At 71.9% G+C, this 112,990-nt stretch carries 100 protein-coding genes, 2 tRNA genes and 1 pseudogene (1 of these 103 only partly in view); 59 read left to right on the top strand and 44 right to left on the bottom strand.

What is annotated here, in order from left to right; all coding sequences use genetic code 11:
* A protein-coding gene (locus tag JSY14_RS09175) for an FUSC family protein (RefSeq protein WP_259558515.1) crosses the window boundary here: on the top strand, window positions 1-293 show its 3' end. The gene continues 1,018 nt to the left of window position 1, outside the view; the window shows 293 of its 1,311 coding nt (coding positions 1,019-1,311); its start codon lies off the left edge, out of view; the stop codon is at window positions 291-293.
* Window positions 294-333: 40 nt separating this feature from the next.
* Window positions 334-651: a DUF2516 family protein gene (locus tag JSY14_RS09170; RefSeq protein ID WP_259558514.1), complete on the top strand. Its 318-nt coding sequence runs from the start codon at window positions 334-336 to the stop codon at window positions 649-651.
* Window positions 652-758: 107 nt separating this feature from the next.
* On the opposite strand, the gene fbaA is transcribed toward JSY14_RS09170, so the two are convergent.
* The 3 genes from fbaA to JSY14_RS09155 form a co-directional block, all read right to left on the bottom strand.
* Window positions 759-1,787: a class II fructose-bisphosphate aldolase gene (gene fbaA, locus JSY14_RS09165; RefSeq protein ID WP_259558512.1), complete on the bottom strand. Its 1,029-nt coding sequence runs from the start codon at window positions 1,785-1,787 to the stop codon at window positions 759-761.
* Between the two features lie 65 nt (window positions 1,788-1,852).
* Window positions 1,853-2,548, bottom strand: a complete 696-nt coding sequence (locus tag JSY14_RS09160; protein ID WP_432803628.1) for a TrmH family RNA methyltransferase — start codon at window positions 2,546-2,548, stop codon at window positions 1,853-1,855.
* On the bottom strand, window positions 2,545-3,315 hold the full coding sequence (locus JSY14_RS09155; protein WP_259558510.1) for a DedA family protein: 771 nt from the start codon (window positions 3,313-3,315) through the stop codon (window positions 2,545-2,547). Before JSY14_RS09155 ends, JSY14_RS09160 begins: the two co-directional genes overlap by 4 nt.
* 149 nt (window positions 3,316-3,464) lie before the next feature.
* On the opposite strand from JSY14_RS09155, the gene ypfJ reads away from it, so the two are divergent.
* Complete coding sequence (ypfJ, locus tag JSY14_RS09150) at window positions 3,465-4,376, top strand: KPN_02809 family neutral zinc metallopeptidase (protein ID WP_259558508.1); 912 nt, start codon at window positions 3,465-3,467, stop codon at window positions 4,374-4,376.
* Window positions 4,377-4,475: 99 nt separating this feature from the next.
* On the opposite strand, the gene pyrE is transcribed toward ypfJ, so the two are convergent.
* Both pyrE and JSY14_RS09140 read right to left on the bottom strand, forming a co-directional pair.
* Window positions 4,476-5,039: an orotate phosphoribosyltransferase gene (gene pyrE, locus JSY14_RS09145; RefSeq protein ID WP_259558500.1), complete on the bottom strand. Its 564-nt coding sequence runs from the start codon at window positions 5,037-5,039 to the stop codon at window positions 4,476-4,478.
* Between the two features lie 43 nt (window positions 5,040-5,082).
* Window positions 5,083-5,919, bottom strand: a complete 837-nt coding sequence (locus JSY14_RS09140; RefSeq protein WP_259558498.1) for an SDR family NAD(P)-dependent oxidoreductase — start codon at window positions 5,917-5,919, stop codon at window positions 5,083-5,085.
* A gap of 107 nt (window positions 5,920-6,026) precedes the next feature.
* Here JSY14_RS09140 and JSY14_RS09135 point away from each other — a divergent pair, with 107 nt between their 5' ends.
* The 7 genes from JSY14_RS09135 (at window position 6,027) to JSY14_RS09105 (ending at window position 11,694) form a co-directional block, all read left to right on the top strand.
* The gene (locus tag JSY14_RS09135; protein ID WP_259558496.1) at window positions 6,027-6,824 is read left to right on the top strand and encodes an exodeoxyribonuclease III; all 798 of its coding nucleotides are present in this window, start codon (window positions 6,027-6,029) and stop codon (window positions 6,822-6,824) included.
* Between the two features lie 125 nt (window positions 6,825-6,949).
* Entirely contained in the window at window positions 6,950-8,215 is a 1,266-nt protein-coding gene (locus JSY14_RS09130; protein ID WP_259558494.1) for a CpaE-like family protein, read from the top strand.
* A complete protein-coding gene (locus JSY14_RS09125; protein ID WP_259558492.1) occupies window positions 8,212-9,384 on the top strand; it encodes a TadA family conjugal transfer-associated ATPase in 1,173 nt (390 codons plus the stop codon). Before JSY14_RS09130 ends, JSY14_RS09125 begins: the two co-directional genes overlap by 4 nt.
* Window positions 9,381-10,565, top strand: coding sequence for a type II secretion system F family protein (locus JSY14_RS09120; protein WP_259558490.1), 1,185 nt, complete (start codon window positions 9,381-9,383; stop codon window positions 10,563-10,565). The genes JSY14_RS09125 and JSY14_RS09120 overlap by 4 nt, the downstream gene beginning before the upstream one ends.
* An 81-nt stretch (window positions 10,566-10,646) precedes the next feature.
* Window positions 10,647-10,853, top strand: coding sequence for a DUF4244 domain-containing protein (locus tag JSY14_RS09115; protein WP_259558488.1), 207 nt, complete (start codon window positions 10,647-10,649; stop codon window positions 10,851-10,853).
* Window positions 10,853-11,275: a TadE family type IV pilus minor pilin gene (locus JSY14_RS09110; RefSeq protein WP_259558486.1), complete on the top strand. Its 423-nt coding sequence runs from the start codon at window positions 10,853-10,855 to the stop codon at window positions 11,273-11,275. The genes JSY14_RS09115 and JSY14_RS09110 overlap by 1 nt, the downstream gene beginning before the upstream one ends.
* Window positions 11,272-11,694: an Rv3654c family TadE-like protein gene (locus tag JSY14_RS09105; RefSeq protein ID WP_259558484.1), complete on the top strand. Its 423-nt coding sequence runs from the start codon at window positions 11,272-11,274 to the stop codon at window positions 11,692-11,694. The genes JSY14_RS09110 and JSY14_RS09105 overlap by 4 nt, the downstream gene beginning before the upstream one ends.
* A gap of 14 nt (window positions 11,695-11,708) precedes the next feature.
* Here JSY14_RS09105 and JSY14_RS09100 read toward each other — a convergent pair whose 3' ends face one another.
* Window positions 11,709-14,114: a DEAD/DEAH box helicase gene (locus tag JSY14_RS09100; RefSeq protein ID WP_259558482.1), complete on the bottom strand. Its 2,406-nt coding sequence runs from the start codon at window positions 14,112-14,114 to the stop codon at window positions 11,709-11,711.
* An 88-nt stretch (window positions 14,115-14,202) separates the two neighbouring features.
* Here JSY14_RS09100 and JSY14_RS09095 point away from each other — a divergent pair, with 88 nt between their 5' ends.
* The 8 genes and pseudogenes from JSY14_RS09095 (at window position 14,203) to JSY14_RS09060 (ending at window position 25,064) form a co-directional block, all read left to right on the top strand.
* The gene (locus JSY14_RS09095) at window positions 14,203-15,723 is read left to right on the top strand and encodes a methyltransferase (RefSeq protein WP_259558474.1); all 1,521 of its coding nucleotides are present in this window, start codon (window positions 14,203-14,205) and stop codon (window positions 15,721-15,723) included.
* Between the two features lie 143 nt (window positions 15,724-15,866).
* Window positions 15,867-18,596 carry a type I DNA topoisomerase gene (gene topA, locus JSY14_RS09090; RefSeq protein ID WP_259559642.1) on the top strand — a complete coding sequence of 910 codons (2,730 nt, stop codon included), beginning with the start codon at window positions 15,867-15,869 and terminating at the stop codon, window positions 18,594-18,596.
* A gap of 167 nt (window positions 18,597-18,763) precedes the next feature.
* Window positions 18,764-20,089: an ABC transporter substrate-binding protein gene (locus JSY14_RS09085; protein WP_259558473.1), complete on the top strand. Its 1,326-nt coding sequence runs from the start codon at window positions 18,764-18,766 to the stop codon at window positions 20,087-20,089.
* Window positions 20,089-21,237: a carbohydrate ABC transporter permease gene (locus tag JSY14_RS09080; RefSeq protein ID WP_259558472.1), complete on the top strand. Its 1,149-nt coding sequence runs from the start codon at window positions 20,089-20,091 to the stop codon at window positions 21,235-21,237. The genes JSY14_RS09085 and JSY14_RS09080 overlap by 1 nt, the downstream gene beginning before the upstream one ends.
* On the top strand, window positions 21,234-22,094 hold the full coding sequence (locus JSY14_RS09075; RefSeq protein ID WP_259558471.1) for a carbohydrate ABC transporter permease: 861 nt from the start codon (window positions 21,234-21,236) through the stop codon (window positions 22,092-22,094). The genes JSY14_RS09080 and JSY14_RS09075 overlap by 4 nt, the downstream gene beginning before the upstream one ends.
* 55 nt (window positions 22,095-22,149) lie before the next feature.
* Window positions 22,150-23,199, top strand: coding sequence for a Gfo/Idh/MocA family protein (locus tag JSY14_RS09070; RefSeq protein WP_259558470.1), 1,050 nt, complete (start codon window positions 22,150-22,152; stop codon window positions 23,197-23,199).
* Window positions 23,196-23,912 (top strand): dTMP kinase, encoded by a 717-nt coding sequence (gene tmk, locus JSY14_RS09065; RefSeq protein WP_259558469.1) that lies wholly within the window; start codon window positions 23,196-23,198, stop codon window positions 23,910-23,912. The genes JSY14_RS09070 and tmk overlap by 4 nt, the downstream gene beginning before the upstream one ends.
* Window positions 23,913-23,922: 10 nt before the next feature.
* Window positions 23,923-25,064: pseudogene (locus JSY14_RS09060) on the top strand (DNA polymerase III subunit delta').
* Window positions 25,065-25,097: 33 nt separating this feature from the next.
* Here the strand turns inward: JSY14_RS09060 and JSY14_RS09055 are convergent.
* From JSY14_RS09055 to JSY14_RS09040, 4 genes are all read right to left on the bottom strand, one after another.
* Window positions 25,098-26,009: a DUF3027 domain-containing protein gene (locus JSY14_RS09055; RefSeq protein WP_259559640.1), complete on the bottom strand. Its 912-nt coding sequence runs from the start codon at window positions 26,007-26,009 to the stop codon at window positions 25,098-25,100.
* A 155-nt stretch (window positions 26,010-26,164) separates the two neighbouring features.
* On the bottom strand, window positions 26,165-26,551 hold the full coding sequence (locus JSY14_RS09050) for a cold-shock protein (RefSeq protein WP_259558468.1): 387 nt from the start codon (window positions 26,549-26,551) through the stop codon (window positions 26,165-26,167).
* A 158-nt stretch (window positions 26,552-26,709) separates the two neighbouring features.
* Entirely contained in the window at window positions 26,710-27,390 is a 681-nt protein-coding gene (locus JSY14_RS09045; protein ID WP_259558467.1) for an NUDIX hydrolase, read from the bottom strand.
* The gene (locus JSY14_RS09040) at window positions 27,387-28,097 is read right to left on the bottom strand and encodes an endonuclease III domain-containing protein (RefSeq protein ID WP_259558466.1); all 711 of its coding nucleotides are present in this window, start codon (window positions 28,095-28,097) and stop codon (window positions 27,387-27,389) included. Before JSY14_RS09040 ends, JSY14_RS09045 begins: the two co-directional genes overlap by 4 nt.
* A 120-nt stretch (window positions 28,098-28,217) precedes the next feature.
* On the opposite strand from JSY14_RS09040, the gene JSY14_RS09035 reads away from it, so the two are divergent.
* Window positions 28,218-28,895, top strand: a complete 678-nt coding sequence (locus JSY14_RS09035) for a Crp/Fnr family transcriptional regulator (protein ID WP_259558465.1) — start codon at window positions 28,218-28,220, stop codon at window positions 28,893-28,895.
* An 80-nt stretch (window positions 28,896-28,975) separates the two neighbouring features.
* On the opposite strand, the gene JSY14_RS09030 is transcribed toward JSY14_RS09035, so the two are convergent.
* The 3 genes from JSY14_RS09030 to sp36 are packed head-to-tail and all read right to left on the bottom strand — an operon-like array spanning window position 28,976 to window position 30,468.
* Entirely contained in the window at window positions 28,976-29,812 is an 837-nt protein-coding gene (locus tag JSY14_RS09030) for an MBL fold metallo-hydrolase (RefSeq protein ID WP_259558463.1), read from the bottom strand.
* Window positions 29,809-30,288: a RidA family protein gene (locus JSY14_RS09025; RefSeq protein ID WP_259558460.1), complete on the bottom strand. Its 480-nt coding sequence runs from the start codon at window positions 30,286-30,288 to the stop codon at window positions 29,809-29,811. Before JSY14_RS09025 ends, JSY14_RS09030 begins: the two co-directional genes overlap by 4 nt.
* Before the next feature lie 12 nt (window positions 30,289-30,300).
* Window positions 30,301-30,468, bottom strand: coding sequence for a Sp36 family protein (gene sp36, locus JSY14_RS09020; protein ID WP_259558458.1), 168 nt, complete (start codon window positions 30,466-30,468; stop codon window positions 30,301-30,303).
* A gap of 68 nt (window positions 30,469-30,536) precedes the next feature.
* On the opposite strand from sp36, the gene JSY14_RS09015 reads away from it, so the two are divergent.
* From JSY14_RS09015 to JSY14_RS08990, 6 genes are all read left to right on the top strand, one after another.
* On the top strand, window positions 30,537-32,963 hold the full coding sequence (locus tag JSY14_RS09015; protein ID WP_259558456.1) for a transglycosylase domain-containing protein: 2,427 nt from the start codon (window positions 30,537-30,539) through the stop codon (window positions 32,961-32,963).
* On the top strand, window positions 32,960-33,901 hold the full coding sequence (locus JSY14_RS09010) for a metallophosphoesterase (protein ID WP_259558454.1): 942 nt from the start codon (window positions 32,960-32,962) through the stop codon (window positions 33,899-33,901). The genes JSY14_RS09015 and JSY14_RS09010 overlap by 4 nt, the downstream gene beginning before the upstream one ends.
* A gap of 79 nt (window positions 33,902-33,980) precedes the next feature.
* A tRNA-Pro gene (locus tag JSY14_RS09005) sits at window positions 33,981-34,054 on the top strand.
* A gap of 403 nt (window positions 34,055-34,457) precedes the next feature.
* Complete coding sequence (locus JSY14_RS09000) at window positions 34,458-35,510, top strand: C40 family peptidase (RefSeq protein WP_259558453.1); 1,053 nt, start codon at window positions 34,458-34,460, stop codon at window positions 35,508-35,510.
* A gap of 194 nt (window positions 35,511-35,704) precedes the next feature.
* Window positions 35,705-37,117, top strand: coding sequence for a beta-N-acetylhexosaminidase (locus JSY14_RS08995; protein WP_259558452.1), 1,413 nt, complete (start codon window positions 35,705-35,707; stop codon window positions 37,115-37,117).
* A gap of 1 nt (window position 37,118) precedes the next feature.
* Window positions 37,119-37,724 (top strand): LytR C-terminal domain-containing protein, encoded by a 606-nt coding sequence (locus JSY14_RS08990; protein WP_259558451.1) that lies wholly within the window; start codon window positions 37,119-37,121, stop codon window positions 37,722-37,724.
* Between the two features lie 18 nt (window positions 37,725-37,742).
* Here JSY14_RS08990 and JSY14_RS08985 read toward each other — a convergent pair whose 3' ends face one another.
* On the bottom strand, window positions 37,743-39,695 hold the full coding sequence (locus JSY14_RS08985; protein WP_259558449.1) for an Ig-like domain-containing protein: 1,953 nt from the start codon (window positions 39,693-39,695) through the stop codon (window positions 37,743-37,745).
* A 54-nt stretch (window positions 39,696-39,749) separates the two neighbouring features.
* On the opposite strand from JSY14_RS08985, the gene JSY14_RS08980 reads away from it, so the two are divergent.
* Window positions 39,750-41,171, top strand: coding sequence for a maltokinase N-terminal cap-like domain-containing protein (locus tag JSY14_RS08980; protein ID WP_259558448.1), 1,422 nt, complete (start codon window positions 39,750-39,752; stop codon window positions 41,169-41,171).
* A 3-nt stretch (window positions 41,172-41,174) separates the two neighbouring features.
* Here JSY14_RS08980 and JSY14_RS08975 read toward each other — a convergent pair whose 3' ends face one another.
* Window positions 41,175-44,564, bottom strand: coding sequence for an ATP-binding protein (locus JSY14_RS08975; protein WP_259558447.1), 3,390 nt, complete (start codon window positions 44,562-44,564; stop codon window positions 41,175-41,177).
* A gap of 172 nt (window positions 44,565-44,736) precedes the next feature.
* Between JSY14_RS08975 and JSY14_RS08970 the strand changes: the two genes are divergently transcribed.
* Window positions 44,737-44,886: a hypothetical protein gene (locus JSY14_RS08970; protein ID WP_259558446.1), complete on the top strand. Its 150-nt coding sequence runs from the start codon at window positions 44,737-44,739 to the stop codon at window positions 44,884-44,886.
* Window positions 44,879-45,379, top strand: coding sequence for a hypothetical protein (locus JSY14_RS08965; protein WP_259558444.1), 501 nt, complete (start codon window positions 44,879-44,881; stop codon window positions 45,377-45,379). The genes JSY14_RS08970 and JSY14_RS08965 overlap by 8 nt, the downstream gene beginning before the upstream one ends.
* Window positions 45,380-45,489: 110 nt before the next feature.
* Here JSY14_RS08965 and JSY14_RS08960 read toward each other — a convergent pair whose 3' ends face one another.
* A complete protein-coding gene (locus tag JSY14_RS08960) occupies window positions 45,490-45,687 on the bottom strand; it encodes a YbdD/YjiX family protein (RefSeq protein ID WP_259558443.1) in 198 nt (65 codons plus the stop codon).
* Window positions 45,688-45,733: 46 nt separating this feature from the next.
* Window positions 45,734-48,133 (bottom strand): carbon starvation CstA family protein, encoded by a 2,400-nt coding sequence (locus JSY14_RS08955; RefSeq protein WP_259558441.1) that lies wholly within the window; start codon window positions 48,131-48,133, stop codon window positions 45,734-45,736.
* Between the two features lie 285 nt (window positions 48,134-48,418).
* On the opposite strand from JSY14_RS08955, the gene JSY14_RS08950 reads away from it, so the two are divergent.
* On the top strand, window positions 48,419-49,996 hold the full coding sequence (locus JSY14_RS08950; protein ID WP_259558440.1) for an HNH endonuclease signature motif containing protein: 1,578 nt from the start codon (window positions 48,419-48,421) through the stop codon (window positions 49,994-49,996).
* A gap of 317 nt (window positions 49,997-50,313) precedes the next feature.
* Here JSY14_RS08950 and JSY14_RS08945 read toward each other — a convergent pair whose 3' ends face one another.
* The 6 genes from JSY14_RS08945 to JSY14_RS08920 form a co-directional block, all read right to left on the bottom strand.
* Window positions 50,314-51,492: a siderophore-interacting protein gene (locus JSY14_RS08945; protein WP_259558439.1), complete on the bottom strand. Its 1,179-nt coding sequence runs from the start codon at window positions 51,490-51,492 to the stop codon at window positions 50,314-50,316.
* Complete coding sequence (locus JSY14_RS08940; protein WP_259558437.1) at window positions 51,479-52,282, bottom strand: ABC transporter ATP-binding protein; 804 nt, start codon at window positions 52,280-52,282, stop codon at window positions 51,479-51,481. Before JSY14_RS08940 ends, JSY14_RS08945 begins: the two co-directional genes overlap by 14 nt.
* Window positions 52,282-53,334 carry a FecCD family ABC transporter permease gene (locus tag JSY14_RS08935; protein ID WP_259558436.1) on the bottom strand — a complete coding sequence of 351 codons (1,053 nt, stop codon included), beginning with the start codon at window positions 53,332-53,334 and terminating at the stop codon, window positions 52,282-52,284. The genes JSY14_RS08940 and JSY14_RS08935 overlap by 1 nt, the downstream gene beginning before the upstream one ends.
* Window positions 53,331-54,344, bottom strand: a complete 1,014-nt coding sequence (locus JSY14_RS08930) for a FecCD family ABC transporter permease (protein ID WP_259558435.1) — start codon at window positions 54,342-54,344, stop codon at window positions 53,331-53,333. The genes JSY14_RS08935 and JSY14_RS08930 overlap by 4 nt, the downstream gene beginning before the upstream one ends.
* Window positions 54,345-54,429: 85 nt before the next feature.
* Window positions 54,430-55,482: an ABC transporter substrate-binding protein gene (locus JSY14_RS08925; RefSeq protein ID WP_259558434.1), complete on the bottom strand. Its 1,053-nt coding sequence runs from the start codon at window positions 55,480-55,482 to the stop codon at window positions 54,430-54,432.
* 352 nt (window positions 55,483-55,834) lie between these two features.
* Complete coding sequence (locus JSY14_RS08920; protein ID WP_259558433.1) at window positions 55,835-56,563, bottom strand: DUF4194 domain-containing protein; 729 nt, start codon at window positions 56,561-56,563, stop codon at window positions 55,835-55,837.
* 157 nt (window positions 56,564-56,720) lie between these two features.
* Between JSY14_RS08920 and JSY14_RS08915 the strand changes: the two genes are divergently transcribed.
* Window positions 56,721-57,314 (top strand): hypothetical protein, encoded by a 594-nt coding sequence (locus tag JSY14_RS08915; RefSeq protein ID WP_259558431.1) that lies wholly within the window; start codon window positions 56,721-56,723, stop codon window positions 57,312-57,314.
* Window positions 57,315-57,398: 84 nt separating this feature from the next.
* Here the strand turns inward: JSY14_RS08915 and JSY14_RS08910 are convergent, their stop codons facing one another.
* Window positions 57,399-57,638 carry a sulfurtransferase TusA family protein gene (locus JSY14_RS08910; RefSeq protein ID WP_259558430.1) on the bottom strand — a complete coding sequence of 80 codons (240 nt, stop codon included), beginning with the start codon at window positions 57,636-57,638 and terminating at the stop codon, window positions 57,399-57,401.
* 92 nt (window positions 57,639-57,730) lie between these two features.
* Window positions 57,731-58,801, bottom strand: a complete 1,071-nt coding sequence (locus tag JSY14_RS08905; RefSeq protein WP_259558428.1) for a YeeE/YedE family protein — start codon at window positions 58,799-58,801, stop codon at window positions 57,731-57,733.
* A gap of 96 nt (window positions 58,802-58,897) precedes the next feature.
* Between JSY14_RS08905 and JSY14_RS08900 the strand changes: the two genes are divergently transcribed.
* Both JSY14_RS08900 and JSY14_RS08895 read left to right on the top strand, forming a co-directional pair.
* A complete protein-coding gene (locus JSY14_RS08900) occupies window positions 58,898-59,266 on the top strand; it encodes an MGMT family protein (protein WP_259558427.1) in 369 nt (122 codons plus the stop codon).
* Window positions 59,267-59,396: 130 nt separating this feature from the next.
* Window positions 59,397-59,867 carry a hypothetical protein gene (locus JSY14_RS08895; protein ID WP_259558425.1) on the top strand — a complete coding sequence of 157 codons (471 nt, stop codon included), beginning with the start codon at window positions 59,397-59,399 and terminating at the stop codon, window positions 59,865-59,867.
* 5 nt (window positions 59,868-59,872) lie between these two features.
* Here the strand turns inward: JSY14_RS08895 and JSY14_RS08890 are convergent, their stop codons facing one another.
* The 4 genes from JSY14_RS08890 to JSY14_RS08875 form a co-directional block, all read right to left on the bottom strand.
* Window positions 59,873-60,136, bottom strand: coding sequence for a hypothetical protein (locus JSY14_RS08890; protein WP_259558423.1), 264 nt, complete (start codon window positions 60,134-60,136; stop codon window positions 59,873-59,875).
* A 46-nt stretch (window positions 60,137-60,182) separates the two neighbouring features.
* A complete protein-coding gene (locus JSY14_RS08885) occupies window positions 60,183-60,422 on the bottom strand; it encodes a hypothetical protein (RefSeq protein WP_259558422.1) in 240 nt (79 codons plus the stop codon).
* Between the two features lie 17 nt (window positions 60,423-60,439).
* The gene (locus tag JSY14_RS08880) at window positions 60,440-61,924 is read right to left on the bottom strand and encodes an MFS transporter (protein WP_259558419.1); all 1,485 of its coding nucleotides are present in this window, start codon (window positions 61,922-61,924) and stop codon (window positions 60,440-60,442) included.
* Between the two features lie 139 nt (window positions 61,925-62,063).
* On the bottom strand, window positions 62,064-63,557 hold the full coding sequence (locus JSY14_RS08875) for a DUF3375 domain-containing protein (protein WP_259558418.1): 1,494 nt from the start codon (window positions 63,555-63,557) through the stop codon (window positions 62,064-62,066).
* Between the two features lie 83 nt (window positions 63,558-63,640).
* On the opposite strand from JSY14_RS08875, the gene JSY14_RS08870 reads away from it, so the two are divergent.
* On the top strand, window positions 63,641-66,616 hold the full coding sequence (locus JSY14_RS08870) for a glycoside hydrolase family 2 TIM barrel-domain containing protein (protein ID WP_259558417.1): 2,976 nt from the start codon (window positions 63,641-63,643) through the stop codon (window positions 66,614-66,616).
* A gap of 79 nt (window positions 66,617-66,695) precedes the next feature.
* A protein-coding gene (locus JSY14_RS08865) for an IS5 family transposase (protein ID WP_259558416.1) occupies window positions 66,696-67,581 on the top strand; the annotation gives its coding sequence in 2 pieces (ribosomal slippage) (window positions 66,696-67,043 and window positions 67,045-67,581; 885 coding nt in all).
* A gap of 9 nt (window positions 67,582-67,590) precedes the next feature.
* On the opposite strand, the gene tgt is transcribed toward JSY14_RS08865, so the two are convergent.
* Window positions 67,591-68,892 (bottom strand): tRNA guanosine(34) transglycosylase Tgt, encoded by a 1,302-nt coding sequence (gene tgt, locus JSY14_RS08860; RefSeq protein ID WP_259558414.1) that lies wholly within the window; start codon window positions 68,890-68,892, stop codon window positions 67,591-67,593.
* 58 nt (window positions 68,893-68,950) lie between these two features.
* Between tgt and JSY14_RS08855 the strand changes: the two genes are divergently transcribed.
* The 3 genes from JSY14_RS08855 to JSY14_RS08845 are packed head-to-tail and all read left to right on the top strand — an operon-like array spanning window position 68,951 to window position 74,563.
* A complete protein-coding gene (locus JSY14_RS08855) occupies window positions 68,951-71,251 on the top strand; it encodes an acyltransferase family protein (protein ID WP_259558413.1) in 2,301 nt (766 codons plus the stop codon).
* 34 nt (window positions 71,252-71,285) lie between these two features.
* Window positions 71,286-73,277, top strand: coding sequence for a DUF6541 family protein (locus tag JSY14_RS08850; protein WP_259558412.1), 1,992 nt, complete (start codon window positions 71,286-71,288; stop codon window positions 73,275-73,277).
* Entirely contained in the window at window positions 73,274-74,563 is a 1,290-nt protein-coding gene (locus JSY14_RS08845; protein WP_259558411.1) for a M18 family aminopeptidase, read from the top strand. Before JSY14_RS08850 ends, JSY14_RS08845 begins: the two co-directional genes overlap by 4 nt.
* Before the next feature lie 31 nt (window positions 74,564-74,594).
* Here the strand turns inward: JSY14_RS08845 and JSY14_RS08840 are convergent, their stop codons facing one another.
* A complete protein-coding gene (locus tag JSY14_RS08840) occupies window positions 74,595-74,855 on the bottom strand; it encodes a hypothetical protein (RefSeq protein ID WP_259558410.1) in 261 nt (86 codons plus the stop codon).
* Window positions 74,852-76,204, bottom strand: a complete 1,353-nt coding sequence (locus JSY14_RS08835; RefSeq protein ID WP_259558409.1) for a glutamyl-tRNA reductase — start codon at window positions 76,202-76,204, stop codon at window positions 74,852-74,854. Before JSY14_RS08835 ends, JSY14_RS08840 begins: the two co-directional genes overlap by 4 nt.
* Window positions 76,205-76,254: 50 nt before the next feature.
* Here JSY14_RS08835 and hemE point away from each other — a divergent pair, with 50 nt between their 5' ends.
* The 9 genes from hemE to hemL are packed head-to-tail and all read left to right on the top strand — an operon-like array spanning window position 76,255 to window position 85,422.
* Window positions 76,255-77,376 carry a uroporphyrinogen decarboxylase gene (hemE, locus tag JSY14_RS08830; protein WP_259558408.1) on the top strand — a complete coding sequence of 374 codons (1,122 nt, stop codon included), beginning with the start codon at window positions 76,255-76,257 and terminating at the stop codon, window positions 77,374-77,376.
* Entirely contained in the window at window positions 77,373-78,797 is a 1,425-nt protein-coding gene (locus JSY14_RS08825; RefSeq protein WP_259558407.1) for a protoporphyrinogen/coproporphyrinogen oxidase, read from the top strand. The genes hemE and JSY14_RS08825 overlap by 4 nt, the downstream gene beginning before the upstream one ends.
* Window positions 78,790-79,473: a hydrogen peroxide-dependent heme synthase gene (gene hemQ, locus JSY14_RS08820; RefSeq protein WP_259558406.1), complete on the top strand. Its 684-nt coding sequence runs from the start codon at window positions 78,790-78,792 to the stop codon at window positions 79,471-79,473. Before JSY14_RS08825 ends, hemQ begins: the two co-directional genes overlap by 8 nt.
* Before the next feature lie 18 nt (window positions 79,474-79,491).
* Window positions 79,492-80,640: a ferrochelatase gene (locus JSY14_RS08815; RefSeq protein ID WP_259558405.1), complete on the top strand. Its 1,149-nt coding sequence runs from the start codon at window positions 79,492-79,494 to the stop codon at window positions 80,638-80,640.
* Window positions 80,637-81,593, top strand: a complete 957-nt coding sequence (gene hemC / locus JSY14_RS08810; protein WP_259558403.1) for a hydroxymethylbilane synthase — start codon at window positions 80,637-80,639, stop codon at window positions 81,591-81,593. The genes JSY14_RS08815 and hemC overlap by 4 nt, the downstream gene beginning before the upstream one ends.
* A complete protein-coding gene (locus JSY14_RS08805) occupies window positions 81,590-82,309 on the top strand; it encodes a uroporphyrinogen-III synthase (RefSeq protein ID WP_259558395.1) in 720 nt (239 codons plus the stop codon). Before hemC ends, JSY14_RS08805 begins: the two co-directional genes overlap by 4 nt.
* The gene (locus JSY14_RS08800) at window positions 82,306-83,034 is read left to right on the top strand and encodes a uroporphyrinogen-III synthase (protein WP_259558394.1); all 729 of its coding nucleotides are present in this window, start codon (window positions 82,306-82,308) and stop codon (window positions 83,032-83,034) included. Before JSY14_RS08805 ends, JSY14_RS08800 begins: the two co-directional genes overlap by 4 nt.
* On the top strand, window positions 83,034-84,041 hold the full coding sequence (gene hemB, locus JSY14_RS08795; RefSeq protein ID WP_259558393.1) for a porphobilinogen synthase: 1,008 nt from the start codon (window positions 83,034-83,036) through the stop codon (window positions 84,039-84,041). Before JSY14_RS08800 ends, hemB begins: the two co-directional genes overlap by 1 nt.
* A gap of 31 nt (window positions 84,042-84,072) precedes the next feature.
* A complete protein-coding gene (hemL, locus tag JSY14_RS08790; RefSeq protein ID WP_259558392.1) occupies window positions 84,073-85,422 on the top strand; it encodes a glutamate-1-semialdehyde 2,1-aminomutase in 1,350 nt (449 codons plus the stop codon).
* Window positions 85,423-85,619: 197 nt separating this feature from the next.
* On the opposite strand, the gene pntB is transcribed toward hemL, so the two are convergent.
* From pntB to JSY14_RS08775, 3 genes are read right to left on the bottom strand one after another with little or no spacing between them, the layout of a single operon-like run.
* The gene (gene pntB / locus JSY14_RS08785; protein WP_259558391.1) at window positions 85,620-87,098 is read right to left on the bottom strand and encodes a Re/Si-specific NAD(P)(+) transhydrogenase subunit beta; all 1,479 of its coding nucleotides are present in this window, start codon (window positions 87,096-87,098) and stop codon (window positions 85,620-85,622) included.
* A 1-nt stretch (window position 87,099) separates the two neighbouring features.
* On the bottom strand, window positions 87,100-88,671 hold the full coding sequence (locus tag JSY14_RS08780) for a Re/Si-specific NAD(P)(+) transhydrogenase subunit alpha (RefSeq protein WP_259558390.1): 1,572 nt from the start codon (window positions 88,669-88,671) through the stop codon (window positions 87,100-87,102).
* Between the two features lie 57 nt (window positions 88,672-88,728).
* Window positions 88,729-89,853, bottom strand: coding sequence for a glycosyltransferase (locus tag JSY14_RS08775; protein ID WP_259558389.1), 1,125 nt, complete (start codon window positions 89,851-89,853; stop codon window positions 88,729-88,731).
* A gap of 249 nt (window positions 89,854-90,102) precedes the next feature.
* Here JSY14_RS08775 and JSY14_RS08770 point away from each other — a divergent pair, with 249 nt between their 5' ends.
* Window positions 90,103-91,065 (top strand): amino acid oxidase, encoded by a 963-nt coding sequence (locus JSY14_RS08770; RefSeq protein ID WP_259558388.1) that lies wholly within the window; start codon window positions 90,103-90,105, stop codon window positions 91,063-91,065.
* 69 nt (window positions 91,066-91,134) lie between these two features.
* On the opposite strand, the gene JSY14_RS08765 is transcribed toward JSY14_RS08770, so the two are convergent.
* Complete coding sequence (locus tag JSY14_RS08765) at window positions 91,135-92,280, bottom strand: NAD-dependent epimerase/dehydratase family protein (protein ID WP_259558385.1); 1,146 nt, start codon at window positions 92,278-92,280, stop codon at window positions 91,135-91,137.
* Between the two features lie 124 nt (window positions 92,281-92,404).
* Complete coding sequence (locus JSY14_RS08760; RefSeq protein WP_259558383.1) at window positions 92,405-93,241, bottom strand: serine hydrolase domain-containing protein; 837 nt, start codon at window positions 93,239-93,241, stop codon at window positions 92,405-92,407.
* 136 nt (window positions 93,242-93,377) lie between these two features.
* Between JSY14_RS08760 and JSY14_RS08755 the strand changes: the two genes are divergently transcribed.
* From JSY14_RS08755 to JSY14_RS08715, 9 genes are all read left to right on the top strand, one after another.
* Window positions 93,378-94,124: a L,D-transpeptidase family protein gene (locus tag JSY14_RS08755; RefSeq protein WP_259558382.1), complete on the top strand. Its 747-nt coding sequence runs from the start codon at window positions 93,378-93,380 to the stop codon at window positions 94,122-94,124.
* A gap of 159 nt (window positions 94,125-94,283) precedes the next feature.
* The gene (locus JSY14_RS08750) at window positions 94,284-94,979 is read left to right on the top strand and encodes an FHA domain-containing protein (RefSeq protein WP_259558380.1); all 696 of its coding nucleotides are present in this window, start codon (window positions 94,284-94,286) and stop codon (window positions 94,977-94,979) included.
* Window positions 94,980-94,985: 6 nt separating this feature from the next.
* Window positions 94,986-95,471, top strand: coding sequence for an FHA domain-containing protein FhaB/FipA (locus JSY14_RS08745; protein WP_259558379.1), 486 nt, complete (start codon window positions 94,986-94,988; stop codon window positions 95,469-95,471).
* On the top strand, window positions 95,468-96,760 hold the full coding sequence (locus tag JSY14_RS08740; RefSeq protein ID WP_259558378.1) for a PP2C family protein-serine/threonine phosphatase: 1,293 nt from the start codon (window positions 95,468-95,470) through the stop codon (window positions 96,758-96,760). Before JSY14_RS08745 ends, JSY14_RS08740 begins: the two co-directional genes overlap by 4 nt.
* Entirely contained in the window at window positions 96,760-98,139 is a 1,380-nt protein-coding gene (locus JSY14_RS08735) for an FtsW/RodA/SpoVE family cell cycle protein (protein ID WP_259558377.1), read from the top strand. Before JSY14_RS08740 ends, JSY14_RS08735 begins: the two co-directional genes overlap by 1 nt.
* Window positions 98,136-99,581 carry a peptidoglycan D,D-transpeptidase FtsI family protein gene (locus tag JSY14_RS08730; RefSeq protein ID WP_259558376.1) on the top strand — a complete coding sequence of 482 codons (1,446 nt, stop codon included), beginning with the start codon at window positions 98,136-98,138 and terminating at the stop codon, window positions 99,579-99,581. The genes JSY14_RS08735 and JSY14_RS08730 overlap by 4 nt, the downstream gene beginning before the upstream one ends.
* Entirely contained in the window at window positions 99,578-100,942 is a 1,365-nt protein-coding gene (locus JSY14_RS08725; RefSeq protein ID WP_259558375.1) for a serine/threonine-protein kinase, read from the top strand. The genes JSY14_RS08730 and JSY14_RS08725 overlap by 4 nt, the downstream gene beginning before the upstream one ends.
* Window positions 100,939-103,221 (top strand): Stk1 family PASTA domain-containing Ser/Thr kinase, encoded by a 2,283-nt coding sequence (gene pknB / locus JSY14_RS08720; protein WP_285892260.1) that lies wholly within the window; start codon window positions 100,939-100,941, stop codon window positions 103,219-103,221. The genes JSY14_RS08725 and pknB overlap by 4 nt, the downstream gene beginning before the upstream one ends.
* Entirely contained in the window at window positions 103,214-103,885 is a 672-nt protein-coding gene (locus JSY14_RS08715; RefSeq protein ID WP_259558374.1) for an aminodeoxychorismate/anthranilate synthase component II, read from the top strand. Before pknB ends, JSY14_RS08715 begins: the two co-directional genes overlap by 8 nt.
* A 13-nt stretch (window positions 103,886-103,898) precedes the next feature.
* On the opposite strand, the gene JSY14_RS08710 is transcribed toward JSY14_RS08715, so the two are convergent.
* Genes JSY14_RS08710 through JSY14_RS08700 form a run of 3 tightly spaced genes read right to left on the bottom strand, consistent with a single transcriptional unit; the run spans window position 103,899 to window position 105,567 of the window.
* The gene (locus JSY14_RS08710; protein ID WP_259558373.1) at window positions 103,899-104,063 is read right to left on the bottom strand and encodes a hypothetical protein; all 165 of its coding nucleotides are present in this window, start codon (window positions 104,061-104,063) and stop codon (window positions 103,899-103,901) included.
* 2 nt (window positions 104,064-104,065) lie between these two features.
* Window positions 104,066-104,782, bottom strand: coding sequence for a class E sortase (locus JSY14_RS08705; RefSeq protein ID WP_259558371.1), 717 nt, complete (start codon window positions 104,780-104,782; stop codon window positions 104,066-104,068).
* A complete protein-coding gene (locus JSY14_RS08700) occupies window positions 104,779-105,567 on the bottom strand; it encodes a DUF881 domain-containing protein (RefSeq protein WP_259558369.1) in 789 nt (262 codons plus the stop codon). The genes JSY14_RS08705 and JSY14_RS08700 overlap by 4 nt, the downstream gene beginning before the upstream one ends.
* Before the next feature lie 95 nt (window positions 105,568-105,662).
* On the opposite strand from JSY14_RS08700, the gene JSY14_RS12415 reads away from it, so the two are divergent.
* Together JSY14_RS12415 and JSY14_RS08690 are read left to right on the top strand one after the other, a co-directional pair.
* Window positions 105,663-106,205, top strand: coding sequence for a cell division protein CrgA (locus JSY14_RS12415; protein ID WP_285892259.1), 543 nt, complete (start codon window positions 105,663-105,665; stop codon window positions 106,203-106,205).
* Between the two features lie 130 nt (window positions 106,206-106,335).
* Window positions 106,336-106,408: transfer RNA gene (locus JSY14_RS08690), tRNA-Arg, on the top strand.
* Between the two features lie 80 nt (window positions 106,409-106,488).
* On the opposite strand, the gene JSY14_RS08685 is transcribed toward JSY14_RS08690, so the two are convergent.
* From JSY14_RS08685 to JSY14_RS08670, 4 genes are read right to left on the bottom strand one after another with little or no spacing between them, the layout of a single operon-like run.
* Entirely contained in the window at window positions 106,489-106,887 is a 399-nt protein-coding gene (locus tag JSY14_RS08685; RefSeq protein ID WP_259558367.1) for a hypothetical protein, read from the bottom strand.
* Between the two features lie 8 nt (window positions 106,888-106,895).
* Window positions 106,896-108,605: an FAD-binding oxidoreductase gene (locus JSY14_RS08680; protein WP_259558365.1), complete on the bottom strand. Its 1,710-nt coding sequence runs from the start codon at window positions 108,603-108,605 to the stop codon at window positions 106,896-106,898.
* Window positions 108,602-109,501, bottom strand: coding sequence for a lysophospholipid acyltransferase family protein (locus JSY14_RS08675; protein WP_259558363.1), 900 nt, complete (start codon window positions 109,499-109,501; stop codon window positions 108,602-108,604). The genes JSY14_RS08680 and JSY14_RS08675 overlap by 4 nt, the downstream gene beginning before the upstream one ends.
* Window positions 109,502-109,503: 2 nt before the next feature.
* Window positions 109,504-110,277, bottom strand: a complete 774-nt coding sequence (locus tag JSY14_RS08670) for an SDR family NAD(P)-dependent oxidoreductase (RefSeq protein ID WP_259558360.1) — start codon at window positions 110,275-110,277, stop codon at window positions 109,504-109,506.
* Window positions 110,278-110,419: 142 nt separating this feature from the next.
* On the opposite strand from JSY14_RS08670, the gene JSY14_RS08665 reads away from it, so the two are divergent.
* The gene (locus JSY14_RS08665) at window positions 110,420-112,657 is read left to right on the top strand and encodes an HAD-IB family hydrolase (RefSeq protein WP_259558358.1); all 2,238 of its coding nucleotides are present in this window, start codon (window positions 110,420-110,422) and stop codon (window positions 112,655-112,657) included.
* Window positions 112,658-112,990: the final 333 nt, after the last annotated feature.

Below are 112,990 nucleotides of genomic sequence, written 5' to 3'. Positions count from 1 at the left end.
TCACCCCGGAACAGGTGCTGCGCTCCGACGCCGGGGAGCACCCGGGCCGCTCGGCCCATTTCCAGGGCGTGGCCCTGGTGATGCAGCTGCGCTCCCTGGCCATCGACCTGCTGGAGGCGACGGGTTTGGACAACGATGACGCCCAGCGGTTCCTGCCGAGCCTGCTGATCGCCGCCGACGGGGACACCATCGGCCCGCGCCCCCTCACCGGGGAGCTGTCGCGGGTGGAGCCGCCCGCCACCACGGAGGCGCTGGAACTGCTGATCACCGATCGCACCGACCCGGGCCGCTGAGCCCGCCGTAGGCGCAACCGCTCCCCGGTACCCTGGGGCGATGACCATCGTGTACGCGCTTGTCGGCATCAATCTGCTGCTGTCCCTGGGCGTGGTGGCACTGCAGGTGTGGGCGCTGATCGAGGCGCTGCGGTTCCGTGCCGATGCCTACCCCGCCGCGGACCGCCGCACCAAGGGGTTCTGGAGCGGACTGACCGCCCTGGCGTTGGTGCTGGGAGTGCTGAGCCTTCCGGTGGTGCCCGTCGCCACCGGCGGTCTGTTCCTGGTGATCGGCGCCCTCATCACCGGGGTGTTCCTCACGGACGTCCGCCCGGCGCTGCGCACCGTCCTGGACCGCGCAGAGCGCAACCGTTGGTGAGACCCCACCTCCCGCCGTCCCTGTGACACACCTCCTCTGACACGAACGCGCCCGCCCCGCAGCTGCGGGGCGGGCGCGTCGTCCGTCAGCGGACGGTCAGCGGGTGGTCACTTCTGGGAGGTGCCGGCCGAGCGCAGGTTCTCGCAGGCCTCCACCACACGGGCGGCCATGCCGGCCTCGGCCTTCTTGCCCCAGGCGCGCGGGTCGTACATCTTCTTGTTGCCGACCTCGCCGTCGACCTTCAGCACGCCCGCGTAGTTCTCGAACATGTGCGCGGCCACCGGCCGGGTGAAGGCGTACTGGGTGTCGGTGTCGATGTTCATCTTGATGACGCCGTTGTCCACGGCCTCGCGGATCTCCTCGAGGGTGGAGCCGGAGCCGCCGTGCATCACCAGGTCGAACGGCATCTCCTTGCCGTACTCCTTGCCCACGGCGTCCTGGATCTCCTTCAGCACCGACGGGCGCAGCTTCACGTTGCCCGGCTTGTACACGCCGTGCACGTTGCCGAAGGTCAGGGCCGTGATGTAGCGGCCCTTCTCGCCCAGGCCCAGGGCCTTGGCGGTCTTCAGACCGTCCTCGGGGGTGGAAAACAGCTTGTCGTTGGAGACGTCCGCCTGGACACCGTCCTCCTCGCCGCCGACGACGCCGACTTCGATCTCGAGGATCTTCTTGGCGGCGGCGGTCTTCTCCAGGAGGCGCTCGGCGATCTGCAGGTTCTCGTCGACCGGCACGGCGGAGCCGTCCCACATGTGCGACTGGAACAGTGGGTCGAGGCCCTTCTTCACGCGGTTCTCGAGGTCCCACTCGATGAGCGGCTCGACCCAGGTAGGCAGGACCTCCTTGGCGCAGTGGTCGGTGTGCAGCGCCACGGTGATCGGGTAGTTCTTGGCCACCACGTGCACGAACTCGGCGAGGGCCAGCGAGCCGGCGACGCGGTCCTTGACGGTGGAGCCGGAGAGGTACTCCGCACCACCGAAGGAGACCTGGATGATGCCGTCCGACCCGGCCTCGGTGAAGCCCTGGAGGGCGGCGATGGCGGTCTGGGAGCTGGAGACGTTCACCGCGGGGTAGGCGAACTTGCCCGCCTTGGCGCGGTCGATCATCTCGGCGTACTTCTCAGGGGTGGCGATGGGCATGGATGCTCCTCACGAGGTATCTCGTCCGGTTCCCGGGCACAGGGCCCGGCTCGTCCCCGATTCTCTCACGCGGGCGGTGCGGCCCCGGGGCCGTCCGTCCCATGCTCCTGGACCCAGCTGTGCATGACGATGGCCGCGGCGGCGGCGACGTTCAGCGACCGGGTGGAGCCGTACTGGGTGATCGCCACCGCCTCCTGGCACAGGGAGGCCAGTTCGGGGCTGATCCCGGGCCCCTCCTGTCCCATGACGAGCATGGCGCGCTCCGGCAGCGGCGCGGCCTCCAGAGGGCGGGCCCCGGGCACGTTGTCGACGGCCACGAGGGTCAGCGCGTGGTCCGCCGCCCAGGCGGCGAGGGCGGCCGGGGTGGAGTGATGGTGCTCGTGCTGGTAGCGGTCGGTCACCATCGCACCGCGGCGGTTCCAGCGGCGGCGGCCGACGATGTGGAAGGCACCGACGGCGAAGGCATTGGCGGTGCGGACGATGGACCCGATGTTCGCGTCGTGTTCGAGGTTCTCGATCGCCACGTGCAACCCGTGGTGCCGGCGGGTGTCGAGGTCGGCGATGATCGCGTCCCGCCGCCAGTAGCGGTAGCGGTCCACGACGTTGCGCCGGTCGCCCTCGGCCAGCAGCACAGGGTCCAGGCGAGGGTCGTCGGGCCAGGGGCGCGGGTGGGGGCCGACACCCACCTCACGGGGCGCCGGGGAGGTCGGCGTCGACCCGCTGCCGTCGGCCTGGTCGGTCTCGTCGGGAGCGGCGTTCACCTTCGCGTGGAACCCTCCGAGCCGGTGCGTTGACCGTCCCCCGGCCCCGCAGTCTCCGTCGGCGTCTCCTGCGGCGCCGCCTCGGTCCCGTCCGGGTCAGCGGCATCCCGCTGATCCAGGCGGCGGTTGGCGTGGTGGTCGGGGTCGGGCAGCCCCAGTGCCCGCCGGCGCCGGTCACGCAGGATGCGGCGGACCACCCAGGTGATCAGCAGCACCGCGATGATCGCGTAGCAGATGTTGGAGATGAGGTCGGTGTAGGGCTGGATCACTTCCCAGTTCTCCCCCAGGCGCACGCCGAGGCCGATGAACAGGGCGTTCCACAGCGCACTGCCGAGCGCTGTGAGCGGGAGGAAGATGCGCAGCGGCATGGCGAACAAACCGGCCGGGATGGAGATCAGGGAGCGGATGCCTGGCACGAAGCGCCCCAGGAAGATGCCCAGGGGGCCATGCTTCTCCATCCACTCGACCGCTCGGTCGTAATCGCTCTCGTGGATCAGCGGCAGGCGCACCACGAGGCGGTGCAGCCGCTCCGGTCCCAGGGCCCGGCCGAGTCCGTACAGCAGCAGTGCGCCGCCGACGGAACCGAGCAGAGACCACAGCAGCATCCCCCAGAAGGTCCCCTCCCCCTGACCGGCGACGACGCCCGCCAGCGGAAGGATCGCCTCGGAGGGGATCGGCGGGAACACGTTCTCCAGGAAGATCAGAAGGGCGACACCGGGCCCGCCGAGACGGCCGATCACACTGATGGCCCAGTCGACGATGTTCATGGGGTGGGGCTCCCTCCGGCCGATGTCCGCGCGACGTCCCGGGGCGGGACGCCGACCCATCGTACGGAGGGAGTACCACGGGTTCAGTGAGCGCGATGGGGAGGTTCCGTGCACATCGCCGGTGCAGATCGCCGGTTACTGTGTGCCCTATGACGTTCAACCCCAACGCGAACATCGGCTCGAGCAACGTCGGTCGGGCCGGTGGCGGCTCGCTGGGCGGCGGCGGCCTCATGCTCGGCGGAGGCGGCGGCTGCCTCATGCTCGTCGTCGTGCTGATCTACGCCCTGATGGGCGGAAATCCAATGTACATCCTCGGCGGTGGCGGCCAGTCGGCGCCGCAGAGCCAGCAACAGAGCGGCGAGCTCAGCGGCGTGGAGGGCTGCGAGACCGGCCAGGACGCCAACACCAATGACGAGTGCCTGGTGCAGGGCGTGGTGGAATCAGCGGACTCCCTGTGGTCGCAGCTGGGCCCGGACTCCGGTATCCGCTGGCAGGAGCCCCGCACCCTGCTCTTCAGCGATCGGGTGCAGACCGGTTGCGGCGGCGCCACCAGCGCCGTGGGTCCGTTCTACTGCCCGGCCAACACCACGATCTACGTCGACGCCAGCTTCTACCAGGAGCTGGAGACGCGGTTCGGGGCCTCCGGTGGGCAGCTGTCGAAGGCCTATGTGGTGGCCCACGAGTACGGGCACCACATCCAGAACCTCCAGGGCACGATGAACTCCATCGACCGCCAGGGCACCGGCCCGCAGTCCGATGCGGTGCGTCTGGAGCTGCAGGCTGACTGCTACGCCGGTGTGTGGGCCCATCACGCCACCCGCACCACCGACCAGAACGGCCAGCCGTTCCTGCAGCCGCTGACCGACCAGGACATCCGTGACGCCCTCAGCGCGGCCTCCGCGGTCGGCGACGACCACATCCAGGAGGATGTCGCCGGCGGCCAGGCGAACCCCGAGTCTTGGACGCACGGCTCCTCGGAGCAGCGCATGAACTGGTTCATGCAGGGTTACCAGGAGGGCACGGTCGCCTCCTGCGACACCTTCAGCGCCCGTCAGGTGTGAGCGCGCGGCACGCGCCGCAGCCACACTGAGTGCAGCAGGGCCCCGGGTGATTCCGACCGGGGCCCTGCTGCGTCCGCGATGCGCACGGGGGTCAGCGCGTCACAATCCCAGCTCGGACAGCTCGTACGCGTACAGGTAGCGGTACCCGGCAGCCTCGACGGCCCGGCGGGACTGCTCGGAGCGGTGGACGATCACCGCGACCGCCGCGATCTCTGCCCCGGCCTCCCGCAGCGCCTCACAGGCGGTGAGCACACTGCCACCGGTGGTGGAGGTGTCCTCCAGCACGACGACGCGGCGACCTTCGACGTCGGGTCCCTCGATGCGACGCTGCAGGCCATGCGCCTTCGCCTCCTTGCGGACCACGAAGGCGTCGATCCCCTCGCCCGCGGCGGCGGAGGCATGCAGCACGGCGTCGGCCACCGGATCGGCCCCGAGGGTGAGGCCACCGACGGCCTCGATCCCCGGCACCAGACCCTCACGCCGCAGCAGGTCCAGCATCACCCGCCCGACCAGCGGCGACGCCTCGTGGTGGAGGGTGATGCGGCGCAGGTCCACGTAATAGTCGGCCTCCGCCCCGGAGGACAGCGTCACGCGGCCGCGCACCACGGCGAGGTCGGTGATCAGGTCGAGGAGTCGGGCGCGGTCAGCGGCGATGTCGGTCATGGGACACAGCGTATCGACCGGTCGCGGCGCATATCGTCCCGCGCTACTGCTCCCAAGGGGCGTGGAGGGCACGCCGGGAGGCCCGCTTGCGGGAGCGTCCCACCCGCCAGCGCGCCAGCGTGGTCTGCCACTGCGGGGAGGCGAGGGCACGGACCAGAGGCCGCGGCGCCACCCGCGAGAACTCCCCCGCTGTGCGGTAGGTGATGGACGGCACCGACAGCACCTGCCCTCGGGCGCAGTCCTTCAGCGCCTCCTCGACCACGAACGGGGCCTTCAACCAGGACACCCGGGGCAGGCCCTCGACATTGATGGCCGCGCGTTCGTGGAACTCGGTGCGCACGAAGCCCGGCAACAGGGCGGTGGCGGTGACCCCGGTGCCGCGCAGCTCCATCGCCAGCGACTCCGTGAACACCGTGACCCAGCTCTTCGCGGCGGCGTATGGTCCGGCAGCGGTGTACCCCGCCAGGGATGACACGTTGAGGATCGCGCCGCGGCGGCGCTGGACCATCGACCGCGCCGCCGCGTGGGAGAGCACCAGGACGGCCCGCAGCAGGGTGTCCATCTGCCGTTCATGGTCGGCGATGTCGACGTCGAGGAACCCGCCGCGCAGCCCGTACCCGGCGTTGTTCACCAGCAGATCCACGGGGTCGACGGGGTCGGTGAGCCGGGTGGCGACACGGTCGGTGGCGGCGCGGTCGGAGAGGTCGGCGGGGAGCACCTCGACGGTGACACCGTGGACGTGGCGGATCTGCGCGGCGACGGCCCGCAACCGGTCCTCATCGCGCGCGACCAACACCAGATCATGTCCGGAACCGGCCAGCTGCCAGGCGAACTCCAGCCCCAGTCCTGCCGTGGAACCAGTCACCAGTGCGCGGGCCATGCCCCGATGGTACGGCCGATCCCCCGGCCCGCCACGGCCAGGATCCGGGTGCGCGACCCGGGCGACCGGGAAACCCGGCAGATCCCCCTCACCCCTAGGATCGGGGCATGCGGATCGCCACCTGGAACATCAACTCGCTGCGCGCCCGGATGGATCGACTGGTCGCCCTCCTGGAGCGGCAGGAGATCGACGTGCTCGCCCTGCAGGAGCTGAAGGCGAAGCCGGCACAGCTGGACCTCACGCGCCTCCAGGACGCCGGATACGAGGTGGCGGTGCACGGCCTGAACCAGTGGAACGGCGTGGGCATCGTCTCCCGGGTGGGTCTGACCGATGTGGTGCAGGAGCTGCCGGGTGCGCCCACATGGCCGACGGAGGACGGGGTGGTGGAGGCCCGGGCCCTCGCGGCGACCGTGGGCGAGGGCCTGCGGGTGTGGTCCCTGTATGTGCCCAACGGGCGGGAGCTGGACCACCCTCACTACCCGTACAAGCTGCAGTGGTTCGAGGCGCTGCGCGCCGAGGGCGCCCGCACCCTGGCGGAGGACCCGCACGCGCGGATGGTGCTGATGGGGGACTTCAACGTGGCACCGCAGGACGAGGACGTGTGGGACATGGGGTTCTTCGAGGGCAAGACCCACGTCTCGCAGCCCGAGCGCGACGCCTTCCAGGCCGTGGTCGACGCCGGTTTCGCCGATGTGGTGCGGCCCGATCATCCGGGCCCCGGGGTCTACACGTACTGGGACTACACCCAGCTGCGATTCCCGAAGAAGGAGGGCATGCGCATCGACTTCGTGCTGGGTTCCCCGGCGGTGCAGCAGGCGGTGCGCGGCTCCTTCATCGACCGCGACGAGCGCAAGGGCAAGGGCGCCAGCGACCACGCCCCCGTGGTGGTCGACCTGGAGTTCTGACCCCTCCCGGGGGCGCGACGGCGGACCGGCGAGGGCTGTCTGCAGGTTTCCTCCCCAGGGGCCGTTCATCCCCGATCCGCCCCGGCCTCTGATGCCGTGGGGGCGGCGGTGCGCACGATGCGGGCATGTCCGCACTCATCGCCCCGCCCCGCCACGACCGCGTCGATGCCCCCCGGGATTCCGCGTCGACCGCCCCGCGTCCGCTCCCCGGCCGCAGCCCCGAGAGGCGGCCCCCGGCGCGGTTCCCGACGCCCGCCCCCGCCACCGTTGACCCCCGCGCGTTCTCTCCCGGTCCCCGCCGCAGCCCCACACCCGTCCCCGCTCCCGGTCGCCCGGTCCCGCAGCCCCGGGGCTCCGATCCTCAGGTGCTGTGGTGGGGTGATACCGGGCCGTTGCGGGAGATCGCGGCCGACCATGCCGCGGCGGCGGGCGCTCGCCTGGTCGACGCCCGCACGCTCGATGCCCGTGCGCTCGAGGCCGGCTCGGCCGACGCCGCAGGTGGCGCAGGAGCCGGCATCCGGGGGGACCTCACCGACCCGGCGGGGTTGCGTCGGGTGGCCGCGTCCCGTGACGCCTCGCGTCCGCTGCTGGTCCTCACCGGTGGGGAACCCCTCGCGGAGGAGGACTGGGAGTGTGCCGTCGAACTCGGCGCCGTCGCGGTGCTGCGCCTGCCGGAGCGCTCCGCCCGGCTGCTGGAGATCCTCACCGCCGCCGTCCGGCCCCCGGCGCAGGGCCGCCTGGTCGCGATGGTCGGTGGCTGCGGCGGTGCCGGCGCATCAAGCACCGCCGCACGCCTGGCCGGGGCCGCCGCCCGCCGGGGGCTGCACAGCCTGCTGGTGGACGCCGACCCCGCCGGCGGAGGGCTCGATCTCCTGGTGGAGGCGCCCGCCTCCCGCGCGCTCACCTGGCCGGACATCGGTCCGGTGGATGCCGACGCAGGTGCTGCCCTGTGGGAGGCCCTCCCGGAGATCGACGGTGTGAGGCTGCTCGCGGGCCCGGCCTGCCCGGGCCTGGACCCGGACCGGTTACGGGAGGTGCTGGCGGCGCTGCGCCGCCTGCCCGCCCTGATCGTGGTGGACCTCGGTGTCGAGCTCGCGCCCGCCGCGCTGCCCCTGATGGACCGGGTGGTGATGGTGACCCCGTCGCATCCGCACGCGGTGGCCGGTGGCCGCCGCCGACGCGAAACCTGGGCGGTGCCGCGCGACCGGGGCGGAGTGCTGGTGCGACGGACCGGCCCCCTGTCCCCCCAGGAGGTCGCGGCGCACCTGGACCTGCCGCTGCTGGGGGCGTTCCGGGACGGTGGCCGAGGTCTCGTGCCCCTGCTGGATGTGCGCCGCGGCGGTGCGGATGCTGCCTGTTCCCGGCTGCTGCAGAGGTGGGCGGGCCGATGAGCACCCTCGACCTCGTGCGACGTGTGCGGGAGGACGTCGCCTCCCATCCCGGCCCTGTCGATGCCCACCGGGTCTCCCGGATCCTGCGGGAGGCCGGGGATGTGGTCGGTGGCCCGGAGCTGCTGCGCCTGACCGGCCTCGCCCGTGACCACGTGCAGGGCCTGGGGCCGCTGCAGCCCCTGGTCGTCCCCGGGGTCACCGACGTGCTGGTGAACCCCGACGGCAGCGTGTGGGTGGAGGACACCTCCGGGCTGCACCCGGCGGACTGCCACCTCGACGCCGACGACGCCCGCGACCTGGCAGTGCGTCTGGCGGTGGCGGCCGGGCGACGGCTCGACGACGCCCAACCGTGCGTGGATGCTCAGCTGCCCGGTGGGGCCCGTCTCCACGCGGTGCTGCCACCGGTCAGCGACGGGGGCGCTGTGATCTCGCTGCGCTTCCCCTCCGGGCGTCGCCTGGACCTGGCGGACCTGTGCCGCAGCGGCATGGTGGACACGTCCGTGGAACCACTGCTGCGGGCGGTGATCACCCGGCGCGCCGCCTTCCTCATCTCCGGGGGCACCGGGACGGGGAAGACCACGCTGCTGGGTGCGATGCTCGCCCTCGCCCCGGCCACGGAGCGTCTGCTGGTGCTGGAGGACTCCCGGGAGCTGCAGATCGACCACCCGCACACCGTCGCGCTGCAGTCCCGGCAGGCCAACACGGAGGGACGCGGCGCGGTGCCCCTCGCGCAGCTGGTGCGGGAGGCCCTGCGGATGCGGCCCGACCGGATCATCCTCGGCGAGTGCCGCGGCGCCGAGGTGCGGGAACTGCTGCAGGCCCTGAACACCGGGCATGAGGGCGGCTGCGCCACGGTGCATGCGAACTCCGCCGGGGATGTGCCGGCACGTCTGGAGGCTCTCGGTGCCCTCGGGGGACTCGACGCCCCCACGCTCGCCGCGCAGGCGGTGAGCGCCCTGGACGTGGTGCTGCATCTGGAGCGACGCGGGGGCCTGCGCCGACTCACCCAGGTCGCCACGATCGGCCGCGGGGCCGACGGTCGCCTGCGGGCGCGCATCGCCCTGGATCTCAGCGGGCGTCAGCCCCGTCCGGGGCCCGGGTGGGAGGAGATCGAACAGCGGCTGCGACTGGATCCGCCTGCGGCACCGACGGGGCGGCGGCGCGCATGAGCGCCGTCCTGGGATTCGCGGCCCTCACCACCGCGGCGCTGCTGCTGATCGTCCTGCCCGCGCCCGGGGTGGCCGTCCCGGGGGGTGCACCTCTCGCTCCCCGGGGGTCCGACGCGTCCGACGCCGCCGAGCCCCGCGGATCGTGGCGGGCCCTCCTCGGTGGCCGTGAACCGGCCGCCCGGGAGGTGTCGGCACTGGTCGAACGTCTCCTGGCGGTGCAGCGCACCGGCGCTGCTCCCCGTCGCGTCTGGGAGGGCCTGCTGCCCACCACCCCCCTGCCGCTCCGACCCCTCGCCCGGGCCCTGGCCGGCGGCATCCCCGCGGCGGAGCTGCTTCACCACCCGACCGCGCAGGCAGCACCGGTGCGGACGCTGCTCACGGCGCTGGCCCTGTGTGAGAGGACGGGCGCTCCGCTCGGCGGGGTGCTGTCCTCCCTCGTCGCCGCACTGGAGGACCTCGACGATGCGGAGCTCGCCCGGCGCAGCGCCTTCGCGGGCCCCCGCGCCACCGCCGGGATCCTCGCCATCCTGCCCGTGGTCGGAGTGGGTCTGGGCACGCTGATCGGAGCCTCTCCGGTGACGGTCCTGCTGCGCTCCTCCTCCGGACCCGTCCTGCTGGTGGCCGGGGCCGCGCTCACCGGCTGCGGCTGGTGGTGGATGCACCGGTTGATGCGCGCCTCCCGGGGGACCTCGGAGCAGGTCGACCCGACGGTGGTGCTGGACCTCGTCGCGGCACCGCTGTCGGCGGGGTTGCCGTTGGGCACCGCCCTGCAGGAGGTCGCCGCCTGCCTGCCGGAGAGCTCCTGGCGCGGAGTCCTCCTCCGCTCCGCGGCCGCGCTGCGGGCCGGTGCCGACCCCGCCCACGCCCTGCGGGACCTTCCGGCGTCCCTGGCCCCGCTGCGGGATGCCTGGACCCTCGCCGAACGCAGCGGTGCCGACCCCTCGGGCATGCTCCGGGCCGCTGCCCGGGCCTCTCGCCGCACCCGCGCCCGGGACGCCGAGGCGGAGGCGGCCCGGCTCGCCGTACGCCTGGTGCTGCCGACCGGGCTGGCGCTGCTTCCCGCGTTCCTGCTGCTCGGCATCGTGCCGACCGTGATCTCCCTGCTCGGCGGGTCCTTCGGGGACCTGCTCGGCGGGGCACCGGCCACCGGGACCGTCCCGGTGCCGCCTTCGGGCGGATGACGGGGCCCCAGGGCCCCACCGATCACCACCGGAAACCCCCGACGCGTCACCCGACGTGTCACCTGACAGAAGGAGAGAATCATGTCCCTCACTACCCTTCCCGGCAGCCGCCTCGCGGTGGACCTGCGTCAGCGCCTGTCCGCCGAGGACGGCGCCACCACCGCCGAATACGCCATCACCGTGTTGGCCGCCTGCGGCTTCGCTGCGGTGCTGGTGGCGCTGCTCGCCTCGAACGAGGTGCGGGAGCTGCTGTTCGGCATCATCACCCGCGCCCTCGGGTCGGCCTGATGACCGCGCGGTCGCCCCGGTCCTTCCGTGCGTGCCGACGCCTCCTCGTGGCCCTGCGGGAGGACCGGGGCACCGCCACCGCCGAGACCGCGATCGTCCTGCCGGTGGTGGTGGTGCTGTGCACGGTGCTGCTGATCGTGGGAGCGGTGCTCGCCCAGCAGGTGCAGGTGGAGTCCGCCGCCCGGGCCGCGGCCCGGGAACTCGCCCGCGGGGAGAGTGTCGCCTCCGCCGAAGCCGCAGCGCATCGCATCGCCGGGCCCGACACCCGGGTCTCCGTCTCCCGGAGCGGCCCCTGGGTGGAGGTCACGACCACCCGACGATGGTCCGCCCCACCCGGGGTGCTGCACGGGCTGTCGGGCACCCTGACCGGCCATGCGTCGGCACGGCTGGAACCCCAGTTGCTTCCGGAGGGGTCGCCGTGACGCTGCCGGTCAGGCTGCGCGATCAGGTCGCCGGCGAGAACGGATCGGCGCCCGCAGCGGTCCTTGCCTGGGGCGGGGTGCTCCTGTCTGTCCTCGCGGTGCTGGCGCTCACCGGTCAGCTCACGGTGGCGCAGGCACGGGCCGCGACCGCTGCGGATCTCGCAGCGCTCGCCGCTGCCGATGCCGCGCAGGTCGGCGCACCGTCCCCCTGCGGTGTGGCGGCGCAGGTCGCCGAACGTAACGGCGCGTCCCTGGCACGGTGCAGCGTGCTCGGACAGGACGTGGTGGTGACGGTCGAGGTGCCCACCGGCTCGCGCCTCGGCGGCGGCGTCCGCGACACGGCGCGGGCGGGCCCTGCACCGGCATCGACCCTCCCCGGCACCCCGGAGGGGCTGGAGAGACAGGAGGGGGCGCCGTGAGCGTTCCAGCGGTGTCAGTCTGCGGTCTCCCCGGCCGCCTGGACCAGGAGATCCAACAGCAGCAGCGCCGCGGATTTGTCCAGGGGCTCATTGCCGTTGCCGCATTTGGGCGAGACCACGCAGGCAGGGCATCCGGCCTCGCAGCGGCATTCCCGCACCGCATCCGCGGTGGCCCGCAGCCATGCCGCCGCATCCTGGGCGCCGCGTTCGGCGAAACCGGCACCACCGGGTGCCCCGTCGTACACGAAGATCGTCGGCTCACCGGTGTCCTCGTGCAGGGCGGTGGAGACCCCGCCGATGTCCCAGCGATCACAGGTCGCCAGCAGCGGCAGCATCCCGATGGAGGCGTGCTCGGCGGCGTGCAGCGCCCCGGGCAGCGCCTCCGGGACGATGCCCGCGGCGGCGGTCCTCTCCCCCGGCACCACCCACCAGACAGCCTTCGTGGTGAGGGTCCGCGGCGGCAGATCCAACGGATGCTGCCCCAGCACCGCCTGGGTGAACACGTCCCGGACCTGGTAACCGGTCACCTGGTCCGTCACATCCACCGTGCCGAAGCACAGCTGCACCCCGTCCCCCCAGGGGCGGCGCCAGTCCTCCTGCCGCACCCGGATGGTGGAGGTCGACTGCGCGTGGGTGGTGTACAGGGGATCCTCCCGGTGCACCAGAGCCACCGCGGAGTCGACCTCCAGGTGGTCCACCACGTAGCTGCGGCCCTGGTGGAGGTACACCGCGCCGTCGTGCACCTGCTGGTGCGCACTGGCCGCGTCCACCGTCCCCAGCAGGGCCCCGGAGGCACCCTCGACGATCCGCACCGGCTCCCCACCGCTGCCGCGCAGATCGGTCAGCTCATGGGCGGAGCGCTCCATCGTCCAGTACCACCCGCCGGGGCGCTTGCGCAGCACGCCCCGCGCCGTCAGGGACTCCAGCAGCTCCCGCGCCGTCGGACCGAGGGCATCCTCGGTGCCGTGGCGGATGGGCAGCTCCGCGGCGGCGGCGCACAGGTGCGGCATCAGCACGTACGGGTTGGTGGGGTCCAGCACGGCCGCCTCCACCTCCATGCCGAACACCGATTCGGGGTGGTGCACCACGTAGGTGTCCAGCGGGTCCTCCCGGGCGACGAACACCGCGAGCGCCCCGCCGTCGCCACCGCCGCGACGTCCGGCGCGTCCGGCCTGTTGCCACAGCGACGCCCGGGTGCCCGGCCAGCCCGCGATCAGCACCGCATCCAGCCCCGACACGTCGATGCCGAGCTCCAGGGCATTGGTGGAGGCGAGGGCCCGCAGCTCCCCCGAGCGCAGCCCGTCCTCCAGCTGTCGACGCTCCTCGGCGAGATACCCACCGCGGTAGGCCGCCACCCGGGTGGCGCGGTCGGCGAGCGCCGCGCTCGCCCGCTGCTCCGCGGCCTCGGTGAGCAGTCGCCGCGCACCGGAGGCCACCAGTTCGGCGGAGCGCCGGGAGCGGGTGAACACCAGGGTCTGCACGTCCCACGCCACCAGGTCCGCGAGCAGCCCGGCCGCCTCGGTGGTGGCGGAGCGCCGCAGCGGCTCCTCGCGACCATGCTCCTCGTCGCGGTCCCCGGGGCGGCCGTCCACCACCGCGCGGGATCCGGGCTCCCACAACCCGAAGGTCAGGCCCGCCCGCGGAGAACCGTCCTCGGTGACCGCCTCCACCTCCGCCCCCACCAGACGGGAGGCCGAGATCTCCGGGTGCGCGCTGGTGGCGGAGGCGAGGATCATCGTGGGCTCCGCACCGTAGGAGCGGGCGACGCGCAGCAACCGCCGCAGGACCAGCGCCACATGGGAGCCGAACACCCCGCGATACGTGTGGCATTCGTCCACGATCACGTAGCGCAGCGCCCGCAGCAGGTGGGCCCACTGGTCGTGCCCCGGAAGGATCCCGTAGTGGAGCATGTCGGGGTTCGTCAGCACGAAGGTGCCGTGGCGGCGGATCCAGCGGCGCTGCTCGCTCGGGGTGTCGCCGTCGTACACGGCAGCGCGGGCACCGCGGATCCCGGCCCCGTCGATCAGCGCGGTGATGTTCGTCAGCTGGTCCGCGGCGAGCGCCTTGGTGGGTGCGATGTACAGGGCGGTCGCCCGTGGCGCCGAGGGGTCCAGATCCCGCGCCCCGATGGCACTGAGCGAGGGCAGCAGGTACGCGAGGGACTTCCCGGAGGCCGTCGCCGTCGCCAGCACCACGTGCCGGCCCTCATGGGCCAACTGCGCCGCCCGCTCCTGGTGGGTCCAGGGGGCGTGCACGCCGCGGGAGGAGAGATGCTCGACGATCCGCGGATCGGCCCACTGCGGCCAGTGACCGTGTCTGCCGGGCCGGGCGGGCATCCGCTCCACGTGGGTGAGGCAGCTGCGGCGGGTCAGCGGCTCCGACAGCTCCCTCAGCAACTCGATCGCACGCCCGTCCTCCACGGCACCCCCGCCTCGTGTGTGCGTCCTGCGGTCTCGCCGCCTCGGCGGCCTCGCCGGGCCGCGCCGCAACTGGGGCACAATCGTAGCCATGCCCGCCGCCTCCCCCGCTGTGCCGACACTCACGCCCGACCTGGCCCGCGACCTGCGGCAGGACCTCACCGATGCCCACTTCACCAGCGACCACCTGGAGGAGCTGCTCGACGCCCCCACGCGTGCCGCCCTGGAGCGGGAGGACCCGATCCCGGCGCTGCGGGCGCTCGCCGGGCGCTCCGACGCCGCCTCCGTCCTGTTCACCGTCTTCGCGCTGGGCCGGTCCGTCCCCGTCGACGCCCTCGCCGGCGCCCTGCCCCGCACCGGCGGCGCCGTGGAGGGACTCGGCCTGGTGCGGATCACCGACGGGACGGCGCACCCGCTGTTCGAACTGCAGCCGTACACCGCCACCGACGACGCCGGGGAGATCCAGTGGTGGATCCTCTCGGACCTGTCGGAGCTCGCCACCGGACAGCCGCTGCCGCCGGATCATGTCCTCGGTGTCGGCGGTGCGTCCCTCACCCTGGCGCGGATCACCCCCCGCGACCGGGTGGGGCGGGCCCTCGACCTCGGCTGCGGTGGAGGGATCCAGGCACTGCACCTGGCCCGCCACGCCGAGCAGGTCGTCGCCACGGACCTGTCGTCTCGGGCCCTGGCGGTCGCCGCGGTCAACGCCGCCCTCAACGGCATCGACCTCGACCTGCGCGAGGGTTCCCTGCTGGAGCCCGTCGCCGGCGAGACCTTCGACCTGATCGTCTCCAACCCACCGTTCGTCATCTCCCCCAGCACCGGCGCGGAGACCTGGACCTACCGCGACGGCGGGGAGCCCGGGGACCGTCTCCTCGCCCGCCTCCTCGCGGACCTGCCCGCCCACCTGGTACCGGGCGGTCGCGCCGTGATGCTGGGGAACTGGGAGATCACCGACCCGGAGCACTGGGACGCCCATCCCCGCGCCTGGCTCGAGCGCACCGGGCTCGATGCACTGGTGCTGCAGCGGGAGGTCAGCGACCCCGCCGCGTACGCGGGCACCTGGGCCCGGGACGGTGGCGTCACCCCGCGCGATGCCCACTGGGTGGACCTGATCGGCGCCTGGCTGGACGACTTCGCGGCCCGCCGCGTGCAGGGCGTCGGCTTCGGCTGGATACTGCTGCAGCGTCCTGCCGACGCCCCTGGTCCCGGTGTCGTCACCGAGCACGTCACCACCCACGGCACCGGCACCCTCGCCCCGAACCTGTGGGAGTCCCTCGCGCAGCGCCGCCGCCTGGCCGCCCTCGACGACGACCAGCTGTTCTCCCTGCACGCGGTCCGGGCTGACGAGGTGCGCGAACGCCGCCACCTGGTGCCCGGTCACGTCGATCCCGAACTCATCGAGCTGGTGCAGGGCGCGGGTCTCGGCCGGATCGTCCGAGCCGATCAGGTCCTCGCCGCGACCGTCGGCGCATGCGACGGGGAGCTGTCGCTGGGGCAGATCCTGGCGGCGGTGTGCGCCCTCACCGGGGAGGATCTCGACACCACCCGGGAGCGCACCGCCCCGCAGCTGCGGGACCTGCTGGCCTGGGGTCTGCTGAGAGAGGGCTGAGCCACCGCGGGCCGTCGGTGCCCACGGCTCGTCCCTGCGAAGCGTGTACGGTGATCTGACGCCGCGGCCGAGCACTGTGCCGTCGGCGATCAGGACAGCGTCGCCGCCGCTCCCCCGAGCGGTGCGCGGAAGGGTGGGTGACCGTGGCCGGAAAGCGGCATCTGGTGATCGTGGAGTCCCCGGCGAAGGCCCGGACGATCGGCCGCTACCTGGGGGACGACTTCGTGGTGGAGGCCTCCGTCGGCCACATCCGCGACATCCCGGAGCCCCGTGACCTCCCCGCCGAGGTGAAGAAGGGCCCGTACGGGCGATTCGGTGTGGACGTCGAGGGCGGCTTCACCCCGTACTACGCCGTCGACCCCGACAAGAAGAAGCGTGTCGCGGACCTCAAGCGTCTCCTCAAGGACGCCGACACCCTCTACCTCGCCACCGATGAGGACCGCGAGGGGGAGGCCATCGCCTGGCACCTCCTCGAGACGCTCAAGCCGTCGAAGTCCACCCCGGTGCACCGCATGGTGTTCCACGAGATCACGCAGGACGCGATCCGCGCCGCCCTGGAGAACACCCGCGACGTCGACGTCCATCTGGTCGATGCCCAGGAGACCCGCCGCATCCTCGACCGCCTCGTCGGCTACGAGCTGTCCCCCGTGCTGTGGCGGAAGATCCGCCAGGGCCTGTCCGCCGGGCGTGTGCAGTCCGTCGCCACCCGCCTGGTGGTCGAGCGCGAGCGGGAGCGCATGGCCTTCGTCGTCTCCCCCTACTGGGACGTCATGGGCGCCTTCGCCCCGCAGGGCGGCGGTGAGGCGTTCACCGCGAAGCTGCGGCAGGTCGACGGCTCCCCCGTCGCCCAGGGCAGCGATTTCGCCGACGACGGCACCCTGCGCCGGACGACCGCGACCGTCCTCACCCAGGAGACCGCGACGGCCCTCGCCGATGCTCTGCGGGAGGGCCCGGCGACGGTGACGTCACTGGAGTCGAAGCCGTACACGCGTCGGCCCGCCGCACCGTTCACCACCAGCTCCCTCCAGCAGGAGGCGGGACGGAAGCTGCGCATGGGCGCCCGGGAGACCATGCGCACCGCCCAGTCGCTCTACGAGGGCGGGTACATCACCTACATGCGGACCGACTCGGTGGCGCTGTCCTCGGAGGCGATCTCGGCGGCTCGCACCCAGGCCGCCGAGCTGTACGGCCGGGACATGGTGGCCGAGAAGCCCCGCCGCTACGCGAGCAAGTCCGCCAACGCGCAGGAGGCCCACGAGGCCATCCGGCCCGCCGGTTCCACCTTCCGCACCCCGGCGGAACTGGCGAGCCAGCTGCACGGCGACGCGCTGAAGCTCTATGACCTGATCTGGAAGCGCACCGTGGCCTCCCAGATGGCCGACGCGAAGGGCTCCACCACCACGGTGGATCTCACCGTCGAGGCGCAGGGTCGCACGGGTGTCTTCCGCGCCTCCGGCACGATCATCACCTTCCGCGGGTTCCTCGCCGCCTACGAGGAGGGCCGCGACGCCTCCCGGTATGACGAGGAGAGCGACGACAAGCGTCTGCCGCAGATGCACGAGGGCGAGCAGCTCGACGTGCGGGACATGACCCCGGAGGGCCATGAGACCGCCCCGCCGCCGCGATACACCGAGGCCTCGCTGGTGCGGGCGCTGGAGGAGCGCGGCATCGGCCGACCCTCCACCTACGCCTCCACCGTCTCCCTCATCCAGGACCGCGGTTACGTGGGCAAGAAGGGCACCGCCCTGGTCCCCACCTGGGACGCCTTCGCCGTCACCCGGTTGCTGGAGGAGAACTTCGGCACCTACGTGGACTATGAGTTCACCGCCCGGATGGAGGATGATCTGGACCGGATCGCCCGCGGCGAGTTGGACCGCCCCTCCTATCTGGGGGCGTTCTACCGCGGGGACGGCACCGACGAGCACGCCGGTCTGCGTTCCGCCGTCGACGGGGCCGGGGAGATCGACGCCCGCGAGGTCAGCTCCGTGCCGATCGGCGAGGGGATCGTGCTGCGGGTGGGTCGCTACGGCCCGTACCTGGAGCAGCCGGGCCCCGAGGGTGCCGATCCGATCCGCGCTAACGTGCCTCTGGACATCGCCCCGGATGAGCTCACCGTGGAGACGGCCCGGGAGCTGCTGGAACGGCAGAAGTCCGATGGTCGCGTGCTGGGCACCGACCCGGAGTCGGGCCGTGAGATCGTCGCCAAGGATGGGCGCTACGGCCCGTACGTCACCGAGGTGATCGCCGAGGAGGAGGTCGCGGACCTCCCGAAGACGAAGCGTCCGAAGCCGCGCACCGCGTCGCTGCTGCGCTCCATGGACCTCGCCACCGTCACCCTCGACGACGCCCTCAAACTGCTGTCCCTGCCGCGTGTGCTCGGCACCGACGAGGACGGTGCCGAGATCACCGCCCAGAACGGTCGCTACGGCCCGTACTTGAAGAAGGGCACCGACTCGCGCTCCCTGGAGTCGGAGGAGCAGCTGTTCACGATCACGCTCGACGAGGCGAAGGCCCTGTACGCCCAGCCGAAGCAGCGGGGCCGCGCCGCCGCGAAGCCGCCGCTCAAGGAGCTGGGGGTCGACCCCACCAGTGAGAAGCCGATCGTGGTGAAGGACGGCCGCTTCGGCCCGTACATCACTGACGGCACCACCAACGTGACGCTGCGGCGGGACGACACCCTCGAGTCGCTGACGCACGAGATCGCGGTGGAGCGCCTGGCGGAGAAGCGCGCCAAGGGCCCGGCCCCGAAGCGTGGGCGGGCCGCCTCGACGTCCTCCCGCGCCTCGAAGGGCACGAAGAGCACGACGAAGTCCACGAAGAGCACGACGAAGCGCGCGTCGGGCACGAAGGGCTCCGGAGCGGCGACGACGTGATTCCGGTGCGCGCCCGGGTGCGGTACCGGGGCAGGTAGGCCGCGACGGGCGTGCCGCGCATCACGATGCGGTTGCAATCCTCCCGGCAGGACCTCGCGCTGGGTCGGGCGACGTGAACACCGCCTAGGATGGGGGCACCCTGTCGATGACGACCAGAGGAGGACCCCATGGCCCGCTCGATCACCCGCCGCGCCGCACTCGGAGGAGCTGCAGCAGCCTCAGCTCTCAGCCTGTCGGCCTGTCTCGCTCAGCCCGGTGGCGAGTCCGGGGGAGGCTCGGGATCGGGAGGCGGCTCGGGTGAGGGTGGTCCGGTCACCATCCTCGGCGCCTTCGGCGGCCAGGAACAGGAGGCCTTCCTCGCCTCCCTCCAGCCGTTCATGGACGAGTCCGGCATCGAGATCCAGTACACCGCCGATCAGGACTTCACCACCACGATCCGCACCCGGATCCAGGCGGGGGATGCTCCGGACATCGCCCTGTTCCCGCAGCCGGGTGGCCTGTTGGAACAGGCGGCTGCCGGGAAGGCGCTGCCCCTCGACGATCATCTCGACATCGAGTCCCTCAAGGGCAGCCTGATCTCCGGATTCCTCGACGCCAGCACGCAGGACGGCAAGGTCTACGGCGCGCCCATGCGCATGGCCTGCAAGTCTCTCGTGTGGTATCCGAAGGCGGCGTATGAGGCCGGTGGCTACTCCACCAGCCCGGCGTCGATGAACGAACTGCTGGACATCACAAGCAAAATTAAGGCCACCGGAATCGCCCCGTGGAGCGATGCCTGGGGTGCCGATCAGGCCACCGGCTGGGTCGGGACGGACTGGCTCGAGGAGTACATGCTGCGCATGTACGGCCCGGAGGTTTACGACCAGTGGGTCGCCCACGAGATTCCCTTCAATGACCCGCAGGTGGTCGCCGCTCTCGACCGGCTCGGTGAGCTGCTGAAGGGCGAGGGCAACGTGCTCGGCGGAGTGAACACGATGATTAACACCGCGTTCTCCGACGCCCCGCTTCCGCTGTTCGAGGAGAAGCCCACCGCGATGCTGATGCGTCAGGGCAACTTCATCAGCGGCTTCTTCCCGGAGGACGCCGACGTCGACGCCACGATCGGCGTGTTCGCGATGCCGTCCTTCGACGACGGGTTCAAGGGTCAGCCGATCCTCGGCGGTGGCGATCTCGCCGCGCTGTTCTCCGACAAGAAGACCGCGGTGGATGTCCTCACCTTCCTCGCGTCCCCGAAGTTCGGCGTGGAGTGGGCCAAGGCCGGTGGCTGGCTCAGCCCGCACACCACCTTCGACGCGGCGAACTATCCGGACGAGACCACGCGCTCGATCGCCGAGATCGCGTCCAGCGCGGAGGTGTTCCGGTACGACGGTTCCGACCTCATGCCGAACGCCGTCGGCGGTGGCTCGTTCTGGACCGGCATGGTCGAGTGGCTGAACGGCACGAAGACGAGCCAGCAGGTGCTCGACGAGATCGAGAACGGCTGGCCCGCCTGATGTCGGTCCCGTCGACGACGACGGGACGGCACCCCACGCAGACGCGGCGCGGGGGCTCCGGCCCCCGCCCCCTCCGTCTGCTGCTGGGCACCGTCGGCATGGTCGTGGTGGCGTACGTCGTCGTGAATGCCTTCCTGGCCTTCGCGCTGTTCCCCCAGTGGTTCTTCCGCTCGGGCATCCTGATCGGGATCCTCGGCCTTGCCGTGGGCATTCTCGGATCCATCCTGTTCTTCCGGTTCCTGAACATGGCCATCGAGGGCCTTCCCTCCCGGATGAGCGAGGGGCTGATCCCCTACGCATTCCTTCTGCCCGGTCTCGCGCTGCTCGGCCTCATGCTGGTGTACCCCGCGGTGCAGACGGTCGTGTATTCGTTCGCCAACCGTGATTCCACCGCATGGGTGGGGCTCGCCAACTATCGAGCGATCTTCTCCAGCGCGGATTTCTGGCAGGCGCTGCTCAACAACTTCCTGTGGATCCTGATCGTGCCGGCGGTGACGGTCGCCTTCGGTCTCGCCGTGGCCGTCCTCGCCGACAAGCTCAGCAGCACCGGTGAACGGATCACGAAGTCGACGATCTTCCTGCCGATGGCCATCAGCTTCGTGGGGGCCTCCACCATCTGGGGCCTGGTCTACGCCTACAACGCACCCGGAACCGCCCAGGTGGGTCTGCTCAACGCGATCTGGACCTCTCTGGGAGGGGAGCCCCAGGCCTGGCTGCAGATCTCGACGGGACGGTTGAACTCGCTGCTGCTCATGGTGATCCTGGTCTGGCTCCAGACCGGTTTCGCCATGGTGCTGCTGAGCTCTGCCATCAAGGCCGTCCCCGAGGACACCATCGAAGCCGGCCGGATGGACGGAGCCTCGGAGGCGAGGATCTTCTGGCAGATCGTCTTCCCCCAGGTGCGCACGACCCTGCTCGCCGTCTTCATCACGGTGCTGATCCTGGTGCTGAAGGTGTTCGACATCATCTACGTGATGACGAACGGCCGAGATCAGACCGATGTGATCGCCAACCTGTTCTTCCGTCGGCTCTTCGTCGATGCGAACGCCGGCCAATCCTCCGCGATCGTGGTGGTGCTGCTGGTGCTGATCATCCCGGTCCTGATCTACCAGGTAAGGGCCTTCCGCGCGCAGGAGGCGAACCGATGAGCGGCCGGATGGCGGATAGGCGGCGTCGATCGCCGCTCGCGATGGTGACGATGACCGTGCTGGCCCTGCTGTGGACCGTGCCGACCATCGGACTGCTGATCACCTCGTTCCGGGACCGTGTCTCCGTGGCACGGTCGGGCTGGTGGACGGCACTGACGGATCCTGTGGGAGCCGGGTGGACTGTCGAGAACTACGGCCGGGTGCTGGCGGGCGCCGGATTCGGCGAGTCGATCATCAACTCCCTGGTGGTGGCGATTCCCGCGACGGTGCTCCCGATCCTGTTCGCCGCCTTCGCGGCGTACGCCTTCACGTTCATGGAGTTCCGTGGCAAGGATCTGCTCTTCATCGTGATCGTCGCTGTGATGGTGGTGCCGATCCAGGTGGCTTTTCAACCACTGCTGAACCTGTTCGGCCCGCGTGGCCTCGGCATCTCCGGGCAGTTCGTCGCGGTGTGGTTGCTCCACACGGGCTTCGGCATGCCGCTGGCGATCTACACGCTCCGCAACTACATGGCGACCCTGCCCGCCTCGGTGGTGGAGAGCGCGAAGATCGACGGCGCCTCCCACTACCAGACCTTCTGGCGCCTGGTGGCGCCGATGTCGATGCCGGCCATCGCGGCCTTCGCGACCCTGCAGTTCCTGTGGGTCTGGAACGACCTGCTGATCGCGAAGCTGTTCCTCTCCGGCAACAATGCGACGGTCATCGTGAAGCTGCAGCAGATGCTCGGCACTCAGGGGCAGGGCCAGGAGCTGCTCACCGCGGGCGCCTTCCTGTCCATGATCATCCCGATGATCGTGTTCTTCACCCTCCAGCGGTTCCTGGTGCGCGGCATGACGGCCGGTGCGGTCAAGGGCTGACCCCGCCCTCCCCTGCACCCGGTGGTCTGTCGGGGGCGGCGGCTAGATTGGTCGCATGACCTGTCCCACCGCCGTCGCCCTGCCCACCACTCAGGTGTCCGATCCGCACGATGCCCCGGCCCTGCGCTGGGGCATCGTCGCGCCCGGCGGCATCGCGGACCACTTCGTGCGCTGCCTGCACGGGGCCACCGCCTCCCGCGCCGTCGCGGTGGTCTCCCGCGCGCAGGAGCGAGCCGAGGCCTTCGCTGCGGAGCATGGGATCGACCGTGCGTACGACTCCCTGACCGCCATGATCGCGGACGGGGAGATCGACGCGGTGTACGTCGCCTCCCCGCACGCCCAACACCATGAGCTCGCCCGGCCGGTGCTCGAGGCCGGGGTACCGACGCTGGTGGAGAAGGCGTTCACGCTGAACACCGCGCAGGCACAGGACCTCATCGGCGTGGCCCGGGATCGCGGTGTGCTGCTGATGGAGGCGATGTGGACGCGCTTCCTGCCCCAGACCGATGTGCTGCGCCAGGTGGTCGAGCAGGGTCTGCTCGGGGAACTGGTCCTGGTGCGCGCCGACCACGGCCAGTTCTTCCCCCACGACCCACATCATCGTCTGTTCGCGCCGGAACTCGGCGATGGGGCCCTGCTGGACCTCGGCGTCTACCCGGTGTCCTTCGCGCAGATGCTGCTGGGGGATCTCACCGATCTGCAGGTCGCCGGGGACCTCACCGACCAGGGTGTCGACGCCACCGCCGCGATCCTCGCCCGTGGTCGCGACGGCGCCCGGGCCGTGCTCGACACCACCCTGCGCGCCCGCACCGCGACCCTCGCGGAGGTCGTCGGCACCGAGGCCACTGCGCGACTGTCCTCCCCGTTCTACGCCCCCGGCACGCTCACAGTGACGTGGCACGACGGCGGTGAGGCCGCCGTCGAGCACCCGGGGAACCGCGACCTCTGTCTGGCCTACGAGGCTGCCGAGTTCGCCCGCTGTCTGCAGGCCGGCCGCACCGAATCTCCGCTCATGCCGTGGGACGACACCCTCTCTGTGCTGCGCACCCTGGATGCGGTGCGGGCTGAGATCGGTGTGGTCTACCCCGGGGAGGCGAGCGCATGACGCCCCTCAGCGGTCGTGGCCCCTCCCCCCACCCGCCGCGGCACGGCCTGTTCCTGTCCTTCGAGGGCGGGGACAGCGCGGGCAAGTCCACCCAGATCGCCCTGTTGCGGGAGCACCTCATCTCCCAGCGGCATGTCGCCGAGGAGCTGGTGCTGACCACCCGTGAGCCCGGCGGCACCGAGCTCGGCAGCCGCATCCGGGATCTCGTGCTGCATGGCGGGCACGTCGACCCACGCGCCGAAGCCCTGCTGTACGCGGCCGACCGTGCCCACCATGTCGCCACCGTCGTCGCCCCGCACCTGGACCGTGGCGGACTGGTGTTGGCCGACCGATACATCGACTCCTCCGTCGCCTACCAGGGTGCCGGGCGGGAGCTCGATGCCGCGCAGGTGCGGACCCTGTCCCTGTGGGCCACCGGCGGTCTGATGCCGCATCGGACGATCCTGCTGGACCTGCCTCCGGAGGCCCTCGACGAGCGCCGCAGCATCGACTCCCTGGATCGCCTGGAGCGCGCCGGCCGTGAGTTCCACCGTGCGGTGCGCCGTCAGTTCCTGCAGCTCGCCGAGGACGATCCCGAGCGTTTCGTGGTGATCGACGCGTCCGGCAGCCGTAAGGACGTCCACGCCGCCGTGCTCGCGGCCATCGCCACCGAGCTCGAGGCCTTCGACCCCTCCCCCGAGTCCTCACCGCAGAGCCCGGCGGCACCGGAGTGAGGGAGTGCCGGTGAGTGTCTGGGATGAGGTCGTCGGTCAGGACGACGCGGTCGCGCAGTTCCGCCGTGCCGCCTCCCCCGAGGGCTCGCTCGCGCAGGCGTGGTTGATCACCGGCCCCCCGGGGTCGGGTCGGTCCACGGCGGCGCGGGCCTTCGCGGCCACCCTGGAATGCGAGCACGGCACCGGGTGCGGCACCTGCCCGGCCTGCGTGACCGTGCGCGCCGACACCCACCCGGATGTCACCACGGTGGTCACCGACAAACTGTCGATCTCCAAGGACGAGGTGCGTGCCCTGGTGATGCAGGCGCAGCGGGCACCCGCGACCGGCCGTCACCGGGTGCTCATCGTCGAGGATGCCGACCGCATGTCCCCGGCACCTTCAACGTGCTGCTGAAGAGCATCGAGGAACCGCCACCGCGAACGGTCTGGATGCTCTGCGCACCGTCCCCGCAGGACCTCGCCCCCACCATCCGTTCCCGTTGCCGGGTGGTGACCCTGCAGATCCCGGCCCCCGACGTCATCGCCGACCTGCTGCAGCGGCGCGACGGCGTCGACCCGGAGCTCGCGGCCCGGGCGGCGCGCGCCGCCCAGGGGCACATCGGCCTCGCCCTCCGCTACGCCACGCAGGAGGGTGCGCTCGCCTCCCGGGAGGACGCGGCCCGAAGGCTCCTCGCCCTGCGCACCACCGGTGAGGCGGTCGCCGCCGCGCAGGAGCTGGTGGACCGTGCGACCGCCGAAGCTGCCGACCACGCCGACGCCGTCGCCGCCGAACAGCGGGAGGCCTTCCTCCGTTCCGCAGGGCTCGACCCCGATGCCGCCGTCCCCCCGGCGCTGCGGTCACAGCTGAAGCAGCTGGAGGATGACGCCAAGCGCCGCCGTACCCGCCTGGTGCGGGATGTGCTGGACCGCTACCTGCTCGACGCCCACTCGGTGCTGCGCGATGTCCTCACCCTGCAGCTGGGGTCCGGCAGTGACCTGGTCAACCCGGGCATCCGGGCGGACCTGGAGACGGCCGCCCGGGATCGCACCGCCCCGGGCGTCCTGGCCCTGCTCGACGCGGTGCAGACCGCGCGTGGGCGCATCACCGGGAACGTGCCGCCCCTGCTGGCCCTGGAGGCATTACTCGCGCGGATCGCCGTCACCGCGCGCTGACGACCGGCCGACACCGGGGCCGGGCGCCGGGGCTCAGGTGTCGGTGCGCTCTTCGCCGGACGGCTCGGCGGCCGGCTGCTCAGCGACTGGCTGGTCCGCGGCCGGCTGCTCGGCGCTCGTCTGTTCGGCGCCCGCCGCCTCCGGCGTCGACTCGGCCGCAGACACCGTCTCCGCGACCGCCTCCGGTTCACGTGCCGGCTCCGTCGCGGAGTACTCGATCTCTGTCTCGTCGACCACGACGTTCTCGGCGCGGGCGAACTCCGGCTCGGCGCCGGTCCGCCCGGTCTCCGAGTGGGCACCGCACCCGTAGTCGAGGTGCACGACGCGCCCGTCAGCCGGCGACCACTCGTTGGTGCACACGCCGAACTCGCCGCGCAGTGATCCCGCCAGCAATGACAGGAACCCGCAGGAGCGGCAGTGCGCCGCGACGGTGCCGCGGCGGCGCCGCGAGCTGCTCTCGCGGGGACCGAACTCCCCGCCGATCCACCGTTCCGCGGCCTCCGAACGACCGTAGGGCGAGAGCACGCGTACGCGCCCGAGGCCCAGCTCCCACTGCGCCACCCGGTCGGCGTCCTCGTCGTCGGTCTGCTCGTACCCCTGCTCGAGGCGGTCGTCGTGCTCCCGGTACGGCAGCAGATCGTCGGCGCCGACGTCCTCGGGGCGCAGTCGCTCGGCCCACGGCTGCCAGGCCGGCGCCAGCAGGGCGTCCTCCCCCGGCAGTAGGGCGGTCTCGGCGACGGTCGCGGCCTTCGCCCGCGGGGCGCGCGCCAGGATCACCACCCACGACCAACCGCGATATCCGGGCATGGTGCACTCGAACACGTGCGTGACCAGGCGCTCCCCCGCGGCCTCCACCCGCAGGTGCTCCCCCACCTGGCCCGGGTCCGTGACCTCCGACAGGGCCTCGCGGGCGAGATCCACGGCGGCCGCGGCCACCGCGTCCAGCTTGGGGGCACGGGCGCGGCTGCGGGTGGCCCCGGCCGACGCGGTGGGCCGCCCGGCGGGCGCCGTCGCGGGAGCCTCCGGCGTCTGCGGGTCCTCCGGTGCCTGCGGGCTGTCCGGCGTCGGCGTGGTGGGGTCGGCAGGGGTGGTCACGATGCTCAGGCCTCGAAGTTGTCGGCCACGGCGCGCAGCACCGTGGCGATCTTCTGGGAATGGGCGCGGTCCGGGTAGCGGCCCTTGCGCAGGCCGTTGGAGGCATCGTCCAGCAGACGGATGAGGTCCTCGACCATGTCGGCCATCGCCTCGGGCTTCTGGCGGCGCGCGCGGGACACCGACGGCGCAGGGTCCAGCAGTCGCAGGCTCAGCGCCTGCGGACCGCGACGCCCGTCCGCCATGTCGAAGTCGACCTTCGTGCCGGGACGCAGCGTCGTGACGCCCTCGGGCAGGGTCGAGGCGTGCACATACACGCTCTCCCCGGTCTCCTCATTGAGGATGAAGCCGAAACCCTTCTCGGCGTCGTAGAACTTCACCTTGCCGCGCGGCACGTCGATCCCGTCCTTCAGCGGGCTCGGCGTCGTCCGCCGCGCCCCGGTTCGCTCACCGGCGCGGCTCTCGCGCCCGGTGCGCGGATCCCCCGTCTCCGGGCGGTCCGCGACCCTGAAGTCTACCGTGAGGCACGCGGGCTCGACAGGTCGGGGCCGGGTCACCGCCGAGCCGACGGCACCTCCCGGGCGGGGCCGCGCGGCGGGGGTGGGGGCTGCTCACCGCGATGCAGCAGGGCGTCGACCATCGCCGCGGTGAACCCCCACACGAAGGCGTCCCCCGGCAGGTCCAGGGCAAGTCCCGCCGCGCGGCCGTCGAGCAACGCCGGCACCCGACAGGCGGGGTCCGTGAGGGATCCCGGACCGGCCAGGGGCGCCCACACCACACGCGCCACCTCCGCCTCGTCGACCACCCTGACCGGTGGGCGCACCGGGCTCCATGCCACCACCGGTGTGACGGTGAGATCCCGCCACGGCATCGGCACCGGGGCGAAGGCTCCCAGCACCTCGACATCCCCCGCCCGCAGGCCCACCTCCTCGGCGGACTCCCGCAGCGCGGTCTCCACGTCATCCCGATCCGAGTCCTCGTGACGCCCGCCCGGGAGCGCGAACTGGCCCGGTTGGGACCGCAATGTCGCCGACCGCTCCTGCAGCAGCAGGGCAGGATCGTCCGTTCCCGCGAGGAGTGCCAGCACGGCACTGCGTCGCGGGGAGAACCCCTCCGGCACCGGCCGCAGCGGGTTCATCAGGCGCGGGGCGGGCCCCTCCCCGCGCCTCGACGGCGCGAGCTCCGCCGCGAGCACCCGCACCAGGGGCGGACGCCGCTCTCCGCCGGCGCTCATGCCGTCATGCCCGTGCCGGCGAGGTCCGCGGACGGGCAGACCTCCCGCAGGGCGCACTCCGCACAGCGGGGGGACCGGGCGGTGCAGACCCGGCGGCCGTGCAGGATCAGTCGCAGCGACAGGAGCGTGAGGTCGATCGCTCCGTCCGCCTCCGGTCCGGTCACCGCCTCCACTCGCGCCACCACGTCGTCCTCGACCCGGCGGGGGTCCGTGGCCGTGCTCCACCCGAAGCGCCGCGCGAGGCGCCCCACGTGCGTGTCGACCGCCAGCAGGGACCGCCCGAAGGCCACCCCCCGCACCACATGGGAGGTCTTGCGCCCCACCCCCGGCAGCGCCACCAGCGCCGTCTCGTCGTCAGGCACCTGCCCACCGTGCCGCTCCAGCAGGGCCGCGGCCAGGGCGATCACGCGGCGCGCCCGGGTCGGCCCCATCCCGAGGGGCCGCAGCACCTCCTCCACCTGCTGCGGATCGGCCGCGGCGAGCGCCGGCAGGTCAGGCCAGCGGGAGAACAGCTGCGGGGTCACGGAGTTCACGCGGGCGTCCGTCGTCTGCGTCGACAGCACCGTCGCGATCAGCAACTGGGCGGGACCGTCGTGATCGAGTTCCGTGCGGGCCGTGGGATACAGGTGCGCGAGGAGCTCCGTGGTACGGCGGACGGGCGCGGCACCGGGCACCTCATGGGGTGCTCGTCGAGCCGCAGAACCCATCCCGATGGCTCCTTCCCGACGCGCTCTGTGACTCCTCCCACGCGAAACTCACGCGGATCGGTCACAATGGGGGAGCACCCGCCGGTCCCCCGCACGGGGACCCCCGACGCAGGAGGTTTCGTGGACGAGAACATCGTACGGTCATCAGCACTCTTCGCCGCGCTCGACGACGACGGCAAGCAGGCCGTGCTGGCGTCGATGACGCAGGAGGACTTCCACCGCGGCGCGGTCATCTTCCGTGAGGGCGATCCCGGTGACCGCCTGTTCATCATCGGCTCCGGCAAGGTGAAGGTCGGCCACGCCTCGGGCGACGGCCGCGAGAACCTGCTCGCGGTGCTCGGCCCCGGTGAGACCCTCGGTGAGCTCAGCCTGTTCGACCCGGCCCCACGCAACGCCTCCGCGACCGCCGTGGCGGAGACCTCCCTGTACTCGCTCTCGCAGCAGGATCTCTACCGTGTCCTCGCGCAGCGCCCCGAGGTGGCCCGTCACCTGCTGGCGAGCCTCGCGCGACGCCTGCGCAAGACCAACGAGTCCCTCGCGGACCTGGTGTTCGCCGACGTCCCCGGTCGCGTCGCCAAGAACCTTCTGGATCTGGCGCAGCGCTTCGGCCGCCAGACCGAGGACGGTGTGATGGTCGCCCACGGCCTCACCCAGGAGGAGCTCGCCCAGCTGGTGGGCGCCTCCCGTGAGACCGTCAACAAGGCCCTCGCGGATTTCGCCTCGCGCGGGTGGATCCGCCTCGAGGCCCGGGCGGTGCTGCTGCTGGACATCGAGCGTCTGCGCCGTCGCGCCCGCTGAGACCACATCCCGCTCACCGGGACCCGCTGGCCGACCGGTGAGAGGCGACGGGCCGTCCCCACCTCGGGGGCGGCCCGTCGTCAGTCCCGGGGGCCGCCGCCCTCCTCGCGCAGGTGGGTGATCGCCGCGAGGATGTTCCACTCGGCGGCCTCGCGCAGCTCCGGCGGCAGGGTGTCACCGTGCAGGCGCCTCACCAGTCGGTCCATCGTCAGCAGACCCTCCGCGCGCGCCGCCCGGACCTGCTCGATCCGCTCGCGACGGTGTGCGAGGGCCTCGTCGATCGCGTCGCGGGCCTCGTGCGGGGATTCGATCGGTTCCCCGTGACCGGGGTGGATTCCGGCGATCCGGCCATCCATCGACATCGCCTGCAGCACCTCGAGGGAGGCGAGCAGGTCGGTGAGACTGCCATCGGGCGGCACGATCGTGGTGGAGGAGCCGCCCAGCAGCGTGTCACCGGAGAGCAGGCGACCACCCTCGACCAACAGGGCCAGGGAGTCGGCGGTGTGACCGGGCAGGTGCAGGACATGCGCGACGGTGCCCCGCTCCCCGATCAGCTCCGCCGGGGGGACGCGGGCGCCGGGCACAGCGGTCGGATCCGACGCGTACAGCTCCACCGGGGCCCCGGTGCGCTGCCGCAGCTGACGGACGAGCGTCCCGGCGGCTTCGGCGTGATCGGCATGCCGATGCGTGACGATCACGGCCTGAGGGGCGGCCGGCCCCGGCAATCCGCAGGCCCGGAGGATCGCCGTCAGGTGCCCGATATCACGGGGCCCCGGATCCACGACCCAGCTCTGGGCGCCGTCGCGCAGCACGTAGGTGTTGGTCCCGTCGAGGGTCATCGGGCCCGGGTTGGGCGCACGCAGGCACAGCAGTTCGACGGGATCAGCCTCGGCCACCCGATCGAACCAGCCCGTCATCGGTCGGCGACCTCCACCACCAGGTCGACCTCGACCGGCACGCCCAGCGGCAGCACCGCCACACCGACGGCCGCCCGCGCATGCTGTCCGGCGTCACCGAAGATCCGCCCCAGCAGTTCGCTGGCCCCGTTGATCACAGCCGGCTGACCGGTGAATCCGGGGGCGCTGGCGACATAACCGGTCACCTTCACCACCCGCGCCACGCGGTCGAGGTCACCGACGACGGCCTTGACCGCCGCGAGGGCGTTCAGGCAGCAGATGCGTGCGGCCTCGTATGCGGTCTCGGGATCCACCTCGTCCCCGACCAGTCCGGTGGCGATCGGGGAGCCGCCGACCAGGGGCAGCTGGCCGGAGGTCCACACGTGGTTCCCGCTGCGCACGGCGGGGACGTACGCCGCGACGGGTGCGGCCACCTCGGGCAGGGTCAGACCGGCCTCGGCCAGACGCGCCTCGACGGTCCCGGTCGTCTCGTGCATCGTCGACCCCCGTCAGTGCGCCAGCGGGCGCTTGAGGTACGCCACCAGGGACTCGGGGTTGGGGCCGGGCACGACCTGCACCAGCTCCCAGCCCTCACCGCCGTAGTTGTCGAGGATCTGCTTCGTCGCGTGGATGAGGAGGGGCACCGTGAGGTACTCCCAGCGGGTGATCTCTGCCATGCCCGCGAGCCTACCGGTTCCCGGTGCGGCACCTCCCACCGCGGCGCCCCACGGCGTACCGTTGCACCATGGCTTCCTCTGCGCCGTCCGCGCCCGCCCCCGAGCGCCCGGCCCCGCGTCCCCGGCGATCACTGCCGGCGGCGATCGGGCAGACCGTCGCGCTGCTGCTCGGCATGGTCGCCGTCTCCGGTGTGGCCGGGGTCCTCATGGCCGCGTTCTTCCTGCCCGCGGTGACGATGACCTCCGCCATGGCCCGAGACGGCGTGGACCTGCTGGACTCCTACCCGGCGGAACTCGAAGTGCTCCCTCTCAACGAGGCCAGCCGCATCGAGGCGGCCGACGGCTCCCTCCTGGCCGTGTTCTACACGGAGAACCGGATCATGGTGCCGCTGGAGGAGATCTCCCCCCACATGCAGCACGCGGTCGTCGCGATCGAGGACCGTCGCTTCTACGAGCACGGCGGGATCGATGTCCGGGGCATGACCCGCGCCCTGGTCAACAACGCGGCGGGCGGCAGCACCCAGGGTGCGTCCACCCTCACCCAGCAGTACGTGAAGAACGCCCTGCTGATGGATGCCGTGCAGCGCGGGGATGAGACCGCCATCAAGGAGGCCACGGAGCAGAGCTACGGGCGCAAACTGCGCGAGGCGAAGCTGGCGATCTCCCTGGAGAAGAAGTGGTCGAAGGACGAGATCCTCAACGCCTACCTCAACGTCGCACAGTTCGGCCCGTCGCAATACGGCGTGGAGACGGCCGCGCGTCACTATTTCTCGAAGAACGCCAAGGACCTCAACCCCGGTGAGGCGGCCCTCCTGGCCGGCGTGACCAACGGCCCGAACCAGTACGACCCGGTGAAGCACCCCGAACGCGGCCAGAAGCGCCGCAACGAGGTGCTGCGCGAGATGCAGCGCATGGAGTACATCTCCGCGGAGGAGTACGAGCAGTACTCGAAGCAGCCCGTGGAGGACATGCTGAAGGTGCAGACGGTCCGCGCTGGCTGCCAGGACGCCGGACGCAACGGGTTCTTCTGCGACTACGTCACCCGCACCCTGCTCAACGACCCGGCCTTCGCGCCGACGTACGAGGAGCGCCGGAAGCTGCTGTACGGCGGCGGCCTGACCATCCGCACCACGCTGGACGTCACCAAGCAGCAGATCGCCGCCGACATCCTGGAGCGGAAGGTCCCCGCGGGTTCCTCCGAGGGATTCGGTCACTCGATCGTCACCGTGGAGCCCGGGTCCGGTCGCATCCTCACGATGGCGCAGAACTCGACCTTCAACCCGCACGCCGAGGTGCAGGCCGGGGAGACCGCCATCAACTACAACGTCCCCAAGGCGCTCGGCGGCGGCAGCGGCTTCCCCGTCGGTTCGACGTTCAAGCCCTTCACCCTGGTGCAGTGGCTGGCGTCGGGCCGCTCGATCTATGACACCGTCGGGACGGAGCGGCAGACGATCACCCACTTCCCCGCGAAGTGTCTGGACAGCGGGGCGTGGAGTGAGCAGGCCGGGTACAACCCCGACAACGCGGTCTCCGTGACGCTGCAGCCGCAGGAGACGGTGCTGAACTCCACCAAGTTCTCCGTCAACACGAGCTACGCCAACATGGCCCGTCAGCTGGATCTGTGTGACATCGCGGATCGCGCTCGGTCCATGGGCGCGATCCCCGCCACCCTGAACCCGCTGGATCCGGCGACGGCGAAGCTCAGCACGCGCGACATGTATGGAACGGAGCTGGCCCCCGCGGTGGTGGTCCTCGGGGAGCTGCGCATCTCCGCCCTCGACATGGCCGCCGCCTACGCCACCTTCGCCGCCGGGGGCAGGTACTGCCATCCGACCGCGATCGCCGAGGTCGTGGATCGCAACGGCAAGCCCATGCCCACCACCGGCCCGAAGTGCGAGCAGGTGCTGGACAGGAACGTCAGCAACGCCGTGCAGTGGGTGCTGAAGCAGGACCTGGAGGATCCCCGAGCCACGGGCAAGGGCATGGTGATCCCGGGGCATGACGCCGGCGGTAAGACCGGCACCTCCGGCCAGCAGTTCCACACCTGGTACGTCGGCATGACCGGTCAGATGAGCACGGCGGTGTGGTTCGGGCACCCGAACGCCAACATCCGCCCCGGTGGCTTCATGGTCGACGGTCGGATGCTGCGTCCTGGCAAGGTCTGGGGCAACACCGTCTCGCTGCCCACCTGGCAGGAGTACATGACCCGTGCGTCGGAGGGCATGGAGAACCGTCCTTTCCCGGGCCCGCCCGCTCCCCGCACCGGGGGGCCGCAGCAGCCGGGGGCCGCTCAGACCGGCCGTGTCCCGGACGTCACGGGGATGGATGCGGCCGGGGCCCGCGCCACCCTGGAATCCGCCGGCTACAAGGTCGAGGAGCAGCGCGTCCGCGGCAACGGCATCCCGCGCGGCAACGTGGTCGGCACCGAGCCGGCCGCAGGAGCCGAGCTGCCCCCGGCGGCTCTGGTGCGCATCCGAGTGTCGGACGGCTCGTGAGCGGTACGTCTCGGAACGAGTCGCCCGCGCGCCGCATCATCACCGCCCTCGGCGCCGTGACCCTCGGGGTCGGCGCCGCGGCGCACGTGTGGGCACGGCACGTGGAGATCCACCAGTACCGTCTGCGGGAGGTGTCTGTTCCGGCGCTGCCCGTCGGTGCCCGTCCGGTGCGCGTGCTGCACCTGTCCGATGCGCACCTGCTTCCAGACCAGCATCGGAAGGTCGCCTTCCTGCGGCGCCTGGCCGCCACCGAGCCGGACGTCGTCGTCGACACGGGGGACAACATCGCCTCGGCCGCGGCGATCCCGGTGCTGGCCGAGGCGATCGAGCCCCTGCTGCATCGCCCGGGTGTGGTGGTGCTGGGATCCAACGATCTCTACGCACCGAGCCCGAAGAACCCGCTGCGCTACTTCCTGCCGGATCCCCGGCCGGAGGGCCTGCTCGCCGACCTGCCAGCGCCGACACTTCCCACCGACCGGCTGCTGGCGCGGCTGTGCGCCCACGGATGGGTCGATCTGAACAACCGGCGGGCGGTCACGGAGCTTCCGGGGTTGCGCATCCGGTGGGTCGGGGTCGACGACCCGCATCTCGAGCGCGATCGGATGCCGACGCCCGACGACGCCGCTGTCGGCAGTGAGCGGCCGGAGATCCGCATCGGCGTCGCCCATGCCCCCTACCGCGCGGTGCTCGACGCCTTCGTCGCCGACGGGGCCGATCTGATCCTCGCCGGACACACCCACGGCGGTCAGCTGCGGATCCCCGGAATCGGTGCCCTCGTCACCAACTGTGATCTTCCGCGCCGACAGGCGAAGGGACTGTCGACGTGGCGCGGTGTCCCCCTCCACGTCAGCGGGGGACTCGGTGCGAGTCCCTACTCGAACTATCGGCTGGCCAATCCGCCGGAGGCGACTTTACTCACGTTGCGGCCCCGGGGCTGACGTCGGTTCGTCGTCCACCCGCGAGTGTTGGTATGGTGGTGCGTCGGTGAGCGCAGGGAGCTGCGATCACCCGCCAGACCGGGGTGTGGCGCAGCTTGGTAGCGCGCTTCGTTCGGGACGAAGAGGTCGCAGGTTCAAATCCTGTCACCCCGACCGGTCACGACGGCTCCGATCCCCCCGCGGATCGGAGCCGTTCTGTCTCTCCGCTCACCTCCTGCAGTCCCCCGGAATGACAGCGGTGTGATTACCAGAGGGATGACATGCCTGTCATTCGTTTTCACGGCGTGTCGGACCCGGCTATGTAAAACCTTGGCAAAGCAGGGGTCTGCGGTGGCTTTTCCGAGTGGGCAGTCCCGTATGGCACTTTCGTAGGGTGGGCGGCGGTGTCGCCTGGAGTGGACACCGCCCGTCGGCGCACGTTCCGCCCGGTCGTCGGGCTCTTCCTCCTCACCCGAGTGGCGGACGCGATGCGCCCGCCGTGTCGTGAGTGCCGGAGAAAGCGATACGACCGATGTTCCGCCTCCACCGCCCGACCCACCGTGCCGAAGGGCGCGCTGTGGTCGATTACCGGGGCCTGGCCGCTCCCATGGGTCGCACCATGGGCAGCGTCGCCGTGCTCTCGGCGACTGCCGCCGGTGCCGCACTGATCGGCACTGAGCGCGCCGACGCGGTGGGTGCCGGCCCCGCGCCGGTGACCCCCCGGAATACCGCCCCCCAGCTGCCCGCCGCCCCCGCGCTCGCTCCGGCAGCGCCGGTGCCCTCCGAGTACGCCGCCGTCAAGCTGCGTCTCGGCTCCCGCGGCGACGCCGTCCGCCACCTGCAGCAGCGTCTGAACGGCTCCGGCGCCACCCTGCGGGTCGACGGTGTCTTCGGCAGCCGCACCCTCACCGCGGTGCGCACCTTCCAGTCCACCAACGGCCTGCGCGTCGATGGCGTCGTCGGCCCGCTCACCTGGGGTGCCCTCGGTTCTGTCGCCACCCAGTCCGGCGCGACCACCGAGACCCTCCGCCGCGGAGACCGCGGTGCGAGCGTCGTCGTGCTCCAGGAGGCGCTTCGCGCCCGCGGCGCCACCTTCAACGCCACCGGATACTTCGGCAGCCTCACCCTCTCCGCGGTCCGCGCCTTCCAGTCGGATGCCGGTCTGACCGTGGACGGGGTCGTCGGTCCGAAGACCTGGGCGGCCCTGCAGGGCGGCGAGGTCCGCCAGCTGCCCACCGAGCCCTCCCGCTCTGACTCCCGGGGTTCCGTGGACAGCTTCGACGGGGATGCGATCGTGCGGGCCGCCCGCTCGCAGCTGGGCGCGCGCTACTCGTGGGGTGATGAGTCCCCCCGTGACGGTTTCGACTGCTCCGGCCTCGTCTACTGGTCCTACCGGCAGGCGGGTATCGATATCGACCGCATGACCGCCAAGGGCTACCGCTACGCCGGCCGCGTCATCCCGATGTCGGAGGCCCAGCCCGGTGATCTCATCGCCTTCTCCGCCGGCAACTGGGGCCACATCGGCATCTACGCCGGCGACGGCGTGATCATCGACGCCTCCGGTTCCCGCCAGCGCGTCGTGGAACGCTCCATCTGGAACTCGCCGCACGTCGCGGTGACCTTCCGCTGATCCTCCCCGGCAGGCACGCCGAGGGGACGTCACGCCCTGCCTGACGCATCGCGTCACTGGGAAGAGGCAGGACGGACGAGGGGCCCGGCCGACCACGGTCGACCGGGCCCCTGCCGCATCCGGTGGCTGACCATATGGGACACTGTGACGACCGCCGCATGTCCCGCGTCCCGCGTCGCTTCCAGGAGGAGCCCATGGCCGATCCGATCGCCCTCGTCCCGCTGCCCCAGTCCGTGCTGTTCTCCTCGGGAGTGTGGCGCACTGATGACCCGTGGGCCGAACTCTCCACGGGCATCAACCCCGACCTGGACCGGGCGGAGTACGCGCTGAGCATCAGCCCGGACGGGGCGAGCCTGAGCGCCGGCAGCGAGGCCGCCCTCGCCGACGGCCGCAACACCTTCGCGCAGATCGTCGCCGGCAGCACCGGTGAGATCCCCTGCGTCACGATCTCGGACCGTCCCCGCTACGCCTGGCGCGGCCTCCACATCGACGTCGCCCGGCACTTCCTGCCGCCGTCGGAGCTCGAGACCATGATCGATGCGATGGCGTTGCACCGGTTGAACGTGCTGCACCTGCATCTCACCGACGACCAGGGCTGGCGCTTCGAGGTCCGCGGCTACCCGCGGCTGACGGAGGTCGGCGCCTGGCGGGAGCGCACCGTCATCGGCCGCGACGGCGGGGAGAACCCCGACGCCCGGTACGACGAGCGCCGCCACGGGGGGTTCTACACCCAGGACCAGCTGCGTGACCTGGTGGAGTATGCCTCCGCCCGCGGCGTGATGATCGTTCCGGAGGTCGACCTGCCCGGCCATATGCAGGCCGCCGTCGCCTCCTACCCGCAGCTGGGCAACAACCCCGACCGCACCCTGCGGGTGCGCGAGACCTGGGGCATCTCCGATCATGTCCTGGGCGTCTCCGATCAGGCCTTCGACTTCGTGCGCGACGTGCTGGTGCAGGTGGCGGAGATCTTCCCCGCGCCGTTCGTGCACATCGGCGGGAACGAGTGCCCGACCATCGAGTGGGAGCGCTCGGTGGACGCCCGCACCCGCATGGCCGAATGGGGTTACTCGCGCGTGAGTGAGATCCAGGGCCGCTTCACCCAGTTCGCCGCGGAGGTGCTGCGGGAGAAGGGCAAGCGCATCATCGGCTGGGACGAGGTGCTCGAGACCCACCTGCCCGATGACACCGTCGTCATGAACTGGCGCAGTGTGAAGGGCCTGCCGGAGGCCACCTCCCGGGGTTTCCAGACCATCGTCGCGAACAACGAGCACCTGTCCTTCGACCACTACCAGGGCGACCCGGAGACGGAGCCGCTGGCCATCGGTGGCCACACCACCGTCAAGGATGTGTACGAGGCGGACCTGCTGGGCTCCGGGCTTCCGGCCGACCAGGAGGCCCTGATCCTGGGCATCCAGGGGCAGCTGTGGACCGAGTACATGCCCGACGCCGACCAGCTGCAGTACATGGCGTTCCCGCGCGTGTGCGCGCTGGCGGAGCGCGCCTGGGGGTCGCCGCGCCAGGACTGGGAGCAGTTCGAGGAGCGGCTGCGCGCCCACCTGCCGCGTCTGGACGCCTTCGGGATCCGTTACCGCCCCCTGGACGACTGACGTGGACGCGGGCCCGCTCGCACCGAGGCCGTCCCGGTCCACCGACCGGGCCCGCCGCACGGCCGAGCGCAGGGCGCGCCAGCGGCGTCTGCGCCTCACCCAGCTGATCGTGATGTCGCTGCTGGTGATCGGCATCGCTGGCACCGCGTGGTACGCATGGCAGCAGCTGACTGCGGAGCCCGCGGAGGAGCATGTCATCGAGGACAAGGCTCTGCGTTCGGGTACCCCCTCGCTGACCTGCCCGGAGCCGGGGGCCGTGCCCGCGGCCGCGGGTGACGTCGAGGTGAGGGTGCTCAACGGCACCCGCCGCAACGGGCTGGCCGCCTCCGTCACCGCCGATCTGCGCGAGCGGGGCTACATCACCGGGGAGCCCACCAACACCACGGCCTCCGAGGAGGGCGTCACCATCGTCCACGGGCCGCAGGGATACCTCGCGGCCTCCTCGGTGGCCGCTCAGTTCCCCGAGGCCACACTGCGGCTGGACGCCCAGCGGGACGGGACCGCCGTGGAGGTGTTGTTGGGTTCCACATCGGTGGAACTGGTGGCCGCGGACCAGGCGGCGGAACGTCTTGCCGCGCCCGTCGCCGCGCCGGAGGGATGCGATTGAGACCTGCCCCGCGGCAGCTCAGTCCTCGTCCGGGTCCCACTGCATCCGGTTGCCGATCCATACACTGACGGCCCCGGCGAAGGTCAGCATCAGGGTCACCGTGCTGTAGACGGCGAACGTCATCGGTGAGCCGGGCATGACCCCCTGCAGCATCGTGGTGGTGCCGGCCACGTCCGGCTGCTCCGAGGCCATCCCCGCCGGAAGGGAGGGGTCGGCATCCACCGTGATCGTCGCGGTGACCCGCCCGCCGGTGCGATCCTCGACGGTGTACTCCAGCGGTGTCCCGTGACCGGTGAAATCCTCCACCGGGGTGAAGGTGAGCCGCCCGTCCGGGGAGACCGTGTAGGTGCCCTCCTCGGGGATCACGATCCGGGTGCCTGTCGCGTTCTCGAGCTGTTCCACATTCGCCGCGCGCAGCGACCGCAGACGCACGGTGTCCGGCAGCAGCGGCGTGTCGCCGCCGGCGGCGGTGTCGTTGGCGAGAAGGTCCACCGACAGCGGGGTGCCGACCGGGCCCCGCACCACATCGTCGCGGAGGATCGGCACCTGCGGCGCCTGGGCGACGTGCAACCGGGCGGTGGCGGTACCGTCGGAGAACAGGCCCTGGCCGCTGACCGTCACCGGATCGGGGTTCCCGGCGAACCCGGGGTCGGGGTCGAAGGTCGCCGAGCGGGTGGCCTCGTCGATCCGCCAGACCCCCTGCCCGGGGACGGTGACCTGCAGCCCGCCACCCTCGATCCTCGCCCCGGAGGGGAGGCCTGCCGGATCGAACCTCAGCGACTCGGCCCGGACGTTCGCCGACCCAGCGAGGGGTTCGAGGTCCACGGTCTGACCTGTGCGGGTGGCGACATACCGGTCCAGCAGCCCCGGGTATCCGACTTCCAGCAGTGCGATGGCGGACTCCGCCTCCGCCCCGTCGCTGCCCCGCAGACCCATCGGCGAGACACGTCGGACCTCCGCGGATTCCGGGACGAAGACGACGCGGGCGGCGACACGATCCAGCGCCCACTCCCCCTGCCCCGGCACCGTCACCACATCCCCGGTCGGTGACGCCTGAGCCTCACTCGCCTGCGGCACCAACTGCAAGGTGGTGAAATCGATGAACTGGGCGCTCTCCGACACCTCGAACTCGAGCCTCTGCCCGTACGGCGCGGCCCGGGTGAGGTCGGGGATCACCGGGGCGGAAGTGGAGATCTCCCCGTAGCGCAACGGCAGGCCCTGTTCATCCTCGGAGACGTACCGCACGGGACTGAGCTGGCCCATCGGCCGCAGCGTGGACGGTTCGAAGCTCACGGTGGCCGTCTCCCGATCCAGCGTCCACGCGCCCTCCTCCGGTACCACCACGCGTGTCCCGTCCCGCGTCACGGTGGCGCCGGCGGCGAGCCCGTCCAGGGTCAGACGCAGGGCCCCCTGGGCCGCCTGCGGGTCGGCGCGCCGCAGATCCACCACGAACGGCTCCCCCCCGGAGACCCGCATGACATGCGCGGCGGGGAACACCCCCACCGGCTGCACGACGGTGGGGAGCGACCAGGCGCCGGAGGTGGCCTTGACCGTCAGGGCGATCGGTGTCGGGTCCCCGCTGAATCCGAGCACGGGGGTGAAGTACAACCACCCGTCCTCGATCCGCCACGTCCCCTCCTGGGGGACCGACATGGTCAGGGCGTCGCGGGAGACATCGATCGCCGCGGCGCGCTCCTCCGGCAGGGAGCTCGGCACGACCAGGCGGGCCGACGCGGGCACCAGCTCCGGCTCGGCATCATCGGCGAGGAGGCCGCTGATCGAGGTGCGGGTGGTGCCCCCGTCCACGACGGACAATCGCGTGGTCGCCAGCGGCAGCGGGAACGGCCCGTCCTCCCCCAGGGCGTGGGCGGCGGGTGCGGTGGGGCCCAGCAGGATCGGGGCGGCCACCAGCGCGGCCGCCGCGACGACCCGCGTCCCGGCCGTCCGGAGAGGGGGGCGTCCGTCGGTCACGACGTCACGGTAGCAAGTGGGGATGATCGGTGAGGTCGGCCCTACTCTTGACCCATGGACCGATCCCCACTCCGCCTGTCCGACCTGCCCGACCTCGATCATCTCCTCGCCCGTGTACTTCCCCAGTTGCGGGATTGGCTGCCGGCCCGGCGCTGGTACTCCGAGAAGGGCGCCGGAGCTCCCGAGGTGACCCTGCAGGCGGCGGCAGTGCTGGAGGTCGAACGCGATCACCTGGTCGCCGACCTGGTGGTGGAGGCCCGCACCACACGCGGTGCCACCACGTATCAGGTGCCGGTCGTGCTGCGCCGCGGGGAGTTCGCGGCGCAGGGTCTGCCGGAGGGCGCGGTTCTCGGCACGGTCGCGGTGGGCTCGCAGCCGGTGGTGGTGATCGATGCCCCCTCCGATCCCGACGGCCGGGGCGCCCTGCTGCGTCTGCTGCGTGACGGCCACGTGATCGAGGGTGACGGTCTGGAGATCGCCGCGCAGGTCACCCGCCCGCACCGGGCTGCCGGTCGCGTGCTGGGGTCGCGCCTGCTGTCCGGGGAACAGTCGAACACCTCGATGATCTTCGACCTGGATGACGCCCAGCCGGTGATCCTCAAGCTGTTCCGGGTGCTGCACAACGGGGAGAACCCGGACGTGGTGGTGCAGACCGCTCTGGACGAGGTCGGCAGTCGCCGCGTCCCGCCGATGATCGGTTCGGTGATGCTGCGCTGGCGGGAGTCCGAGGGGGAACCGCCGCGCCGCTCCACCACCCACGCGCTGGTCGCCCAGGGATTCCTGCCTGGGGTGGAGGACGCCTGGCGGGTCGCCCTGCAGGATGCCGCCGCGGGGATCGACTTCCGCGAACCCGCCCGGGAGCTGGGTGTGGCGCTGGCGGAGGTGCACCGCGATCTCGCCTCCGCCCTGGGAGCGGTCGAGGCCGATGAGGGGCAGCGCACCGTGGCGGTGCAGCGGATGCGCGAGCGCCTGGACGCGACGGCCGCGGAGGTCCCCGAGGTGGCGCGACTGCGGGAGCCGATCGCGCAGGTGCTGGAACGCGCCGGGCATGTGGCATGGCCCGCCGTGCAGCGCGTCCACGGAGACTTCCATCTGGGGCAGGTGCTGCGGGTGCCGCAGCGCGGCTGGGTGCTGCTGGACTTCGAGGGTGAGCCGCTGCGGCCGCTGGCACAGCGCAACCTGCCGGACGCTCCGCTGCGCGATGTGGCCGGTCTGCTGCGCAGCCTGGACTACGTGGCGGGTGCGGTGCAGCACGAGAGCGGCGCCGACGCCTCGGCCTGGGCGGCCGCCGCCCGGGAGGCCTTCCTCGACGGCTACCTGTCGACCCTGCCGCCCGCCGATCCCGAGGCCACGCGCACGCTCATCGCGGTGTTCGAGGCCGACAAGGCGGTCTACGAGGCGCTGTATGAGGCCCGCAACCGCCCCTACTGGCTGCCGATCCCGCTCGGGGGCCTGCAGCGCGTCCTCGGGCTCTGAGGCTCAGCCCTCGGCCGGCACGAACTCGATCGGGCTGACCTGCGAGTACCGGTCGTCGCGGATGGAGACCACACCGACGCCGCCGATGAACGGGGCCAGAGCCTGCGGGTTCTTGCCGGGGTTCGCCAGGACCACCTGGAAGCCGAAGTGCCGGAACGACTCCATGGCGGCGGTGATGAACTCCCCGGCGCCCTTGGAGAAGGCCTCGTCGATGATGATCGGCGCGTACCGCGGCACATCCACCCCGGTGCCCGCCAGCTGATACCGCAGCGCCGCAGCCAGGCAGAACGTCGTCAGACGCTCGTTCTGACCACCCGAGAGCGGGCCGCCCGATTCGTGGGCGTGCACCATCTTGCCGTCGGCGTCGACCTCCTCGGCGTGGAAGTGCACGTGACGGCGCACGTCGAGCACCGCCCGGGAGGCCTGATCGTCCTGCGTGCGGGCCCGCGCCACCAGATCCATCAGATGCCGCAGCGCCAGGAACCGTTCCTCCGCGTTCTCGCGATCGCGGCTCATGTCCTGCTGCACGGTGAGCGCCACGGCCTCGTCGAGTGCCTGCTTGAACTCGTCGAGCGCCGCCAGGTACACCGGTCGCATCGACAGCTGCAGGTACCGCCCGGCATGGAACTCCACCTGCGCCAGCAGCGCGTTGATCCGTTGCAGGCGCTTGCGGATCTCCGCGGGCTCCCGTGCGATGGCGGTGGCGAGGGCCTGCACGTCCCCGAGGGTGTTGCCGGTGAAGAACTCGACGAAGCGGTCCTCCACCTCCGGCAGCTTCTCCTCCTCGATCCGCGCCAGGATTGCCAGGTGGTCGCCGACGGCGTCAAGCGACGCGTCGGTGTCCCCCGCCTCGGCCGGCCAGCGCCGGTCGAACTCGCGCATGGCGGTGCGCATGTCCTCCTCCGCGCGGGAGGTGCGGCGGGTGAGGTCCATCAGTTCCGCATCGAGGGTGGCGGAGGCGTCCTTCGTGACCTGGTCGATGGTGGACAGCACCAGCGTCGGGGAGATCGCGGCGAACCGGTCGGCGAGGTCCCGCTCCACCTCCGGGGCGAGGGTGCGCTCCGCGAGCCGGGCCTGCGCCTCGTGCAGCCGTTCGGCGGCCCGCTCGGACTGCTCGGTGAGCCTGCCCAGGTGGCGCACCACCTCGAGCAGTTCCTCGTCGGCATCGGCGATGGCCCGCTCGACATCGTCGATCTGCCGGGCGATCTCCGTCAGGGCATCGCTGCCGCGTTCAGCGGCCTGCACCATGTCACGCAGGTTCTGGATGCGGCGGGCCACGCTCGCCGCGTCGATGTCGTCCCAGGTCACCTGAGCGAGGGCCTGCAGGGCGAACAATCGCTCCCGCCGGCGCCCCTCCTCCGTGGCGACGTCCCGGCGGCGGGCCTGGGCCTCGAACAGGGCCTGTTCGGCGCGAGTGCGCTCCCGCTCGAACACGGCCCGCTTGGCACGGTTGTCGAAGCCCAGCACCCACTGGGAGCGGTCGTTGATCGACCGGTCGGCGTTCTTCTCGTGTCGGGAGGCGGAGTGCTTGATCTGGCCGGACTTCAGGACCGCCCGCGGCAGCCGGGTGAACTCCTCCAGTGTCTCCGCACAGACGTAATCCATGCGGGAGGCGATCTCCCCGCTCAGCCAGGCGTGGAACTCGCCCTCCTTCACCTCCAGCTTCGCGGCCAGGGTGCGGGGGTCGATCTGCTTGGCGGGGCGGCGCAGGTCGGTGTTGATGCGGTTGTAGGCGATACGCCGACGCAGGCGCGTCCGGTCGATCACCGCCGCGACCTCCCGGTACACCCGGTCGGGCACCAGGATCGAGCGGGCGAGTCCCCGCAGTGCCTGCTCGGCGGCGGCGGTCCACTCCTCCTCGCCCGCCCGCACCTGCAGCAGCTCTGCGGCGAAGGGCAGCGACGTCGGCGCCACCCCGACCTCCTGCGCGATGCGGTCACGCAGCGCCACATCCTCCGAGTGCAGGTTCGAGGCACGCCCGGTGAGGGAGGCCAGCTCGGAGCGCAGCTGCGCGAGCTCCTCCTCGTGGCGGCGCACCGCGGCCTCGGCCTCCCAGGCGGTGCGACCGGCCTGCTTCTCCTCGTCCTCGAGCTCGCGCCGCAGCGCCGCGACCTCCCGCTGCGTGGAGAGGAACAGGTCCTCGCTGATGGGTGTGCGCAGACCGACGGTGGCCAGCTGCGCCGCGAACTCGGTGGAGCGTTCCGAGCGGCGATCCCGCTCCACCTCCAGCCCGGCGATCTGCTTCTTCCAGTCGTCGATCTCCCCACCACCCGCACGGCGCCGCTGGTCCGTCAGCTGCGCGAGGTCGGAGCGGGCGTCGGCGACGTCCTGGGTGAGTCGGCGCTGCTGCGCGACGGCACGGTCCTGCTCCAGCTGCAGACGGTCCTGCTCCTCGGCCAGCAGCCGCACCAGATGCTGCGCGGCGAACACGTCGATGTCGCTGCGACGATCCACCAGCTCCCCGCCGCGCTCGCGCATGGCGGACCAGTCCTCATGGGCGGTGCGCAGACCGCGCAGCACGTCCCGCTGCTCGCGGGCGGTCACCAGCGCCGCATGCACCTCAGAGAGGTTCTGGAAGTTCGCGAGGGCCTGGTCGGCCAGGTCGAAGGTGCGGGGCTCGTCGAGCATGTAGTCCCGAAGCAGGGCGTTGACGTCGCCGAGTTCCTTGGCCGACTGGATCTTGTGCAGCAGCGAGAGGGCCTTCTCGTCGGGGATCCCGAGGATCTGGCTGAACGCCGCCCGGTACTCGCGGAACTGGCGGAAGGTCTGCGTTCCCGGGTGGGCCGCCTCCAGGTCCTTCCCGGCGATCTGGGTGGTGACGAACCGGCGCAGTTCGGTGACGTCCAGCGGCTCCCGCGCGATCACGTACAGGCTCTTCACGTCGGAGTCGGCCGTGTGCCCGGCGTGGAGAAGCAGCAGGCGGGTCAGCTGCACCAGGCCGCCCAGGCCGTCGCTGTAGCGCAGGGTGATGACGGACAGCGTCGTCTTCTCACGCAGCACCTCCTGGCTGAACTCCCCGGTGGCGGCGTCGTAGTGCATCGCCCAGGCACCGCGCACGTAACTCGCGACGGTGCGGCGGTACTTGGAGCGCGCTGGGCCGGCGTCGGAGGCGGCGGCATTGAAGTGCAGGGTGCGCGGCGGGGTGAGCAGAGCACTGATCGCATCGAGCAGTGTCGACTTGCCGGTGCCAGGGCCACCGGTGAGGAAGTACCCCTTGGTGGAGATCGGCAGGTCGTGGGTGCCGTGGAAGGTGCCCCAGTTGGAGACCTGCAGGTGGCTCAGCCGCCACTGCCCCGGGTGCGGATGATCGGGGTCGACGGGGCCGGTGGCCGCGGCATCCTGGGCGGGCGCGTCGGTGCCGGGCAGGTCGAGGATGTCGGCTGCGGAGTCCACCGGTCAAGCCTACCGAGGGTGGCCGACAGGCGGGGGTGCAGGGCGGACGGAGAGTGTGCCCCGCAGGGGTCGGGGTGGGGATTTCAGCCCATGGTCACGAGGGTGCTCCACGGTTACAGTCACAGGCAGGGCGGCATCCCGGAGGCTGTCTCGCACAGGCGGAGGAGTTCCCATGACATTTCTCGGAGCAGATCCTGACGCCGAGACCGTTCCCTGCGGAGAGTCGCATGCGGTCCTTCTGGCCTCTGTGGAGCCGTCCACCCGAGAGCGGCGCGGCTGGGTGCAGATCGAGGTCCGACGGCTGGAGCAGACCGATGCCTGAGAATCCGACCCGACCGCGCCGCCGGAGCCTGGCTCCACTGCTCGGCGCCGCCGGACTGACGATCCTGCTCGACGGTTGCGGACCGTCCGTCACACCGATGGATCCCGCCCGTGCGCAGGCTCACTACCAGCAGGTGGTGGAGGATCTCATCGCGACGATGGACTCGGTGCGCCCCCTCGGATGGGCCCCGGAAGGTGCCCTCACCGATCAGCCGGTGAAGGGAGGGGCCTGCTCCTACGATCCCGGCAGATGGGCGACTGCTGAGGGCCACCACCTGTACCCGGCGCCCGGGGAGGGAATCGACTGGGAGCCCTGGCGCACGGCCCTCGATCCGGTGCTCTCACGACACGGCTTCACGAAGCTGTCTCGTGAGAAGAGGTCCGGCGGGTACTTCTTTCTGACCGGGACCGATCAGCACGGAGCCGAGCTCAGACTCGTAGCCCGGGGGATCCTCGAGATCCACGGCGCCCAGTTGTCGGGCAGGACCTGCTGAGACGGCGGGAGGGAGCCGTCGCGCTCCCACCGAGGGGCCTCGCCGGCGCGCCCGCGTCAGCAGCAGCGCCCTCGTCAGCAGCAGCGCCCTCGTCAGCAGCAGCGCCCTCGTCAGCAGCAGCGCCCGCGGGGATTGGCGTCCTCCTCCGCGTACTTGGCGCGCCAGAACTCCTTCTCACTCATCGGCGGATGCGAGCAGCCGGTGACGCGATGGTGCGTCAGGTACTTGTCGTAGGCGTCGGAGCCGAGCACCCCACGGGCGAACCGCCGGACCTCCCGCCACAGGGCGGGTAGGTCCGGGCGGCTCACAGACGCGGGGGCCGACTCTGGGGTGCCCGACCCCATGGTGGTCGACTCAGTGGTGGCTTCCCACAAGGTCCTTCTCCGGGTGGCGGCGCAGGTACTCATCCCACTGCTTCTGCAGCTCCTTCTCCCCGCCGTGCGGGATCATCCCGCTGGGGGCGAAGTAGTGGGACTCGACGGTCGGATCCTCGGTGTCGAGGAGGTTCTTCCCGCGCAGAGCCTGCAGGGTGCGCAGGATCGACACGATCATGACGATCAGACCGCAGACCACGAAGAGGATGGACAGGCTGCCCTGCACCGCGGTGTTGAACACGACGGTGCGCATGTCTTCGACGGTCTTCGCCAGCCCCAGGGAGGTCTCCCCCGCCGCGAGCGCGTCGCGGTACGCCATGTGGTTGGCCCAGTACCCGATCTTCGGGTTCGGCGAGAAGATCTTCAGGTACGAGCCGTACACGGTGATCACGGCGGTGAACAGCATGGGCACCGCGATGATCAACAGGGTCCAGCGGTGGCCCTTGCGCGCGAAGATCACCAGGCAGATCGACAGCGCCACCGCCGCGAGCAGCTGGTTCGCGATACCGAACAGCGGGAACAGGGTGTTGATGCCGCCCAGCGGGTCGGTGACGCCCATGTAGAGGATCGACCCCCACCCCAGCACCATCACGGCGGTGGTCAGCCAGACGCCGGGGCGCCAGGAGGCGTCCTGGAACTTGTTCGAGACCCCGGCGAGGAGGTCGGCCAGCATGAACCGGGCGACGCGGGTGCCGGCATCCACCGAGGTGAGGATGAACAGGGCCTCGAACATGATCGCGAAGTGGTACCAGAACGACTGCATCCCGGGACCTCCGACGAGGCGATGCATGATCTCCGAGAGCCCGACGGCGAGCGTCGGCGCCCCGCCGGTGCGGGAGACGATCGACTCCTCACCCACGTTGCGGGCGGTCTCCTCCAGGGTCGCCGGGTCGACGTTCACACCGGTCAGCCCGAGAGAATTGACGAACTGGGCTGCGCCCTCGACGGTGCCACCCGTGGCGGTGGCCGCGGAGTTCATCGCGAAGTAGATGCCGCGGTCGATCGAGACGGCCGCGACCAGCGCCATGACCGCCACGAACGACTCCATGAGCATGCCGCCGTAGCCGATCATCTTCATCTGCGACTCCTTCTCCACCAGCTTCGGGGAGGTGCCGGAGGAGATCATCGCGTGGAAGCCGGAGAGGGCGCCGCAGGCGATGGTCACGAAGAGGAACGGGAACAGGGCACCGGTGAACACCGGGCCGTCGTCGCGGGAGGCGAACTCGCTGAACGCGGGCACGGAGATCTCCGGGCGCACCAGCACGATCGCCACGGCCAGCATGACGATCGTGCCGACCTTCATGAACGTCGAGAGGTAGTCGCGCGGCGCGAGCAGCACCCACACCGGCAGCACCGCAGCGAGGAAGCCGTAGGCGATGATGATCAGGGCCAGCACCGGCCGATCGAGGTGGAACAGCGCTTCGCCCCAGCCTGTCTGGGACACCCAACGGCCCGAGGCGATCGCCAGCAGCAGGAGGACGACGCCGATCAGCGACACCTCGAACACCTTGCCGGGTCGCAGGTACCGCAGGTAGAGGCCCATGAACACGGCGATCGGGATGGTCAGGCCGACGCTCCACACGCCCCAGGTGGACTCGCCGAGGGAGTTCACCACCACCATGGCGAGGATCGCCACGATGATCAGCATGATCGACAGGGTCGCGATGTACGCGGCGATGCCGCCGATCACGCCCAGCTCATCGCGCGCCATCCGGCCGAGGGAGCGGCCACCGCGGCGGGTGGAGGCCACCAGCACCAGGAAGTCCTGCACGGCACCCGCGAAGATCACGCCGACGACGATCCAGATCGTGCCGGGCAGGTAGCCCATCTGCGCGGCGAGCACCGGGCCGACGAGCGGGCCGGCACCGGCGATGGCGGCGAAGTGGTGGCCGTAGAGGATCCGACGGTCGGTGGGGACGAAGTCCTTGCCGTCGTAGTTGTACTCGGCCGGCGTGGCACGGCGATCGTTCGGTCGCACCAGGTGACGGTCGATCACCGTCGCGTAGAAGCGGTAGGCGATGAGGTACGAGGCCACCGCCGCGAAGACGAACCAGATGGCGTTGACGGTCTCACCGCGCACCAGGGCGAGCATCACCCATCCGAGCCCGCCGAGCAGTGCGATGCCGGACCACAGCGCGATCTTCGCGGGAGTCCAGCGGCGATACGGGGCGTGCTCCTCCTCGGTGAGTGCGACGGGCGGCTGGTCGGGATCCGTGGTCACGGTGGTGGTGCGGGCCTCGTGGGCCTCGTGAGCGGTGTGCTCCTCACCAGGCGTGCGGGCGGTGTCAGGGGTGTGGGGTCGATCGGCCCCCGGGCCGGGCACGGCATGCGAGCCGCCACCGGGGGAACGATGGGGACCTGACGGAGATGTCGGCGTCATCGCAGCACCTCGGGGTAGGGAAGGGAGAGGGACAGCGGCAGGGTACTACAGGTCACACCCCGTCGACCCGGGACCTCAGGACCCCGGCGGGCACACTCCGGGTCCGGCGCCCGCCCTGTCCCGCAGACCAGGCTTGTCCGCCGTTCCTCCCCACGCGGGTTTCTCCCCACTCGCTTCGTCTGTCGGGGCCCTCCCGTAGGTTGAGGAACGTCCGATGGACCAGGACAAACGTTTCGGTGTCCAGACCCACCGCATCCACGTCGATCCGTTCCGAGGAGGTGACCCATGACCGCTCCGACCGCGACGAGCGCACCTCGTCCGGTGCGCACCCGTCTCACGCTCACGCGAGAGACCGCCGTCGACCGCGGCAGCGCCGGGTGGGCCTCCGCCGACGAGGCCGAGCGACTGCGGGCCGTCTTCGATCACCAGCGGCGTGAGGCCCGGGAACTCGCCGAGCTGTACGACACCCTCGCGCCGCTCGCGGAGGGCGTCGCGGCCCCCGGGTTCGATCTGGAGATGGGCGCCGAGTTCACGCATGCGGTCGCCGTCGCCCTGCGCACCACCCCGACGAACGGGGAGGCGATCCTGCACGACACCTCTCTCACTGTGGAATACCTGCCGCGCGTCCATGAGCGCCTGCGCGAGGGGGTGCTTCCGGTCGCGTGGCATCGGCGGATCCTGCGCGTCGCGAGCGGCATGGATCCGCGACAGCGGGCCGCCCTCGACCAGCACCTTGCGCAGTGGGATCTGGAGCATGTGGGGCTGGAGCGGTTCCGCACCGAGCTGCGGTATCTCGCAGCGTGGATCACGGCCGAGGTCGGCGAGACACCGGTCCCGGAGGATCCGCAACCGTCCGTCGATCTCCTCCCGGACACGCAGAACGACGGCAGCGGGTGCATGATCGTCACCGCCTCCTCCCCGGAGTTGCGCAGCTACACGCACCGGCTCGACGGTGCCGCCCGTGCCGTTCAGGCCGCCCAGAAGGCTGCGCTCGAACGGGGCGATGCGATCCCCCACGACCCTGAGGGGGAGGTCGCGCGCACGGGGCGGCCCATGTCGTTGGCACGCCTGCGTACGCGGTTGCTGCTCACAGCCCAGTTCGACCTGCAGGGGGTGGCGCTCCCCGCCGATCGTTTCCGTGTGAACGTCACCGTGCCGGTGCTGACCCTCCTCGGCCTGAGCGACGCCCCGGCGCTGCTCGAGGGGCAGAGCCCGGTCCCCGCGCGTCTGGCCCGGCGCCTGGCCGCCGAGTGCCCCGACTGGTACCGGGTCCTCACGGATCCAGCGACCGGAGCATTCCAGCCGCTCCCGGCCCAGCGCTACGTGCCGACCGGGGCGATGCGCGAGCACCTGCGGCTGCTGAACAGCACCTGCGCGGCGCCCGGGTGCATCCGCTCGACTCTTCGTGGCGCGGAGGCCGACCACATCGAGCCCTTCGATTACGCCGATCCCGAGCACGGCGGCCGCACCTCGATCGAGAACCTCCACCTGCTGTGCCGCTGGCACCATCAGCGCAAGACGGCGCGGCAGCTGCGCCCGGAGCGCTTCCCCGATACCGTCGCCCCGCCGGCAGCCGGACCGCAGGCGGCCGCCACTTCACCGAGATCCACCCGACCGGCAGCCACCCCGCCGTCAGCCACCCCACCGACGGCCTCTCACCCGGCGGTGGGACCGACGTCCACGACCTGGGGTGTCGGGCCCGACCGCGCGGGGGTGCGAACGACCACGGTGACCGATCGAGATCCCGGAACGGTCTTCTCTTTGCGCGACCTGCTGACTCTGCCCGGGTTCAGCGGTTTCGGCGATCTCATCACAGGACGCGGCGCCCGACCCCCCCGGCGGCGGGGCGCCGACTCCGGGTGAACATCCCACGGTGAAGGGATCTCCCCCTCCCAGTGGCAGATCTCTCCACGAGGGAGCGCCGTCGCTGTTCACGCGCCGGACATGACTGCACCTCGATCACTCCACCGGGCCCAGCTCGACGAGCACGCGGGCCTTCGCGCGAACATGAACGGACCCGCAAGCCGTGCCTGTGGGGCACCGTCGGCTGGACTGGGGCCGACGCCTGCGGGTCCGGGCGGCTCCGGTGGCTTCGGCAGCGACGGCTCCATGGCCCCGGGCGTCACGCTGGGCCGGCGAGGGTGCCGACGAAGGCTAGTCCCGTCGCACACTCGCACCCCTCACAGCTCCGGCTTACCCTCGCGCCAGTACCCCATGAACTCCACCTGGTTGCGGTCCATGCCCACCTCGCGCACGAGGTGCCGGCGCAGGCGCTTGATCACCGCGGCCTCGCCCGCCAGCCAGGCGTACAAGCGGTGCGGATCCGCGGGCAGTCCCGCGCCCGTCGCGACCGCGTCCGTCGCCTCTGCGGCCTGCCCGTCGGCTCCACCATCGGTGTCTGCCGCGGTGAGATTGTGCGTCTCCCACAGCAACTCCGCATCCACGTTCACATCCGCGAGGTCCTGCCCATCGACCCGCGGCAGAACGGCCCGCAGGCCTGAGTCCTCGGCGAGCAGGCGTCGCACCTCCGCCTCCAGCAGTTCCCCGTGCGGACTCGCCTCCCCCTCGGCCGCACCCTTGCGCACCAGGTACGTCACGGCGATTCGCGATTCCGTCGACAGGTCCAGGCAGTCGTCAGCGCATGGCACCTCGATCACGGCACGGCCGCGCAGATGTGCCGGGGCGCTGTCAAGGATGGATGCGATCGCCGGCAGTGCCGTCTCGTCACCCACCAGCAGCACGTCCCGGGAATCCGCGGGCCGGAACTCGATACCGCCGTAGCCGGTGTCCACCAGGTGTCTGTTCGGGCCCAACACCGTCACATGATCGCCCACCTGCGCGTTCTGCACCCAGCGAGCGGCCACTCCCTGACCGAACACATCCTCGTCCATGAGGTGCAGCACCATGTCCAGATCGATCTCCGGCAGTGAGGTGATGCTGCGCGGATCTCCCGCAGCGCGCTGGGCCCGCACCGTGTACGTGCGCATCCATCCGCGGTCGGACGGGTCGATCTGCAACCACTTCCGGTACCAGTCCGTGAGATGCTCCAGACTCACATCAGCACCCGGGCGCACCTGCGCGAAGTGATCGGCAGTATTCGCCGGGCCCGGAATGACCAGCTTGATCCGAAGATCCCACGGATCCGCGCCCACCCCGAAGTGCTCCAGATCCGCCGACGCCAGGGTGACGCGCCGCAGCGACGCGCTCAACTGCCGCACGGCCACGACCTCGAGATCGAAGGCCAAAAGGGCGCTGTGCCGCAGAGCAGGTACAGCGGGCGCGGCGGAGGCCCTCACGTCGGCGGGGGTACCCGTCACGGGGGTGCCCGTCGCGGCCACAGCGGTGTCACGGCTGGTCATCGTCGGCTTCTCCTCGGGGCACGGGCACCACCATCGGGGTGCCGGTCAGTGGGTCGGGCACGATCCGGGCGTCCAGGCCGAACACGACGCGAACGATCTCCTCAGTGAGCACTTCCTCGGGGGCGCCCTGGGCATGGATGCGGCCTTCGCGCACCGCCACCAGGTGGTCGCCGTAGCGGGCAGCGAGGTTCAGATCGTGCAGGACGATCGCCACCGTGGTGCCGCGGCGCCGGTTGAGATCCCGCACCACGTCCAGCACGTCCAGCTGGTGGGTCACGTCCAAGTAGGTGGTGGGTTCATCCAGCAGCAGCACGTCGGTGCGCTGTGCCAGTGCCATCGCGATCCACACCCGCTGGCGCTGCCCGCCGGAAAGCTCATCGACGGCGCGCTCGGAGAGGCCCTCCGTGCCGGTGGCCTGCAGGGCCTCGACAACGGCGGCCTCGTCCTCCTCGCTCCAGTGCGGGAACAGGCCCTGGTGCGGGTAGCGTCCGCGGGAGACCAGCTCCCGCACCGTCACCCCGTCCGGTGCCAGGGGCGACTGTGGCAGCACCCCCAGGCGGCGGGCGAGGTCCTTCGCACGCAGTCGGTGGATGTCAGCGCCGTCCAGCAGCACCCGGCCCGAGCGCGGCGGCAGCAGACGGGAGAAGCCTCTCAGAAGCGTGGACTTCCCGGACCCGTTCGCCCCGACGATCATCGACACCCGCCCCGGCGGGAGGGCGAGGGTGACGTCGTGGATAACCTCGCGGGAGTCGTAGCCCAGGTGCAGATCGTGGGCGGACAGTTCAGCCATCACCTGTTCTCCTCGGTCCGGGTCAGCAGCCACAGCAGGAACGGGGCACCGAGCGCGCCGGTGAGCACGCCGACGGGAAGGTCCACGGGGCCGAAAGCAGTGGAGCCGAGCACGTCCCCACCCACCACGATCACCGCACCCACCAGGGCCGAATCGACCAGGCTTGGGCGGCCGGCGAGGGCGCGGGCAATCGGCCCGGCCAGCAGCGCCACGAAGGCGATCGGTCCGGTCACCGCCACCGCCAGGGAGGTGAACAGCACACCCAGGCCGATCAGCGCCAGGCGGGTGGTGACCACCGGCACGCCAAGACCGGCGGCAGTCTCCTCCCCGAGCTGCAGGATCCGCAGCCGGGTGCGCAGCGCCGCGAGCAGCGGCAACAACACCGCCAGGCTGAGCGCGAGCACTTGCGCTCGCGGCCAGGTGGAGGAGGTCAGCGAGCCGATGCTCCAGTGAAGGGCGTCCCCGGCGGCGCGGGAGGGCAACCGGGTGACGACGTAGGAGATGACGGCGCTGAGGGCCGCGCCGATCCCGACGCCCACCAGCACGAAACGGTTGTCCACGCGGCCGCGGCCGGCGGTGCCACGGTGCGCCCCGGCGATCAGCAGCACCAGTACCGCGGTCGTCACGCCGCCGATCAGAGAACCCCAGAACTGGGCGCCTGCCGCTGTGCTGGCCACGGCGAGGGCGAGGACGCCACCGGTGGACGCTCCGAGGCTCACACCGATCACATCCGGAGAGGCGAGCGGGTTGCGCAGAAGCGTCTGGAACAGGCATCCCGCCGCACCGAAGGCGATCCCGGCCAGCACACCGACCACGGTGACCGGCAGGCGGCTGTGCAGGACGATGAAGGAGACGCCGGGGATCATCTCCCCGCGCAGCACCGCGAGAGCGTCGGCCGGGGCGATGACGGGCGTTCCCAGCAACACCCGCGCGATCATCACTCCCAGCAGCAGGGCCAGCAGGGCGAGCTGTCGGAGGCAACGGCCGGTGTGCCGACGGGCGGGAGGGGTGGACGCGACGCCACCCGCGGGCAGGGCCGAGGTGGCGTTCACAGGCCCACCTGCTTCCGGGAGCGCACCAGCACCAGGAATACGGGAACTCCCAGCACCGCTGTCATCACCGCCACCTGCACCTCCGAGGGCGGCGCGATGACACGGCCGAGGACGTCAGCCAGAAGCACCAGGATCGGCCCCAGCACCAGACTCAGCGGCAACAGGCGCCGATGGTCGGCGCCCACCAGCAGGCGTGCGGCATGGGGGACGACGAGCCCCACGAATCCGATCGGTCCGGCCAGGGCCACGGCCGCACCGGCCAGCAGCACCACCCCGATACCGATCCGCAGTCGCGCCGGGCCCACCCGCACCCCCAGGCCAGACGCGGCGTCGTCCCCGAGCGCCAGAGCGTTCAGGGCGCGGGCGCTGAGGAGGAGGATCGCCGCGCCGAACAGCATCACGGCAGCGGCACTGCCGACGTCGGGCAGAGAGCGGGCGCCGAGCGTGCCGACCTGCCAGATCCGCAGCCGGTCCAGGGCGCCCTGGTCCAGCATCATGAGGGCGCTGACTAAGGAGGTGAGCCCGGCAGTGACGGCAGCGCCGGCCAGGGCGAGCTTCACCGGGGTGGCCCCGGAGCGGCCGCGGGACGCGACGGCGTAGACGAGCACCGCACCCAGGCCCGCACCGAGGAAGGCCAGGCCCATGAACTGCACGATCTCGCTGATGCCCAGCCAGTGGACGCCGATCGCCACGGCGGCGGCCGCCCCGGCGTTCAGGCCCAGCAGACCCGGGTCCGCCAGGGGGTTGCGGGTCATGCCCTGCATGCCGGCACCCGCGAGTGCGAGCGCGCCGCCGACGACGAGGCCCACCGCGGTGCGGTGCAGGCGGGAGGTCACCACCACGTGGTCGGTGAGGTCGAGGTTGGGTGCGGTAAGTGCCTCCCACACAACGGAAGGCGGCACAGTTCGAGCGCCGACCATGACCGACAGCACCGCCGCCACCGCCACGGCCGCGAGACCAAGCAGGACCGTCAGCCACGGGGTGCGACGCAGCGCCCCGCCACCTGTCATGACCGATGCACTGCCGGTGGGCCGGGGCTCGGCAGGGCGGCGAGGGTGGAGGTGTGCCGTCTGCACCAGGAGGCGAGCGGTCTGGTCAGGCCTGGGCGGTCTGGGCAGCGGAGACCACGTCCGGGACGATGTTCTCGATCGCCCAGGGAATCGACAGCGCATTCAGCGCGGAGATCGCCAGGGTCGTGTGATCGTCAGCGGTGAGCACCAGGGCGCCCTTCTTCACCGCGGGGATCTGCCCGAACATCGGGTGCTGTTGAAAGCTCTCCACGGTGGCGCCGGCCGCTGCCCACGAGTAGAACACGTCGGCGTCGAGCTCGTCGGCCCGCTCCGGGGACCACTCCAGAGAGAAGGTCTTCTCGTCGGCGGTGTTCTTGGTGACCACATCGGCCAGACTCATGCCGAGAGCGCTGAAGAAGCGGGAGCGAGTATCACCCGCGGTGTACAGGGTGAGCGCACCGGTGGGAAGATCGAGGTTCCCAGCGATGAAGGACGACGCCGCCACGGCGGGGTTCTCCTCCCCGGCGGCGGCCAGACTCCGGGTGAGCTCGTCGCGCAGCGCGGTGGCCTCGTCCTGCTTGCCGACGGCGGTGCCGATGGTCAGCAGGACGTCGTCCCAGGCGGCGGTGTAGTCCGGGGCAAGGGGGCCGATCGTCGGGGCGATCTGCGAGAGCTTGTCGTAGTCCTCCGGGGTGAGACCGGAGTAGGCACCGATGATGAGGTCCGGGGTGTTCGCGGCGATCTCGTCGAAGTTCACGCCGTCGGCCTCGGAGTATTGCGCGGGGGCCGTGTCGCTGCCCCACTCAGCACCGAGCTCGCCGAGTTTCGCGTCGATCCAGTCGGTGGAGGTGTTCGCGTTGCCACCCCATTCGACCGCCGGCATCGCGACGGGCACGACGCCGAGGGCGAGGAGCGTATCGGCGTTCACCCACGACAGGGTGGCGATGCGCTGCGGGGTGCCCTGGATCTCGGTGGTGCCGTAGATGTGCTCAATGGTGGTGGTGCCGCCTGCGTCGGAGGCGCCTGATCCCCCGGCCGCACCACCGTCGGCAGAACCGGTATCGGATCCGCCGGAGCAGGCGGCGAGAGCGGGCAGGGTCGCCGCGGCGAGCAGCAGAGAACGACGAGTGGTGCGCATGAGGCCTCACGATCAAGGAAGGTGGCGACGGCCTGGGCGGCGTCGCTCGCGAAGTCGGGCGGACTGGAGGACCGATCCGCCAACTAAGGTCAACCTTACCCGATTGCGCAACTGGAATGGTTCATAAAACGGAGGTGCTGGTCACGGGACGGGCCTGGGGCACGCCTGCGGACTTCCCGGGCCGTTCAGCGATCGCTACGAGGCCAGTGCCGAGCATTCGCTGCAGGTCCACGAGCCCGCGGCGCACCGCCTCCGCACGGTGATGTCAGGAGCCGTGCATGGGCGTCAGGACCGGGCCGGACCATCGCGGCGGGCTCTGCCGCCCGTAGTGTGCGGCCGCGACCTGCCGGGGTCAGTCCGCCGCGCCCCGCGCCTCGCCGTCTGCGGCGTCGGTGGCGGTGGCGGCGTCGGTGGCGGTGACAGCGTCGGACTCACCCTCGATCGCGTCGGCCGGCTCCTCGAGGGAGTCGGCACCGACTGCGCGGTACAGATCGATGAACTGCTTGGCAGTGTCGGGGCCGATCATGAGACGCAGCACCGGCGAGACCTCGTACGAATCCCCCTGCTCATCCAGAAGCCCGGCCCGCTGGAGTTTCGCGATCGAAGCGCGGACCTCCTTGGCGAACCCGGCTTCGTCGGTCGACGCGGTGCGTCGGTATGCGGCGAGCGCCTGTTGGATCTCCACCTCCGATACCACGGCGCGCTGCCCTCGCGAGGACTGCGTCAGCAGCATCTGACGCAGCACCAGCAGCAGCACGGAGTCGAGGCGGTTCAGTCCGGTGAGGCGGCGCAGCAGCTTCGGGGCGTCGGGGTCGTCCTCGCTCTGGCGCACGAACGCGACCTGCGCGTCGTCGTCCACCACCAGTTCGAGGAACAGGTCGGCCAGCCGGGATTCGATCGCAGCCCGGTCGCGCAACAACTGTCCGAAGCGGTCGCGGTCCTTCCGGCCATCGAGGAACGGCCCCTGCAGCAGCGCGACGAGGACGCGTCGGGAGTCGTCGACGAGCTGCCCCGACGTGGGGCTCGCACCCTCCTCATCGTGCTCGGAGTGGTCGGTGGCGGAGATGTCGGCGTCGGTCACACGTCGAGCCTATCGGCCGCCCCACCCTCTACCGGGTGGTCGACGTCCGTCTGGCGCGGCGACGAGAGACCGCCGCTGTGCCTACTGTGTCAGCAACCCTGTGTGGTCCGGCCCACGGCGACGTGGTCCGACGCTCACGACGGACGGAAGGACATCCATGAACGGCAATCTCCCCGGCTGGGTCATCCCGGTCGTCATCGTGGCGCTGGTCGCGCTGCTGCTCCTGATCATCGTCGGTATCGCCGCGTCGAAGGCGAACGCCCGCAAGCGCGCCGAGAAGGAGGAGGCCGACCGCCGTCGCGCCGCCGAGATCCGCGAGGAGGCGGAGCGCGAACGCATCGACGTCGAGGAGCGTGAGCTCCGCGCCCGCGAGAGCGCTCTGGCCGCCGACCGGGCTGACCTCGAGGCCGCCAAGGCCCGCCAGCAGGCCCAGGATCACCACCGCGAGGCCAGCACCGCGCGTGAGGGTCTGGATGATCGCCTGCGGCAGGCCGACGAGCTCGACCCCGATGGCGGCGACCGTGAGGGCCTGCGCGACACCGGTGCCGCCGACGACCGCGGCCTCACCGACGGCGACGCCCAGCACCGTCCCTCGATCCACCACGACCGCGACGGCCGGCTGCGCCGCGTCGACACCGAGGGGGAGACCCGCGTGGTGGAGGGCGACCGCCTGGACCACGACGGGATCGTCGAGGACGCCCCACGGCATGGTCGCCGCGCGGACCGCAGTGGTGGTGACGTCACCCGCTGAGTCCGCTCTCTCACACGACGGCGGCCCCGCACCGGACAGGTGCGGGGCCGCCGTGCATGCAGGACGGGGCGCGGCAGGGTGGGATCAGGCGGCGCCCTTGCGCACGGTGATGGTCCATCCTGCGTCCTGCCCCTCGGCGCGCTCGAAGTTCACCACCTGGTGGCCCGCCTCGGCGGCCCACTGGGGAAGGGAGTCGGTGGCCTGGGTGCAGTCGAAGTCGATGACGAGGTCGTCGCCGGGGGCGAGCTGCTCCATGGCGTTCTTCGCATCGATCAGCGGGAACGGGCAGACGGAGCCGTTGGTGGCCAGGGTGTAGGCGGCCATGGGGTCCTCCTCGGGGCGGGGGTTGTCAGTGGGTGGAGATTGTCAGGGGGTGGAGGGCGTGCGTGGGGCGAGGTCGGCCGCGCGCCGCGTTCTCAGGCGGTCTTCACCAGGGCCGGTGCGGGGCGGGCCGCGGCGGCATGACGCTGCGGACGCACCAGCACGACGTACGAGGCGAGCCAGGTGCCGAGCACCATCACCGCGAAACTGACCCAGCCCTGGTAGCTGAACAGGGAGGTCTCCACCAGGGCGTTGCCGATGGTGCAGCCGCCCGCCAGGGCGGCGCCCACGCCCATCAGGGTGCCGCCGCCGGCGCTGCGGCCGATGGTGCGCGCGTCGGGCACCCGCCAGCGGAACTCCCCGGAGAGTTTCGCCGCGGCGAAGGAGCCCAGCAGGATGCCGAGGACGAGGTACACGCTCCAGTCGACGAGCGTGACGTCACCGGTGGCGAGGAAGCTGACGATCTTCGCGGAGGGCGTGGTGATGCCGAGCCCGCCGTTGCGACCGGAGGCGGTGGAGGTGACCCAGGCGATGATCGCGATCAGGCCGACGAGCACACCGCCGACCCACGGGGACCAGGGGCGGTCGGCCAACCAGTGACCGAGTCCGTGACGGCGTGCGGGCAGCTGGACCGGGCGGGGCCGACGGCGATCCCGCCGCACATCGCGCACCACGAGGGCCGCCACCAGCAGGGTGAACACCACGATCGGGACCCAGATGCCCACGCCGAGGGTCTCCTGGATGGTCGCGTCGGCGACGGTGCGGGAACGCGCGGCCTCGGTGAACGACCCGAGCGGGCCGTACTTCATGACCGACGCGGTCACGGCGTACAGCACCAACGCGACCCAGGAGCCGATCAGGCCCTCCCCGGCGCGGTAGTAGGTGCCGGTCGCGCAGCCCCCGGCCAGGACGATGCCGACGCCGAACAGCAGGCCACCGCCGATCACGGCGAGCGGGGCGAAGGGGGCGGCCTCCGGTGCGAGCACCCCGGCACCGGTCAGCAGGGCCACACCGATCGCCTGGATCGCGATGGCCACCAGGAACGGCGTGAAGTAGCGGGTCGAATGCTGCATGTAGAGGTCACGGAAGGCTCCGGTCACGCAGAAGCGCGAACGCTGCAACACGTAGCCGAGGGCTCCGCCGACGAGTAGTCCTGTGAACACCATGTCGACACCCTATCTTTGGCCGCACATTAGGTGTGCTTATGTGGCGAGGTGTGAACGCCCCCACGGCGGTCCGTGACGGGATGGGACGATGACCCGGTGAGCCACGACCCCGATCTCGAGCGCGATCTGCGCGTCGAACGCGTGCTGCGCACCGTCGAGCAGCTCCCGCCCGGGCGTGTGGCGGCCTACGGGCAGGTCGGTGCGATCGCCGGTGTCGGGGCCCGGCACGTCGGGCGGATCCTGCGCGACTGGGGCGCCGACGTCCCCTGGTGGCGGGTCGTCGCGGCCGACGGCACCGTCGCACCCCCACTGCGCGACGCGGCGTTCGCGCACTGGGAACACGAGGGGATCCCGGTGCGGCCCGACGGTGCGGGCTGCCGCCCCCGGGAGGTCGGCGCCGACCTCCACGCCCTGCGGGAGGCGGCCCGACGGGCCTGGGCGGACCTGCCGCAGGACCCGGGGTAGAGCGCCAGCCGGGCATGAGGACCGACGACAAAGGAATACGACGAGGTCACCCGGGAAGAATGGCTCATCGGGGTCGCACCGGGCGTCTGGGGGTCTGGTCGCGGCGCGGCCGCGCTCCTAGATTCACCCCATGATCGACCATGCCGGACACGACCTGTCGCAGATCCTTCTGACTCAGCTGGCCCAGCACACCTCCGCGTCACTGACGATCCGCGGCGGTGAGGGCGGCGTCTCCGTCACCAGCGCGCTGCAGCTGCCCGCCAATGGTGTGGAGCCCAAGTACGTGCTCTCCCTGTGGAATCACGAGGGCACCCCGCTGCGTGTCGACTCCGTCGCCTTCACGGCACTGGCGCAGGACGGCGACGAGTGGACCTACTCCACCGCGGACGCCCCGCTCGACGGTGAGGCGGTGGTCCCGATCCCCGAGGGTGGCGTCGAGATCCCCGCGTACCACTACGTGGTGGCGCTCTACCCGATCCGTCTGCTGGAGCCCCTGATGCGTGAGGCGGCGGGACGGCCCGACGGCCAGGTGGACCTCATCGCCCACGCCGATGTCGCCGGGCGGACGGTCCTCGACTCCCGCGCGTACATCCTGGTCTGACCCGTTCAGACGCGGCGGCCGAGACCCGGTCGGCCCGCCTGGCCGGCTCCCCGGACGACGGCCCGGCCGGCCGAGGCCAGCGCCCGCTCCCACGGCCGTGGGGGCTCTCCGCTGATCGACGGCGGCATCATCACCACCGGGCAGCCCAGGCGGTACACGACGCTCGGGGCGAGCAGGGGCCGGGTGACCGGCGCCCGCGGGGCGTCGAGCACCAGCAGGCTCGCCCCCTGAGATGCCTCGACCAGCACATCGGAGGGGTTGCCGCGCACGAGACGAACCTCGACCCGCGGATCGTCCCCCACGACGGAGGCGACGTCAGCGGCGAGGCGGGACTCCTCCTGCGCCGCGGTGTCGACGGCGGCCCCGACCCGGGGGGGCGGCCGTCCCGGAGGACAGCGCGCGGGTGCGCCAGGCGCGCACCGCCACGAGCCGCCCTCGGCCGTGCAGGTCGAGCTGATGCAGACCCCAGCGCAGCGCGGCGGCGGAGGTGGAGGTGTCGCTGATGCCGACGACGACGACAACGTCGTCCTCGGGGGTGGATGCGGGAGTGGTCATGGGGCGCTCCTCCTGAGTCAGACCGGCATGTCCACGGTCTCGTTGCCCTCGTCGTCGTACTCGATGAGCGGCGGGGCGATCTCCTCGAGGGACTTCCGTTCCGCGTCGACACCCCAGATGACCGCCACGGTCGCACCGATCAGCATCACGCCGGTGGCCAGCAGGTAGCCCCACATCATCGGGGTGCGCGAAGAGGCGTCACCGATGAGCACACCGAACAGCAGCGGGCCCAGGGACCCCGTGATCTGGGCGATCGAGAAGAAGTACGAGATCGCCTGACCGCGCACCTCCTGCGGGAAGATCTCCGAGACGGTGAGGTACCCCGCGGACGCACCGGCGGAGGCGAAGAAGAACGACACGCACCAGAAGATCGTGTGGGTGAGCGGGTTCAGCATCTCCGCCACGAACAGGAACGCCGAGACGCCGAGCACCACCCCCGAGACGCCGTAGCACAGGGCGATCATCTTCCGGCGACCGACGGTGTCGAACAGCGGGCCGAGCAGGATCGGGCCCAGCAGGTTCCCGATCGCGAAGGGGAAGAAGTACAGGGCGGCCTCGTCGGCACCGAGATCGTAGAAGTTCTGCAGCACCAGCGAGTACGTGAAGAAGATGGCGTTGTAGAGGAAGCTCTGCGTGATCATGAGCGTCGCCTCGAGCGCGGTGCGCGTCGGGTACAGCTTGAAGAACACGTAGATCAACTGCTTCGGCGTCAGCCCCTCGGTGCGTCGCAGCCAGATGGCCTCCTCGTCCTCACGCGGGGGCAGCTGTTTGCCGGCGTCGCGGACCTCCTGCTCGATGCCCTGGACGATCTTCTCGCCCTCCTCGACCCGGCCGTGCTTGGCGAGCCAGCGGGGGCTCTCCGGGATGTGGCGGCGCAGGTAGATGATCGCCAGGCCGAGGATCGGCCCCAGCATGAAGGCGATGCGCCAGCCGAGGTTCTCGTCGAAGTTGTCGGTGTTCAGCAGGATCGCGCTGGCCACCGCCCCGAGGCCGGCACCCAGCCAGTAGGTGCCGTTGATGGCGAGGTCTACCCGTCCGCGATGCTTGCCGGGGATGAGCTCATCGATCGCGGAGTTCACCGCGGAGTACTCCCCGCCGATGCCCATGCCGGCGACGAACCGGAAGACGTAGAAGAACCAGGCGTTCGGGGAGAACGCGCACGCCGCCGATGCCACCAGATACAGCCCCAGCGTCAGCGTGAACATCTTCTTGCGCCCCAGGGTGTCGGTGAGACGCCCGAACAGCAGGGCACCGGCCACCTCGCCCAGCAGGTAGATGGTGGCGGCCAGCGTGACCTGCTGCGTGTCCATGGACAGGCTGGACTCGAAGCCGCCGGAGGCGACGATCTGCACCTCGATGCCATCGAGGATCCAGGCCGTGCCGAGACCGAGGATCACCATCCAGTGGAAGCGCGACCACGGCATGTCGTGCATCCTCGCGGGGATGTCCGTCTTGATGGGGCGTTCCCCGTCGGTCCGCTCGGGGGTGATGGCGTGGGACATTCCTCGTCCTCTCCCTGTCCTGGGGCGGCCGAAGACCATGGTGTCGCCGATCACACCGCGCCGACGAGCAGGCTACGCCCTCGCGCCGCAGACCCGGAAGTGATCGACCGACCCGCGCTCGTCCTGTTGCCGGGCTGCGTCACACCGCCGGGACCTCACGCAGGAAGTAGAAGGCGGGCACACGGGCCCGGTATTCCCGGCCGTCGAGCTCCTGCCAGCTGACGAGCTCCGTGGACCCCTCGCGTTCCTGCGCGTTCTGGGTGGCGAGGAACATCAGCCCGATCACGCTGGCGAGGCCCTGCCGGGCGGGGCGGCGCGCCAGCACCTGGCCGATGCTCGCCTGCCCGTCGTCGGCGAGCACCCGGTTCACGTCCTCGGTGAGTCCCACCAGGTCGATGTCGTTGGTGCGTACGAGGTCCTGCAGCACCTCCACGCTGAGCACCGTCGCGTCGTGGACCTCCGCCTCCGCCGGGGCACCGGGGTCCGTCGGGTCCTTCAACTGGTGCTGCGCCACCGACGCCATCTGCGCCCGCGACAGCTCCAGCTCCAGGGGGAACGGCGCCCGGGTGGGGACCTCGTCCTTCTGCGCGAGGGCCAGGCCCTGTGCCTCCTGCAACGCCTCCAGCAGCACCCGATGCTGCCGGAAATCCTGGGAGCGGACGAACCGCGCCAGCGAGCGGTACAGCTCGGTCTTCACGTCGAGCACTTCCTGCGCCGGCTCGTACAGGTCGCTGAACACGTTGGCCAGGCGCTCCCGTTCGGAGCGGCTCAGGTGGCGGGCGAAGTCGCGCTCCAGGAGGCGGTCGACGAGGTCCTGGGCGGTGCGGGTCTGCACCGGGTCGTTGAGCATCCGGAAGAACGCGGTGAAGGTGCGGCCCACTGTCGACTGCCCCAGCAGGTCATCCCCGGCCAGCAGCTGCTCCAGGATCTCGCCGCGGGAGCCCTCCGGGGAGAGGATCTGCTCGCGCAGATGCAGGTCGACGGCGCGCAGGTCCTCGCGGTACTGCAGGAAGTCGCCCGACAGCTCCGCGGCGATCTGCAGCACGTCCCGCAGACGGTCCAGGGAGGCCTCCGGGCTCGGCAGCATCAGCTCGCCCTCCGAGAGGTCGCGGATCTGCTGCTCGATCCGGGCCCGCTCCCGCTGCAGGTCGGCCAGACGCACGTCCCGGTCGGTCTCCGTCTCCTGCGCCAGCCGGTCGAACTGCTGCAGCACCAGGGTCAGACGCGACTCGGTGGTCGTCGGCCGATGCTCCTGCAGGCTGGCGATGAACTGGATGGCGTCGATCGTCGCGGGCGACGGCTCGAAAGTCGTCTCCGTGTGCTGAGGGTCGTCGCGCCGGGTCAGGTATCCCTCGCGCACCCAGTCGTCGGTGTACTCGGCGGCGGTGCGGGCCTGGCCTTCGTCGCGCAGCAGGTCCAGGTGCGTGGCCACCCGCGCCACGAGTTCGCTGCGGGGCAGGCGCCGATCACCGGCCGGGAACACCGCCTGCAGGATCGCCAGCACCGCCGGGGCCTTGGTCGCGGCCAGCAGGCGCCAGGTGCTCGCGCGGCGCAGCTGCTCGTACGACTCCTTGCGGGCGGCCACCGTCTCCGAGCGGTGCGCCGTCCACCGGGTCTCGTCCAGGGCCGTCACGGGTGCCGAGTCTACCGAGGGCCCGTCCGGAGACGGCTCTTCATAGCATGGGGGCACCCGACCATCCCTGCTCTGGAGCCCCGATGCCCGCCACCGCGCCGACGTCCCTGCCCCGTCCCCGCCCGGAGGACCGCTACTGGGAGGAGCTGCCCGCGGGCCGTGGCCGCCTGCCCGGACGGGCCCACCTGCACAGCGACGCCCCGGTGGTGTCCCTCGACGGCGAGTGGTCCTTCCGGCTCGGTCAGCGGGCCGACGGCTCCGACCTGGGCGAGGAGACCACGATCCAGGTGCCGGGGCTGTGGCAGCTGCAGGGCCACGGCGCGCCGCAGTACACCAACGTCATCTACCCGATCCCGCGGGACGTGCCCCACGTGCCCGACGAGAACCCCACCGGCCACTATGCCCGCAGCGTCTCCGTCCCCGCCGACTGGGCCGACGCCCTCGCCGCCGACGCCCGGGTGCTGCTGCGATTCCAGGGGGTCGACTCCTGCGCCATGGTGTGGCTCGACGGGGAGGAGATCGGTGTGACCGCCGGGTCCCGTCTCACTCAGGAGTTCGACCTCACCGACCGGGTGCGGCCCGGGGCTGAGCACCGGCTTGACGTGCGGGTGCACCAGTGGAGCGTCAACACGTACCTCGAGGACCAGGACATGTGGTGGGCCTCCGGGATCTTCCGCAGTGTCGATCTGCTGCTGCGGCCCGTCGGGGGCATCCACGACCTGCGCCACATCGCCGATTACGACCCCGCCACCGGGGAGGGCACGCTGCGGGTGGAGGCCACCGGTATCGACGGTGCTCCGCTGCAGGCCCGCGTGCGGGTGCCGGAGCTCGGGATCGACGCGGCCACCGGCCAGGAGCTGCGCGTCGGCACCGTGGAGCCGTGGAGCGCCGAGGTGCCGCGGCTGTACGACGCGACCGTCGCCACCGATACCGAGACCGTCGCCCTGCGGATCGGCTTCCGCCGGGTCGAGATCGTCGGCCGCACGTTCCGCGTCAACGGCGAGCGCGTCGTGTTCCGCGGCGTGAACCGCCACGAGGCCGATCCGGTCGTCGGCCGCACCCAGCATGAGGGCAACCAGGACCTCGACGCCGCCCTCATGAAGCAGCACAACCTCAACGCGGTGCGGACCTCCCACTACCCGCCGCACCAGCGCTTCCTCGATGTGTGCGACGAGGTCGGCCTGTACGTGATCTGCGAGGGCGATTTCGAGACCCACGGCTTCCACGCGGACGTCACCGGGGAGGACCCGACCGGCGCCGCCCAGGGTCCCGCCGTCGACGAACGCTTCACCGAGACCCTCACCGAGCGCACCCGCCGCTTCGTGCACCGCGACCTGAACCACCCGTCGATCGTGCTGTGGTCCATCGGCAACGAGGCTGCGCACGGGCCGGTCACCCGAGCGATGATCGAGGAGGTGCGGCGCACCGACGCCTCCCGTCCGGTGATCTACGAGCAGGACTACTTCGCGCAGGACGTCGACGTCCACTCCCTCATGTATCCGCAGCATGCCGAGAGCGAGCAGATCGGCCGCGGGGAACTGGAGGACGCCTTCCGGGAACGACTGGCGGGGATGCACCGGGTGTTCGGGTCCGACGCCCCCGCCGCCGTGCTCGCCGACCCGCCGGCCCTCACCAAGCCGTTCCTGTGGATCGAGTTCGCGCACGCCATGGGCAACGGCGCAGGCTCCCTGAAGGAGTACATGGAGCTGACGGACCGCTACGAGGCCCTGCACGGCGGCTTCATCTGGGAGTGGATCGACCACGGCCTGGAGACAAGCGACGCCGACGGGAACCGCATCTACGGCTACGGCGGGGACTTCGGCGAGCGCCTGCACGATGCCAACTTCGTCGCCGACGGGCTGGTGCTGCCCGACCGCACGCCCTCCCCGGCGCTGGCCGACGCCAAGCACCACTACTCCCCCGTCGCCGTGAACGTCGAGCCGGGCCGGGTGCGGCTGCGCAACCGCTACGCCTTCCGCGACCTGACACACCTGCGGGCGGAGGTCTCCCTCGACGCCCAGCAGAGCTGGCAGGAGGTGGAGCTGCCGCCGCTGCGCCCCGGTGGGGAGACCGAGGTCGAGCTTCCCCGGCATGACGGCGCCGTCACCACCGTGCGGCTGCTGACTCGCAGCGCCGAGGGACCGGTGCCCGCCGGACACCCGGTGGTGATCGCCGAGCACGTGGACGCACAGCGCCTCACGGCGAGCGTCCCCGCCCCCGCCGCCACGATCACGCCGCGGCAGGAGGTCGAGGGGTGGAGCGTCGGGCCGCTGCGGTTGGATGATCTGGCGCGGCCGGTGGCGCTCGGGGACCTCGGGCTGGTGCATGCGGCGGTGGACCTGTACCGGGCGCCCGTCGACAACGAACGGGCGTTCACCGCGACCCCGCTCGAGAGCCGCTGGAAGCGGATCGGCCTGGACGTGCCGCGGCTGCGGTTGGTGTCGGCCGGGATCAAGGGACAGGAGCTGGTGGTGCACCGCCGCCTGGGTCTGGACGGCACGGGCCTCGGCGCCGACATCACCGAGCGGTGGAGCGCCGACGGCGAGCGCGTGTGGTGCGCCGTCGAGGTGGAACCGAGCCGCTTCTGGCCCGAGAACCTCCCGCTGCCGCGGATCGGCTACACCCTGGGGGTGGCCGGCGGGCTCGACGAGGTGACCTACACCGGGCAGGGCCCGCATGAGGCGTACCCCGACACCGGCGGCGGCACCACCCACGCCACCTGGACCTCCACCCTCGAGCAGCTGCAGACGCGGTACGTGATGCCGCAGGAGAACGGCAACCGCGCCCGCGTGGTGGAGGCGGTGCTGCGCGGCGCACCCGGGCAGCTGCAGCTGACCGCCCCGGACGGGCTGGGGCTGGCGGTGCGGCCGTGGTCGACCGCCGAACTGGACCGGGCCCGGCATGACGGGGCGCTGCGGGCCGACGGGAACACCTGGGTGACGCTGTCGGCGGCACTGCACGGCGTCGGCTCCGCAGCCTGCGGCCCCGCACCGCTGCCGCCGTACGTGCTGCACGCCCGGCCGGTGGCGTTCCGCTTCGCCCTGCAGGCCCGGTCCTGACGGCCCGGTCCTGACGGCGGGGTCCGCCTAGGGTGTGTTGTGAAAGGGTGTCCCGCCATCGGCGGGGCACCCTTTCGGTATGAGCGATCGAGATGTGATCACGGACGAGGTGTGGGCGCTGATCGGGCCGTGCTTCCCCGCGCCGAAGGCGACGGGTCGGCCGCCGATGGATCGGCGGCTGGTCGCGGAAGCGGTCGCGTGGAAGTTCCGGACCGGGTCGCCGTGGCGGGACGTGCCGGAACGGTTCGGGAACTGGAACACGATCTACCGCCACTTCGACCGGTGGGCCAAGACCGGCGTGTGGGCGTGCGCGCTCGAGCGCGCCCAGCAGGCCGCCGACGCGCAGGGCGAGCTGGACTGGGTGTGCTCGATCGACTCGACGATCGTGCGCGCCCACCAGCACGCCGCGACCCTTCCCCGCCACACAGGGGGGCCCATCGAACTACAAGAATCTCGGGCCTGAGCCGGGCGACCACGCGATCGGCCGCTCCCGAGGCGGCCTGACCTGCAAGATCCACGCCGTCTCGGACGGGAAGGGCCGCCTGCTCGCCTTCGTCCTCACCGGCGGCCAGGCCGCCGACACGAGCCTGCTCCCCGAGGTCCTGGACCAGATCCGGGTCCCCAGGCCAGGCCCTGGCCGGCCCCGCACCCGCCCGGACAGGGTCCTCGCGGACAAGGGGTATCCCTCCCGCGCGAACCGGGCCTGGCTCGCCGAGCGCGGCATCAAGGCCACCATCCCCGACCGGCAAGACCAGGCCGCGCACCGGCGCCGACGCGGCTCAGCCGGCGGACGCCCACCCGCTTTCGACCCCGAGGTCTACCGTGGACGCAACGTGATCGAGCGGTGCTTCGCCAAGCTCAAGCAATGGCGCGGCATCGCGATGCGCACCTGCAAGACCGCCCGCAGCTACGCCGCGGCCATCTCGCTCGCCGCGACCCTCCACTGGCTGACCAGCAAAGTTTGACAACACGCCCTAGCGGGCCTCGCCGTAGTAGGCGCCGGTGGTCTCCTCCCGGAAGGCGTCGAACTCCCCGGCGGTGATGCTGGCGCGGATGGCGTCGACCAGCCGCACCACGAACCGCTCGTTGTGGATCGTGCACAGGGTGGAGGAGAGCATCTCCTTGGCGCGGAACAGGTGGTGGATGTACGCCGCCGTGAAGTGGGTGCAGGTGTAGCAGTCGCAGGTGTCGTCGATCGGCGCGAACTGCCGCCGGTACCGGGAGCCGGTGAGGTTCACGCGGCCCGTGCGGGTGTACACCGCGCTGTTGCGCGCCACCCGGGACGGCGAGACGCAGTCGAAGGTGTCGGCGCCTGCGGCGACCGCCACGAACAGGTCGTCGACCTCACTGATCCCCAGCAGGTGCCGCGGCCGCTCGGCCGGCAGCTCATCGGTCACCCAGCCGACGATCGTGCCGAGATTCTCCTTCTCCAGGGCACCGCCGATGCCGAACCCGTCGAAGGCCCACTCGCGGCCGTCGGCGGCGGGGACCCGCAGGGCAGAGAGGTCCCGGGCGGCCTTGCGGCGCAGGTCCTCGTACTGGGCGCCCTGGATCACGCCCCAGAGCTGCTGGTAGGGGCGGTGGGTGCGCTCGGCGGTGAGTCGCGCGTGCTCGGCGAGACACCGGATGGCCCAGAGGTGGGTGCGCTCCAGGGCGCGCTCCTGGTAGGCGCGAGAGTTCATGAGCGTGGTGAGCTCATCGAAGGCGAACATGATGTCGGCCCCGAGGCCGTGCTGGATCTGCAGGGAGATCTCCGGAGTGAAGCGGTGCACGTCGCCGTTGATGAACGAGCGGAAGGTGACGCCGTCGTCGTCGACATGCGCCAGGCGCTCCTTGCCCTCGGCGACGGCGTCATCCTCCCCGGAGGCGGTGCGGGCCTTCTCCCCACCCGAGAACTCGCTGGAGAGGACCTTCTTGAACCCGGCGCCGAGGCTCATCACCTGGAAGCCGCCGGAGTCGGTGTAGGTGGGGCCGGGCCAGTTCATGAAGGCGCCCAGACCGCCGGCCTCATCGACCAGGTCGTGCCCCGGCTGCAGGTAGAGGTGGTAGGCGTTCGCGAGCACCGCCTGGGCGCCGAGGTCACGGACCGCCTCCGGCAGCACCGCCTTCACCGTGGCCTTGGTGCCGACCGGGATGAAGGCGGGGGTGGCGATGTCCCCGTGGGGTGTGGTGATGACGCCGGCGCGGGCCTTCTGCCCGTCCTGGGCGGTGATGCGGAAGCCGACGTCCTCCGGGGAGGGGGCCGGCGGGGTCGTGGGGTCCGTCTCAGCAGTCACCGCGTCATGCTCCCACGCGCGGTGGACGATGGGCGCACCTGCCGTAGGCTGACGCACTGTGAGCTCCGACCCCGCCGGCCGCCTGCCCGGCCGACCTGAGGCGCGGGCGGAGAACCCCTGGTGGGAGGAGCCGCCGGCGGGAGACCTCGCGCTGTGGCTCAACGATCCCGAGCCGGAGCCCGACCCCGCCGATCCCTGGCTCCAGGAGGCCGAGGAGGACGACCTCGCCTCCGAGAGCGCCGGGGAGGACGCCTGGTCCACGGAGCGGGCCGCCCGACAGACCGACCGCACCACCGCACCGCCGGCGGATGCCGCCGCCCTGAACCTGTTCCGGGCGGAGCTGCACGGCCTGCGGGCCCTCGCGATCGCGCTGGTCGCCGCGTACCACGTGTGGTTGGGACGGGTCTCCGGCGGGGTCGACGTCTTCCTGTTCCTGTCGGCGTTCTTCCTCACCCGCACGTTCCGGCGGCGCCTGGTGGCCGGGCGCCCGCTGGCGGTGCCGCGGTACTGGGTGCGCACCTTCAAGCGTCTGCTGCCGCCGGCCGCCGTGACCATCGCCGCGACCCTCGCGGCCACCGCCTGGCTGCTGCCGCCGTCGCTGTGGGACGCGGTGCAGCGGCAGGGTGTCGCCTCCGTGCTGTACGTGCAGAACCTCGAACTGATCCGGGCGGCCGTCGACTACGAGGCCCGCGATGCCGGTGCCGCCTCCCCGCTGCAGCACTTCTGGTCGCTGTCGGTGCAGGGGCAGCTGTTCCTGCTGTGGCCGCTGCTGGTGCTGCTCGTCTCCCCGATCGCGCGGCGCACCGGCCGTCCCGTCCTGGTGCTCACCGTCCTGTTCGGTCTGATCGGGGCGGCGTCGCTCACCTGGTCGGTGGTGGAGACCGCCGCGAACCAGCCCGTCGCGTACTTCGACACCCTCACCCGGGTGTGGGAGTTCGCCGCGGGCACGCTGCTGGCGCTGCTGCTGCCGGTGATCGACCGCGCCCTCGGGGCGCGCCGTCCCGAGGAGGGGGAGCCGCCACGCGGGCGGGTGCTGCGGGCGCTGCTCGGGTGGGTCGGGGTGGCGGCGCTGCTCGCCGTCGGTCTGCTGCTGGACGTGCGCGGTGCCTTCCCCGGGTGGATCGCACTGTGGCCGCTGGCGGCGGCCTCCCTGATCGTCATCGCCGGGCACTCCGGCACCCGGTGGGGGGCCGACCGGGTGCTGTCGTCCCGGCCGATGCGCTGGCTCGGCGACATCTCGTACGCCTTCTACCTGGTGCACTGGCCGGTGCTGGTGCTGTGGCTGGCCAGCGCCGGGCTGCCCCGCGCCGGGCTGCTCGACGGCACGGTGGTGCTGGCCGCCTCGGCACTGCTGGCGTGGTTGCTGACCCGCCTGGTGGATGCCCCGATCCGTCGCTCCGCCTGGCTCGACGCCCGCTGGCCCCGGGCGCTCGCCGTCGCCGTCACCAGCATCGCCCTGATCGTCGGCGGCACTGTCGGATGGCGGACCGCGCTGGCCCGCACCCCGGCACCGGAGGCCCGGTCGATCGCCTCCGACGGTGTGCTCACCACACCGCCCGCGGAGGTCGTGCCGCACGGCTGGCAGCTCGACCGCGAATGGCCGACCCTGCCGCACGAGTGCGCGGGCCGCTACGACCCTCCCACCGACTTCCCCCACACCCACTGCCAGATGTCCCTGCCGGCGTCCGCCACCGTGACAGGGGTGATGGTGGTGGTGGGCAGCTCCCACGCCCGCCAGTTCATCCCGGCGCTGGAGACCTACGCCTCCGAACGCGGCTGGATGCTGGTCAACATCCACATGGACGGCTGCCCCTTCACCCGCAACCCCGGCATCGGCGCCTACTGCGCCGGATACGAGGGCTGGGCGCAGAGCTACCTGCAGCAGGTCGATCCGGTGCTGGTCGCGACCACCGCCTCCCAGACCTCACCGGACGGCCCTGCTGAGACGCTGCCCGTCGGCACCGCGGAGGCGATCCAGGCGGTGCTGGACCGCGGCACCTCCGTGCTGGCCCTGCGCGACACGCCCCGGTGGCCGCAGGACCAGTTCGCCTGCGCCGAGGACGTGCTCGAATCCGGTGGCTCCCCCGCCGATGCCGACGCCGCCTGCGGCGCCCCCGCCGCGGAGAAGCTCGCCCCCGCAGATCCCCTGGCGCCGCTCGCCACCCTCACCGGGGCCGAGGGAGCCCGCGTCACCACCCTCGATCTGAGCGACACCATCTGCCCCGACGGCCGCTGCTCCCCCGTCCTGGGGACCATCCAGGTGTACCTCGACGACGACCACCTCACTCGCACCTTCACCGAGGAGGCGCTGGAGCCGGTCGTCACGGAGCGCCTGCGGCAGAGCCCTCCCGTACCATGACGCCTGGCCGGTTCGAGCGCAGGCAGGAGGTGCTGTGGATCTGGTCCTGACCCTCGTCCTCAGCGTCGTCGCCGCCTGCGCCGTGCTGACCCTCCCCGGACTGCCGCTGGTGGCGGCCCTGCGCCCCCGGCCCCTCACCGCCGTGGCGCTGCTGCCGGCGGTCTCCACCGGCATCGTCACCGTCGCGGCCGAGCTCGGCTCCCGCGAAGGCATCCCGTGGACCCCCGCCTCCCCGCTGGTGCTCGGTCTGCTGATCGCCCTGCCCGCCTGGGTGGTGCGCTGGATCAGCGCACGGCATCGGCGCGACGTCCCCCGCGGCGGGTCCCGCGCCGTCGGTCCGGACCGCCGGGTGGTGCAGGCCGCGATCCTCGGGGGCGTCGGTCTCGGCGCCGCGACCGTCATCACCCGGGCGCTGCTGCTGATGGGGCGGATCGACCAGGTCAGCCAGACCTACGACGCGATCTTCCACCTCAACGCGGTGCGGTGGGTGCTGGAGCATCAGGACGCCTCCGCCTGGACGGTCGGCGCGATGACCCGTCTGCCCGGGCGGGCGACCTACTACCCGGCGGCCTGGCACCAGCTGGCGTCCCTGGTGGCGCAGCTGAACACCGGGGACATCGTCCTGGCCAGCAATGTGCTGATGCTGATGCTGGGGGCACTGGTGTGGCCGATCGGCGCGGTCGCCCTGGTGCGCACCGGCACCACCGCCGGGCCCGTCGGGCTGTTCATCACGGGCGCTCTGGCGGGGATCGCCCTGACGTTCCCGCAATGGATGATGTCGTGGGGTCTGCTGCTGCCCTACCTGCTCGGCACCAGCCTGCTGCCCGCGCTGATGCTGATGATGCTGCAGGTCGTCGGGCATGTCCCGGTGGCGCGGCAGCGCCTGTCCGCCGCGGCCCTGATCGTCCTCACCCCGCTCGTGGTCCTCGCCGCCGTCGCCTCCCATCCGCAGACGGTCTTCTCCGCCCTCACCCTCGGCGTGCCGGTGCTGGTGTGGCTGACCCTCGCGCGGCTCACCGACCTGCTGTGGGACCGCCACCACTGGGTGCGGCGCAGCGGAGCCCTGCTGCGGGCGCTGCTGCCGGCGGTGGTGGCGATCGGCGCCGCCCAGTGGGTGTGGCCCGCGTTCCGGGTGTCCCGGGAATCAGCGATCTGGGAGGCGAACACCTGGGGCCGCCACGCCGTGTGGCAGGGACTGTCCCTGGCCGGGAACATGGCCACACCGGTCACCGTCGTCCTCGTGCTGGTGATCGTCGCCGGCGCCGCGCTGCTGCTGTGGGGGAAGGGTCGCTGGCTCGGTGCCGGGTTCGCGGCGGCCGTGGCGATGTACTGGCTGGCGGCGGCCGGTCAGGACGCCGAACTGCGGTACGAGCTGACCGGCCCCTGGTACAGCGACATCTACCGCATCGCCGCCCTGCTGCCTCTGCTGGGGATCCCGCTGATCGGGGCGGGCGCCGACTCCCTGGTGCACCTGGTGCGCCAGTGGCGTCCACGGCTGCGTCTGCCGTGGCCGGCGGTGGTGGCAGCCGCGGTGGCGCTGGTGCTCGCCGGGACGCTCTCCCCCGCCGCCCGGGTGAACGATGACCCCGCCGGGCGCCAATGGGCCTCCGAGGACCTCCTCACCCCCGATGAACGGGCCCTGTTGGAGCAGCTGCCGCAGCTGGTCCCCGAGGACGCCATCATCGCCACCAACGCCTGGAACGGCAGCTCCCTCGCCTATGCGATCGGCGACCGGCAGGTGCTCAACACCTTCGTCAGCTTCGAGGCCGAGCCCCGGGTGCACCTGCTGAACGCCCGACTCGACGAGGCCGCGACCGACCCCGAGGTGTGTCTGGCCGCGCAGCAGCTCGGCGTGGACTACGCCCTGGACTTCGGACCTGACGAGCTGTGGGACAAGCGGGCCACCTACACCGGACTCAACGAGATCGCGGAGACCGGGGCCGCTCGCGAGGTGGCACGCGTCGGGGACGCCTCCCTGTGGGAGATCCTGCCCTGCCGCGGCCCCGATGGTTCAATGATCGGATGATCACCGCCGACGCCCGCGCCACCGCCCTGGACCTCGCCGATTTCGTCACCGCCTCCCCGAGCTCCTTCCACGCGGTCGCGGAGGCCGCGCGGCGTCTCGAGGCCGCCGGGTTCACCCGGCTCGACGAGCGCGAGGACTGGACGGCGGTCGACGGCGACCGGTACGTGGTGCGGGATGGCTCGATCATCGCCTGGCATCTGCCGCAGGGCGCCGGGGCCGACACGCCGTTGCGGATCGTCGGCTCCCACACCGATTCCCCCGCCCTGAAGCTGAAGCCGCTGCCGCGGCTGGGTGCGGAGGGGTTCGCCCAGGTGGGGGTGGAGATCTACGGCGGACCGCTGCTGAACTCGTGGCTGGATCGGGAGCTGCGTCTGGCGGGGCGGCTGGTGCTGCGCGACGGCCGTGAGGTGCTGGTGGAGACCGGCCCCGTGCTGCGGGTGCCGCAACTGGCGGTGCACCTGGACCGGCAGGTCAACAGCGAGGGCCTGAAGCTGGACCCGCAACGGCATCTGCAGCCGGTGCTGGGGCTCGGAGACATCGACCCGATGCAGGTGCTCGCCGAGGCCGCCGGGGTGGCCGCCGACGACGTGCTCGCCACCGATGTGCTCACTGTGCCCGCGCAGGAGCCGGCGCTGTTCGGCGCCGACGAGGAGTTCCTCGCGAGCCCCCGCCTCGACAACCTCGTCTCCGTGCACGCCGAAGTGGAGGCCCTGATCGCCGTGGCCCGCGCCGAGCAGGCGGGCCCCGCGCCGATCGCAGTGATGGTCGCCAACGACCACGAAGAGGTCGGCTCCGCCACGCGCTCCGGGGCCGGTGGCCCCTTCCTGGAGGACGTCCTGGTGCGGATGCACGCCGCGCTCGGTGGTGATGATGCCTCGCTGCGACGTGTGTTCGCGCAGTCGCTGGTGGTCAGCGCCGACGCCGGGCACGCCGCCCACCCGAACTACCTGGAGCGCCACGACCCGGTGGCACGGCCGCGCCTGGGCGGCGGCCCCATGCTGAAGATCAACGCGCAGCAGCGCTACGCCACCGACGCCGTCGGGGCGGCGGCATTCCTCGCCGCCTGCGAGTCCGTCGAGGTGCCGGTGCAGCGGTTCGTCTCGAACAACGCCATGCCCTGCGGCTCCACCATCGGACCGATCACCGCCACGCGACTGGGCATGACCACCGTGGACGTCGGCATCACCCTGCTGAGCATGCACTCCGCGCGGGAGATGTGCGCGACGGTCGACCCGGAGCTGCTGCAGCGGGCGTGCCGGGCGGTGCTGTCCGGCGCGGGCGCCTGACGGGGGTGCGCGCGGTCGTGCCCGGGCGCGCTCAGACGATCCCGACGGCCCGCTCCACCGCATCGCGGGCGGCGATCGCCCGCCGGGTGGAGTCATGCTCGGGACCGAGCTCGCGCAGGGTGTCCTTGACCAGCTCGTCGACCTGGTAGACGGCGTCCTCGCCGCGGCCCTCCGCGGCGGCGGCCTCCGCCAGCTGGGAGCGGACCTCCACCACCTCCGGGTCGGTCGGCTCGGCGTGCTCCAACAGCTCGATCAGCCGCAGCGAGAGCTCATGGGACGGGGCGGGGCTCATGCGGTCTCCTGTGGGTCAGGGGTGCGGGTCTCCTCGGTCAGCCGCGGTGGCACGGTGCGGTCCAGCCGCATCCACTCGTGGGAGACGTTCTCCTCGTGCACCGAGCCGAGATCCACCCCGAAGACGGTGTGGAACGCCCGCACGTACTCGTCGGCATGGCCGTTGTGGGCGAGTTCCCGGGCCCGGGCGGTGGGGGCGTGCATCACCCGCGCCATCACCCGTCGGACGCTGCGCTCCACCTCGTCGGCGGCCTCATCGGAGAGCGTCTGCCGCAACCGGCTGGACTCGGCATCGAGGGCCTCCTCGACGGCCTCCCGCAGCGCGGTGACCGCCGGATCCACCTGACGGGCGCGGCGGAGGGCCCCGAAGGCGTCCACCCCCTCGGCGATGATGCTCTGCGCCGTGGCGAGGGCCGGGGCGGCCACCGCATCGGTGCCGACGGCGAGATCCTCCAGGCCGATCACCCGCACCTGCGGCAGCTCCCGCACCGCCGGGTCGAGATCGGAGTGCAGGGCCAGGTCCAGCACCACCACGGGGCGGTCAGCGAGGTGCTGCGGCCGCAGCACGGCGCCGCGGCCGGAGGCCGCGAGGATCAGATCGGCCTGCGCCGCCACCTGCAGATCGTCGGCGGCCAGCGCGTCATGCCGCTCGGCGAAACCATCGGCCCGGCCGCTGCCGGAGAACACCTGCACCATGCCGGCGCCGCGACGATGCAGCTCGGCGATGCCCAGGCGGGCATAGGCGCCGGTGCCGATGATCAGCACGCGGGCGCCGACCAGGGACCGGCCCGAGGCGGCCAGGGCGGTCTCGGCGCGGTCCAGGGCCACCGACACCCCGGAGCGGCCCGCGGCACCGACGGGGGCCTCGCGGGCCACGCGCTTCGCATGCCGGAACCCCACCTGGAACAGGTCGTGCAACATGCTCGTGGTGCGACCGGCCGACTGCGCCCGGTCGAAGGCGCCGCGAACCTGACCGGCGATCTCCGCCTCCCCCAGCACGATGGACCGCAGACCGGCGGTCACCTCATACAGGTGCTGGCTGACGGGGGCGTCGACGGCGGTCTCGAAGCACATCGGCACCATCTCGCGGTCCAGGCCGCTGGTGCGGTGCACCGCCTCGACCACCACATCGATGCCGTCATGGAAGCGGCGGGTGTCGAGGTACACCTCGAGGCGGTTGCAGGTGGCGACCACGACCCAGCCGTCGAGCACGGGCTCGGTCCCCTCGGCCCCGGCGCGTTCGGCCTCGACGGCGGCGATGGTGGCATCCAGCTCGTCGACGTTCCGGGTGAGCGCATCGAGCACCCCGAGGTCGAGGCGCTCGTGGGTGGCGCGGAGGGCGACGAGCATGCCCGCGATCGTATCGGGGTCCTGACGCGGAGCGTGCACAATGGTGAGCGATGGAACGGAACGGCACGTCAGAGGCCCTTTTTGGTGACGCCGCGTCAGCTTCCGCGACGGGGGTGGACCCCGCAGCGGACCCGCTGGTCGAGCGGCTGCTGGGGCACGCGGTGGACGCCCCGCCGTCGGTCTGGTTCATGCGCCAGGCCGGCCGATCCCTGCCCGAGTACCGGAAGGTCCGCGAGGGCATCGGCATGCTCGACAGCTGCGTGCGTCCCGATCTGGTGGCGGAGATCACGGTCCAGCCGGTGCGCCGCCACCGCGTCGATGCGGGGATCTTCTTCTCCGACATCGTCGTGCCGGTGATGCTCGCCGGGCTGCAGGTGGAGATCCAGCCGGGCCGCGGCCCCGTCTTCGCCCACCCGGTGCGCACCGAGGCCGACATCGACGCCCTGCCGGTGCTCGGCGAGGACTTCGAGGCGGCGCTGGAGCCGATCCGGGAGGCCGTGCGGCGCAGCATCGCGGAACTCGGCACCACCCCGCTGATCGGTTTCGCCGGGGCGCCGTTCACCGTGGCGAGCTACATGGTCGAGGGCGGGCCCAGCCGCGACCACCTGCGCACCCGTGCCCTGATGCGCTCCCGTCCCGACCTGTGGGACCGACTCGCCTCCTGGGTGGCGGAGGTCTCCGGCCGCTTCCTGCACGCCCAGGTGCTCTCGGGAGCCCGGGCGGTGCAGCTGTTCGACTCGTGGGTCGGGTCGCTGTCCTCCGCGACCTACCGGACGCATGTGCAGCAGCACTCCGCCGCGACCCTCGCGCACGTCGCCGACCTTCCGGTGCCGCGGATCCACTTCGGCGTCGGCGCCGGTCACCTGCTGGAGGACATGCACGCCGCCGGCGCCACCGCCATGGGTGTCGACCACCGATTGCCGCTGGATGAGGCCGTGCGGCGTCTGCCGGCCGGCACCGCGGTGCAGGGCAACATCGACCCGGCCGTGCTGTTCACCGACGAGGCGACCCGCCGGGCCGAGGTGCAGGACGTGCTGCGTCGCGGCCGGGGCGCCGCCGGGCACGTGGTGAACCTCGGCCACGGGGTGCCGCCGGAGACCGACCCGCAGGTGCTCACCGACCTCGTGGCGATGATCCATGAGGGCGTGACCGAGGAGGGGACGCGCCCGTGAGAGTGGTGGTCGTCGGCGGAGGCATCACCGGGCTGCTCGCCGCCCGGCAGCACGCGGCGGCGGGGCACGAGGTGGTGGTGCTCGAGGCGGAGGACGCGCCGGGAGGTGCGGTCGCCGCGGTCGAGCTCGGCGGTCTGCCCGTGAACGCCGGGGCGGAGGCCTTCTCCGTGGCCGGCGGCGCCGTGGAACGCCTCGCCACCGAGCTCCGGTTGCCCACGGCCGCGCCCCGCAGCGGCCTGTCCAGCCGTCTGGTGTCCGCCGACGGGGTGCATGTGGCACCGGGCGGTGGGGTGCTCGGCATCCCCGGGGACCTGTCCGATCCCGCGGTGCGGGCGGTGCTCGGGCGCCGCGGCACCTGGCGGGCCCGGCTCGATGCCGTGCTGCCCGCCCGGATCGGCGACCGGCCGGGTGTGACGGTGCAGCAGCTGGTGCGCCGCAGGATGGGCCGCGCCGTCGCCGATCGCCTGGTGGCGCCGTTGGTCGGCGGGGTACACAGTGCCGACCCCGCCACCCTGGACCTGGAGGCGGTCGCCCCCGCCCTGCTGCCCGCGTTGCGGGAGCACGGCAGCCTCGCCGCCGCCGTCCGGGCCCTGCGCACCGGGGGCCGCTCCGGTCGCCCGGGCGAGGCGAGCGCCGGGACGGCGGTGCGGGCGATCACCCCCACCATGGCGGAGCTGCCCGCGGCCCTCTCCCGGGACCTCGATGTGCGCACCGGCCGGCGCGTCACCGCGGTGCAGCGGGGGGCCGACGGCGACTGGGCCGTCGCGGCGGAGGACGGTGAGACTCACCGCGCCGATCACCTGGTGCTGGCGCTCTCCCCCGCCGCCTCCCGGGTGCTGCTCGCGCAGGCCGCGCCGCGGCTCGCGGCCGCGATCCCCGAGACCCCGGCCGCTCCGGTCCGCCTGGTGGCGCTGCTGCTGGACGCCCCGGCGCTCGACGACTTCCCCAGCGGCACCGGCGCGCTCGTCGCCCCGCACACCCCCGGTATCCGCGCCAAGGCCCTCACCCACGCCAGTGCCAAATGGGAGCACGTGCAGCAGGCCGCGCAGCGCGCCGTCGGCCCCCACGGCCACGTGGTGCGGCTGTCGTACGGGCGGCCCGGGGAGGAGCTGCCCGCCGAGGACGGCCTGGTCGATCTCGCCCTCGCCGACGCCTCCGCGATCCTGCAGGTTCCACTGACCCGTGCGCAGCTGCGGGACGCCCGCATCATCACCTGGCCGGAGGCCATGCGGCCGCCGCGCCGCGGACACCGGCAGTCCCTCACGGACCTGGATGCGGCCCTCGAGGACGAGCCGCGGTTGGAGCTGGTCGGCTCCTGGCGCGCCGGTCCGGGCCTGGCCGCGATCGTCACCGCCGCGCAGCGCCGCGGCACCCCCACCCCGCACACCCTGCCCACCAGGAAGGACACCCCCGATGAGTGAGATCATCCGCTACACCTCCTACACCGTCTTCCGGCGGATCTCCGGCCTCGGCGACGACGGTGACGTCACCGCCGAGCAGGTCTCCGCGGCCCTCGCCGACACCGTCTCGCTGATGGAGGCGGAGGGCGCCGAGGTGCTGGGCTTCTACGACGCCTCCGCCTTCCGCGCCGAGGACGACCTCATGCTGTGGCTGGTGGCGGAGAAGCCGGAGGCGCTGCAGGGAGCCCTGCGGGAGTTCGAGAACTCCCTGCCCGGCACCTGGCTGACCCGGGAATGGGCCGCCGCCGGGGTGCACCGCCAGGCCGAGTTCACCGCCTCCCACATCCCCAGCTTCATGGACACCAAGCGCACCCGGGAGCGGTGGATCACCGTCTACCCCTTCGTCCGCTCCTACGAGTGGTACCTGCTGCCGGAGGAGGAGCGCCGGGAGATGCTGCGCGAGCACGGGATGCTCGGCCGCGACTACCCGCAGGTCAACGCCAACACGGTGGCGGCCTTCGCGCTCGGTGACTACGAGTGGCTGCTGTCCTTCGAGGCGGAGGAGCTGCACGACCTCGTCGACATGATGCGCCACCTGCGCTACTCCCAGGCCCGCCGTCACGTGCGCGACGAGCTGCCCTTCCACGTCGGCCGTCGCCTCGACACCCTCGACGACGTCGCCGCCCTCCTGGTCTGACCCCGGAAGGAGACCCCCATGAGTGATCTTCCCGCGCCCCTCGCCGTCCCGAAGGACAGCGAGACCCACTGCCGCCGCGGCACCCCGCGCGACTACGACGCCGTGCTGCTGGCGTCCTTCGGCGGGCCCGAGGGCCAGGACGACGTCATCCCGTTCCTGCGCAACGTCACCCGCGGCCGCGGGATCCCCGACGAGCGCCTGGAGGAGGTCGCCGGGCACTACCGCGCCCTCGGCGGCGTCTCCCCCATCACGGCGCAGAACCGTGCCCTGATCGCCGCCCTGGAGGCGGAGCTCGCCTCCCGGGGTCTCGACCTGCCCGTGTACTTCGGCAACCGCAACTGGGCGCCGTTCGTCACCGACACCGTGCGGCAGATGCACGCCGACGGGAAGCGCGCCGTGCTGGGCCTGGTCACCAGTGCGTACTCCTCGTACTCCAGCTGCCGCCAGTACCGGGAGGACTTCGGCATGGCACTGGAGGAGACCGGGCTGGACCTCGCCATCGACAAGGTCCGGGTGTACTTCAACCACCCCGGGTTCCTCGACCCGGTGGTCGACGGCACCCGCGCCGCCGTGCAGGACCTGCGCGCCGAGGGCCATGAGCGCCTCCACGTGCTGTTCTCCACGCACTCCATCCCCACCGCCATGGCCGAGGCCTCCGGCCCCGCGGAGACCCGGCGCGCGGGCAGCGGCGGCTGGTACGTCGAGCAGCACCTCGCGGCCTGCCGGTACGTCGCCGAGCAGATCGGGGAGGACATGCCGCCGTGGCAGCTGGTGTACCAGTCCCGCTCCGGTGCGCCGCACGTGCCGTGGACCGAGCCCGACGTCAACGACGTGATCGAGCAGCTCGCCGGGGACGGCACCGCCGATGCCGTCGTGGTGGTGCCGATCGGTTTCGTCACCGACCACGTCGAGGTGGTGTGGGACCTCGACACCGAGGCGAAGGAGACCGCCGCCGAGCAGGGCATCGGCTTCCGCCGGGTGCCGACCTCCGGCAGCGATCCCCGCTTCGTCGCGGCCCTCGCCGACCTGATCCAGGAGCGCCTGGACCCGTCGTTCCCGCGCCGCGCCGTCACCGACTTCGGCATGACTCCCGACGTGTGCGGTCCCGAGTGCTGCGTCGGCCGGATGGCCCGCCCGACGACCAGCGCTGTGGACTCGCCCCGATGACCCGCCGCCTGCGGCTCGGCACCCGGGCCTCCGCCCTCGCCCTCGCCCAGTCGGGCACGGTCGGGGCGGCGGTCGTCGACGGCGACGGCGACCTGGAGCTGGTGCACGTCCACTCCCACGGGGACGTGGACCGCACCAGTCCCCTCACCCGCATCGGCGGCACCGGCGTGTTCGTCACCGCGGTGCGGCAGGCGCTGCTGGACGGGGAGGTCGACCTCATCGTCCACTCCTGCAAGGACCTTCCCACCGCCCCCGCCGACGGCATCGCCCTGGCCGCGGTGCCCGCCCGCGAGGACGTGCGCGACGTGCTCTGCGGCAGCACCCTCGAGGAGCTGACGCCGGGGGCGCGGGTCGGCACCGGGTCACCGCGCCGCGCCGCCCAGCTGCTGCGCCACCGTCCCGACCTGCAGGTGGTCGGGATCCGCGGGAACATCGACACCCGCCTAGCGCGGGCGATCGGCCCGGACGCCGACCTCGACGCCGTGGTGCTGGCCGCGGCGGGGTTGCGCCGCCTGGGCCGGGAGGACGCCATCGCGGAGGCCCTCGACCCCACGGTGATGCTCCCGGCGCCCGCCCAGGGTGCCCTCGCCGTCGAGTGCCGCACCGAGGACCTCACCTCCTGGTTCGGGCGGCGGCTCGCCGAGCTCGACGACCCGGCCGCCCGCGCGGAGGTCACCGCCGAGCGCACCCTGCTGCGGACCCTCGAGGCCGGATGCGCCGCCCCCGTGGCGGCCCTCGCCCGCGCCGGGGCCGACGGCACCCTCACCCTGCAGGCACGCGTCGGCGACGGCCGCACCCTGCTGGAGGGCGAACGGGCGCTGCCCCGCAGTCTCACCGGCGGTGCCTCCGACGAGGAGAGCGCGATCCGGCTGGGTGCGGAGCTCGCCCAGGAGCTGCTGGAACGCGGCGCCGCCGACCTCATCGCCGGGGCCGCGGAGGACCTGCTGCGATGACCCTGCGGCCCCGCCGGGCGTTGAGCCTGCGGCCACCCCGCCCCGCCGGCCCCGGGAATCTCCTCGGTGAGCATCTCGCCGCCGCCGGGTGGGAGCTGGTGGAGCGGCCCGTGCTGCGCCTGGAATCGTCCGACCCGGTGGTGCTGCGGCCCGCTGTGGCGGCGCTCGCCGCCGGCCGGTACGCGCTGCTGGTGGTGCCCGATGCCCGCAGCCTCGACGCCGCCGTGTGGGAGGTCCCCGCCGACACCCGGGTGCTGGCGCTCGGACACACCGCCGCGGAGACCGCCTGGGAGCACGGGCTCACCGCCGCCCAGCGGGTACCGCGGTCCCCCGCCGCGCTCGCCGCGGCCGCCGGGGCACCCACCGGTCGGGCCCTGTTGCCGCGCGGTGCCACTTCCGGTGCGGCCCTCGCCCGCGCCCTGCGGGCCGCCGGCTGGGAGGTCGACAAGGTCACCGCCTACGGGCCGGTGGAACTCACCCCCGATCTGCCCGCCGACGTCGACGCCGTGATCGTCACCGCCCCCTCGCAGGTTCGGCGCCTGGCGGATCTCCTGACCACCGGTGCCGCGCCGGAGCCGCTGCGCACCATCCCGCTGGTGGCGATCGACACCGCGACCGCCGAGGCCGCCCGGCGGGCCGGACTGTCCGTCGCGGCGGTCTCCGAGGACGGCGCGGAGACCTCCCTCGCGGCCGCCGTGCGTACGGTGGGGGCATGAACACCACGCCCACCCTGCCGCCCGTGCTGCTGCTGCGGCCCGCCGACCGACCCGGCCGTCTGGCCGAACTGCTGCCGTTCCCGGTGGAGCACCACCCCGCCCTGGAGCTGCGCCTCGAACACGACACGGATCTGCGGGAGGCCGTCGCGGACCTGCGCGCCGGCGCCTTCGACCACCTGGTCCTCACCAGCCCCGCCGCCGTGCAGGCCCTGCAGGCGCTCGACGCGACGGTGCCGGCAGGCACCGAGGTCTCGGCGGTCGGGGAGACCACCGCGCAGGCCGCCCGGGATGCCGGCTGGGCGGTGACCCGCACCGCCGCCGGCACCGGTGCCGCCCTGGTGGAGGCCATGCCGGCGGGGCCCTCCCGGGTGCTGTTCCCCGCCAGCTCCGCCGCCGCGCCCACCGTCCGTGAGGGTCTGACCGCCGCCGGGCACACCGTGCAGCAGGAGATCGCGTACCGGCCCCGTAGCCTGCCGCTCGGCCCGGAGGTGGTGGCGCGCCTGCGCACCGGCGGGTTCGCAGCCGTGGTGCTGACCAGCGGCATGATCGCCCGGATGGTCGCCCAGCTGGCCATCCACCGCTCCATCAGCGTGGTGAGCATCGGGCCGGTCACCACCCGCGCCGCGCAGGAGGCCGGCCTCACCGTGCACGCCGAAGCCGCCGCCCCCGGCGATGAGGGCCTCGCCGCAGCGATCCTGTCGGCCATGGAGATCGAGGAGTCCTGATGCAGCGTCCCGTCATCCGTCCCCGCCGTCTGCGCGCCACCGCGCCGCTGCGCAGCCTCGTACGGGAGCACACCGTCCGCGCGCAGGACCTGGTGCTGCCGATGTTCGTGCGGGAGGGGGCGAGGGATCCCCGCCCCATCGCCTCCATGCCCGGCGTGGTGCAGCACACCGAGGACACCCTGGTCGCGGCGGCCGTGGAGGCCGTGGAGCGCGGCGTCGGCGGGCTGATGCTGTTCGGCATCCCCGAGGAGAAGGACGCCCGTGGTTCCGGGGCCGACGACCCCCAGGGGGTGCTGAACCGGGCGCTCGCGCGGCTGCGCCGCGAGCTCGGGGACGACACGGTGCTGATGGCCGACCTGTGCCTGGACGAGTTCACCGACCACGGGCACTGCGGGGTGCTCGACGACGCCGGGCGCGTCGACAACGACGCCACCCTGGAGCGGTACGGCGCCATGGCCCTCGCCCAGGCGGAGGCCGGGGCGCACCTGCTGGGGCCGTCGGGGATGATGGACGGGCAGGTCGCGGCGGTGCGGGAGGTGCTCGACCAGGCGGGACACCGGGACGTCGGCCTGTTCGCGTACACCGTGAAGTACGCAAGCTCCTTCTACGGGCCGTTCCGGGAGGCCGTCGACTCCAGTCTGCAGGGCGACCGCCGCACCTACCAGATGGACCCGGGAAACCTGCGCGAGGCCCTGCACGAGCTGGAGCTGGACCTCGCCGAGGGCGCCGACCTGGTGATGGTCAAGCCCGGCCTGCCGTACCTCGATGTGCTGCGGGCAGTCGCGGAGGTCTCCCCGGTGCCCGTCGGCGCGTACCAGGTCTCCGGCGAGTACGCCATGATCGAGGCCGCCGCCGCCCAGGGCTGGATCGAGCGGGACCGTGCCGTGCTGGAATCCCTGCTGTCCTTCCGTCGCGCCGGGGCCACCACGGTGCTCACCTACTACGCGAGCGAGGTCGCGGGCTGGCTGCGCGACGGCCTGCCCGAGCAGCTCGCCGAGTTCTCCTGACCCGATCCGCGCCCCACCCGAGGAGATTCCCATGCCGCAGTACGCCACCCCCACGCCCGGAGGCCTATCCGAGGAGCTGTTCGCCCGCGCCCGCCGCGTCATCCCCTCCGGGGTGAACTCGCCGGTGCGTGCCTTCGGATCCGTCGGCGGCACCCCGCCGTTCCTGGCCTCGGCCCGGGGTGCGCTGCTGCAGGACGTCGACGGCCGCGAGTACGTCGACCTGGTCGGCTCCTGGGGGCCGATGATCCTCGGGCACGCGCATGACGCCGTGGTGGAGGCGGTGCGGGAGGCCGCCGGCCGCGGCCTGTCCTTCGGGGCGCCACAGGCCGGGGAGGTGAACCTGGCCGAGGCCGTCATCGACCGTATCCGGCCGGTGGAGTCGCTGCGGCTGGTCAACTCCGGCACCGAGGCGACCATGAGCGCGCTGCGTCTGGCCCGGGCGTTCACCGGGCGCGATGTGATCGTGAAGTTTGCCGGTTGCTACCACGGCCACGCCGACGCCCTGCTGGCGGAGGCCGGCAGCGGCGTCGCGACCTTCGGCATGCCCGGCAGCGCGGGCGTGACCGCCGCCGCCGCGAAGGACACCGTGGTGCTGCCGTACGGCGACGTCGATGCCCTGCGCACCCTGATGGCGACCCGCGGCGGGGAGATCGCCGCGATCATCACCGAGGCGGCCCCCGCGAACATGGGGGTGGTGGCGCCGCCGACCGTCCTCACCGAGGACGGCCGCGAGATCGGCTTCAACCAGCTACTCGCCGAGACCGCGCATGCCGCCGGCGCCCTGCTGATCTCCGATGAGGTGCTCACGGGCTTCCGCGCCTCCCGGGAGGGCCACTACGGGCTCGACGGCAGCGAGGAGTGGGCCCCGGATCTGCTGACCTTCGGCAAGGTGATCGGCGGGGGTCTGCCGGTCGGCGCCTTCGGCGGCCGCGCCGACGTCATGGCCCTGCTGGCACCGGCCGGTCCCGTGTACCAGGCGGGCACGCTCTCGGGGAACCCGCTGGCGACCGCTGCGGGTCTGGCCACCCTCGCCGGGCTCGACGACGCCGCCTACGTGCAGCTGAACCGCGCGGCCGACGTCCTCACCGGCATGGTCGGCGAGGCGCTGACCGCCGCGGGAGTGCCCCACGTCATCCAGCGCACCGGCACCCTGTTCTCGGTGTTCTTCCGCGACCGGCCGGTGGTGACGTACGAGGACGCGAAGGATCAGGACACCGCCGCCTTCTCACGGTTCTTCCACAGCCTGCTCGACGCCGGGGTGTACCTGCCGCCGTCGGCCTTCGAGGCGTGGTTCCTCTCCACCGCCCACGACGACGCGGTGCTGGACCGGATCGGCGAAGCCCTGCCGGCGGCGGCCCGGGCCGCCGCCGCGCAGGGCTGAGCGAGGATCGGGGCGGACCCTCCACGCGTCGCACCTGGCACGGGTCGCACCTGACACGGGTCGCACCTGGCACGCGTCACACCAGAGCGTGGAGGATTTCGTGGGGAATCGGACTGCGATTCCCCACGAAATCCTCCACGCTCGCGCCACTGCGCGGGGTTGACCAGGTGCCACTGCGCGGAGTGGCCCGGGCGCCGTCAGGCGGTCGCGAGAGCCGGGGCGGCCTGAGCGCCGCCGGTGGCCTCGTCGAGACCGGACAGCAGGGCCTCGACGGAGGCCTTGGCGTCGCCGAACAGCATCTCGGTGTTCTCGTGGAAGAACAGCGGGTTCTGCACCCCGGCGTATCCGGCACCCATGGAGCGCTTGAACACCACCGTGCGGCGGGCCTCCCACACGCGCAGCACCGGCATGCCCGCGATCGGCGAGCCGGGCTCGGTGGCGGCGGGGTTCACGGTGTCGTTCGCCCCGATCACGAGGACCACGTCGGTGTCGGCGAAGTCGTCGTTGATCTCGTCCATCTCCAGCACGATGTCGTACGGCACCTTGGCCTCCGCCAGCAGCACGTTCATGTGCCCGGGCAGGCGGCCCGCCACCGGGTGGATGCCGAAGCGCACCTCGGTGCCGCGGGCTCGCAGACGCTCCGTCAGCTGGGCGACGGGGTACTGGGCCTGCGCCACCGCCATGCCGTAGCCGGGCACGATGATGACACTGCGGGCCGCGGCGAGCTCCTGCGCCACCTGCACCGCCGTCGCCTCGTGGATCTGCCCGTCCACCTGCTCGGAGCCCGAGGAGGACTCCGCCCCGAAACCGCCGAGGATCACGGAGACGAAGGACCGGTTCATGGCCTTGCACATGATGTAGGAGAGGATCGCGCCGGAGGCGCCGACCAGCGCGCCCGTCACGATCAGAACGTCGATGCCGAGCATGAAGCCGGCGGCGGCCGCCGCCCACCCGGAGTACGAGTTCAGCATCGACACGACCACGGGCATGTCGGCGCCGCCGATCGCGGCCACCAGGTGGATGCCGAGCGCCAGCGCGATGAGGGTGATCAGCACCAGGCACAGCGCCTGCAACCACACCACCGGGACGACGGTGAAGACCACGCCGAGCAGCAGAGCCACCAGCAGCGCCCCGAGGTTCAGCCAGTTGCGGCCGGGCAGAGTCAGCGGCTTGCTGGGCAGCCTGCCGTTGAGCTTGCCGAAGGCGACGAGGGAACCGGTGAAGGTGACCGCACCGATGAGCACCCCGAGGAACACCTCGACCAGGTGGATGCGATCGGGACCGGTGGCGAGCTGCGCGGGCACCGATTCGATGAACGAACCGAAGCCGACGAGCACCGCGGCCGCACCGACGAAGGAGTGCAGCAGCGCCACCAGCTCCGGCATCCCGGTCATCTCGACCTTCAGCGCCCGCCACAGGCCGATGGCGCCTCCGATCAGCATGGCGACCACCACCAGGGCGGCCGACAGCGTGAGGTTCCCGGCGGAGCGGTCGGGGGCGTAGACGAAGGACTGGACCAGCGCGGCGACCAGGGCGATCGCCATGCCGGTGACCCCGAAGGCGTTGCCCATCTTCGAGGTCTCGTGGGTGGACAGCCCCGCCAGCGCCAGCACGAACAGCACGGCGGCGACGAGGTACGAGGCGTTGAGCGCCCCGGCGAGCATCAGCGGGTCCATCTCAGCCCCTCCTGAACATGGTGAGCATGCGCTGGGTGACGGCGAAGCCGCCGACGATGTTGATCGTCGCGATCAGCATCGCCAGGAAGGCCAGTGCTTTGACCAGCAGGTTGTCGCTCGTGATCTGGAGGATCGCGCCGACGATGATGATGCCGCTCACGGCGTTGGTGACGCTCATGAGCGGGGTGTGCAGGGCGTGGCTGACGCGCCACACCACGTAGTACCCGACGATCACGGCGAGGGCGAACACCCAGAAGTGCCCGAGGAACGCGGCCGGGGTGACCAGCGACAGCAGGATGAACGCGAGCCCGCAGGCGACCACGGCGGCGTAGGTGAGCTGCCACGGTCGCGGGGCCTTCGCGGGGGCGGCCTCCGCCGCGGGCGCCGCGGTCGAGCCCGACCCGGCGGCCCCGGCAGCCCCCCCGGCGGGAGCAGGAGTCGCGGCGACCTGCACCGGCGGCGGCGGGAACAGCACCTCCCCGGCGTGGGCGACACACATGGTGCGCTGCACGACGTCCTCGAGATCCAGCACCAGCTGCCCGTCCTTGCCGGGCGTCAGCAGCTTCAGAAGGTTCACGAGGTTCGTGCCGTACAGCTGGGAGGACTGCCCCGGCAAACGCGAGGGCATGTCGGTCCAGCCGATGATCGTCACCCCGTTGTCGGTGGTGACGGTCTCCCCGGGGCGGGTCAGCTCGCAGTTGCCGCCACCGAGGGCGGCGAGGTCCACGATCACGCTGCCGGGTTTCATCGCCGCGACCATCTCGGCCGTCAGCAACCGTGGGGACGGTCTGCCGGGGATCGAGGCGGTGGTGATGACGATGTCGGCCAGGGCGGTCTGCTCGGCGTACAGTTCCGCGGCGCGGGCGGCCTGGTCGGCGCTGGCCTCCTTGGCGTAGCCGTCGGAGGACACCTGCTGTTCGGCGCCGCGGATCGCCACGAACTCGGCGCCCATGGAGCGCACCTGCTCGGCGGTCTCGGGCCGCACGTCGGTGGCCTTCACCTGGGCGCCCAGCCCGTTGGCGGCACCGATCGCCGCCAACCCGGCGACACCCGTGCCGATGACGAACACGGTGGCGGGCGGCACCTTGCCGGCGGCGGTCACCTGACCGGCGAAGAAGCGGCCGAAGCGGGAGGCGGCCTCCACCACGGCGCGATAGCCGGAGATGTTGGCCATAGAGCTGAGGGCGTCCAGGGACTGGGCGCGGGAGATGCGCGGCACCATGTCCATGGCGAGGGCGGTGACGCCCTGCGCCCGGAGCGCCTCCACCAGCTGCGGATACTGCGCGGGATGGAGGAAGGTGGCGAGCACGGCGCCCTGGCGCATCCAGGAGACCTGCTCGCGGGTGGGTTCATTGACACCCAGGACGATGTCGCTGCCCCAGACCTCGCGCTCATCGTCGGTGATGCGTGCGCCGGCGTCGCGGTAGGCGGAATCCGGGAAGGCGGCGCGTTCCCCGGCTCCGGACTCCACCAGGACGTCATAGCCCAGGGTCAGCAGCGCCGTCACGGTGGCGGGCGTCGCAGCGGCGCGACGCTCCTCGGGGGCGGCCTCACGGCCGATCGCGATCTGCATACCCCGATCCCAGCACCACCGGGACTGGGGTCCCGGGACCTTCGGCCCCGGTGCAGGTCAGGGGCGGCGATGCCTCTCGATCGCCATCTCGTAGTAGCGCAGCAGGTCGTCGGAGGCGTTGTCCCAGGAGTACTTCTCCGCCTCGGCGCGGGCGTTCTCGCGGATGCTGCGGCGCAGCTCGGGATCGCCGAGGCGGTTCAGCGCCGCATCGAGGGAGGCCTCGTCGTCGTGGTCGAACAGCAGGCCGTTCACCCCGTCGGTCACCTGCTCGAGGGTGGGGCCGGAGCGGGCGGCGACCACCGGCAGGCCGGAGGCCATGCCCTCGAGGATCACCAGGCCGAGGGTCTCCGTGACGGAGGGGAAGACGAAGGCGTCGGCGGAGGCGAAGGCACTGGCGAGCTCCTCCCCCTCCAGGAAGCCGGGGAACAGGGTGTGGGTGCCGGCGAACAGCTCCACGAGCTCCCGCCGGTACGGGCCGTCGCCGACGATCGCGAGCGCCACGTCGTCCCGTCGATCCATCATGGAGCGCAGACGGTGGATCTCCTTCTCCTTCGCCAGGCGCCCGACGAACACCAGCAGTTTCCGCTGCGGCTGCCCCTGGGTGAGGCGCTCACGCATCTGCGCGGAGGCGAAACGCGGGTGGTGGGCCTCGGTGTCCACGCCCCGCCGCAGCACGTGCAGACGTGGGATGCCGTGGGACTCGAGCTCCTGCTTCATGGCCTCGGAGGTGGCGAGATTGAGATCGGCCAGGGCGTGGTTGCGCTTGATCTGCCACCACACGGCGGGCTTGCCCCAGGTCCATCCGCGGTACAGGTCCATGTACCGCGGCAGGTGGGTGTGGTAGCTGGCGACCAGCGGGATGCCCTGCCGGTGCGCGGCGTAGGCCCCCGAGCTGGCCAGCAGGATCGGCTGGGCGGCATGCACCACGTCCGGGTGGAAGCCGCGGATGATGCCGTCGACCGTGGGGCTCGGCAGGGTGAAGCGCCGGTGCTTGTAGAACGGCAGCGTGACAGGGCGGACGCCGACGATCCGCGCCCCGTGGTGCTCGTACACGCCGAGATCCGGCGCCACCACCATCACCTCGTGGCCGAGGTCCACGAAGCGTTCGACGGCGTGCCGCAGGCGCGTCACCACCCCGTCGACGGAGGGGACGAAGGTCTCGGTGACGAGGGCGATGCGCACGGGCGGTCCTTTCGTGGGGGCCTCAGGGCCGTCGCCACCCTATGTCGTCCCCGGTCTGCGTGCGGGACCGGCGGCGCCCGACAGCACGGGGAGACGGCGCGCGGGCGACCCGGCGGTCGTGGATATGACCTGCATCACTCGACCCTCAGGTGTGACACACCGCTGAAAAATGCTCGGATGGACCGAGTCGACCGATTCGTCCCGCGACGCGTGGGACGCCAGATTTATGAAGACTCCCTGGAGGATCCCATGCCGAACGCCACCCAGCCCAGCCGCCGCGCCCTTCTGCGCGGTGTGTCGTGGACCGCGCCGACCGCGGCCGTGGCGATCGCCACCCCCGCCCTGGCGGCCTCTCAGGTGAAGGCCGGGGCGGAGTACGGCCTGTTCGTCACCACCGGCATGAACGGTGGCACCGTGGGGTACAACGGCACCGACAACACCGGCACCATCCACCCCACCTCCCCCACCGCCTACTTCTCCGCCGTGAAGGCCGGGAACAACCCCGACAGCGACATCAACTGGAATGACGCCTCGCAGTGCTACACGAACTCGGGCCTCTTCCGGAATGGTGAGGGGTCGTTCACGCCGGTGACGAACTCGGCCTCCGGCGCGAACGGCGCCTATGCGACCTCCTCCGGCTTCTGGTGGTCCGTGCCGACCACGTCTGCGTACACGGGGACCGGCTATGTCGCGGGGTCGACCGCGACGCTGCAGCCCGGCGCCACGTTCATCACCGAGGTCGAGGTGATCATCCCGGCCGGCCCGAACGCCATGTGGACGGCGCAGAACATCCGCATCGCTGGGCAGTTGTGGAACAAGGCCCTCAGCAGCACCCGAACTACCGTCAATCGCACGACCGCTACACACCTGGCGTTTCAAACCCTTGCTGGCTCCTGGTCGATCACGGCCCCGACCATCACCACGCTGGCCGACGGCTCGGTGAGGGTCACCGGCACCATCACCTACAAGACAACGGCGACCCAGACCGCTTCAAAGGTTATCCAGAGCGGCACGATCTACTACGGGCAGACGGAGATCATGCCGGCCACCATCCAGGTGAGCCCGAGCTACGGCTGGACCTCCTTCTCGCTCACCAGCTACGTCCAGTCGGCGACCATCAGCTACACCGGTCAGCCCGCCGGGATGGCCTCCAGCACCACGCTGACCAATCAGCTCATCACGACCTCGACGGTGTACAACAAGGCCTGCTGAGGCCCCCACGTCGTCACCACACGACAGCGCCCCCGGCCGATCGGCCGGGGGCGCTTCGTCGTCAGCGGGTCACTTCCAGGTGACCGTCGGCATCACCAGCTCGCGCTTCACGCGATCGGTGTTCGCCTGGGCGACCTTCAGGATCTCCGCCAGGTGCTCGTCGGTCAGCAGGTGCGGCTCCAGACCGAGGTCCAGCAGGTTGGTGTTGACGGCGTGGTAGTAGTGGTCGTACTTCTCCACGCGCGGATTCTCGATGTGGTCGATCGAGACGTCCAGGCCGAGGTCGGTGGCGACCTTCGCGACCTTCTGCGCCAGCTGCTCCACGGAGAACTGCTCGGTGAACTGGTTGAACACGCGGAACTCGCCACGGTCGGCCGGGTTCTCGCAGGCGATCTCGATGCAGCGCACGGTGTCCTGGATGTTCAGGTAGCCGCGGGTCTGCGAGCCGTTGCCGTACACCGTCAGGTCGTGACCGATGGCCGCCTGGATCAGGAAGCGGTTCAGGGCAGTGCCGAACACGGCGTCGTAGTCGAAGCGGTTCACCAGGCGCGGATCGAGGCGGGTCTCCTCGGTCTCCAGGCCGTACACCACACCCTGGTTGAGATCGGTGGCGCGGATGCCCCAGATGCGGCAGGCGAACATGATGTTGTCGCTGTCGTGCACCTTGGTCAGGTGGTAGAACGAGCCGGGCTGCTTCGGGAACGGCAGGCGGTCCTTGCGCCCCTTGTGCTCGATCTCGATCCAGCCCTCCTCGATGTCGATGTTCGGCTGGCCGTACTCGCCCATGGTGCCGAGCTTGACCAGGTGGCAGTCGGGGGCGAACTCCTTCATCGCGAACAGGACGTTGAGGGTGCCCTCGACGTTGTTGCGGTGGTTCTCGATCGCGTGCTCGCGGTCGATCATCGAGTACGGGGCGGAGCGATGCTCGGCGAAGTGCACGAAGGCATCGGGCTGCGCGCGGAACAGGTCCGCCGCGACCTCGTAGTCGGTGAGATCACCGATCACGACGTCGATGGTCTTCCCGGAGACCTCCTTCCACGCGGCCACGCGCTCCTCCAGCGGGAGGATCGGGGTCATCGAGTTGGACCCGAGCTCCTCATCGATCTCGCGCCGCACGAGGTTGTCGACGATCGTCACCTCATGGCCCTTCTGCGAGAGGTAGAGCGCGGTGGGCCAGCCGCAGAATCCGTCTCCGCCGGCGACGACGATCTTCATGGTCGGGTTCCTCCAGGAGGTCAGGACGAGGGCAGGACAGGGTGTCCTGCTAAACCTAGTCCGTTGCGGCCGTGCGCGCAGAACCCCGCGGACCAGCCGGTGAACAGCAGGGGAACAGCGCCCGTCAGGAGGTGCTGGCCGCGGTGCCGAAACGCTCCAGGATCTCGTCGGTCACGCGCGGCCACAGCTCGGCATGCTGCGGGCCGAAGGGCTCCGGCCCCAGGTACGCGGCGGCGAGCCCCCGCTGCGGATCCACCCACAGGAACGATCCTGACTGCCCGAAGTGCCCGAAGGTCTGGGGGGAGCTGGCGCTGCCGGTCCAGTGCGGCGCCTTGCGGCCCCGGATCTCCACACCGAGCCCCCAGGTGTTGTCCTCCTGCCGACCGAAACCGGGCAGCAGCCCCGGGATACCGGGGAACTGCACCGTGGTCGCCTCCGCCCACAGGTCCGCCGGCAGGAGCGTCGGGCGGAGCATCTCGCGGCCGAGGGCGAGGAGGTCCTCGACGCTCGCACGGTAGTCCTTCGCCGGGGAGCCGGAGGGGTCCAGGCGGGTGAGGCCCAGGGGCTCGGCCACCTGGTCATGGACCCACTCCCCCGGTTCGTATCCGGTGGACTCCTCCAGGTGTCGGCCGAGGATCTCGAAGCCCGCATTGGAATACATGCGGCGCGCCCCGGGGGCGGCCAGCACGGTCGGGGCATCGAAGGCCAGGCCCGCCGCATGCGCGAGCAGATGCCGCACCGTGCATCCCTCCGGACCCGCGGGGTCCTCCAGACTCAGCTGCTCCAGGGCGACGGCACGCAGCACCCCGAGGGCGGCGATCGGTTTGCTGACGCTGGCCAGGGGGAAGACCTGCTCGACGGGACCCTCCAGGTGGAGGGTGCCGTCGGCGTCGGTGACGCCGAGGGCATGGCCCACGAGAGGAACGGCACAGGTCAGCTGAGAGGTGTCGGCAGTGTCCACCCCCGTACGATCGCACGCACCGGGGGAGGTCCTTGCACTTCCCCCAAGAACAGGTAATGATCTTGCCACGCCCCTACCAATCACGGGTACCGGGCGCGTCGTCCCGACATCACGACCTCCGAGGGGGAGATCCGTCATGACGCCCGTTCCGCTGCTGCCGGTCACCGGCCCGACCGCCGACGGCACCACCGAGCAGCCCCTGCTCAGCCGTCGCGCCCTGGGCGTCGGCGGCCTGGTTCTCGGCGCCGCCCTGACCTCCGGGGCGACGGTGCCGGTGCTCGCCGGTGGCCCCACCCTCAAGCGCGGCATGAAGGGCACCGCCGTCACGACCCTGCAGAAGCGCCTGAACGCCCTGCGGTTCTGGTGCGGCACCCCCGACGGCACCTTCGGCCATCTCACCCAGCAGGCCGTCTGGGCGCTGCAGAAGGCGGCCGGTCTCGGCCGCGACGGCGTCGTCGGCCCGAAGACCTGGGCCGTCCTCGACCGCGGCATCGTTCCCGCGCGGCGCATCACCTCCGGCACCGGCATCGAGATCGACAAGTCCCGCCAGCTGCTGATCTGCACCTCCCAGGGGCGCCTCGGCTGGATCCTGAACACCTCCACCGGCAGCGGCGAGCGGTACTACAGCGGTGGCCGCTGGAAGACGGCCACCACCCCGTCCGGCGACTTCCGCATGTTCCGCTTCCAGCAGGGCTGGGTCACCGCTGCCCTCGGCAGGATGTACCGCCCGGCGTACTACGACCGGGGCTGGGCCGTGCACGGTTCGAGCTCGATCCCGACGTACCCCGCCTCGCACGGGTGCGCGCGGATCTCGACGGCGGCCTCCGACCACCTGTGGCGTCTGAACTGGTTCGTCAGCGGCCGTCGCGTGCTGGTGTACTGACCGGTCGACCACCCACGGCGTTCACGACTCCTGCACAGCACTCCCGCGACCCCTTCGCCGCCCCACCCGGGGTACGGCGGAGGGGTCGCGGTAGATTGGACCGGTGACGCGTCCGCCCACCCGGGCCGCGTCGACCCCCAGCGACACCGGAGGCAGACCGTGGGAATCCTCGACCGGCTCGAGCGCGGCCTCGACCGCGGCGTGACGAGCGTGTTCTCCCCCGGCCGGGGCCAGCTCAAACCGCTGGACCTCGCCCAGGGCCTGCGCCGTGAGTGCGACGACCAGATCCAGGTCCTCGACCGCGACCGCACCCTCGCACCCAACACCTACGTGGTGTACCTCCATGGCGCCGATCTGGAGCGCTTCGCCTCCTGGCAGGACACCCTGGTCGAGGAACTGGAGCGGGCCCTGGTCGAGCACGCCGAGCACAACAGCTACCTGCTCGCCGGTCCCGTCAGCGTCACCATCGAGCGCGACGACGAGGTGCGCGCCGGTCGCTTCGAGACCGAGTCGCGCACCGAGCGCGGCAGCGCCGCCCCCGCCACCGGCGGCAGCGTCGGTCACCCGATCGTCGAGATCGACGGCCAGCAGTACCTGCTCACCGGCGAGGTCACGGTGCTGGGCCGCGGCGGGGACGCCGACATCATCCTCGACGACACCGGCGTCTCCCGGCACCACGTCGAGCTGCGCACCGCCGGTGACGGCACCATGGTCGCCACCGACCTCGGCTCCACCAACGGCACCTGGGTCGACGGCGAACGCATCCACACCCCCGCGGTGGTGCGCGACGGCTCCGTGCTGCGGATCGGCCGCACGCGCCTGACCGTGACCCTGCCCGCGACCCCGGACCTCTGAGGCCCGATGAGCGAGCTCACCCTCATCATCCTGCGGCTTGGCTTCGTGGTCGGCCTGTGGCTGTTCGTGATCGCCGCCCTGCTGGTGCTGCGCAGTGACCTGTTTGGCACCACGGTCGTCACCCGAGCCTCGCGGCCCGATCCGCGCCGCGAGCAGCGCCCGGCCGGCACCGCTCCCGCCCCGCCCGCGCCGATCGCGACGGCACTGGTGGTCACGGCCGGCCCGCTGCGCGGCACCACCCTCACCCTCGGATCCACCCCGGTGCTGATCGGTCGCGCTCCGGAATGCACGCTGGTGCTCGATGACGACTACGCCTCCAACCGTCACGCGCGCGTGTACCGGCAGGGGGAGGACTGGTACGTCGAGGACCTCGGTTCCACCAACGGCACGATGGTCTCCGGGCGCCGGATCGAGGGGGCGGTGCCGTTCAAACCGGGGGCGCAGGTGCGCATCGGCCGCACCGAGATCGAGCTGAGGCGGGGACCGCGATGACCTACGCCCTGCGCTACGCCGCCCGCTCCGACATCGGCCTGGTCCGTTCCAACAACCAGGACTCCGCCTACGCCGGCAGCCACCTCCTAGTGGTCGCGGACGGCATGGGCGGTCACTCCGGAGGCGACGTCGCCTCGTCGCTGGCGATCGCCCACCTGGCCCGCCTGGACAGTGAGACCCCCGCCAGCGACATCGTCGCGTCGTTGGAGTCCTCGATCCTCGACGCCAATCAGGCGATCCTGCGCCGCGCCCGGGAGGAACCGCTGCTGGCGGGACTGGGCACCACCGTGACGGCGCTGCTGCGCGCCGAGGGGAAGTTCGCCCTGGCGCACATCGGTGACTCCCGCGCGTACCTGCGGCGCGACGGCCGCACCACGCAGGTCACGAAGGATCACACCTTCGTGCAGCGTCTTATGGACGAGGGGCGCCTCACCCCCGAGGAGGCCGAGCGGCACCCGCAGCGCAGTGTGCTGATGCGCGTGCTGGGGGACGTCGACGCCGAACCCGAGCTCGATCTCTCCCTGCGGCCCGCCCGGCCGGGGGACCGCTGGCTGCTGTGCTCCGACGGCCTCTCGGGGCTGGTGTCCCTGTCCACCATCGACTCGGTGCTGGCAGACACCGAGGACGTCGGTGACTGCGCCGATGCCCTGGTGCAGTTGGCTCTCAAGGGCGGTGGCAGCGACAACATCACCTGCATCGTCGCCGATGTGGTGGATCTCGACCACCTGCCCCGAGGAGCTCAGCCGCCGAGCAGCTCTCCGGAGATCGTCGGGGCGGCGGCCCGCACCCGGAACCAGCCGACCAGCGCCACCGGTCCCGCCGCGAAGGCGGCGGCACTGACGCGCCCGGAACCGACGGTGCCCTACGAGGACGACGACTTCCGGGAGGAGGAACCGCCGCGGCGGAGTCTGTGGCCGGCGATCGTGGCGATCGGCCTGGTGCTGACGCTGCTGGCCGGAGGGTTGTGGGCGGGTTACGCCTGGATCCAGACCCAGTACTACGTGGGCGAGGACGGCACCAATGTGGTGCTCTACCAGGGGGTGCCGCAGGACATCGGCCCCGTCGACCTGTCGCAGCCGGTGGAGACCACCCGGGTGCGGCTCGCGGACCTCTCCCCCGTCACCCGTGGACAGGTGGAGGCCACCATCGCTGCGGGCTCCCGGGAGGATGCCGACCTGATCGTCGACCGGCTCGCCGAGGAGGCCGCCGCCGGGCGGGCGGCCGGGCTCGGGGCCACCGGAGGCGCCAGTGACGCCGGAGGCGCGAGCGACGCCGGAGGCGCCGGCTGATGGCGACGATCGTGTCCTACACCGCGCGCCCCCGCCGAATCCTCGGCGGGGTGCTGCTGCTGGCCGCCCTCGCCATCGGCCTGCTGGCCTACGTCCTGCAGGGGCTGGGGCGCTACGACCAGGTGCCCGCCGACCTCCCCGTCGTCGGCATCGGTGCCGCTGTCACCGCCGCCCTGGTCTATGCCGTGACACAGTGGCGCGCCCCGTTCGCGGACCCGCTGATCGTGCCGATCGCCGTGCTGCTGAACCTGCTGGGGATCGCCACCATCGCCAGCTACGACGGCGCGGTGGACCTGTTCACCTCCCGGGAGGCCGCGTACGCGGGCCGCCAGGCGCTGTGGGCCGGCATCGGGATGATCCTCGCCGCGGCCGTGGTCGCGCTGCTGCGGGACCATCGTGTGCTGCGCCGGTACACGTGGGTGTCGGCGCTGCTGGGCGCGATGCTGCTGCTGTTGCCGCTGCTGCCGGTGGTGGGGCGGTCCATCAACGGCTCCCGTATCTGGATCTCCGTGGCCGGGTTCAGTTTCCAGCCCGCCGAGCTCGCGAAGATCTGCTTCGCCGTGTTCTTCGCCGGGTACCTGGTGAGCCGTCGCGACACCCTGGCGCTGGCCGGCCCGAAGGTGCTGGGCGTGCATCTGCCGCGCTGGTCGGACTTCGGACCGATCGTGGTGGCCTGGGCGTTCGGCATGGCGGTGCTGGTGTTCGAGACGGACCTGGGGACCTCCCTGCTGTTCTTCGGTCTGTTCGTGGTGATGCTCTACGTCGCCACCGACCGCCTCTCCTGGCTGGTGATCGGCGCCGTCATGTTCATCCCGCCGGCGCTGCTGGCGGTGACGCAGGTGACGCGCGTGCGCACCCGCCTGGCGTGCTGGCTGGATCCGCTGTCCGGGGAGAACTACGACCGCTGCTACCAGATCAACCAGGGCCTGTTCGGCATGGCCAACGGGGGCCTGTTCGGCACCGGGCCCGGGCAGGCGCGGCTGAACGTGGTCCCCTACGGCCACTCCGACTTCATCTACAGCTCGCTGGCGGAGGAACTCGGCATGGTGGGCGTCTTCGCCGTGCTGATGCTGTACCTGGTGCTGGTGGAACGGGCGCTGCGCGCGGCCATGGGCATCGCCGACGGATTCGGCACCCTGCTCGCCGGTGGTCTCGGGTTCATCCTCGCGCTGCAGGTGTTCGTCGTCGTCGGCGGTGTCACCCGGGTGATCCCCCTGACCGGCTTGGTGCTGCCGTTCCTCGCCGCGGGCGGCAGTTCCCTGGTGTGCAACTGGATCATCATCGGGCTGCTGGTGCGGTTGTCCGACGCCGCCCGCCGCCCCACCCCGACCCGCCGCCCCGTGGAGGCCCCGCGACGTGCCGAGGGGGTGCCGGCATGAACCAGCCCCTGCGCCATGTCGCCCTGGTCGTGACGATGCTGTTCCTGCTGTTGTTCGGCTCCACCACCGCCATCCAGGTGGTGCAGCAGAGCCGTCTCGACAACGACTCCCGCAACGCCCGCGCCATCTACGACGACTTCGGGCGTCCCCGGGGGTCGCTCGTCGTCGACGGCACCCCGATCGCCTCGTCGAGCCCCACTGACGACATCTACGGTCAGCAGCGCTCCTACGATCCCGGGATGATGTACGCGCCGGTCACCGGCCACCAGTCGGTGGTGTACGGGTCCACCGGTCTGGAGCGCTCGCTCGACGCGGAGCTGTCGGGCGATTCGGATTCCCTGTTCCTCACCCGCCTGACCGACGTGGTCTCCGGTCGGACCTCGCAGGGCGCCACCGTGGACCTCACGCTGGATCCGCGGGCGCAGGAGGCGGCCTGGGAGGCGCTGAAGGGCCGCCGCGGCGCCGTCGTCGCGCTCGACCCGCGTACCGGGGCGGTGCTGGCGATGGTCTCCGCCCCCTCCTACGACCCGAACCGCATGGCCTCCCACAGCGGCCGAGAGGTGCGGGAGGCATGGAGCGAGCTGAACGAGGACCGCGGCCGCCCCCTCAGCAACCGAGCGATCGCCGGGGATCTGTATCCGCCGGGCTCCACCTTCAAGCTGCTGGTGGCGGCGTCGGCGCTCGAGACCGGCCGCTACACGAAGGACTCCATGCTGCCGGGCCCCGGCACGTACCGTCTGCCGCAGTCCCGCAGCGTCATGAACAACCACGCCTCCGGGGGTCAGGAGCCCTGTGGGCCGAACGACTCCTCGACTCTGCAGTCGGCCCTGGAGCAGTCGTGCAACACCACGTTCGCGATGCTCGCCGGGGAGCTCGGGGAGGACCAGCTGGCCTCCACCGTGCAGGAGTTCGGCTTCGGGGAGCGTCTGCGGATCCCGCTGAGCGTGACGCCGTCGCGGATCGGCAGCGATCTGGACGGTGCGCAGCTGGCGTCGACCGCCATCGGGCAGTACGAGGACCGCGTGACCCCGCTGCAGATGGCGATGGTCGCCGGGGCCGTGGCGAACGATGGGGTCCTGGTGCAGCCGCAGCTAGTGCAGCGCGTGCGGGCCGCGGATCTCACCACCGTCTCGGAGCTCACGCCGCAGGAGATCGGGCGCCCGCTGACGGCCGCGAACGCCCGCCAGATGCGGGAGATGATGACCGGCGTCGTCACCGACGGCACCGGAAACGGTGCCGCGATCGACGGCGTCGAGGTGGGGGGCAAGACCGGCACCGCCGAATGGGCCGAGGGCCGGGCGCCGCACTCTTGGTTCGTGGGGTACGCCCGCACCGATGAGCGCTCCGTCGCCGTGGCCGTCGTGGTGGAGGAAGGCGGATACGGCTCGCAGGTCGCGGCGCCGATCGCCCAGGACGTGATGGAGGCGGTGGTCGGCCGATGAGAACCCAGCAGGGCACGGTCCTGGAGGACCGCTACGAACTCACCGACCTCATCGCCACCGGCGGCATGGGCCAGGTGTGGAGGGGTCGCGACCGGGAGCTCGACCGCGACGTCGCCGTCAAGGTGCTGCGCGAGGAGTACGCCGGGGATGAGGGCTTCCTCAAGCGGTTCCGGGCTGAGGCCCGCCACACGGCGGCGCTCAGCCATGACTGCATCGCTGCCCTCTACGACTACGGCGAGATCGACGGCCGCGCCTTCATCGTCATGGAGCTGTGCCCGGGCCGGCCCCTGTCGGAGATCATCGAGGAGAACCCCGGTGGGCTGCCCGAGCCCCGGGTGCTCCGCGTGCTCGTCGACCTCGCCCGGGCCCTCGACGCCGCCCACGCGAAGGGGGTGGTGCACCGTGACGTCAAACCCGAGAACGTGCTGGTGGACGAGGAGAACGACTGGGCGCTGAAGATCACCGACTTCGGTATCGCGCGCAGCACCGACCAGGCGCGCCTGACGAAGACCGGTCTGGTGATGGGGACCGCGCAGTACCTGTCGCCGGAGCAGGCGATGGGCAAGCAGGCCACCTCGCTGTCGGACATCTACGCCCTGGGGATCGTCGCCTACGAGATGCTCGCCGGGCACCGCCCCTTCACCGGCGCCAGCCAGGTCGAGATCTCCATGGCGCAGGTCAAGGAGCCCCCGCCGGAGTTGCCCGCCTCTGTCTCCCCCGGGCTGCGCCGCCTGGTGATGATGATGCTGGCGAAGGCCCCGGCGAACCGTCCCCGATCGGCCGCCTCCGCGGCGCGGATCCTCGAGGCCCTGCAGCGGGGGGAGGAACCGCGTTTCACCACCGGGGCGATCCCCGTGGTCGCGGCCGCCTCCGGAGGATCCGGTGGATCGGCCGACACGGCAGGCGGATCAGCCGGTCGCTGGTCGTCGGCCTCCCCGGCCTCCCCGGCGGCGCCCTCCCCGACGGGAACCCGCACCGCGGCGATGCCGCTGCCCCTGGCACAGACCCACCGGGGGCTGCGCCACCGTTCCGCCACGAGTGCTCCCTCCGCCCTGTCGGCGAGCTCCGCGAACCCCGCCCCGCGGCGTGTCGGGACCCCGCCGGCCCCCGGGTCGCGGGAGAGCACCCGCACCGTGCACGGCACCACCACGGGTCGGCGACTGGGGCCCCTGAGCCTGCCCGGCCTGGTCCTGGGACTGTTGCTGCTGGCGGCCCTGGTGGTCGCCGCCCTCAGCGCCACCGGGGTGATCACCCTGGGAGCCGGCCCCCTCGGCACCGACCACCCCGGCCCCCTCACCGCCATCGAGACATCACGCCCATCGATCCTCCTGGATCCCGCGACGAGGACGGACACACTGTGAGCGACGAACCGAGGATGCTCTCCAACCGCTATGAGCTGGGCCACCGCCTCGGCACCGGCGGCATGGCCGACGTGTACCTCGCGACCGATCGGCGCCTGAACCGCACCGTCGCGGTGAAGATCCTGCGGGCCGACCTGGCTCGCGACGAGAACTTCCAGGAGCGGTTCCGTCGCGAGGCGCAGTCCGCCGCCGGGTTGAACCACCCGGCGATCGTGGCGGTGTACGACACCGGGGAGGAGACCGCCACCGACGTGGCCGGGAACCGCACCACGATCCCGTACATCGTCATGGAGTACGTGGAGGGTTCGACCCTGCGGTCCTCCATCTCCGCCGAGGACCCGATGCCGCTGGCCCGCGCCGGGGAGATCATGGCGGGGGTGCTGTCGGCCCTGGACTACTCGCATCGGCAGGGCATCGTTCACCGTGACATCAAGCCGGGCAACGTCATGATCACCCCCGCGGGGACGGTCAAGGTGATGGACTTCGGCATCGCCCGGGCGGTGGCCGATTCCACCAGCCAGATGACCGCCACGCAGGCGGTGATGGGCACCGCGCAGTACCTCTCCCCCGAGCAGGCGCGCGGACAGATCGTCGACGCCCGCAGCGACCTCTACTCAGCCGCCTGCGTGATGTACGAGCTGCTCACCGGCCGTCCGCCGTTCGAGGGTGATTCCTCGGTCGCCATCGCGTACCAGCATGTGCGCGAGCAGCCGGTGCCGCCGTCCACCTTCAACCCGGCGATCCCCCCGGCCATGGATCAGGTGGTCCTCACGGGCCTGGCGAAGGATCCCACGCACCGTTACCCCACCGCGGTGGAGTTCTCCCGCGACATCGCCCGCGTCATCTCGGGCAATGCCCCCCACCTGGTGACCGGCGCGTCCGGTGGCGGCTCGGGGTCGATGGTCGCGGGGACCGCCCCGCTGGACGCCCCCACCACGGTGCTCTCCCCGTACGACGAGCGCACCGAGGCCCTGCCGACGGTCGGTCCCGCGGCGGCGGCTCTCGGCGCCGCGGGTGCCGTCGGTGCAGGCGCTGCGGGGACCGCTCCGGCCGCGGGCGCCCCGACCGGGCAGGTCGCCGTCGCCCCGGCCCCCGAGGAGTCCCCCGAGAAGCGGCGCCGCAGCCTGGGATGGCTGTGGGCGCTGCTGGCCGCAGCGGTGCTGGGTGTGCTGGTGACCGCGCTGCTGCTGTGGCGGCCCTGGGAGGGTGAGAGCCCGCAGACCGTGCAGGTCCCGCAGCTGGTCGGCACCACCGAGGAGCAGGCCCGCACTCAGCTCGCGGACCTGGGGTTGGCGCCGCGCTTCACCCAGGCCCCCTCGGACCAGGCTCCCGCCGGGGAGGTCACGGCCACGGCCCCGGCCGCCGGCGCCTCCGTCGATCCCGGTTCCACCGTCGTGGTGACGGTCTCGTCGGGGCCGTCCGCCGTCAGCGTGCCCGACGTGTCCGGGATGACCGCCGACGAGGCGCGCACCGCCCTGGAGAGCGCCGGCCTGGTGATGGTCTCCGGTGGGGAGGAGGACGCCCCCGGTGTCGAGTCCGGGCGGGTCAGCCGCACCGATCCGCAGGCCGGGGCGCAGGTGGAATCGGGCCAGGAGGTCACCGTGTGGCTGGCCTCCGGTGAGGTCCCGATCGCGAACGTCGTCGGCACCCAGGTCGACGCGGCTCGCGCCACCCTCGAGGAGCAGGGTTTCACCGTCGAGGAGACCACCCGCGAGTCGACCGACGAGAGCGCCGGAACCGTCCTGGAACAGACCCCGCAGGGTGGCGGTGACCGGACCGCGCCCGCGGGCTCCACCGTGCGCCTGGTGGTGGCTGCGGCACCCGGCCCGGAGACCATGCCGAACGTCGTCGGCCGCCCGCAGGAGGAGGCCCGCCGTGCCCTCTCCGAGGCCGGGTTCGGGGTGCAGGTGCGCACCGAGCAATCCGAGTCGGTCGCGGAGGGTTTCGTCGTGCGCACCGATCCCGCCGCCGGGTCGCAGGTCGATGCCGGCGCCACCGTGACACTCGTGGTGTCCTCCGGGCCGCCGCCGCGGGAGTCGCCCAGCAGCCCCCCGCCGTCCTCTCCCGAGGAGTCGTCGGGGTCCTCGAGTGCACCGGCCGAGTCACCCTCGCCGTCGCAGAGCCCCTCGAGCAGCCAGCCGCCCGCCGACCAGACCAGCCCCCAGGGCATCGGGCCGGCCCAGGCGCCCGGGCAGAACAATGAGAACGGCAGAGATAACGGCAACGGGAACGGAAATGGCAACGGGAACGGCAACGGGAACGGCAACGGGAATGGCTGAGTCCGCCGCCGCGGGGGGCACCGGTGCCCGGGTGCTGGTGATCGACAACTACGACAGCTTCGTGTTCACCATCGTCGGCTACCTCGAGCAGATGGGGGCCGTGTGCACCGTCGTCCGCAATGACGCCGTGCCCACCGCCCCGGACGGCACGGTGGACCTGACCGGGGTCGACGGGGTGCTGGTCTCGCCCGGCCCCGGCAATCCCGACACCGCCGGCCGGTCCCTCGAGGTGATCGCGGCCTGCGCCGCGCACCGGGTGCCGATGTTCGGGGTGTGCCTGGGGCATCAGGCGCTCGCGCAGGCGTACGGAGCCACCGTCACCCACGCCCCGCAGCTCATGCACGGCCGCACCAGCGAGGTCCACCACGACGGCCAGGGGGTGTTCGCGGGGGTGCCCTCCCCGTTCATCGCCACCCGCTACCACTCCCTGGCGGTGGTGCCACAGACGGTCCCCGAGGAGCTGCTGGTCACCGCGCGCACCGAGGATGGCGTGATCATGGGGCTGCAGCACCGCACCCTGCCGCTGCACGGCGTGCAGTTCCACCCGGAGTCCGTGCTCACCCAGCACGGCCACCGGTTGCTCGCAGCGTTCCTGGAGATGTGCGACGGCTACCCCGCAGCCGACCGCGCCGAGGGCCTGGCGCCGCTGCTCGCCCAGCGGTGAGAGGCCGAGCCGGCTAGCCCTCGCCGCCGACGGTGTTGCCGTTGAACGGCATGTACGGGGCGATGGCGGGGAACACCCATTGGAACAGCACCGCCACCGCCGCCGCCGCCAACACCAGCAGGATCAGCACCCGCACCAGGGCCGGGCCGGGGAGGTGGCGCCACAGCCATCCGTACACGATCAGCCCTCCTGGATCTCGTCGGCCAACGCGGGCGGGACGCCCTCGGAACGCGGGGTCCAGTACGCGAAACGGGCGTGGACGATGTACCGCTCCCGCGCCGAGTACAGGGGGTGGCAGGCGGTGAGCGTGAGCATCCGCTCCGTGGGCTCCCGGCCGGGCTGTCCCGGCACCGGGGCGATCACCTCCACCGCATCCGGCATGACGATCTGCGAGGCCGTCACCTCGTACACGTAGAACGCCTCGGCGGTCTCCACCACGATCGGATCCCCGGACTGCAGACGGTCGATGTCGTGCAGCGGCCGGGCGTAGGTGGTGCGGTGGCCGGCCACGGAGAAGTTGCCGACCTCGCCGGGCAGGGCGGTGTCGGGGTAGTGGCCCGTGCCCTTCACGTTCAGCACACGCTCCAGGCTCACCCCCTCCGCCAGCGGCATGCGCGGCTTGTCGAAGGCCGGGATCCACATCGTCCCCCACACCTTCTCGTCCTGCGGCTGCGCCACCGGCGGCGGGGCGTCCGTGCGGGGCGTCGCGACCTCCTGGCCGTCGACTGGCGCCCACTCCTTGTCGAGCTGCGCGACGATCTGCTCCTGGTCCCGACCCGCCGTCACATCGGTCCACCACAGCTGCCACACCAGGAACAGCATCAACAGGGCACCCAGGGTGATCATCAGCTCCCCCAGGATCCCGATCGCGGAACCGATCGCGCGGCGCACACTCATCGCGGCGCCCCCGCGCGTCGAGCGACCGAGGCCGTGAGCGGGCGCGCCTCCTGCAGAGCGAGAGTGCCGTCGTACGCGGGAAGCTCCAGGCGGGCGAGTCGTTCGATGCGCTCCCCCAGGCCCACGTGGTCGCGCCATTGGCGGTACAGGATGACGCCCTCGGCGGCCTCCAGGGCGCGCATCATGCCGTCGCGGTCACCGATGGCAGTGACGACGAACGGCGGGGAGTACACCCGGCCCTCCAGCAGCAGGGTGTTGCCGGCGCAGCGGAAGGCGCTGCCGTTGATCACCCTCTGGTCCTGCAGCATCATCGCCTCCGCTCCCCCGGCCCACAGGGCGTTGATGTACGCCTCCATGTCCTGCTGGTGGACCACCAGGTCGTCCGGTCGCACACCCTCCACGGTGGTCAGGGCGGAGGTGGGCGCGTCACTCAGGGACACCCGCAGGCCGGGGCCCTCGACGGCCGCGAGACCCACCCGGGTGGCGGTGGTGGCGAGCTCGGGGAGGTCCTCAGGGGCATGACCCGCCTCGGCGGCGAGGCGGTCCTGGTCGGCGCGTTTGGCGGCGTTGACCTCGGTCAGTCGGGCGTTCTCCCGGTCCTGCCGGCGCAACAGGTCGGTGACCGACGCGGTCTCGTCGCGGATACCCTCCGGCCCGGCCAGACGCGCGCTGGTGGTGAACAGCAGACCGGCGGCGACACCCACGGTCCCCACACCGAGCGTGCGCAGGGCGTCGCGTCGCCGCTGCGTCGGGGGCTCGTCGCCGGGCGAGCGTGAGGGCTTCATGCGCTCCTCCACCTGGGGTGCCGGGATGGTCGGCTATACGCTAGTCCATGGCCCATCGACCGATGGGCGCTCCTCCGGCGGAAGGTCCCCCATCCATGGCGGCGAGCAGGACGACGCACCACGACACCTCGTTCTTCGACGGCTTCGACGACGAGCCCGTCGGGTCCGGTCCCGACCGCGGCCCGCGCCGCCCCGGGCAGGCGGACACTGAGCCCGGTGCCGCCGGGGGCCTGACGGACGGTGACACGCAGGAGCGTGACGCCCGGGACCGTGACGAGAACGCCCGCGAGGAACGCGCGGGGCGCGGCGGCCGTGCGAAGCGAGGAACCCGCGCGGTCGATCCGACGCCGCGCCGCCCGGAGGCCGGCGACGCCCGCTCCGAGGCCACCCGCCGTGTGCGGGCCTCCGCCGAGGCCGAGCGTGCCCGCACCTCCACCCGCCGTCGTGCCGAGACCGTGCGCCCGAACCCGGTGTGGCTGGTGCCGCTGGCCCTCACGCTGCTCGTCCTGGGGCTCGCGTACCTGGTCACCGCATACCTCAGCTCCGGTCAGCTGCCCGCCCCGATCGGTGACTGGAACCTCGCCGTCGGCTTCGGGATGCTCATGCTGGGTGGCGCCCTGCTCATGTTCTGGAAGTGACGAGCACCGGCCGCACGCGGGTCCCGGGAGCTGGCGCAGCCGGTGCCGACGGTGTGAGCCGACTCATGCACCCTCAAGTGGCGGCGAGGGACTGCTGCGACTATTGTTGAGCAGGTCGGTTCGTCGATGAGCGCCCGTAGCTTAACGGATAGAGCATCTGACTACGGATCAGAAGGTTGGGGGTTCGAATCCCTCCGGGCGCGCCCCGTACGAGGCCCCGTCACCACCCGGTGATGGGGCCTTCGTCATGTCCGGCTCCTGCAGGGTGCGGCGGGGTCGGGGATCACGGGCGGCGCAGAGCCTCGACCGCCTCCGTGTGCCACCGCTGCGCGCGGCGCTCCCCCAGCAGACCCCCCAGCGCCCGACCGCTGTCGGGCAGGTAGTGGAGGGTGGTGACCGCGGCAGAGGACCCTGAGCCACAGGGCAGGGTGCCGGCGCCTGCGGGACGGAGCACGATCTGTGCGCTGGCCGCCATGTGCCGCCCCGCGAGCGCCCCCACCAGCACCGTCAGTCCCCGGCGGCCGCGCTCCAGACGCACAGTGGTGCTCGCGTCGTCGCTGTCAACCGGCGACGGCATCTCCCGCACCCTCCACCCGAGCGGTCCGAGCCGGTCGCGCACCGCGCGCACCGCCTCGGCGGGCGGGAGGGCGAGGCTTAGGCGCACCGGGTCGGGGCTGCTCACGGCGGGTCTCAGGGGCTGACGATCTTGCCGGGGTTGAGGTTGCGGCCCGGGTCGGCGGTGGCGAAGAGGCCGCGCACCATGCCGGTGCCGACAGGGCCGGCGTCCTGCTCGATCCACGGCTGATGCTCGGTGCCCACCGCGTGGTGGTGCGAGAGGGTCGCGCCGTGCTCCTGGAAGGCATCCTGCACGGCCCGCTTCACCGCCCCGTACTGCTCCAGTGCCGAGGCGTCATCGGTGTACGGCACCGCGAAGGTGAAGTACAGGCACGCCCCGGCGTGGTAGCTGTGCGACATGTGGCAGAACATGAAGCCCTGCAGGCCCTGCGCCTCCATCGCCCTCCGGTAGGCGCCGTAGACGGCGTCGTGCACCTCGTTGAGCCGCGACCACGGGGCGGCGGTGTCGGAGACGTCACCGAACACCCGGTGGTTCAGCAGGAAGTCCCGCAGGTACGGGGTGTCGAACTTCTTCTGGTCGTAGATCGCCCCCGGGCCGGAGCCCAGGGAGATGCCGCCGTTGCGCTTCACGATCTGCTTCACGATGCTCTTCTGGCGCTCGACGGATTCGCTGGTTCCCTCGAAGCACACGTACGAGATGCACATCTCGCTGTCGACCTTCCAGCCGCGGCGGCGCAGGTACGCGAACAGGCCGTCCTGCACCTTCGCGGTGACCCGGCCCTTGGCCGACCTCGGCTCCTTCACCATCGACAGGCTGAAGGCGGTCTCCGGGCCGTCCGACAGGCGGGTGAAGGTCGGTGACACCTCGGTGGAGCGGGCGATGGCGTGCATGCCGCGCAGGCCGTGCTCCCAATCGGGGTACATGTAGGCGATCACCTGCCGCACCGGGGCGATGCGATGCACCTGCAGCGTCACCTCGGTGATCACACCGAGGCGCCCCTCCGAGCCGATCACCATCTCCTGCACCGACGGGCCCGTGGAGCGCGACGGCAGCGGACGCACCACCAGGGTGCCCTGCGGGTGGACCATCCGCAGGCCGCGGACGATGTCGGCGATGTCGCCGTACTTGTCGGACTGCATACCGCTGGAGCGGGTGGCCGCCCAGCCGCCGACGGTGGAGTACGCGAAGGAGTCCGGGAAGTGACCGACGGTCCAACCCTCCGCGGACAGCTGCTCCTCCAGGTCGGGGCCGTAGGCACCGGCCTGGACGCGGGCGAGACCGGCGGTCTCGTCGATCTCCAGCACCTGCCGCATCCGGCCCATGTTCAGGCACAGGATCGGACGCTGCTCGGCGGGGTCGGGCGTCACCGAGCCGGAGATGCAGGAGCCGCCCCCGTAGGGGATCAGCACCAGGTCCTTCTCCAACACCAGGCGCAGCACCGCGGCGACCTCCTCCTCGGAGGCCGGGTACACGACCGCGTCGACCAGGCGCTCGAAGTCGCCGGTGCGGACGCGGAACAGGTCGGTGGCGGAGCGCCCGAAGGAATGCACGACGCGCAGCTCGTCGTCGTCCACGACGGCGTCCTCGCCGACGATCCCGACCAGCTGCTGCCGCAGGGCCGCCGGCAGGCGGGAGTCCGGGACGTCGAAGGTCTCCAGCTGCGGTACGGGCTGCGGGGTGCTGGTGGCCAGGTCCAGGCCGATCTGCTTCCGCACGAACGGCGCGAACGCCGGCTTGTCGTCGACGTGGAAGGACACGTCCTCGCTGCCCCAACCCCACCAGGTGTGCCGCTTGACCTCGGCTGCAGTCGGCGTCCTCGTCATCGCTCCCCCGTTCCGGGTTCCTGGGCGTCACCGAGCACCTCGGCCCGGTGCGCCGCGTACAGATCAGCCACCGACGCGCGGATGCGCGCGGTGAAGTCCGCGACCGTCTCGTCGGGCCCGGCGAGCATCGGCTCGCCGAACACCACCCGCACCCGGGGACGGCCGGGCCGAGGCCAGTTGCGGCCCTTCGGCATCGCCTCGTGGGCGCCGACGATCGCGGCGGGGATCACGGGCACACCGACACCGGCGGCGAGCGCCGCGGCCCCCGGTTTGAACTCCCCCATCACGCCGTCGCGGGAGCGACCGCCCTCCGGGAACACCAGGATCGGCACACCGCTGCGCAGCAGACGCCGGGAGGTGCCGGAGTTCTTGCGCGACCCATCGCGGTCGATCGGGAAGGCATTGAGCATCCACCGCACGAACAGGCGGCGATGGGCGACGGTGAAGAAGTAGTCGGCGGCCACCCCGGTGGACAGCAGCCGCGCCTGCGTCCACGGCAGGCTGAGGTTCAGCAGCGGCCCATCGAGGTGACTGGTGTGGTTCGCCACCAGCACGAACGGGCCGCGGACCGAGCGCACACGGCGGGCGACGACGGCCTCGGGACGGATCGCCGTGGCGAGGACCTGCCGGAACACCCCCCGCTGCAGCACGCGCCGCAGACCGGCGCGCCAGCGGGAGCGGTAGACCTTCAACCGCTCATCGCTCATGTCGAAACCCTCCCCGCGGGAGCGGGCCGAGAGGGACGGCAGCTTCGGGGCCTGCGGGAGCTTGGGCGGCTGCGGGAGCTTAGGGGCCGGCAGCTTCGGCGGCTGCGGGAGTTTCGGCGGCTGCGGCAGTTTGGGGGTCGGCAGCTTCGGGACGGACGACCTCCGCCCCTGCGGCGGCTGCTCGCTCATGCTCAGCGCTCCCCGTCGCGCCGGGAGGTCAGCAGACCGCTCAGGCGGTGGATCACCGGGCGCGGCAGCATCCGCAGACCGCCGACGATGAGCTTCCAGCGCAGGCTCGGCACCGACACCGACCGACCGCGCTCCATGTCGCGCAGGCACTCGGCGACGAGCTGGTCAGCCGACAGCCACAGCGGCCCGGGGATCGAGGAACCCTTGATGCCGGCGCGCTGGTGGAACTCGGTGCGCACCCACCCGGGCATGAGCGTCGTGACATGCACGCCCGTGCCGCGCAGCTGCACGCCCAGGGACTCCGAGTAGTTCGTGGTCCACGCCTTCAGCGCCGAGTAGTTGTTCTGGGTGACGCAGGCACTGGCCGAGGCCACGTTGACGATGTGGCCGGTACCGCGGCGCGTCATCGCCCGGCCCGCCGCGCCCCCGAGCTTCAGCACCGCCCGCTGCATGACCTCGGCGCCGCGGTCGTGCTCGGACAGATCGGGATCGAGCAGGCTCGCCCGCACGGAGAACCCGGCATTGTTCACCAGGACATCGATCGGGGGATCCGCCTCCAGGCGATCCGCCACGCGCTGCTGGTCCTCACGGCGCGACAGATCCGCCGTGATCGTCTCCACCTCGATGCCGTGGCGGGCGGTCAGATCGCGGGCCGCCGCGTCCAGCCGCTCCGCGTCGCGGGCCACCAGCACGAGGTGAGCGCCGCGCTCCGCCAGAGCGCGCGCGAACGCTGCGCCGATGCCTGCCGTGCCACCGGTGATCAGGGCCCTCTGCATGCGCGCTACGATACAACAGGTAGAGCTCCCGCCCAGGTGGCGGGCCATATCCCGTGCCCGTGCCGTGGGCCGAACGATCGGCTCTCCGGGCACGCCCAGTCTCGGGCCCGTCGGCCCCGCCTCGACCCTGAGGGGATCCTCCATGACCCAGACCGACCAGGGCGGCACCGGCCGCCGCACCATCCTCCTCACCGGCGTCACCGGTTTCCTGGGGCAGGCCGTGCTGCAGGCCCTGCTGGAGGGCTTCGACGACGTCGACGTCGTCTGCGTCGTCCGCCCCAAGGGCACCCAGACCGGACAGAAGCGCCTGGAGGGTCTGCTGCGCAAGCCGGTCTTCCGCTCCTGGGCCGAGCGCAGCAGCGCCGAGCAGGTCGAGCGGATCTTCCGCGAGCGCGTCCGCGCCCTCGAGGGGGACCTCACCGACATGCCCGCGATCACCATGCCGGTGGACACGGTCATCCATTCCGCCAGCTCGGTGAGCTTCGACCCGCCGATCGACGAGGCGTTCCGCACCAACGTCGGCGGTGCCCGCAACCTCTACGAGGCGCTGCTCGCCTCCGGGCAGTCCCCGCACGTGGTGCACGTGTCCACGGCGTACGTCTCCGGCATCGCCAAGGGCCTGCGGCAGGAGGGCCGCCTGGTCCACGACGTCGACTGGCGCACCGAGTACGACGCGGCGATCGCCGCCCACGAGCGCGTCGAGGCGGAGTCCCGTCGGCCCGAGACCCTGCGCTCGCAGATGCTCACCGCGCGGGTGCGCGACGGCCGCATGGGCCCCAAGGCGGTGGCCGCCGCCGCCGAGGAGCTGCGTCGCGAGTGGGTGCACCAGCGCCTGATTGACTTCGGCCGCATCCGCGCCCAGTCCGTCGGCTGGACCGACATCTACACCTTCACCAAGGCGATGGCCGAGCGCGTCGCCGAGGACCTCTGGGCGGGCAACGGGCATCGCCTGTCGGTGGTGCGGCCGTCCATCATCGAATCGGCGCTGCGCCGGCCGTTCCCCGGGTGGATCGACGGGTACAAGGTCGCCGACCCGCTGATCATGGCGTACGGCAAGGGGCTGCTGCCGGAGTTCCCGGGCCTGGCCGATTCCATCCTCGACATCATCCCCGTCGACTACGTGGTGAACGTGATCGTCGCGCTGGCCACGCAGGACGTGCCCCGCCGCGGTGACGACGCCTACTACCAGGTGGTGTCGGGCACCTCGAACCCGCTGCCCTTCCACCAGATGGTCGACGCGGTGCGCGAGTACTTCCTCGCCCATCCGCTGGAGGACGACCACGGCCGACCGATCGTCGTGCCCGAGTGGACGTTCCCGGCGGTCGAGATGGTCGAGCAGCGCTTCCGCGCCAAGGAGCTCGCCACCAAGGCCGGGCAGGTCGTGGTCTCGCGCCTGCCCGGGACCCCGCGCACCCGGTCGTGGGCCTCCGCGCTGCACCGCAACTCCTCGGGTCTGACCACCCTCCGCAAGTACATCGAGCTGTACCGGCAGTACACCAAGACCGAGATGGTGTTCGACGACGCCAACACGCGTGCCCTGCGCGAGTCCCTGCCGCAGGGGTTCCTGGCGCAGCACGACTTCGATGTCACCGTCATCGACTGGACCGACTACTTCCAGAACCACCACCTGCCGGCCGTCACCGAGCTGACCAAGGCGTACTCCCGCGGGAAAGCCGCGCAGCGCGCCCGCGCCGACCGTCCCGCCGAGGCTCCGCGCCCCGCCGAGGGCGCCCTGGCGGTGTTCGACCTCGACGGCACCCTGGTCTCCACCAATGTGGTGCGGCAGTACTTCGCGATCGTCCGCGCCACCACGCCGCGCAGACAGTGGCCCGCGGAGTTCGGCGGCCTCGTCAAGGGGGTGCCCGGTTTCGTGCGGGCGGATCGGCGCGACCGCTCCGAGCTGATCCGCAGCGTCAACCGCCGGTATGCCGGGTACCGCTCGGCGCAGCTGCGTGAGCTCGTGGCGGGGCCGCTCGGTGAACGCATCCGCGCCTCGGTGCGGCCGGAGGCCCTCGAGGTGATCCGCCGGCACCGCGAGGCCGGGCACCGCACCGTGCTGGTGACCGGGGCGCTCGACGTGCTGGTGGAACCGCTCGCGGACCTGTTCGACGAGGTCGTCGCCACCCGCATGGACGAGGACGCCGACGGCGTGCTCACCGGGTTCCTCGCCACGCCGCCGGTAGTGGACGAGGCCCGGGCGAACTGGCTGCGGAAGTACGCGGCCGAGCGCGGGGCCGACCTCGCGGCGTCCTACGGCTACGGCGACTCCCACGCCGACGCCGCATGGCTGGAGCTCGTCGGACACCCGCATGCAGTCTCACCCGACCTCGGCCTGTTCGCGGTGGCGAAGAAGAAGCGCTGGCGGATCCTGGACTGGTGACGGTGGGGGCGGGGCGCCCGCGGCCCCGTGCCCTTGCCCCTCGGTGCGCGCCACCGCACCGCGCCCTCCCGCCCGCTGCGCGGTTTGACGTGTCTACTTCCAGATAGTGGAAGCAGACACGTCAAACCGCGCAGCGTCACTGCGGCGTGTCGGCACATGTCCCCCTCGGCAGCCCGAGGCCCTTCCGCATGCCCCAGGGCCCCAGGCCCCCGACCCCACGCCCAGGCCCCCGGCCCAGGCCCCTGGCCCTGGCCCTGGCCCTGGCCCCCGCGCCCCGTGCCCCACGCCCCGTGCCCCACGCCCCGGCCCCAACGCAGGCTCTGCGCACCACCG

The organism is Brachybacterium sillae, assembly GCF_025028335.1.
Lineage (GTDB): Bacteria > Actinomycetota > Actinomycetes > Actinomycetales > Dermabacteraceae > Brachybacterium > Brachybacterium sillae.
The sequence above is the reverse complement of the archived record's forward strand: the minus strand, read 5'-3'. Positions and strand labels throughout refer to the sequence as shown.

What these genes read in the sequence shown, in the direction of transcription:
- hemB (WP_259558393.1), top strand. Translation starts at nt 83,034, where the DNA reads ATGCAGCGTCCCGTCATCCGTCCCCGCCGTCTGCGCGCCACCGCGCCG.
- JSY14_RS09015 (WP_259558456.1), top strand. Translation starts at nt 30,537, where the DNA reads ATGGCTTCCTCTGCGCCGTCCGCGCCCGCCCCCGAGCGCCCGGCCCCG.
- JSY14_RS08885 (WP_259558422.1), bottom strand. Translation starts at nt 60,422, where the DNA reads ATGACCACTCCCGCATCCACCCCCGAGGACGACGTTGTCGTCGTCGTC.
- JSY14_RS08835 (WP_259558409.1), bottom strand. Translation starts at nt 76,204, where the DNA reads ATGCTCGTCGCCCTCCGCGCCACCCACGAGCGCCTCGACCTCGGGGTG.
- JSY14_RS08815 (WP_259558405.1), top strand. Translation starts at nt 79,492, where the DNA reads ATGAGTGATCTTCCCGCGCCCCTCGCCGTCCCGAAGGACAGCGAGACC.
- JSY14_RS08915 (WP_259558431.1), top strand. Translation starts at nt 56,721, where the DNA reads ATGAACGGCAATCTCCCCGGCTGGGTCATCCCGGTCGTCATCGTGGCG.
- JSY14_RS12415 (WP_285892259.1), top strand. Translation starts at nt 105,663, where the DNA reads ATGGCGGCGAGCAGGACGACGCACCACGACACCTCGTTCTTCGACGGC.
- JSY14_RS08780 (WP_259558390.1), bottom strand. Translation starts at nt 88,671, where the DNA reads ATGCAGATCGCGATCGGCCGTGAGGCCGCCCCCGAGGAGCGTCGCGCC.
- JSY14_RS09130 (WP_259558494.1), top strand. Translation starts at nt 6,950, where the DNA reads ATGTCCGCACTCATCGCCCCGCCCCGCCACGACCGCGTCGATGCCCCC.
- hemC (WP_259558403.1), top strand. Translation starts at nt 80,637, where the DNA reads ATGACCCGCCGCCTGCGGCTCGGCACCCGGGCCTCCGCCCTCGCCCTC.
- pntB (WP_259558391.1), bottom strand. Translation starts at nt 87,098, where the DNA reads ATGGACCCGCTGATGCTCGCCGGGGCGCTCAACGCCTCGTACCTCGTC.
- JSY14_RS08955 (WP_259558441.1), bottom strand. Translation starts at nt 48,133, where the DNA reads ATGACGCCGACATCTCCGTCAGGTCCCCATCGTTCCCCCGGTGGCGGC.
- ypfJ (WP_259558508.1), top strand. Translation starts at nt 3,465, where the DNA reads ATGACGTTCAACCCCAACGCGAACATCGGCTCGAGCAACGTCGGTCGG.
- JSY14_RS08765 (WP_259558385.1), bottom strand. Translation starts at nt 92,280, where the DNA reads ATGAAGATCGTCGTCGCCGGCGGAGACGGATTCTGCGGCTGGCCCACC.
- JSY14_RS08905 (WP_259558428.1), bottom strand. Translation starts at nt 58,801, where the DNA reads ATGGTGTTCACAGGACTACTCGTCGGCGGAGCCCTCGGCTACGTGTTG.
- sp36 (WP_259558458.1), bottom strand. Translation starts at nt 30,468, where the DNA reads ATGGCAGAGATCACCCGCTGGGAGTACCTCACGGTGCCCCTCCTCATC.
- hemL (WP_259558392.1), top strand. Translation starts at nt 84,073, where the DNA reads ATGCCGCAGTACGCCACCCCCACGCCCGGAGGCCTATCCGAGGAGCTG.
- JSY14_RS09080 (WP_259558472.1), top strand. Translation starts at nt 20,089, where the DNA reads ATGTCGGTCCCGTCGACGACGACGGGACGGCACCCCACGCAGACGCGG.
- JSY14_RS08705 (WP_259558371.1), bottom strand. Translation starts at nt 104,782, where the DNA reads ATGAGTGTGCGCCGCGCGATCGGTTCCGCGATCGGGATCCTGGGGGAG.
- hemE (WP_259558408.1), top strand. Translation starts at nt 76,255, where the DNA reads ATGGAACGGAACGGCACGTCAGAGGCCCTTTTTGGTGACGCCGCGTCA.
- JSY14_RS09030 (WP_259558463.1), bottom strand. Translation starts at nt 29,812, where the DNA reads ATGACGGGCTGGTTCGATCGGGTGGCCGAGGCTGATCCCGTCGAACTG.
- JSY14_RS09170 (WP_259558514.1), top strand. Translation starts at nt 334, where the DNA reads ATGACCATCGTGTACGCGCTTGTCGGCATCAATCTGCTGCTGTCCCTG.
- JSY14_RS08740 (WP_259558378.1), top strand. Translation starts at nt 95,468, where the DNA reads ATGACCTACGCCCTGCGCTACGCCGCCCGCTCCGACATCGGCCTGGTC.
- tmk (WP_259558469.1), top strand. Translation starts at nt 23,196, where the DNA reads ATGACGCCCCTCAGCGGTCGTGGCCCCTCCCCCCACCCGCCGCGGCAC.
- JSY14_RS08930 (WP_259558435.1), bottom strand. Translation starts at nt 54,344, where the DNA reads ATGACAGGTGGCGGGGCGCTGCGTCGCACCCCGTGGCTGACGGTCCTG.
- JSY14_RS08730 (WP_259558376.1), top strand. Translation starts at nt 98,136, where the DNA reads ATGAACCAGCCCCTGCGCCATGTCGCCCTGGTCGTGACGATGCTGTTC.
- JSY14_RS08950 (WP_259558440.1), top strand. Translation starts at nt 48,419, where the DNA reads ATGACCGCTCCGACCGCGACGAGCGCACCTCGTCCGGTGCGCACCCGT.
- JSY14_RS09125 (WP_259558492.1), top strand. Translation starts at nt 8,212, where the DNA reads ATGAGCACCCTCGACCTCGTGCGACGTGTGCGGGAGGACGTCGCCTCC.
- JSY14_RS09110 (WP_259558486.1), top strand. Translation starts at nt 10,853, where the DNA reads ATGACCGCGCGGTCGCCCCGGTCCTTCCGTGCGTGCCGACGCCTCCTC.
- JSY14_RS08895 (WP_259558425.1), top strand. Translation starts at nt 59,397, where the DNA reads ATGATCGACCATGCCGGACACGACCTGTCGCAGATCCTTCTGACTCAG.
- JSY14_RS08925 (WP_259558434.1), bottom strand. Translation starts at nt 55,482, where the DNA reads ATGCGCACCACTCGTCGTTCTCTGCTGCTCGCCGCGGCGACCCTGCCC.
- JSY14_RS08725 (WP_259558375.1), top strand. Translation starts at nt 99,578, where the DNA reads ATGAGAACCCAGCAGGGCACGGTCCTGGAGGACCGCTACGAACTCACC.
- JSY14_RS08800 (WP_259558394.1), top strand. Translation starts at nt 82,306, where the DNA reads ATGAACACCACGCCCACCCTGCCGCCCGTGCTGCTGCTGCGGCCCGCC.
- JSY14_RS09075 (WP_259558471.1), top strand. Translation starts at nt 21,234, where the DNA reads ATGAGCGGCCGGATGGCGGATAGGCGGCGTCGATCGCCGCTCGCGATG.
- JSY14_RS09025 (WP_259558460.1), bottom strand. Translation starts at nt 30,288, where the DNA reads ATGCACGAGACGACCGGGACCGTCGAGGCGCGTCTGGCCGAGGCCGGT.
- JSY14_RS08970 (WP_259558446.1), top strand. Translation starts at nt 44,737, where the DNA reads ATGACATTTCTCGGAGCAGATCCTGACGCCGAGACCGTTCCCTGCGGA.
- JSY14_RS08805 (WP_259558395.1), top strand. Translation starts at nt 81,590, where the DNA reads ATGACCCTGCGGCCCCGCCGGGCGTTGAGCCTGCGGCCACCCCGCCCC.
- JSY14_RS08845 (WP_259558411.1), top strand. Translation starts at nt 73,274, where the DNA reads ATGATCACCGCCGACGCCCGCGCCACCGCCCTGGACCTCGCCGATTTC.
- JSY14_RS09070 (WP_259558470.1), top strand. Translation starts at nt 22,150, where the DNA reads ATGACCTGTCCCACCGCCGTCGCCCTGCCCACCACTCAGGTGTCCGAT.
- JSY14_RS08945 (WP_259558439.1), bottom strand. Translation starts at nt 51,492, where the DNA reads ATGACCAGCCGTGACACCGCTGTGGCCGCGACGGGCACCCCCGTGACG.
- fbaA (WP_259558512.1), bottom strand. Translation starts at nt 1,787, where the DNA reads ATGCCCATCGCCACCCCTGAGAAGTACGCCGAGATGATCGACCGCGCC.
- JSY14_RS08745 (WP_259558379.1), top strand. Translation starts at nt 94,986, where the DNA reads ATGAGCGAGCTCACCCTCATCATCCTGCGGCTTGGCTTCGTGGTCGGC.
- JSY14_RS08980 (WP_259558448.1), top strand. Translation starts at nt 39,750, where the DNA reads ATGGACCGATCCCCACTCCGCCTGTCCGACCTGCCCGACCTCGATCAT.
- JSY14_RS09095 (WP_259558474.1), top strand. Translation starts at nt 14,203, where the DNA reads ATGCCCGCCGCCTCCCCCGCTGTGCCGACACTCACGCCCGACCTGGCC.
- JSY14_RS09120 (WP_259558490.1), top strand. Translation starts at nt 9,381, where the DNA reads ATGAGCGCCGTCCTGGGATTCGCGGCCCTCACCACCGCGGCGCTGCTG.
- JSY14_RS08715 (WP_259558374.1), top strand. Translation starts at nt 103,214, where the DNA reads ATGGCTGAGTCCGCCGCCGCGGGGGGCACCGGTGCCCGGGTGCTGGTG.
- JSY14_RS08910 (WP_259558430.1), bottom strand. Translation starts at nt 57,638, where the DNA reads ATGGCCGCCTACACCCTGGCCACCAACGGCTCCGTCTGCCCGTTCCCG.
- JSY14_RS08700 (WP_259558369.1), bottom strand. Translation starts at nt 105,567, where the DNA reads ATGAAGCCCTCACGCTCGCCCGGCGACGAGCCCCCGACGCAGCGGCGA.
- JSY14_RS08675 (WP_259558363.1), bottom strand. Translation starts at nt 109,501, where the DNA reads ATGAGCGAGCAGCCGCCGCAGGGGCGGAGGTCGTCCGTCCCGAAGCTG.
- JSY14_RS09040 (WP_259558466.1), bottom strand. Translation starts at nt 28,097, where the DNA reads ATGGGTTCTGCGGCTCGACGAGCACCCCATGAGGTGCCCGGTGCCGCG.
- JSY14_RS08735 (WP_259558377.1), top strand. Translation starts at nt 96,760, where the DNA reads ATGGCGACGATCGTGTCCTACACCGCGCGCCCCCGCCGAATCCTCGGC.
- JSY14_RS09140 (WP_259558498.1), bottom strand. Translation starts at nt 5,919, where the DNA reads ATGGCCCGCGCACTGGTGACTGGTTCCACGGCAGGACTGGGGCTGGAG.
- JSY14_RS08870 (WP_259558417.1), top strand. Translation starts at nt 63,641, where the DNA reads ATGCCCGCCACCGCGCCGACGTCCCTGCCCCGTCCCCGCCCGGAGGAC.
- JSY14_RS08965 (WP_259558444.1), top strand. Translation starts at nt 44,879, where the DNA reads ATGCCTGAGAATCCGACCCGACCGCGCCGCCGGAGCCTGGCTCCACTG.
- pyrE (WP_259558500.1), bottom strand. Translation starts at nt 5,039, where the DNA reads ATGACCGACATCGCCGCTGACCGCGCCCGACTCCTCGACCTGATCACC.
- JSY14_RS08940 (WP_259558437.1), bottom strand. Translation starts at nt 52,282, where the DNA reads ATGGCTGAACTGTCCGCCCACGATCTGCACCTGGGCTACGACTCCCGC.
- JSY14_RS08770 (WP_259558388.1), top strand. Translation starts at nt 90,103, where the DNA reads ATGCCGAACGCCACCCAGCCCAGCCGCCGCGCCCTTCTGCGCGGTGTG.
- JSY14_RS08755 (WP_259558382.1), top strand. Translation starts at nt 93,378, where the DNA reads ATGACGCCCGTTCCGCTGCTGCCGGTCACCGGCCCGACCGCCGACGGC.
- JSY14_RS08680 (WP_259558365.1), bottom strand. Translation starts at nt 108,605, where the DNA reads ATGACGAGGACGCCGACTGCAGCCGAGGTCAAGCGGCACACCTGGTGG.
- JSY14_RS08995 (WP_259558452.1), top strand. Translation starts at nt 35,705, where the DNA reads ATGGCCGATCCGATCGCCCTCGTCCCGCTGCCCCAGTCCGTGCTGTTC.
- JSY14_RS08665 (WP_259558358.1), top strand. Translation starts at nt 110,420, where the DNA reads ATGACCCAGACCGACCAGGGCGGCACCGGCCGCCGCACCATCCTCCTC.
- JSY14_RS09045 (WP_259558467.1), bottom strand. Translation starts at nt 27,390, where the DNA reads ATGAGCGCCGGCGGAGAGCGGCGTCCGCCCCTGGTGCGGGTGCTCGCG.
- JSY14_RS08880 (WP_259558419.1), bottom strand. Translation starts at nt 61,924, where the DNA reads ATGTCCCACGCCATCACCCCCGAGCGGACCGACGGGGAACGCCCCATC.
- JSY14_RS09115 (WP_259558488.1), top strand. Translation starts at nt 10,647, where the DNA reads ATGTCCCTCACTACCCTTCCCGGCAGCCGCCTCGCGGTGGACCTGCGT.
- JSY14_RS09155 (WP_259558510.1), bottom strand. Translation starts at nt 3,315, where the DNA reads ATGAACATCGTCGACTGGGCCATCAGTGTGATCGGCCGTCTCGGCGGG.
- JSY14_RS09135 (WP_259558496.1), top strand. Translation starts at nt 6,027, where the DNA reads ATGCGGATCGCCACCTGGAACATCAACTCGCTGCGCGCCCGGATGGAT.
- hemQ (WP_259558406.1), top strand. Translation starts at nt 78,790, where the DNA reads ATGAGTGAGATCATCCGCTACACCTCCTACACCGTCTTCCGGCGGATC.
- JSY14_RS08840 (WP_259558410.1), bottom strand. Translation starts at nt 74,855, where the DNA reads ATGAGCCCCGCCCCGTCCCATGAGCTCTCGCTGCGGCTGATCGAGCTG.
- JSY14_RS09085 (WP_259558473.1), top strand. Translation starts at nt 18,764, where the DNA reads ATGGCCCGCTCGATCACCCGCCGCGCCGCACTCGGAGGAGCTGCAGCA.
- JSY14_RS08670 (WP_259558360.1), bottom strand. Translation starts at nt 110,277, where the DNA reads ATGCAGAGGGCCCTGATCACCGGTGGCACGGCAGGCATCGGCGCAGCG.